The following is a 115,343-nucleotide window of genomic DNA, read 5'->3' on the forward strand; positions in this document are numbered from 1 at the left end:
GTCGTCAGCGGCTATCTTGGCGTGCGGCGCGGGTGGTCGGCAAGTGGCGTCTCGTGAACGACGGCCATTGTCCTGCAAGGGGTTGGGCACTTTCGCGCTTTGGTGCATGATGCCGGGTAGGCAACAGGACGAGAATTCCCATGCTGGACGAGCTACTTGGCCGAATAAGCAGCCACACGCCGGGCACTCTGGAAACGGACAAACGCTTTCCCGAGGCGGCGGTGTTATTGCCCATCACCCGCAGTGCTGAACCTGAACTGGTCTTGACTCTGCGTGCCAGCAGTCTGTCGACGCATGGTGGCGAAGTGGCGTTTCCGGGCGGTCGGCGTGACCCGGAAGACCCGGACCTGATCTTCACGGCGCTGCGCGAGGCCGAAGAAGAAATCGGCCTGCCGCCTGGGCTGGTCGAGATCGTTGGCCCTCTCAGTCCGCTGATCTCCAAGCATGGGATCAAAGTCACGCCGTACGTGGGCGTGATCCCCGACTTCGTCGAATACCGTCCCAACGACGGCGAAATTGCCGCCGTGTTCAGTGTTCCGCTGGAGTTCTTCCGTCAGGATGCCCGCGAGCACACCCACCGCATCGACTATCAGGGCCGCAGTTGGTACGTGCCGAGTTACCGTTTCGGTGAGTACAAGATCTGGGGGCTGACGGCCATCATGATCGTCGAGCTGATGAACGTGCTGTTCGACAGCAATATCAGCCTCAACCATCCGCCCAAGCGCTCGATCATTCACACCTTGAAGTCCTGACCGTACCTTTTCATTCAACCGTGAGCCATGCGCTCGACCCACGGCCGCAGAGCCTTGAGGAAAACGATATGAAATTCCGCCTGGGGGATTCCCGCGTTGAAGCCCACCCGCAAAGCTGGATCGCACCGACCGCCACCGTGATCGGCAAGGTCAGGCTTCAAGCCAACGCTAGCGTCTGGTTCGGCGCCGTGCTGCGCGGGGATAACGAGTTGATCGACATCGGCGAGAACAGCAACGTGCAAGATGGCACGGTCATGCACACCGACATGGGGTCGCCGCTGACCATCGGCAAGAACGTGACCATCGGCCACAACGTCATGCTGCATGGCTGCACCGTCGATGACAACACGCTCATCGGCATCAACTCGGTGATCCTCAACGGCGCGAAGATCGGCAAATACTGCATCATCGGCGCCAATTCGCTGATTGGCGAAGGCAAGGTGATTCCGGATGGCTCGCTGGTGATGGGGTCGCCGGGCAAGATCGTTCGCGAGTTGACCGACGCGCAGAAGAAAATGCTGGAGGCCAGCGCTGCGCATTACGTTCACAATGCACAGCGTTACGCACGCGATCTGGCGCCACAGGAAGACTGATGTCCATCGACACTGCACAACACGAGAAACCCGTTCGTTCGCCCTGCGTGAGCATCTGTGCACTGGACGAGGCCGATATCTGCGTCGGCTGCCAGCGTACCGTCGCCGAAATCACCGGCTGGAGTCGCATGAGCAACGACGAGCGGCGCGCGGTACTGGTGCTGTGCGACGACCGCGCCCGGGCCAGCGGGATGATGTTCTCGGTGCCCGGTTCGAGTTGATCCTCGTGACCGGCTCACTCCCACAGTGAACCGGTGTTTGCTCATGCTCCGTGGCAAGGTCCCTTGCCAAGAATAGGTGCCGGAACAGGGGCAATCATCAGATCACCCGTCCGCCGTCACACCCCAATCCCCGGCCTTCGTGGTAAATTGCGCGCCTTTCTCCCCTGCGGTTGCTCGTCCATGGCGGGCTGCCCTCGATATCTGCTCCACGAGGACCTGTGATGACTCAAATCGGAACTCCACTGTCGCCGACCGCGACCCGCGTTTTGCTCTGCGGTTGCGGTGAGCTGGGCAAGGAAGTGGTGATCGAACTGCAACGTCTGGGCGTTGAAGTGATTGCCGTCGACCGTTATGCCAATGCTCCGGCCATGCAGGTCGCGCACCGCAGTCATGTGATCAACATGCTCGACGGCGCTGCGTTGCGTGCCGTGATCGAGGCCGAGAAGCCGCATTACATCGTCCCGGAAATCGAAGCCATTGCCACTGCGACGCTGGTGGAACTGGAGTCCGAAGGCTTCACCGTGATCCCGACCGCGCGTGCCGCACAGCTGACTATGAACCGCGAAGGCATTCGCCGTCTGGCGGCTGAAGAGCTGGACCTGCCGACCTCGCCGTATCACTTTGCCGACACCTTCGAAGACTACAAGAAGGCCGTCGAAGACCTGGGCTTCCCGTGCGTGGTCAAGCCGGTCATGAGCTCGTCAGGCAAGGGCCAGAGCCTGCTGAAAACCGATGCTGACGTTCAGAAGGCGTGGGATTACGCGCAGGAAGGCGGTCGTGCCGGCAAAGGCCGCGTGATCATTGAAGGCTTCATCGACTTCGACTACGAAATCACCCTGCTGACCGTGCGTCACGTCGGCGGCACCACCTTCTGCGCGCCGGTCGGCCACCGTCAGGAGAAGGGCGACTATCAGGAATCCTGGCAGCCGCAAGCCATGAGCCCGATTGCGCTGGCAGAGTCCGAGCGCGTTGCCAAGGCCGTGACCGAAGCACTGGGCGGCCGCGGCCTGTTCGGCGTCGAGCTGTTCATCAAAGGCGATCAAGTCTGGTTCAGCGAAGTGTCCCCGCGTCCACACGACACCGGTCTGGTTACGCTGATCTCTCAAGACCTCTCGCAGTTCGCACTGCACGCTCGCGCGATTCTGGGTCTGCCGATTCCGTTGATCCGCCAGTTCGGCCCGTCGGCCTCGGCGGTGATCCTGGTGGATGGCAAGTCGACTCAGACCGCCTTCGCCAACCTGGAACAAGCCCTGAGCGAGCCAGACACCGCGCTGCGTCTGTTCGGCAAGCCGGAAGTCAACGGTCAGCGCCGCATGGGCGTTGCCCTGGCGCGTGACGAGTCGATCGAAGCGGCCCGCGCCAAAGCGACTCGCTCGTCGATAGCGGTCAAGGTTCAGCTGTAAGCCTTACCCGCAATAAGAAAACGGCGCCCTCAGTGGCGCCGTTTTTGTGTGTTGCGATCCCTGTAGGAGCGTGGCTTGTCCCGCGATCTGCCGGGCACCGGCAGTAAGATCAGGCGACTTGGCGTCTCAGGCAAACCGCAATCGCAGGTTTTGCTGCCGGTGCCCGGCAGATCGCGGGACAAGCCACGCTCCTACAGATAACGCATTACCTGATCGTGTCCAGATCCGCGTGGCGGGTTTCTTTCAGACACAGCACCGCGATGACGCTGATCAGTGCCGCTGCCGATACATAGCCGCCGACCCAGCTCAATCCACCCATTTCCACCAGTTGCTGCGCGAAGAACGGGGCGACGGAAGCGCCGACGATGCCACCGATGTTGTAGGCCGCCGACGCGCCGGTATAACGCACGCGCGTAGGAAACAGTTCCGGCAGCATCGCGCCCATCGGGGCGAAGGTCACGCCCATCAGGAACAGCTCGATCGACAGAAACAGCGTCACGGCCCAGGTCGTGCCGTGGGTCAGCAGCGGTTGCATCAGAAAACCCGACAGGATCGCCAGCACGCCACCGATGATCAGCACCGGCCTGCGCCCGAAACGGTCACTGGCCCACGCCGAAAGCGGGGTCGCCAGTGCCATGAACAGCACGGCAAAGCACAGCATGGCCAGGAACGATTCACGGCTGTAGCCCAGCGTCTTGACCCCGTAGCTCAGCGAGAACACGGTGGAGATGTAGAACAGCGCGTAACACACCACCATCGACGCCGCGCCCAACAGCATCGGCGCCCAGTATTGCGAGAACAATTCGGCAATCGGCATTTTCAGGCGTTCGTGGCGCGCGATGGCCTTGGCGAAGATCGGTGTTTCTTCCAGCTTCAGGCGCACGTACAAACCAATCACGACCAGCACCGCGCTGAGCAGGAACGGAACGCGCCAGCCCCAGGAGCGAAATTGTTCGTCAGTCAGGGTCATGGCCAGCGTCAGAAACAGGCCGTTGGCCGCGAGGAAACCGATCGAAGGGCCGAGTTGCGGGAACATGCCGAACCAGGCGCGTTTGCCTTTTGGCGCGTTCTCGGTGGCGAGCAATGCGGCACCGCCCCATTCGCCACCCAGTCCGAGCCCTTGGCCAAAACGCAGGACGCACAGCAGGATCGGCGCCCATGAGCCTATGGCCTCATAGCCCGGCAGCACGCCGATCAATGTGGTGCAGATGCCCATCAGCAGCAAAGAAGCGACCAGTGTCGATTTACGGCCGATGCGGTCGCCAAAATGGCCGAACAGCGCGGAGCCCAGCGGGCGCGCCAGAAAGGCGATACCGAAGGTCAGGAACGCCGACAGCATTTGTGCGGTGCTGGAGGTCTGCGGGAAGAACACCGGTCCGATCACCAGCGCGGCGGCGGTGGCATAGACGTAGAAGTCGTAGAATTCGATGGCGGTGCCGATGAAGCTCGCGGTGGCCACGCGGGCAGCGGAGTTGGCAGGACGTGCCTCGCGCTCTTCGCTTGGCTGATAGGTGGAAGTGCTGGTCATGCGGTTATCCCTGGCAGTCATCTTGCCTGTCAGCGAGAAACGAAAAATCGTACGCGCGCTGGGGCAATCGTTAATTATTTTTGGGTACAGCGCTGAACAGACTAGCCCGGATGCGGGCGAAGGCGACTGGCTGCGCTCGGGATAGGAGCAAGCCAGGGTGTTGCATGAAGACGTCAGGCTGAGTGACTGGCCGGATCGCGCTTTGTGCGGGTAGCACGCGGATCGGCGGGGCTGGGTAAGCGGCTCGATTATAGGAAGGGCGTCAGCGCGGAAACAAGTGTTTCAAACGCGCTTCAGATCACGTCTTTGGTGCGGGTGTTCTGCCACATGAGCACGCGAGTGACGCGGTTGTCCTCGGTTTCGAGGGTTTCCAGCCGATACGGGCCGATTTTCAGGCACACGGAACTGTCGGGAATGGTTTCCAGTGCTTCGGTGATCAGTCCGTTGAGGGTTTTCGGGCCGTCGGCCGGAAGGTGCCAGCTGAGGGTCTTGTTCAGGTCGCGAATCGAGGCCGCGCCATCCACCACCAGGCGCCCGTCGGGTTGCGGATGAATGTGCGGGTTGTCGAGGGATTGCTCGCTTTCGAATTCGCCGACGATCTCTTCGAGAATGTCTTCCAGGCTGACGATGCCCAGCACTTCTCCGTACTCGTCGACCACCACGCCCATGCGTCGCTGCTGCTTGTGGAAATTCAGCAGTTGCAGCTGCAGCGGGGTGCTTTCCGGCACGAAGTAGGGTTCATAGCAGGCGGCTTTCAGCGCCTCTTTGGTCAATTCCCCGCGCGGCAGCAGATGGCTGATCATGCGGGTGTTGATCACGCCTTCAACCTGGTTGATGTCGTTGTGGTAGACCGGCAGACGGGTGTGGCGTGAAATGATCAGCTTGTCGGCGATCTCTTCGATGGTGTCATCCAGATTGATGCCGTCCACTTCGCTGCGCGGCACGAGGATGTCGTTGACGCTCATGCTGTCCAGCGCATGGATCCCTGAAATGATATGCGCCCGGCCGAACTGGCTTTCGTTGTCCTGATAGATCGTCGCCCCCATGTCGTCGTCATCGTCCGCATCGTCCGGCCGGCGTTTTGACAGGAAAGGGCGCAGCAGCAGTTTGGCGATGTTCTTGTAGATCCAGGTCAGCGGGCGCAGCAGGCGGACGGGAATGCGCAGGACGTTGTTGCCCAGCAGCAGGATCGCCTCGGGGCGACGTGCGGCCAGTTTGCGTGGAATGAATTCGGTGACGATGACCAGCACGCTGGCCACTGCGAGCCAGGCAATCAGCGGGCCATGGAAATACCACTGACTGATGGCCAGCAGCGTTGCCAGTACGGTGATCAAGACCTTGAGCAGCGTGTTGCCCAGGATCAGGCTGTTGAGGTTGAACGCCAGCGTCGGTTTGGGCGGCTCGGACGAGCGCGGATTGACCGGGACGGCGCGCAGGTTGTGGTGAGCCGCTTCAACGGCGGTGAACAGCGCCGACCACAAGGTGAGCAGGGCGAGCAGCGCAAGCATCGTGCCCGTGGGCAGGTTATCCATGATCGGCGCCCGTCAGATGTGCAGGATGTATTCGCGGACGAGCTTGCTGCCGAAATAGGCCAGCATCAACAGCAGAAAGCCGCCCAGGGTCCAGCGAATGGCTTTGTGGCCGCGCCAGCCCAGACGAGTGCGCCCCCACAACAGGACGCTGAACACGATCCACGCAAGGATCGACAGCAAGGTCTTGTGCACCAGATGCTGGGCAAACAGATTCTCGACGAACAGCCAGCCGGAAATCAGCGACATCGAGAGCAGGGTCCAGCCCGCCCACAGGAAGCCAAACAACAGGCTTTCCATGGTTTGCAGCGGCGGGAAATTCCGGATCAGGCCGGAAGGGTGTTTGTTTTTCAGCTGATGGTTCTGCAACAGGAGCAGCAGCGCCTGGAACACGGCGATGGTGAACATGCCATACGCCAGGATCGACAGCAGGATGTGCCCGATCAGGCCTTGCTCCGCGACGATCGGCTGCAGCGTGCCCGGCGGTGCGAACTGCGCCATCAGCGTGGTCAGGATACCCAGCGGGAACAACAGGATCAGCAGGATTTCCACCGGAATGCGAATGCACGCCAGCATGGTCACGATGATCACCGCGACCGCAATCAGGCTGGCGGCGCTGAAGAAGTCCAGACCCAGGCCGATCGGGCGCACCAACTGGCCGAAAAGCGCACTGGCCTGACAGGCGACAGCCAGGGTGCCGATCAGGCACAGCAGCCATTTATCGGCCTTTTTGCCCTGACGCAGGCGAGTACCTTGATAGAGGGTCGCAGCGGCGTAGAGAACGGCGGCGGCGAGGCTGAATAGCAAACTCGGTGACAAGGGGAACATAGATCCTGATGGGCGTGCCCGAAAGCCGCTGAGTTTGGCATAGAACCGACAGTCCACGAAAGACCACAGAAGCAGACGTCGTGGTGTCCGTGCGCCAGACTCTTCGCTATAATCCGCGACCTGCTCAAGCCACAGGCTCGTCGAGCGCTGTTCCCTCTATATATGTGCACCACTTTTTGGCGCTGCACCGGGGAGCAGGGCCGCATCAACTGGGGTTCATGACGAACTCAAAGGATCACGCATGTTTGAAAATCTGACAGATCGTCTCTCGCAGACGCTGCGCCAGGTCACCGGCAAGGCCAAGCTGACCGAGGACAACATCAAGGACACTCTGCGTGAAGTGCGTATGGCGCTGCTCGAAGCCGACGTCGCCTTGCCGGTGGTCAAAGACTTCGTCAACCGCATCAAGGAACGCGCCGTCGGCACCGAGGTGTCGCGCAGCCTGACCCCGGGCCAGGCCTTCGTGAAGATCGTCCAGGCCGAACTGGAAGAGATGATGGGGGCCGCCAACGAAGAGCTGACCCTCAACGTCACGCCGCCAGCGGTCATCCTGATGGCGGGTTTGCAGGGTGCGGGTAAGACCACCACTGCGGGCAAGCTGGCGAAATTCCTCAAAGAGCGCAAAAAGAAAACCGTGATGGTGGTGTCGGCGGACGTGTATCGTCCTGCGGCCATCAAGCAGCTGGAAACCCTGGCCAACGACATCGGCGTGACATTCTTCCCGTCCGACATCAGCCAGAAGCCGGTGGCGATCGCCGAAGCCGCCATTAAAGAAGCCAAACTCAAGTTCATCGATGTCGTGATCCTCGACACCGCCGGCCGTCTGCACATCGACGCCGAGATGATGGGCGAGATCCAGGCGCTGCACGCGGCGGTCAAGCCGGCTGAAACGCTGTTCGTGGTTGACGCCATGACCGGCCAGGACGCCGCCAACACCGCCAAGGCATTCGGCGACGCGCTGCCGCTGACCGGTGTGATCCTGACCAAGGTCGATGGTGACGCACGAGGCGGTGCTGCGCTGTCGGTTCGCGCCATCACCGGCAAGCCGATCAAGTTCATCGGTATGGGCGAGAAGAGCGATGCGCTGGAGCCTTTCCACCCTGACCGTATTGCCTCGCGCATCCTTGGCATGGGTGACGTGCTCAGCCTGATCGAACAGGCCGAGCAGACCCTCGACAAGGAAAAGGCCGACAAACTGGCCAAAAAGCTGAAGAAAGGCAAAGGCTTCGATCTCGAAGACTTCCGCGATCAGCTGCAACAGATGAAAAACATGGGCGGCCTCGGTGGCCTCATGGACAAGCTGCCGACCATGGGCGGCGTCAACCTGGCGCAGATGGGCAACGCCCAGAGCGCGGCAGAGAAACAGTTCAAGCAGATGGAAGCCATCATCAACTCCATGACCCCGGCCGAGCGCCGCGACCCTGAGCTGATCAGCGGTTCGCGCAAACGCCGTATAGCCATGGGCTCCGGCACTCAGGTGCAGGACATCGGGCGTCTGATCAAGCAGCACAAGCAGATGCAGAAGATGATGAAAAAGTTTTCCACCAAAGGTGGCATGGCCAAAATGATGCGCGGCATGGGCGGAATGCTGCCCGGCGGTGGCATGCCCAAGATGTGATTTGCACCGCGCGGGAGGCTCTTCCGCGCGTCCTTCTTTGGGGCAACCGTCCCACTGGCCTGCTTGCGCAGGCGCTTAATGGCCGTTGTTGATGACGGCTCCATGGCAAATCTTGATGGCCTGACGGCGTGCGCCGGAAAAAGTCATTTGCAAAAGTCCGGATATTCCTTAGAATATGCGGCCTTTCGGGCACCTATGCCCGCTGTGCATCTTAGATTTGCAGCACCGACTACAGGAACTTTGTTCAATGCTAACAATCCGTCTTGCCCTTGGCGGCTCCAAAAAGCGCCCGTTTTACCACCTGACTGTGACCGACAGCCGTAACCCACGCGACGGTTCGCACAAGGAACAAGTAGGTTTCTTCAACCCGGTTGCCCGTGGTCAGGAAATCCGTCTGTCCGTGAACCAAGAGCGCGTTGCCTACTGGCTGAGCGTTGGTGCACAACCTTCTGAGCGCGTTGCTCAGTTGTTGAAGGAATCTGCCAAGGCTGCGGCCTGAGCAATATGAACGCGACGCCAGTTGTTGCTGATGACCTGATCGTTGTTGGCAAAATTTATTCTGTTCATGGCGTTCGCGGCGAAGTGAAGGTGTATTCCTTTACTGATCCGACTGAAAACCTGTTGCAGTACAAAACCTGGACGCTCAAGCGCGAAGGCAATGTGAAGCAGGTTGAGCTGGTCAGTGGACGCGGGAGCGATAAGTTCCTGGTCGCGAAGCTCAAAGGTCTTGATGATCGTGAAGAAGCTCGTCTTCTGGCGGGTTATGAGATCTGCGTGCCGCGCAACCTGTTCCCTGAACTGACCGACGGCGAGTACTACTGGTACCAGCTTGTAGGTTTGAAGGTCATCGACCACCTTGGGCAACTGCTCGGGAAGATCGATCATCTTCTGGAAACCGGCTCGAACGATGTAATGGTGGTCAAGCCCTGCGCAGGCAGTCTGGATGATCGCGAACGCTTGTTGCCCTACACAGAGCAATGCGTGTTGGCCGTCGATCTGGTTGCAGGCGAGATGAAGGTGGATTGGGACGCGGATTTCTAAGCAATGGCTAGCCTGCGCATAGAAGTCATCAGTTTGTTTCCCGAGATGTTTTCCGCCATCAGCGAATACGGCATTACCAGCCGTGCGGTGAAACAAGGGCTGTTGCAGCTCACTTGTTGGAATCCGCGGGACTACACCACGGATCGGCATCACACTGTGGACGATCGCCCGTTTGGCGGTGGCCCTGGCATGGTGATGAAGATCAAGCCTCTGGAAGATGCACTGGTTCAGGCCAGGCAGGCTGCCGGGGACGCGGCGAAGGTTATTTACCTGTCGCCACAAGGCCGCAAGCTGGATCAGTCTGCGGTACGCGGGTTGGCGCAGGAAGAAGCACTTATCCTGATTGCCGGTCGTTATGAAGGCATTGACGAGCGTTTTATTGATGCTCATGTCGATGAAGAGTGGTCGATTGGAGACTATGTGTTGTCTGGCGGTGAGCTGCCGGCCATGGTCCTGATAGATGCGGTTACGCGACTGCTGCCTGGAGCTTTAGGGCATGTGGATTCCGCGGAGGAAGATTCCTTCACGGATGGTCTGCTGGATTGCCCGCATTACACCCGACCGGAGGTGTATGCGGATCAGCGTGTTCCCGACGTATTGCTAAGTGGCAATCACGCACACATCCGGCGTTGGCGTTTACAGCAGTCCCTTGGGCGGACCTATGAACGACGCGCCGATCTTCTGGAAAGCCGCTCGCTTTCTGGAGAAGAGAAGAAGCTGCTGGCGGAATACCTCCGCGAGCGGGACGATAGTTAACGTATCGATGGTAAATCCGACTGATTTACCTTAGGAGCACAGCATGACTAACAAAATCATTCTTGCACTCGAAGCAGAGCAGATGACCAAAGAAATCCCTCCCTTTGCCCCGGGCGACACCATTGTCGTTCAGGTGAAAGTGAAGGAAGGCGACCGTTCGCGTCTGCAAGCGTTCGAAGGCGTTGTTATCGCCAAGCGTAACCGTGGTGTGAACAGTGCTTTCACTGTTCGTAAAATCTCCAACGGTGTTGGCGTTGAGCGTACTTTCCAGACCTACAGCCCGCAAATCGACAGCATGGCTGTGAAACGTCGCGGTGACGTTCGCAAGGCCAAACTGTACTACCTGCGTGACCTGTCCGGTAAAGCAGCTCGCATCAAGGAAAAACTGGTTTAATCCCAGTCTCCGATGCAGAAAAAAGCAGCCTACGGGCTGCTTTTTTGTTGCCTGAAAAAAAGCCAATCCGGGTTCTCCCAAAAACGGTGGGAGCGAATTTATTCGCGAGAGGCCGTTATAAACGAAGGATCTTCTTCGCAGGCACCATTGCATCGCGAATAAATCCGCTCCCACAGGTGCTGTGCATGCCGGATGATTTTGTACCGCTCTTGCTTATATGAAAGACTGCCCTTCGTTTTCCTCCGCTCAAGCCGAAACCATGCCCGCCCTAGACCATCCCATGATCGACCGCTTCCTCGACGCCCTGTGGCTGGAGAAAGGACTTTCGGACAACACCCGTGATGCATACCGCAGCGATCTGACGCTGTTCAACGGCTGGCTGGAGGAAAGGGGGATCGACCTGATGGCGGTCGGACGTGGGGCGATTTTCGATCACCTGGCGTGGCGCGTCGATAACGGCTACAAAGCGCGTTCGAGTGCGCGATTCCTGTCGGGTGTGCGAGGTTTCTATCGTTACCTGCTGCGGGAAAAACTGATTTCGGTCGACCCCACGTTGCAGGTGGACATGCCGCAACTGGGCAAGCCGTTGCCCAAATCGCTGTCTGAGGCCGACGTCGAGGCGCTGCTCGCTGCGCCGGACCTGAGCGAGGCCATTGGTCAGCGGGACCGGGCCATGCTGGAAGTGCTCTACGCCTGCGGTCTGCGGGTGACCGAGCTGGTCAGCCTCACGCTGGAACAGGTCAACCTGCGTCAAGGCGTGTTACGGGTCATGGGCAAGGGCAGCAAGGAGCGATTGGTGCCGATGGGCGAGGAAGCCATCGTCTGGGTCGAGCGTTATATGCGGGACGCTCGGCAGGAAATCCTGGGCGGGCGCCCCAGCGACGTGCTGTTTCCCAGCTTGCGTGGCGAACAGATGACCCGACAGACGTTCTGGCATCGAATCAAGCTCCAGGCGAAGGTGGCGGGCATCGGCAAATCGTTGTCGCCGCACACGTTGCGTCATGCGTTTGCTACCCATCTGCTTAACCATGGCGCCGACCTTCGCGTGGTCCAGATGCTCCTCGGGCACAGCGATCTTTCGACCACGCAGATCTACACCCATGTGGCACGCGCGAGGCTGCAGGACTTGCACGCTAAACACCACCCGAGAGGGTAAGGGCGATCGTAATTTACGACGTGTCTTACATCAGTCGGCGTCGGTGTTGCGGGCCTTATGTGATAGGCTTTGCCGGTTTCGCAGATTGGAGCTCCGAAAACTTGCCGGTGCGTCCGCGTCCGCCGTTTTCATTCCCGCCCGTCTGCCCACCGCCCGAGGAGTTTTCATGCGCGTGACTCGTATTATCGGTGCTGCCGTTGTAGCGCTGGCCAGCACTTTCAGCCTGTTTGCCCACGCCGATGAGGCGTCTGACAAGGCGATTCGCAAGACCCTGGAAACCCTGAACCTGGAGATTCCGGTCGAAAGCATTTCCAGCAGCCCGCTCAATGGTTTGTACGAAGTCAACCTCAAGGGCGGCCGCGTGCTCTACGCCAGCGCTGACGGTCAGTTCGTGATGCAGGGCAACCTGTACCTGATTCAGGGCGGCAAGCCGGTCAACCTGACCGAAAAAGTCGAACGCCAAGCGATTTCCAAGACGATCAATGGCATTCCGGCCGCAGAAATGGTCGTGTACCCGGCCGTTGGCGAGACCAAGTCGCACATCACCGTGTTCACCGACACGACCTGCCCGTACTGCCACAAACTGCATGGCGAAGTGCCGGAGCTGAACAAGCGTGGCATCGAAGTGCGTTACGTCGCGTTCCCGCGTCAGGGCCTGGGCTCGCCGGGTGACGAACAACTGCAGGCGGTGTGGTGTTCCAAGGATCGTCGCGCCGCCATGGACCGCATGGTCGATGGCAAGAACATTGAGGCGCCGAAGTGCGCGAACCCGGTGACCAAGCAATTCGAGATCGGTCAGTCGATTGGCGTGAACGGTACGCCAGCCATCGTCCTGGCTGACGGTCAGGTGATTCCGGGCTACCAGCCAGCGCCGCAAGTCGCCAAACTGGCACTCAGCGCCAAGTAATCCTGTTCGTCGCGGGCTGCCTGCGACGAACATTGAAGCAGCGGATCTGCCGGTGCTTCATCAATAGCGAGCCGCAATTCACTGCGGCTGTTTTCACGGCCGGCCTCGCGTCGGCCGTTTTATGGGGAGTTCATAGTGAAACCGGTCAAAGTAGGCATCTGTGGGCTGGGTACTGTCGGTGGCGGTACCTTCAATGTGCTAAAGCGTAACGCCGAGGAGATTGCCCGCCGTGCCGGGCGTGGAATCGAAGTGGCGCAGATCGCTGTGCGTACACCCAACCCCAATTGCCAGATTACCGGTACCCCGACCACGACCGACGTTTTCGACGTGGCCAGCAACCCAGAAATCGACATCGTCATTGAGCTGATCGGTGGCTATACCGTCGCCCGCGAACTGGTGCTCAAAGCCATCGAAAACGGCAAGCACGTGGTCACCGCCAACAAGGCGCTGATCGCCGTTCACGGTAACGAAATCTTCGCCAAGGCCCGCGAGAAGGGCGTCATCGTTGCGTTCGAAGCGGCAGTGGCTGGCGGCATCCCGGTGATCAAGGCGATTCGCGAAGGCCTGTCGGCCAACCGCATCAACTGGGTTGCGGGCATCATCAACGGCACCGGTAACTTCATCCTGACCGAGATGCGTGAGAAGGGGCGCACCTTTCCGGACGTCTTGGCCGAAGCCCAGGCGCTGGGTTACGCCGAAGCCGATCCGACGTTCGACGTCGAAGGCATCGATGCGGCGCACAAACTGACCATCCTGGCGTCGATCGCCTTCGGTATCCCGTTGCAGTTCGACAAGGCTTACACCGAAGGCATCACCAAGCTGACCACCGCTGACGTCAACTATGCCGAGGCGCTGGGCTATCGCATCAAGCACTTGGGCGTTGCCCGCAGCACCGCCGCCGGCATCGAACTGCGCGTGCACCCGACCCTGATCCCGGCTGACCGCCTGATCGCCAACGTCAATGGCGTGATGAACGCTGTGATGGTCAATGGCGACGCCGCCGGTTCGACACTGTTCTACGGCGCTGGCGCCGGCATGGAGCCGACTGCATCGTCCGTGGTCGCCGATCTGGTCGACGTCGTTCGTGCCTTGACCACTGACCCGGAAAACCGCGTTCCGCACCTGGCCTTCCAGCCAGATTCGCTCTCGGCCCATCCGATCCTGCCGATCGAGGCGTGCGAGAGTGCCTACTACCTGCGCATTCAGGCCAAGGACCACCCAGGTGTTCTGGCTCAGGTCGCAAGCATTCTGTCCGAGCGTGGCATCAACATCGAATCGATCATGCAGAAGGAAGTCGAAGAGCATGACGGCCTGGTGCCGATGATTCTGTTGACCCACCGTGTGGTCGAACAGCGCATGAACGATGCGATCCAGGCGCTGGAAGCCTTGCAGGACGTGGCTGGCCCGGTTGTGCGTATTCGCGTCGAGCATCTCAATTAAGCAGCGCTCAAGCGGCAAGCTGCAAGTAAGAGCAAAATCACATCGCAGTGAGCTTCGAGCCGCGAGCTGCAGGTCAACAGGCGAACCGCTTTGACTTGCCGCTTGGCGCTTGAAGCTTGCGGCCCAAACCGAAGGTTTGACTTATGCGCTACATCAGTACCCGTGGCCAGGCACCGGCCCTGAATTTCGAAGACGTGCTGCTCGCCGGCCTCGCCAGCGATGGCGGTCTGTATGTTCCGGAAAACCTGCCTCGTTTCACTCAGGAAGAAATCGCCTCCTGGGCGGGCCTGCCTTACCACGAGCTCGCATTCCGCGTGATGCGCCCGTTCGTCACCGGCAGCATTCCGGATGCCGACTTCAAGAAAATCCTCGAAGAGACCTATGGTGTGTTCGCGCACAGCGCCGTCGCGCCACTGCGTCAGTTGAACGGCAATGAGTGGGTGATGGAGCTGTTCCACGGCCCGACGCTGGCGTTCAAGGACTTCGCCCTGCAACTGCTGGGTCGTCTGCTGGACTATGTGCTGGAAAAACGCGGTGAGCGCGTGGTGATCATCGGCGCGACGTCTGGCGATACCGGGTCGGCCGCCATCGAAGGTTGCCGTCGCTGCGACAACGTCGACATCTTCATCCTGCACCCGAACAATCGCGTGTCGGACGTTCAGCGCCGTCAGATGACGACTATCTTCGGTGAGAACATCCACAACATCGCCATCGAAGGCAACTTCGACGACTGCCAGGAAATGGTCAAGAACAGCTTCGCTGACCAGAGCTTCCTCAAAGGCACGCGTCTGGTCGCGGTGAACTCGATCAACTGGGCGCGGATCATGGCCCAGATCGTCTACTACTTCCACGCATCCCTGCAGCTGGGCGGCCCGGCGCGTTCGGTGGCGTTCTCGGTGCCGACCGGCAACTTCGGTGACATCTTCGCGGGCTACCTGGCGCGCAACATGGGTCTGCCGATCAGCCAGTTGATCGTCGCCACCAACCGCAATGACATCCTGCACCGCTTCATGAGCGGCAATCAGTACGTCAAGGAAACCCTGCACGCCACACTGTCGCCGTCGATGGACATCATGGTGTCGTCGAACTTCGAGCGTCTGCTGTTCGACATGCACGGCCGCAACGGTTCGGCGATTGCCGCGCTGATGGACAGCTTCAAGCAAGGTGGCGGTTTCAGCGTCGAAGAAGACCGCTGGACCGAAACCCGCAAGCTGTTCGATTCGCTGGCTGTCAGCGACGAACAAACCTGCGAAACCATCGCCGAAGTGTTTGCCAGCACCGGCGAGCTGCTGGATCCGCACACGGCCATCGGTGTGAAAGCCGCGCGCGATTGCCGTCGCAGCCTGGACACGCCGATGGTCATTCTGGGGACGGCTCACCCGGTCAAATTCCCGGAAGCCGTGCAGAAAGCGGGCGTAGGAAAAGCGCTAGAGTTGCCTGCACATTTGTCTGATTTGTTCGAGCGCGATGAGCGTTGCACGGTGCTGCCGAATGACCTCAAAGCCATGCAGGCGTTCGTCAGCCAGCACGGAAACCGGGGTAAACCACTCTAACGGTTTCTCCGTGTAACAACTTCAGGCCCGCTCTCCAGCGGGCCTTCTCATTTCTGCGTGCCACACTTGCAAGGTATTTTTGAATTTCGCGGACAAATCCAGTGGCGGCAGAACCCATGAACATGAGCGCTTCAATGGTGCTCATCACGACCCGATTCCTTCGATACGCGCTGCGCATTTTGTTGTTGCTCGCGTGTGTCTGGAGCGTGAAGGGGCAGGCGGCACAGAACCTGCCGTTTGCGCTCGGCTCCCCATTTTTGAGCCAGCCGGCGCTGGCACTCGATCCTGCTGACCGGCAATGGCTGGACGAGCACAAGGTATTGAGAGTCGGCATTGCGATGGCCGATTACGAACCCATCGACATCACGAGTGATCGCAATCGTTATCAAGGGGTGAGCGCCGATTATCTGAGCCTGATCAGCGCCAAGCTCGGGATACCCGTCCGGGTGTCAGGATTCGCCAAGCGCGAACAGGCGGTGGCTGCCTTGCTGGCGGGTGACATTGATCTGCTGACCAGCGGCAACGGGTACGAGCGCGGGGTCGAGGGGCTGGCATTCACCCACGACTACCTGCCGGACCGGGCAGTGGTGGTAGGGCGCGGTAACGACGCCAGCCTGACGGGCTCGTTGAAGGGAAAACGCCTGGCCTTGCTGGATGGATACGCCGATGCGCAGGTGTTGCACCGTGTGTACCCGGACAGCGACATCGTGCTGGCCCCCACGCTGTACAGCGCGATGGAGGCGTTGTCACATGGCGACGTTGACGCGTTCATTGGCAATGAAGTGATCGTTCGCGCCTACAACGCGCAGCGACCTTACCAAGGGCTGCAGATCAAGTTCGAGAGCCTGCTGCCGCCCACCGGCTTCGCATTCGCCATGCGCCAGGACGAGTCGAGGTTGCTCGCCCTGTTCAATCGCTCCCTTGCCGAGTTGGGAGAGTCGGTCGACCGAGAGATTCAAGGTCGATGGACGACAGGGCTGGGTGCCGACGTTGCCCAGCAACGGATTCATCTCAGTACCGCCGAGCAATTGTGGGTGCGCAATCACCCGCAGGTCACCATTGCCTCCACGCAACACCCGCCCTACATCTACACCGACAGCCGCGGCAATTGGGTCGGCTTGAATATCGACGTGCTCAATCGCATCGCGCGCATGACCGGACTCAAGTTCGTCCATCAGGCCATGCCGTCGACAAAGGCCGCGCTGGAGGCCTTGAGTGCAGGCAAGGCGGACATGAACACCACGCTGGCCGAAAGCCCCAGCCGCAGGGCCTTCCTCGACTTCACTTACGCGTTCGGCGGCAACAACTGGGTCTACGTGGTCCGCTCGGATCGCTCGTCAGAGATCAACCTGTCGCAGATGGCCGGCAAGGTCCTGGCGTTGCCGGCGCGTCACGCGTTGCTGGAGTTCATTCAATCCCACTACCCCGATATTCAATTGCGCCTGGTCCCGACGTACGACGATGCCCGCAGGCTGGTGGAAAACGGTCAGGCCGATGCGACCATCCAGAATGAAGCGGGGGCCTGGCTTTACCCGCCGGGCCGTTTGAAGGTCGGGCGCAGTGTCGAGGGCAAGTGGTCCCCGGATCGCTTTTCGGTCATCAAGACCCAACCGGAGTTGCTGAGCATCCTGAACAAGGCGCTCGATGAGTTTCCGGTCGCGGAAATGCGCGCCATCCGGCTGAAATGGCTGGGCGCGGTCATCTCTCAACCCTCGCTGTGGCAACGTATTCCGGGATGGGTGTACTGGACGCTGGCCATTGCACTGTTGCTGGGGCTGGTGTCGCTGGCCTGGAGCAGTCGTCTCAAGTTTCAGATTCGCCAGCGGGTGCGCGCAGAAGAGCAGCTCAGCGACCAGTTGGCCTTCAAGCGGGCGTTGCTCGACGGCATTCCCAACCCCATTTACGTCCGGGACCTCACGGGGCGGCTGATCTCCTGCAACCGCAGCTATGAGGAAAGCTTCGGTATCAGCTACGAGCAGATGAATGGCCGTCGTTTGATTGATGTGGACCTGATCCCCCACGACAGCGCCGAGCGCATGCACGCCGACTACATGACGCTGCTGCAAACCCAGAAACCGGTGTTCGCTGATCGCAGCATGCTGCTGGCTGGCAAGCACATCGAGGCGTGGCAATGGACGGTGCCGTTTTACAGCGCCGATGGTCAGCTTCAGGGGCTGCTCGGCGGCTGGATCGACATCACCGAACGCAAGCGACTGGAGCGCGAGTTGACCCTGGCGCAGCAACAGGCCGAGCAGGCGAACCGGGCAAAGAGTGCGTTTCTGGCGACGATGAGCCATGACATTCGCACGCCGATGGGCGCCATCATCGGCCTGCTGGAGTTGGAGCGTGAGCACTGCAAGCTGCGCGGTGAAACACCCTCCGAGGGACTGGATGTCGCGCACCGTGCAGCCTGTGAGCTGGTTGAGCTGATCGGTGAAAGCCTTGATCTGGCAAAGATTGAATCAGGTCAACTGCAACTGAGGACGGTGGCGACGTTACTGAGGCCATTCATGGAGGACGTCTACCAGCTGTTCAGGGTTCGCGCGCAGGGCAATGACCTGTCGTTTACCCTCGAGATTGCGCCTGATGTCGAACACGCCTATTTCATCGACCCGCTGCGCGTGCGACAGATCCTGCACAACCTGATTGGCAATGCGCTGAAGTTCACTGCCGAAGGGTCTGTCTCGATGACGGTGACGCGGCGTTCCGAGCCTGATCAGACCGGGTTGCACATCGAAATTACCGACACCGGTTCAGGAATGAGCCCGGAGCAGCAAGGGCGGCTGTTCCAGCCGTTCAGTCAGGGCGATGAGCAGGCCGACGGCCTATTGGGCGGCAGTGGTCTGGGGCTGAGTATCTGCAAGCAACTGGTCGACTTGATGGGCGGCCGCATCACGGTCATCAGCGCGCCAGGAGAGGGGACGCGGGTCCATCTGGATCTTCCGGTAAAACCGGCGGATGTACCGGCCCTGCCTGAGAAAGAGCCCCTTCGTCCGGCAGTCTCCGAAACAAGTTTGAATATTCTGGTTGCCGATGACCTTTCCGCCAACCGCCTGGTCCTGAAAGGGCAACTTGAGCTGCTCGGGCATCGGGTGACGGCCGTCGACAGCGGTGAGGCTGCGTTTGCGGCGTGGCGCGACGGAGACTTCGATGGGCTGATTACCGATTGCAACATGCCAGGCATGGACGGCTATGAACTGACCCGGGCCATTCGAGGCATTGAACAGCGGGATCGCCGACGTGAGCGCCCGATCATCGGTTGCACTGCCAACGCCATGCATGAGGAACGCGACCGCTGTGAAGCGGCAGGCATGGATGCGCTGCTGGTCAAGCCGGTCTCTCTGGCGCAACTGGCGCAAAAACTCGAAGACGTCGTGATGCCTGCAGAGAAAGAACAGCGTGCGTTCGACATTCAGGTGTTGCATCACATGACCCAGGCCAACGAGGTGCAGATCCAGCGCATGCTGGCCGAACTCTGGAAAAACCTGCGACAGGAACACGATTTGCTCGTCCCTGCGGTGGCCACGTATGACTGGAAAGCCCTCAGCACCAGCCTGCATCGCCTCAAGGGCGTCGCCTGTCTGATCGACGCGGTGCCGCTTGCCAAGGCGTGTGCGCAGATGGACAGCGAAGTGCGTGAGCAGCGCAGCGCCAGGATCGAGGCCTCCTGGCAGGTCCTGAACGCTTGCATGGACGCACTGCTCGACGCACTTGAGGACCATCTGGTCGACGTGCCTGCACTTTAAGACCTGTCCTATGGGGTACAGATAGCGGGCTCTTTAGAGTGCAGATAACGGGGCCGAAATGGGCCTCGACTGCCAGAGGGTCCAGCGTGTGCATTCGCTCAAGGTTCTGATACTCGAAGACAATCCTTTCCAGATGATGGCGTTGCACCAGATGCTCAACGCCAATCAAGTGTTCGACGTGCTCACGGCGGACTGCGTCGAAGTCGCGCAGCGCTCGCTCGAGCTTCGTGGGCCGGTCGACATCGCCATCTGTGACCTGCAAATGGAGGGTCAGGACGGTCTGTCGCTGATCGGGCACCTGGCAGCGAGCGGAATGGCGCGCACGGTCATCATTCTGAGCAGTGCTGAAGACACGGTGCTCGACAGCGCAGCGCAGCTCGCGCGACAGCAAGGCATCAATGTGCTTGGGGTCATGCGCAAACCGGCATCGGTTGCCGCCATTGGCGGCTTGCTCAGTAAATGGCTGCTCGGTCAGTCGGGTACGGCGCAGGTTGTGACACCCTTGACTGCGGCCGCGTCGCCCGCCTTGAGCCCGCTCGATCCCACCCAGAATTACGCCCCGCAATGGATCGCCCATTTTCAGCCCAAGGTGAGTCTGGACGGGGAATTGGCAGGCGTTGAGCTGTTGGCCCGCTGGGAGCATCCAGAGCATGGATTGCTGATGCCGGGCCGATTTCTCCCGTTGATTGAGCGCGCCGGTCTGATGGGCGCATTGACGTGGCACATGCTTGAGCTGGCGCTCAGCCTGTCTCATCAGCGACTGCTTTCCCATGGCCATGCTCTGCCGGTCGCGGTGAACGTTCCGCCAGTGTTGCTGGATCAGCCAGATTTCATCCCGCGCTTGTTGGTGCTCCTAGAGCGTTTTCCCGTCAGACCCCAGATGTTGACCCTGGAAGTGGTTGAGCAATCGGCCCGGCAACTGGCGGTGGTTCAGTTCGAAAACCTGCTCAGGCTGCGCATGGCCGGGTGCCGTCTTTCCATCGACGATTTTGGAACGGGCGCGTCGAACATCCAGCGTTTGCTTGAGTTGCCGTTCAGCGAGTTGAAGATTCCGGCGGAGTTCGTGCGTGGCCTTGCCGACGACCGACGCAAATCGGCGATCGTCGGCGGGGCCTTGTTCATGGCGCAGAAGATGGCGCTGGATGTGGTGGTCGAGGGCGTTGAAACCGCCGACGACTACGACGCGCTGTTGATGCTCGGCCATCCCGTCATACAAGGCTATTTCATTGCCAGACCCATGCCGGAAGCTGACTTCCTGAACTGGCTCCAGGTGCTTGAGCGCACTCCTGAGCGGGTCCTGCCGTTCGACACGGTCAGACCAGGCCGTGCTCCTGCACGTAAATGAACAAAGCCGCATCGTTGGCGAGCCCCAACTTGCGCATGGCGCTGACTTTCTGAGCGCTGACGGTCTGTTTGCTGCGGTTGAGCTGCGCGGCGATGGCCCCGACCGATTTTCCGGCGGCGAGCAAACGGATGACTTCCAGTTCGCGAGGCGAGAGATCCGTCAGCGCCACAAGGGTGTCGGAGCCGTAATCCGCCGCTTCCAGCAGGCTGCGCTGGACCGAGTCGGCAACGAAGGATTTGCCATGGCTGACGCTGTTGATCGCCGCAGGCAGTTCGTCGGCCATGCTCGCCTTGCTGAGCAGCCCCTGGATCTTCAACGCGAGCATTGAACGAAACAGCCCTGCATTGTTGAGCATGGTCACCACGATAATCGGCAGCGCCGGGTACTCGCGTCGAATACGCTCGAGCAATCGAAGCCCGTCATTTTGATCCTGAACCGGCATCATGAAATCGGTCACCAGCAGGTCGCAGGGGTGCTCGCTGAGTTTTTCCAGGAGTTCGTCCGGCGCACTGGCTTGCGCGATCACCGTGGCGCGCTCGTTCTGCTCGATCACTACCTTCAGACCAATCAGGAATATCGGGTGATCGTCCGCCAGGATAATGCGCAACGGTCGAGTGTCGGTGGGCATCTTGGCGGCTCCTTTGAGTCCGGCCTTATTGATTTTCGGACGCGTCCTAAATGCCTGTAGACGATTGTGGTCGAGACTCAAGGTCACTCGTCTTGTTGCAGGAGTTATCGATGCGCATGTGCAAGGAACACCCGATATGTCGGGAAGAGCAAGTCTCTTCTACAGCGCTGATCACCAATTGTGTGGCGCGTATCACGCCTTCCCCGTATTCGGTTCGTCAGGCCATTGGTCGTTATCGTCATATCCAGAACGAAGAAGTCAATCAGCCGTCATCGGTCTTCGTCACGGTCCTGGGATGAGCTGAAGGCTCTGCCACGGGTGTCAGAAGCGTGAATTCTTTCTGTCACATCCGGCAGGCATGCTCCATTGACCAGGTTGCAGCAATCACCCAACTCACGGCAAAAAGAACTTTCCGGTTCGGCCGATGGTCATTGATAAGCACCTTTGCATTCAAACTGTTGAGTGGTGATCCGGATGGAAAATATCAGCTTACTGCTAAGCGAGGCACTGGCACCGTATCAGGCAAGCCTGGGCGCTGCGGGTGTGAATGGCGAGCGTCTGGTGACGCTGAGAACTGCAGCCGGTGCGATTGTGATCGAACGCATGTATTCCGCTGCCCAGTTGTGTGACAAGCGCCAACTGACGGATGTGGTCGACGGGCTTCACCGTGATCTGATGGTCGCCGAAGGGCGAATTGAACCCTGTGTGATCGCGGCCATGCGAAATGCGACACAGGTCAACAATTTCACCGCAGGTCGTGCTTTTGTCTAAGCGGCGGGGAACCTTATCGATTCAGTAGGCTCCTATCAGTTACGGCAGGCGCAGGCATTGTGCTCCGGTGTTCATGTTGCCTGCCGTACGGGTCCAAGAAGGACCACGGTTGACCCCGAGCAGTCTCCCCGCTGCTCGGGGTTTCTTTTTGCCTGAATGTCCGACGGCCACTCGGTCGCGGTCTTGCGTTTCACTTTTCCGGCTCATCGAAGAACGTCTGGGCATCGCGCAGGTACTCTTCTTTCTTGACCATCCATTGCGCATAGAAACCGATGAGTTTGGTGCTGCGCAGCACGCGCATTTCCCGGTTGATGATCTCCATGGCCGCGCGACCCTTGTCAGTCTTTGAACAGCCTATGTGCGCGAACTGGTACTTGGGCGCGCCCTTGACCGGTAAAAACTCAAGTTCTGTCAAAGGAATGCCTTGCTGCTGAGCGTGATAACGCGCCTCGGGCCAGTAACTGATGATGGCCTGAAACCTGTCCATGCGTTCCATTTGCAGCATGCTGCCCACGGCGGCATTGCCGTAGTGAAGGATCAGCGTGTCCGGCTGCGTGGTTTCACGCAGAATCTTGTCCACCACGGGCCCGTAGCTGCGCTCGGCGACGATGCCGACTTTGACCGTGTTGCTGGCCAGCAAAGCCGCCAGATCAAGATGACTGTCTTCGGTGAGAAACGGGCGGAAAAGCGCCTCTTTGCTGCGCTCGATGGTGACGCCGTTGCCGGGTGTGGCATAGGTGGGGATCGAGAACAGGATGTTTTTTTCGCGCTCCGGCGTCCACAACAGGGTCGGGTCGCAGGCGAAGACGTCGGGGTCCTGAAGCATCTGCGTCCCACGCGCCCGGTTGACGTGCATGATCTGGTGATTGTATTCGGGCATTCGCGCAATCAGTTCGGGCATCAGCTTGTCGATCGCGCCCTGACCGGTTTGCGGGCCGGTGAAAATCGTCAATGGCGGAAAATCACGTAACAGCCAGGTCAGCGTCTCCTTGGCGTGTGCGCTTCCCGGTGTCGCGCCCAGTACCGAGGTGGCAAGCAGGAGCACTAGCCCGGCTTTGTGGAAACGCGGGTAACGATTGACCATCCGTCGATGTAATTCCCGAAAAAACTGACTGAGTCCGAGGACAACACACCCTCGATCGCCTTGAGCGGATCGACAGCAGGCGTCGGTAACGGGCCGCTCTGAGTACTTCATGCTAGAGGGTCTCGCAGTAAGGTATCGGCGTTGTGGATCATTTGTTTAACACTCGTCACCTTCGGATCAGTAAAGCACCGCGCGCAGCCTCCGGCCGAGTGAATTTGCGGGTGTGGGCGACGCGACTGTCGAGTTCCTTAGTTCAACGGTCGCGCATCGGGTAGACTTGGCGCCTTTCCTGTCTTTAGAAGCCCGTTCATGGCCCAGCCGTCCACGACCTACAAATTCGAACTGAACCTGACCGACCTCGACCGTGGGGTTTACGAAAACGTCAAACAGACCATCGCCCGCCACCCTTCGGAAACCGAAGAGCGCATGACTGTGCGCCTGCTGGCTTACGCGTTCTGGTACAACGAGCAGTTGTCGTTTGGCCGGGGTCTGTCGGACGTGGACGAGCCTGCGCTGTGGGAAAAGAGCCTGGACGATCGCGTGCTGCACTGGATCGAAGTCGGCCAGCCGGACGCTGACCGCCTGACCTGGTGCTCGCGTCGCACCGAGCGCACCAGCCTGCTGGCGTACGGCAGTCTGCGCGTGTGGGAAGGCAAGGTCGTGCCGGCGATCAAAAACCTGAAAAACGTCAACATTGCCGCCGTTCCCCAGGAAGTCCTGGAAACGCTGGCCAAGGACATGCCTCGAGTCATCAAGTGGGATGTCATGATCAGCGAAGGCACGATCTTCGTGACCGACGATCGCGGTCAGCACGAAGTACAACTGCAGTGGCTGGCGGGCGAGCGCGGCTGATTGCCGACGCTGCTCGACGTAACACCTCATCAGCTCCAACAGAAGAACATCAGCGGAACCCGCATGCGCATCGAACCACGCCAGTTGCCCGACACCCTGCCTTTTTTGGGCGACCTGCCGCCCTTGTTGACCCGTCTCTACGCGGCTCGCGGCGTGCAGTCCCAGGATGAGCTGGATAAGGGCCTGGCGCGGCTGATTCCGTATCAGCAGCTCAAGGGCATCGATGCGGCCGTAGATCTGCTGGTGACGGCCTTGCAACAGCGCCAGCGCATTCTCATTGTCGGCGACTTCGATGCGGACGGCGCCACGGCCAGCACGGTCGGTGTGCTGGGTTTGCGTTTGCTGGGCGCGGCCCATGTGGACTATCTGGTGCCGAACCGCTTCGAGTACGGTTACGGCCTGACGCCGGAAATCGTTCAGGTGGCGCTGGAACGCCAGCCCGAGCTGTTGATGACCGTGGACAACGGCATCTCCAGTGTCGAAGGCGTTGCTGCTGCCAAGGCTGCGGGTTTGCAGGTGCTGGTCACCGATCACCACTTGCCGGGCAACGAGTTGCCCGCCGCTGACGCCATCGTCAATCCCAACCAACCGGGCTGTACGTTCCCGAGCAAGGCGCTGGCGGGCGTGGGCGTGATGTTCTACGTATTGATGGCCCTGCGCGCGCGTTTGCGTGACATTGGCTGGTTCGAGGCCAATGGCCGAGCCCAGCCCAACCTCGGTGAGCTGCTGGACCTGGTCGCGTTGGGCAGTGTGGCCGACGTGGTCCCGCTGGACGCCAACAACCGCATCCTCGTGCATCAGGGGCTGATGCGTATCCGTGCCGGGCGTGCGCGTCCTGGTTTGCGGGCGATCCTCGAAGTCGCTCGCCGCGAGCCGTCGCGCATCACGTCGACCGACCTGGGGTTCATCCTTGGGCCTCGGCTGAACGCCGCCGGCCGTCTGGACGACATGAGCCTGGGCATCGAATGCCTGCTCTGCGATGACGAGACCCTGGCGCGGGAAATGGCGGTGCAACTGGATGAGCTCAATCAGGACCGCAAATCCATCGAGCAGGGCATGCAGCGTGAAGCGTTGGCCCAGCTCAAGGACTTGCCGGTGGAATCGATGCCGTTTGGCCTGTGCCTGTTCGAGGCTGAATGGCACCAGGGTGTGATCGGCATCCTCGCTTCGCGGCTGAAAGAACGTTATCACCGCCCGACCATCGCGTTTGCCAGCGCGGGCGAGGGCGTATTGAAAGGCTCGGCGCGTTCGGTGCCGGGTTTTCACATTCGTGACGCACTGGACGCAGTTGCCGCCAAGCATCCCGAATTGATCAGCAAGTTCGGTGGCCACGCGATGGCGGCTGGCCTCTCATTGCCGGAAGCGAACTTTCCGGCATTTGCCGAGGCGTTCGACGCCGAGGTGCGCCGTCAGTTGAACGAAGAGGACCTGACCGGGCGCCTGCTGTCGGACGGTACGCTGGCCGTGGAAGAGTTTCACCTGGAGCTGGCACGCGCCTTGCGCAACGCCGGACCTTGGGGCCAGCACTTTCCGGAGCCGTTGTTCCACGGTGTGTTCCAGTTGGTGGAACAACGCGTGGTGGGTGAGCGGCATCTGAAGATGGTGCTCAAGACCGAATGTGGCACGGTGAAGCTCGACGGCATTGCGTTCAGCGTCGATCGTGACGTGTGGCCAAACCCGACGGTTCGCTGGGTCGAGCTGGCCTACAAGCTGGACCTGAACGAATTCCGCGGCAACGAAACCGTGCAACTGATGGTGGCGCATATTTCGCCGCGCTGACACGCCCGATGCATGGCAGCAGGAACCTGAACTTCTCTCGGGTTGTCGACTAGGCTCAAGGTTCAGAACACAGGAACCTTTACGTCGACTTGAGAGGTGCCCATGAGCCTGCTGCTTGAACCTTACACTCTTCGCCAACTGACCTTTCTGAATCGCATCGCGGTGTCACCGATGTGCCAGTACTGCTGCGTCGACGGTCTGGCCAATGACTGGCATCTGGTCCATCTCGGCAGCCGCGCCGTCGGCGGTGCCGGCCTGATTTTCACCGAGGCGGCGGCGGTGACCCGCGACGGACGCATTACCCCGGAAGACCTCGGCATCTGGAACGACGACCAGATCGAACCGCTGCAACGCATTACCCGCTTCATCACCGCGCAGGGCGCCGTCGCCGGTATTCAGCTCGCGCATGCCGGGCGCAAGGCCAGCACCTGGCGTCCGTGGCTGGGCAAGCACGGCAGCATCAAGCCGGAGGATGGCGGGTGGATTCCGTGGGGACCGTCGAAGATTGCCTTCGACCCGCAACACACGCCACCAACGCCATTGGAAGAGGACCAGATCCAGACGGTGATCCAGGCCTTCGTCGACGCCGCCAAACGCGCCCTGACGGCCGGGTTCAAGGTGGTGGAGATCCACGCCGCGCACGGCTACCTGCTGCATCAGTTCCTGTCGCCGTTGAGCAATCAGCGCCGTGATCAATACGGCGGATCGTTCGAAAATCGTATCCGGCTGACGCTGGAGGTGACCAAGGCCGTGCGCGAGGTGTGGCCGCAAGAGTTGCCGCTGTTCGTGCGCGTGTCGGCAACGGACTGGGTGGAAGACGGCTGGAATCCGGACGAGACGGTCGAGTTGGCGAAGCGCTTGAAGACGCTGGGCGTCGACCTGATCGACGTGTCGTCTGGCGGCACGGCGGCCAACGCCGAGATTCCGGTCGGGCCGGGCTATCAGACGGAATTTGCAGGCAGGGTGCGCCGTGAGTCAGGGATTGCGACCGGGACGGTGGGGATGATCACCGAACCGTATCAGGCGGACACGATTTTACGCACCGGGCAGGCGGACCTGATTCTGCTGGCGCGTGAACTGTTGCGCGATCCGTACTGGCCACTGCACGCCGATGACGATCTGGGTGGGCGCAAGGCGGTCTGGCCAGCGCAATACCAGCGTGCAACGCACCGTGACCAGCCCATTCACGAGTCCGACCTGCGCGACTGAAAGCCGTCACAACACTGACTTCTGCCTAAAACGCGGGAGTCGCTCTCGGCCTCTGGCGGAGGATCATCTGTCCCATGACCGGTGGGAGTTAGCTTGCTGACGAAGCGTTGGGTCAGATACATCAATCATGAATGACCCACCGTCTTCGTCAGCAAGCTGACTCCCACAGAAACCCATGTGCCCATGGTCTGCCTATCTGGAACGGTCTAAAAAACCTTGTTTTAGCCGCCAGAAATCTTCCACTGCCTGCGGCAACCTATTCTTCCAGCAATCCCTTCACCCGCTCGCTCAGAGCCGGAATCGAAAAGGGTTTGGTCAGCACATGCATGCCGGGCTCCAGTTGACCGTTGCCCAAGGCGGCGTTTTCCGCGTAGCCGGTGACAAACAGGACTTTCAGGCCGGGTCGCTTCAAGCGCGCGGCGTCGGCCAGTTGCCGGCCATTCATGCCACCGGGCAATCCGACGTCTGAAACCAGCAAATCAATCGTCTGCCGTGTTTGCAGGATCTCCAGCGCGGCAGCGCCATTGTCGGCCTCCAGTACGCAATAACCCTGATCGGTCAGGACTTCGGCCACGAGTGCCCGTACTGCCGGTTCGTCATCGACCACCAGCACCGTTTCGCCGCCCGCTGTGTGATCGGGCACCGCTCTGTGAGCCGGTGAATCGTTGGCGATCGCGGCCGACTCGTTATACGCCGGCACGTAAATGCACACACGAGTGCCTCGCCCTGGCGTGGAATGGATGAGCACGCCGCCACCGGACTGCCGTGCAAAACCGTAAATCATCGACAGGCCAAGACCGGTGCCCATGCCTATCGGCTTGGTGGTGAAAAAAGGGTCGAACGCACGCTTGAGGACCTCGTCGCTCATGCCGCTGCCGTTGTCGCTGACGCACAGCGCCACGTAGTGACCGGCAGGCAGTTGAAGCCCCTGTGCTTCTGTCTCATCGAGATGTGTATTGCTGGTTTCGATCAGCAATTGCCCGCCATCTGGCATCGCGTCGCGGGCGTTTAGGCACAGGTTGAGCAGCGCGTTTTCCAGTTGGTGAGGGTCCACCAGCGTCGACCACAGGTCCCGCGTCGCGATCACGTCCATGGCAATGGAAGGACCCACCGTACGGCGAATCAACTCGGCCATGCCGTTGACCAGGTGGTTGATGTCGGTGAGTTTCGGATCAAGGGTTTGCCGACGCGAAAAGGCCAGCAAACGGTGGGTCAACGCCGCCGCCCGACGCGAGCCTTCAAGTGCCGCATCGATGTACCGTTCCAGGCCCTCGGTGCGGCCTTTGGCAACTCTGTTCTTCAGCAGCTCGATGTTGCCGCTGACCCCCATCAACAGGTTGTTGAAATCGTGGGCCAGGCCGCCGGTGAGTTGCCCCACGGCTTCCATTTTGTGTGACTGGCGCAGGGCCTCTTCGGCGGTGCGCAGTGCTTCGGCCTGTTGTTTTTCGGTCGTGATGTCCCTGGCGCTGCAATACAGCTTGCCGCTCTCCGGCACCGCGACCCAGGACAGCCAGCGGTAGCTGCCCTCTTTGTGTCGGTAGCGGGTTTCCAGGTTGAGCATCGGGTGGTTACTCGACAGCGCGTTGAGTGCTGCCTGGCTTCGCGCAACGTCGTCGGGATGGAGGAGATCAGTGAACGTCAGGCCGGACAGTTCATCATCAGACCAGCCGAGGGTCAGTCGCCAGGCAGGGTTTGTAGTTTCGAAATGCCCATCCGACGTCATCACTGACAGCAGGTCCGGGCTGACTTGCCAGGTGAGGCCGCGTTCGTGAGCGAGTTCAATGACCTTGCGCTCGAGGTCGGCAATCAGGTCCAGACGCTTTTGCTCGCTGGCACGCAGCGCCCGTTGATCAAGGACACGACAAGTGGTTTCGTTGGTGACGCAGAATAGACCGACCACTTGGTTGTTTTCGTCGATCATCGGCGAGAACGTGAATGACCACCATGTGTGCTCGATCTCGCCGTAGCGGGCCATCGTCAGTGGCAGATCCTCGCACTCGTAGGGAATGCCGCGCAGGGCGTTTTCCGCAAACGGCTGAACCTGACTCCACACATCCGACCACAGCTCTTCGACGCGCGCGCCCATGGCCTGGTCGAGGCGGGGCCCGAGAATCGGTGCGTAGGCGTCATTGTGGAAGAACAGCAGATCGGCACCCCAGAGCAGGTACATCGACTCCGGTGAATTAAGGATCAGGTTCAAATGGATCTTCAACGCGGCGGGCCACTGTTCCATTGGGCCCAAGGTCGTCTTGCTCCAGTCGACTCCCGCCAGGGCACGACCTGCCTCACTGTCGCCTGCGGGGAAGCGCGGGTATCTGGTCAACGAGGCAAGCTCCAGTGAGGGGGGAATCAGTGTACGGAGCCGGGTTGGAAAAATCCTCACCTTTCAGATCCGATTGAAGGGTGAAAGGAACGATCAAGTGGTTATCTGGTACTCATTCGAATAGCAAACAACCTGATCGATCCAAAGCAGCGTCTGATGTATGGACCATTTATGGAGGTAGGGGTTGCGCAGTGATATCAAATTCTAATCATTTTCCTGCGCGGCGCGACTGAGGCTGTCACGAGCGCCGCAAAACGGCTTTCCGGCTTGCCGACGGTGGCGATTTCAAAGGCACCACCGTCGGTCTGCCGGGCTGCTATCCGGGCTTCATCAGATCAGGCGTCACGCGATTAGTGATTGCGCTTCCACGCATCACCCGCCGGTGCAGTCCCGTGGTCATACGGTTTGCCGATCCACATGTACACCAGGCCCAGGCCAATGACGATCACGGTGGTCAGAACCATGGAGTAGTTGATGTACCAGGCGGCGTCCGGTGTGCGTGGCCAGGCCATGTTGATGATGGCGAGCACGCCGTAAATCAGCGCGCCGAGGTTCACTGGCCAGCCCCATTTGCCGAGGCTGAACTGACCGCTTGGAATCCACCCGCGCATGCGGGCGAACAACGCGGCGAGCACGATCATCTGGAAGGCCAGGTAGATGCCGATGGCCGCGAAGCTGACGATGGTGGCGACGGCGTCCTGCAGCACGAAGCCCAGGCAGATAATGATGGCGGGCAGCACGCCGGACACGAACAGCGCGGCCACTGGAACCTGCGTCGTGGGCGAGATGCGTTTAAGCAGGTCGCTGCCGACGATCATTTCGTCCCGCGCGTAGGCGTAGAGCAACCGGCTGGCGGCGGCTTGCAGGCTGATAACGCAGGAGATGAACGAGACCATGACGATGCCCATCACCACTTTCGAGCCGGTGACGCCGAAGGCCATGCTCAGGATGGTGGTGACGGGGTCCTTGTCGGTGCCGTTGATGACGGCGTTCATGTCAGGCACGGCGAGGATCAGTGCCAGGCACGCGAACATGGCTGCGGCGCCGCCGATCCAGATGGTCATGCGCATGGCGCGGGGGATCTGTTTGCTGGGGTTTGGCGTCTCTTCGGCCACGTCACCGCAGGCTTCGAAACCGTAGTACAGGAACATCCCGGCCAGCGAGGCAGTGAGGAAGGCGGGCAGGTAAGAGCCGTCGATGCGGATGTCGAAGGTGTTGAAGAACACGCTGAGCGGCTGATGACGTTCGAAGATCAGCAGATAACCGCCCACCAGCACAGCGCCGATCAGTTCGCAGAGAAAGCCGAACATGGCGATGCGCGACAGCACCTTGGTGCCGCTGAGGTTGACGACGGTGGCGAACAGGGTCAGCACCAGCGCGATGACGATGTTGGTGTTGGCGCTCGGTTCAAAACCCAGCATCGCGGCCAGATAAGGACCGGCACCGACCGCTACGGCGGCGATGGTCACGCACAGCGCAATGGAGTAGATCCAGCCGACCATCCACGCCCAGCGCTTGCCGACCAGCCGGCGCGCCCAAGGATAGACACCCCCGGAAATCGGGAACTGCGAAACCACTTCACCGAACACCAGGCACACCAGCATCTGGCCGATACCCACCAGCAGATAGGCCCAGAACATCGGTGGCCCACCTGCCGCAAGACACAGGCCGAACAGCGTGTACACGCCTACCACGGGTGAGAGGTAAGTGAAGCCCAGCGCAAAGTTTTCCCACAGGCTCATGCTGCGGTTGAAGTTGGAGGTGTAGCCCAACTTTCTCAGTTGTTCGGCATCGCTGTCGGCGGCCGGTGGAACGGGGATGCTGCTCATGGTGTTTCTCCAGGAAATCGGCAGATTTCGGATGGCCGAGCCCGTGGCTGTGCCGTTCGGCACAACCCGGTCGGTGGTTATTGTTTTAAAAGCAGTTGCGGTTAAAAGCTTTATTGATCGTTCCCACGCCCTGCGTGGTCACGCCTCCCTGGACGCTCTGCGTCCCTTGTGTGACGCGGAGCGTCACCGGCTGCATGCCCACGCGGAGCGTGGGAACGATCATCAATCATGAGTCATTAAAAATGCAGCGCCTGATTTTGCGACTGCTGCGCAGCCGATCGCGGGACAAGCCACGCTCCTACAGTGGGATCGTGTCAGCTCAGTGCTTGAACATCACGTGCCGTACGGTGGTGTAATCCTCCAGCCCGTACATGGACATGTCCTTGCCATAGCCGGACAGCTTCTGCCCGCCGTGCGGCATTTCGCTGACGAGCATGAAGTGCGTGTTCACCCAGGTGCAGCCATATTGCAGGCGGGCAGACAGGCGATGGGCGCGACCGACATCCTGCGTCCAGACCGACGACGCCAGGCCGTAATCCGAATCGTTGGCCCAGCCCAGCACCTGCGCTTCATCGTCGAATTGAGTCACGGACACTACCGGGCCGAATACCTCACGGCGCACGATCTCGTCATCTTGCTGCGCGTCGGCAATGACCGTTGGCTGGAAGAAGAACCCGTTGCCTTCAATGGCCTTGCCACCGGTGATCAGGCGGATGTGCGACTGCGCGACGGCACGCTCCACAAATCCCGTCACCCGGTCGCGGTGCTGCGCGGTGATCAGCGGACCCAGTTCGGTTTCCGGGTCGTCCTGTTGACCCACTTTGATGCTGCTGACCGCGTCGCCGAGCTTCTGCACGAACTGCTCATAGATGCCTTTTTGCGCGTAGATGCGGCACGCGGCGGTGCAGTCTTGCCCTGCGTTGTAGAAGCCGAACGTGCGAATGCCTTCCACCGCCGCGTCGATGTCAGCGTCGTCAAAAATGATCACGGGCGCCTTGCCGCCTAGCTCCATGTGCATGCGTTTGACGCTGTCGGCGGTGCTGGAAATGATGTGCGACCCGGTGGCGATGGAGCCGGTCAGCGAGACCATGCGCACCTTCGGATGGGTCACCAGCGGATTGCCCACGGTCTGGCCGCGACCGAACACCAGATTCAAGACGCCTGCCGGGAAGATGTCATTGGCCAGTTCCACCAGACGCAGCGCCGTCAGGGGCGTTTGTTCCGAAGGCTTGAGCACGACGGTGTTGCCGGCCGCCAGCGCTGGCGCGATTTTCCAGGCGACCATCATCAGCGGGTAGTTCCACGGCGCGATGGACGCGATCACGCCCACCGGATCGCGACGAATCATCGAGGTGTGACCGGGCAGGTATTCGCCCGCGGCAGACCCGCTCATGCAACGGCTGGCGCCTGCAAAGAAGCGAAACACATCGGCAATCGCCGGAAGCTCGTCGTTCAGCGCGGCGTGGTAAGGCTTGCCGCAGTTGTCCGATTCCAGCTTCGCCAGTTCCTCGGCGTTTTCATCGATGGCGTCGGCCAGTTTCAACAGCAACAGCGAGCGGTCTTTCGGCGCGGTCTGCGACCAGCTTTCAAACGCCGCATCGGCGGCGCGCACGGCGGTGTCGACCTGCGCTTCGGAGGCCTCGTTGATTTCCACCAGCACCCGGCCCAACGCAGGGTTGAACACCGGTTGAGCGGGACCGTCACCGGCGACCAGATGGCCATTGATCAGCAGTTTGGTTTGCATGGGGTTGTCCTCTTCTTGTAGCTATTGAATGTTTCGTCGCGGCACATTGGCCTGCGATGCGTATTCGGTGGAACGCCACCCTGTGGGAGTGAGCTTGCTCACGTAGACTGACTTGCAGCCCCCACATCTGCTTCGGATGTACGGTCCTCTTCGTGAGCAAGCTCACTCCCACAGGGGATCAGTGGCGTGTTTCGATCCTGTATTCATTATTTCCCGCCACTCCCGGCCACGCTCTCGCCACCGCGGGTCAGGTAATACGCGCCGAGAATCGGCAGCATGGTCACGATCATCACCAGCATCGCGACCACGTTGGTCACCGGCACATCCCGGGGACGGCTGAGTTGGTTGAGCAGCCAGATCGGCAGCGTGCGTTCGTGGCCCGCGGTAAAAGTGGTGACGATGATTTCGTCGAACGACAGCGCGAACGCCAGCATGCCGCCGGCCAGCAACGCCGAGCCCAGGTTGGGCATGATGATGTAGCGAAACGTCTGCCAGCCGTCGGCACCCAGGTCCATCGACGCTTCAATGAGGCTGTGAGAAGTGCGGCGCAGACGCGCGATGACGTTGTTGTAGACGATCACCACGCAGAAGGTCGCGTGACCGACGATGATCGTGAACATCCCCGGCTCGATGCCCAGCGTCTTGAACGCCGACAGCAGCGCCAGGCCGGTGATGATGCCGGGCAGGGCGATGGGCAGGATCAGCATCAGGGAGATGCCGTCTTTGCCGAAGAAGTCGCGACGGTAAAGCGCGGCCGAGGCCAGGGTTCCGAGCACCAGCGCGATCAGCGTGGCGACGCAGGCGATCTGCAGCGACAGCTTGATCGACTCCAGCACATCTGGCCGCGAGAAGGCCACGCTGAACCACTTCAGAGTGAAGCCCTGCGGCGGAAAGCTGAACGCGGCGTCTTCGGTGTTGAACGCGTACAGGAAGATGATCAGGATCGGGAAGTGCAGAAACACCAGCCCGCCCCACGCGGCGATCTTCAGACCCCACGAGGCCTGGTCGCCCTGCTTCACCAAAGGTTTAGAGCGCATCGAATGCCCCCAGTCGTTTGACGATGGACAGGTAGATGGCGATCAGCACGATCGGCACCAGGGTGAAGGCCGCCGCCATGGGCATATTGCCGATGGCGCCTTGCTGCGCGTAGACCATGCTGCCGATGAAGTAACCGGGTGGGCCGATCAGTTGCGGCACGATGAAGTCACCCAGGGTCAGCGAGAACGTGAAGATCGAACCCGCAGCGATGCCTGGCACCGACAGCGGCAGGATCACGTGCATGAAGGTCTGCCGAGGTTTGGCGCCCAGGTCGGCCGAGGCTTGCAGCAGCGACGGTGGCAGGCGTTCCAGCGAGGCCTGGATCGGCAGGATCATGAACGGCAGCCAGATGTAGACGAACACCATGAAGCGCCCCAGGTGTGAGGTCGACAAGGTGCTCCCGCCGACACCGGGAATTCCCAGAATCACCTGCAGCACCGGTTCGAGCCCCAGGTGCTGAACGAACCACTGCGCGACGCCACCTTTGGCCAGCAGCAACGTCCAGGCATAGGCTTTGACGATGTAACTGGCCCACATCGGCATCATCACCGCGATGTAGAAAAACGCCTTGGTCTTGCCCGTGGTGTAGCGCGCCATGTAATAGGCGATGGGAAAGGCAACGATGGCGCTGGCGATGGACACGACGATCGCCATGCTCAGCGTGCGCTGAATGACGTCGAAGTTGGCCGGGTTGAACAGCGCGCCGAAATTGGTCAGGGTCAGGTCCGGCGTGACCGTCATGCTGAAGTCGTCGAAGGTGTAGAACCCTTGCCACAAAAGCGTCAGCAGCGAGCCGAGGTAGATCGCGCCGAACCACAGCAGCGGTGGGATCAGCAGCAGCGACAGGTACAGGTTCGGCCGTCGATACAGCAGGTTGGAAAAGCGCCGCAGCGGCGATTGCCCTGACATCGGCGCCGCATGGGCGAGTGTCTGGCTCATCTCAACGGGCCTCTGCAACGGTGTCGGCCAGCGGGATCATCGCCTCGCGCGCCCAGCGAGCACAGATACGCTGACCGGTCTGGTGCTGCGCGCTGGTGTCCAGCCATTGAGTATTGGCCTGGCTGACGCTGAGGGTCTGGCCGTTGTCCAGTTTCAGTTCGTAGCGAGTGGCGCTGCCCTGATATTGAATATCGTGCAGCAGGCCGCTGACCTCGATTTCATGACTCGCCACAGGGCCTTCTGCGAAGCGGATGTGTTCCGGGCGAATGGAAAACGCGTTCGGCGTGCCGCTCAGCTGTTGCGCCAGTTCGCCGCGCAATACGTTGGAGGTGCCGACGAATTCGGCGACGAAGGTGGTCGCCGGTTTCATGTACAGATTGCGCGGGGTGTCGACCTGCTCGATGCGGCCCTTGTTGAACACTGCGACACGGTCCGACATCGACAGCGCTTCGGTCTGGTCGTGGGTCACGAAGATGAAGGTAATGCCCAGCTGGCGTTGCAGCTTTTTCAGCTCGCTCTGCATTTGCTCGCGCAGCTTGAGGTCGAGGGCGCCGAGCGGCTCGTCGAGCAACAGCACGCGGGGACGATTGACCAGCGCTCGGGCCAGTGCCACGCGCTGGCGCTGACCGCCTGACAGTTGCACTGGTTTGCGATCGCCATAGCCACCCAGCGCGACCATGCTCAAGGCTTCTTCGGCACGCGCCAGTCGCTCGCTTTTGCCGACACCCTTGACCTTCAAGCCATACGCCACGTTGTCGCGCACGTTCATGTGCGGGAACAGCGCGTAGTCCTGGAACACGGTGTTGACGTCACGCTGGTAGGGCGGCAATCCGGCGGCTTCTTCGCCGTGGATGCGGATCGAACCGGCGCTGGGTTGTTCGAAGCCTGCGATCAGGCGCAGGCAGGTGGTTTTGCCCGAGCCCGACGGGCCGAGCATGGAAAAGAACTCGCCGTCCTTGATGTCGATGGAAACCCGGTCAACGGCTTTCACTTCGCCGAACTGACGGGAAACGTGGGTGAACTGGACTGCAAGGGTCATGGTGAAACCTCAAGTGAACGCGAACGCCGTCGCAGCGGGTTCGCCGGGTGCATCAACATGCAAACATCTGAAAGAACGCCGTCACTGGGATGATCGTTCCCACGCGGAGTTTTGGCACGATCAACAAAGGACGCGGTCACTGCAGGAGCGTGGCTTGTCCCGCGATCGGCTGCGCGGCAGTCGCAAAATCAGGCGCCGCGGTTGTACTGACACACCGCATTAGCAGGTTTTACGACCGGTTCCCGGCCGATCGCGGGACAAGCCACGCTCCTACAGGTTTTGCGGTGTGCCGGAGAACGGGTTCATCCGGCACACCCCTGCCTTATCGCCCGCCCATGATCGCGATGTAGTCCTGGGTCCAGCGGCTGTACGGCACGTATTTGCCGCCTTCGGCCTGCGGGGTTTTCCAGAAAGCGATCTTGTCGAACAGATCGAAGCCGTTGGTGGCGCAACCTTCGGCACCCAGCAGGTCGCTGGCTTTGCACGCCTCGGGCACCACCGGCAGTGAGCCGAACCACGCTGCGACGTCGCCCTGGACTTTCGGTTGCAGCGACCAGTTCATCCACTTGTAGGCGCAGTTCGGGTGTTTGGCGTCGGCGTGCAGCATGGTGGTGTCGGCCCAACCGGTCGCACCTTCCTGCGGAATGGTCGAGGCGACCGGCTGCTTGTCGGCGACCAGGCCGTTGACCATGTAGCCCCAGGAGCTGGAGGCCGCGACGCCTTCGTTCTTCACGTCGCTCATCTGCACGGTCGCGTCATGCCAGTAGCGGTGCACCAGCGGGTGCTGGGCACGCAGCAGGTCGAGCACGGCTTTGTACTGGGTTTCGGTCAGTTGGTAAGGGTCTTCGATTTTCAGTTCCGGCTTGGCGGTTTTCAGGTACAGCGCCGCGTCGGCGATGTAGATCGGGCCGTCATAGGCCTGCACGCGGCCTTTGTTCGGTTTGCCGTCCGGCAGGTCCTGTGCCTCGAACACCACGCTCCAGCTCACGGGCGGGGTCTTGAACACGTTGGTGTTGTACATCAGCACGTTCGGGCCCCACTGATAGGGCGTGCCGTAGGTCTGCTTGTTGACGGTGTACCACGGGCCGTCTTTCAGGCGCGGGTCGAGGGTTTTCCAGTTGGGAATCAGGTCGGTGTTGATCGGCTGCACACGCTTGCCGGCCACCAGACGCAGCGACGCATCCCCCGATGCCGTCACCAGGTCATAACCGCCCTTGGTCATCAGGCTGACCATCTCGTCGGAGGTCGCCGCCGTCTTGACGTTGACCTTGCACCCGGTCTCCTGTTCGAAGCCTGTGACCCAGTCATAGGCCTTGTCGCTTTCGCCCCGTTCGATGTAACCCGGCCACGCCACGATATCCAGCTGGCCTTCGCCGTTGCCGACAGCCTTGAGTGTTTCAGCGGCCTGCAAGGTGCCGCTGGCGAACAACGCGGTGATTACAGCGCTGAGGAGCGCGGTCTTTTGCACTGACATGGGGGTTCCCTCTTTTTCAAATTATGGTCGGGGCAGTTTCGAACGGTGACTCGGTGCAGCGTGCTTGTTTCAAGCTCTTATTAGCGTAGCGGTGTTAGTTGAAGCCGATGTTGCATCTCCTGTTCACGCCAGATCGCTGCCGTGGCGGGCCATGATGTGTCTGACAACGCTGTAGTCCTGAAGCGAATCGCTCGACAGGTCTTTCCCGTAGCCCGAACGTTTCAGGCCGCCATGGGGCATTTCGCTGACCAGCATGAAATGGCTGTTGATCCAGGTGCAGCCGTACTGCAAACGCCCGGCGACTTGCATGGCCTTGTCGAGGTTTTGCGTCCAGATCGACGAGGCCAGTCCGTATTCGGAATCGTTTGCCCAGTCCACGGCCTGAGACAATTCGTCGAAGCGGGTGACCGTCACCACCGGGCCGAACACTTCACGCTGGACGATTTCGTCGCCTTGCTTGCAGCCTGCAAGCAAGGTCGGCTGGTAGAAAAATCCGGGACCGGAATGCACAGCCGCCCCGGTGATGCGCTCGATATGAGGCTGACTCAGCGCACGCTCGACGAAGCTGGCGACCCGGTCACGCTGACGCACACTGATCAGCGGCCCGATCTCGTTGTCGGCATCGCGCTTGCCGGCGAATCGCAGGCTGCTGACCGCAGCGCCGAGCTCGGCGACCAACCTGTCGTGAATGCCGGCCTGAGCGTAGATGCGGCACGCGGCCGTGCAGTCCTGGCCCGCGTTGTAATAGCCGTAGGTGCGCACGCCTTCGACGACCGCAGCAATGTCGGCGTCGTTGCAGACGATCACTGGCGCCTTGCCGCCCAGTTCGAGGTGGGTTCGTTTAAGGGTTTTTGCCGCGGCCTGAAGGATTTTCTGGCCGGTGACGATATCGCCGGTCAGCGAGACCATGCGCACTTTCGGGTGGCTGACCAGGTGACTGCCGACGCCTTCACCGCCGCCGCAGACGATATTGATCACACCGTTTGGCAGCAAACGGGAGAAGACCGGCGCCAACGCCAACACCGACAGTGGCGTGTGCTCCGAGGGTTTGAACACCAGCGTGTTGCCCGCCGCCAGCGCCGGCGCAATCTTCCAGGCGGCCATCATGATCGGGTAGTTCCACGGTGCAATCGATGCAACGACGCCAATCGGGTCACGGCGAACCATGCTGGTGTAGCCCGGCACGTATTCGCCGGACAGCTGGCCTGTCTGGCAACGGACGGCGCCGGCAAAGAAGCGGAACACATCGACGGTGGCGGTCAGGTCATCCTGACGCGCGAGGTGCAGGGGTTTGCCGCAGTTCAGCGCTTCCAGTTGCGCCAGATGGTCAGCGTTTTTTTCAATGGCGTCGGCGATGCTCAGCAGAATGTTGGAGCGTTGTTGCGGGGTGGTGCGCGACCAGCCGGTAAAGGCACGGTTGGCCGCCAGAATGGCGGTCTCGACCTGCTCGGTGCTGGCTTCGGCAATGTGGGTCAATACCTCGCCGGTGGCGGGGTTCAGAATCGGTTCGACAACCCCCTGACCCGCGACCAGTTCACCGTCGATCAGCAATGAGGTGAACAGTTGAGGGGGTGCTGTGTGCGGGGTTGCTGCGCCAGCCATTGTTCGAGCTTCCTTGTGTCGATGCTTTGTTATTCGTGGCTTGTGTCCAACCTGCCGCCGTTGTCGGGCAGCAACGATGGATCACTGTGGGAGCGAATTCATTCGCGAAAGATGTTTCGATCGACCTGTTTCTATTGGCTGTACTGACGTCTCGCGAATGAATTCGCTCCTACAGATCCAGACCGCAGTGATCCGTAAAACCCTGAAACAACTCCGTTCCCAAGCCTCAGAGCCTAGTGCGGCTTCCAGGGCTCGACAAATTCTAAATACTGAACGCAGCGTTCGATTAAATAGATGGCCTGCGTCCCGGGTGCGGTTGTTCTCGGGCCACGCTGAGAAACGGATCGACTAAAGAGGGACGCGCGGTGCCTCGCCGCCATGCAAGACCTACATCCAAGGTCTGAGTCAGGTCTGCTATCGGGCGTGCTTCGATGATGTCGCCTTCCAGCGACCACGGTCGATACGTCATGTCTGGCTGGATCGACACGCCCAGGCCGGCGGCCACCAGGCTGCGGACGGCTTCGGTCGAAGCTGTGCGCAACGTGACCTTGGGTTGCAGCCCGGCGCGGGACCAGACCCGCTGGGCATTGGTGCCCATTTCATCGACGTTGAGTTGAATCAGCGGCTCACGTGCGACGTCGGCCAGGTTGATGCTGTCGTGCTCCAGCAATGGATGTTGCGCCGGCAGCCACAGGCGGTGGGGCGAGTGAGTCAGGACCTCGGTTTGCAGCGCATGTCGATCTTCCAGGTTCGACAGGATCAAGACACCGACGTCGATCTCGCCGCTGACCAGCAGGTGTTCGATGTACGGCCGCTCGTCCTCCATCACCCGGATGTCGACATTGGGATAAGCACGCTGGAAACGGGTCAGCAGGTCGGCGAGGTAGTAACCGGCGACCAGGCTCGTCACGCCGATGATCAACTGCCCGGCCACCTGGTCGGCGCCTTGTTGCAGGCTGCGCTTGGCATTTTCGACAGTGGCGAGGATCAGGTGGGCCTGACGCAGGAACTGATGGCCTTGGTGGGTCAGGGTCATGCCCTTGGCGTGGCGGCTAAACAGGCTGACCCCGATCTCTTCTTCCAACTGCTGAATGGCCAGCGTCAGCGTCGATTGCGAGATGAATACCGCTTGGGCGGCCGCCGAGATCGATCCGGTTTCCGCGACTGCAATGAAGTGACGGATCTGGCGCAGCGTCATCATGAGAACACCCGTCCGCTTGGCTTTTTAGAATTGAACGACTGTATATCGTTTTTCCTGAAGGGCCGCCAGCGACCTGTATTTGCGCAGCAACATTCAGAAGCACACCTGAAAGTCCGAATTGCCGACTTCGTCTTACCCTGCGGGTCGAATCGTTTCTTCCGTTTTCAGGAGCTTTTTTATGAACACCCGTGGCTTGCTCGATCAACTGTTGAAATCCGGTCAGGACCTGCTGAAGAACGCGTCAGGCGGGTCGGCGCAATCCGGCTCGCACGGTAACGGCGTGCAGGGGAAGGGCGCTCAAGGCGGGCTCAACGATCTGCTGGGCAAAGTGGGCGGCGGCAACCTCGGCGGGTTTTTGTCGGGCGCGGGGGGCGGCGCACTGGCAGCCGGGGCGATGGGGTTGCTGTTGGGCAACAAAAGCGCGCGCAAGATCGGCGGCAAGGCGCTGACCTACGGCGGTCTGGCCGCAATAGGTGTCCTGGCTTACAAGGCCTATGGGAACTGGCAGGCTAATCAGGGCACCGCGGAACAGGCCGAGCCGCAGACGGTTGACCGGGTGCCTCCGGCTCAGGTCGAGCAACACAGCGAGGCCATCTTGCGAGCGCTGGTGGCGGCGGCCAAGGCCGATGGTCACGTTGACGCAAACGAACGGCAGTTGATCGAAGGTGAATTCACTCGCCTGACCGGCGACAGGGACTTGCAGCAGTGGCTGCACGTCGAGCTGAACAAGCCGCTGGACCCGACCGACGTCGCCCGGTCCGCGCGCACCCCGGAAATCGCAGCCGAGATGTACCTGGCCAGCGTGATGATGGTCGATGAAGAGCACTTCATGGAGCGCGCGTATCTGGATGAGCTCGCCAAACAGTTGAAGATTGAGCCGGGGCTCAAGCAGGAGCTGGAAAACCAGGTGCGCCAATCCCAGCAGTGACAGGGATTGGATTCCTGTAGGAGACGTCGGAGGTTACGACGGCAGCGAAAGCGTAGTGTCAGGCAACCCATCTACAACTGAACCAACGCGTTCGCTGCCGTCGTAACCTCCGACGTCTCCCACAGGTTCGCGGGTGATCCGGTCATCCCGGCCATCCCACAGGTTCGCGGTTGGTCCGGTCATCCCGGCTATCCCACAGGTTTGCGGGTGGTCCAGTCATCCGCCAGTCCGCCACGTTCCTGCCATCAAGCAATCCCTCCACATGCCGATAACGTGTCAGATATTTCTTCTATATCTGTGCGTTATCGCGTTATCTATGTCGGAAACAGCCCGGTTAATTGGTAGGTCACTAGGCTATACTCCGCTCGCTTCGGGCCGTCTGCGGTCCGCTTCTTGAACCCGGTTTTTGCCGGTGTTGAACTCTTGAGGGCTGACTGTGAAGAACTGGACGTTGCGTCAACGTATTTTGGCGAGCTTCGCTGTAATCATCGCCATCATGCTGCTGATGGTTGTCGTGTCTTACACCCGACTCTTGTCGATCCAGAGCAGTGAAGAAGCGGTGAGCGACGATGCGTTGCCGGGCGTTTACTTCAGCACGCTGGTGCGCAGTGCCTGGGGTGAAAGCTATATCCGTACCCTGGAATTGATTGGCGAAGGCAAGGCGCGCGAGCTGACCCGTGCCGAGCAGGACCAATACGCCGACTTCGAAACCCGGCTTCAAACCCAGATCGACGGCTACAAGAAGACCATCTTCGACGATACCGATCGTAATAATTTCAACGTCTTCGAGAAACAGCGCGAAACCTATTCCCGCCTGTTGAACGACGTCATCAAGGCTTATCAGAACGGCGATTACGCCTCGGCCCGTACCGAGTTCTACGGGCAGGTCAATCCGGTCTGGTTGCAAGGCCGCAAACAACTCAATGACCTGATCGTTGCCAACAAGGCGGTCGCCGATCAGGCCACAAGCAACATTGAATCGGCTGTTCTCACGGCGAAAGTGACGCTGGGTATTTCGCTGATCGTGGCGATTCTGGCGGCAGGTACCTGCGGTCTGCTGCTGATGCGCACGATCCTGGCGCCGATGAACCGCATCGTGCGTATTCTCGACACCATGCGCACCGGCGACCTGAGCAGCCGTCTGAAGCTGGACCGCAACGACGAATTCGGTTCCGTGCAGACCGGCTTCAACGACATGGTTACCGAACTGGCCGCACTGGTGTCCCAGGCGCAGCGCTCGTCCGTGCAGGTCACCACATCGGTCACCGAGATCGCCGCCACATCGAAACAGCAGCAGGCGACCGCTACGGAAACCGCCGCGACCACCACCGAGATCGGCGCGACCTCCCGTGAAATCGCCGCCACGTCTCGCGACCTGGTCCGGACCATGACAGAGGTCACCTCCGCAGCGGACCAGGCCTCGATCCTTGCAGGTTCCGGGCAGCAAGGGCTGGCGCGCATGGAAGACACCATGCATTCGGTGATGGGCGCGGCCGATCTGGTCAACTCCAAGCTGGCGATCCTCAACGAGAAAGCCGGCAACATCAATCAGGTGGTGGTGACCATCGTCAAGGTGGCCGACCAGACCAACCTGCTGTCCCTCAACGCCGCCATCGAGGCTGAGAAAGCCGGCGAGTACGGCCGTGGTTTCGCCGTGGTTGCGACCGAAGTGCGTCGTCTTGCCGACCAGACGGCCGTGGCGACCTACGACATCGAACAGATGGTGCGCGAGATCCAGTCGGCGGTGTCGGCGGGCGTCATGGGCATGGACAAGTTCTCCGAAGAAGTGCGCCGGGGCATGTTTGAAGTGACCCAGGTCGGCGAGCAGCTTTCGCAGATCATCCACCAGGTGCAGGCGCTGGCGCCTCGGGTGTTGATGGTCAACGAAGGCATGCAGGCGCAAGCGACCGGTGCCGAGCAGATCAATCAGGCGCTGGTGCAGTTGGGTGATGCCAGCAGCCAGACCGTGGAGTCCCTGCGCCAGGCCAGTTTCGCCATCGACGAACTGAGCCAGGTAGCGGTGGGACTGCGCAGCGGCGTTTCGCGCTTCAAGGTCTGAGTCGGGACCATGATCGAGCACTCAGCCAAACGCAGCACGGTGGTGTTGCCGAAGAACAAGCTGTTCCTGCTGTTTCGCATCGGGCAGGAACGGTATGCGCTGGAAGCGACGGAAGTCGCCGAGGTGCTGCCTCGGCTGGTGCTCAAACCCATCGCTCAGGCGCCGCACTGGGTTGCCGGTGTGTTCGCTCACCGTGGCGTGGTGGTGCCGGTCATCGACCTGAGTGCCTTGACCTTCGGTGAGCCCGCCCAGCCACGCACCAGCACCCGTCTGGTGCTGGTGAACTACCGCGTCAGCGCCGAACGCGCGCCGCAGTGGCTGGGGCTTATTCTGGAACAGGCGACCGACACCCTGCGCTGCGCGCCAGACGAGTTCAAGGAATACGGCCTGGACAACCGGCAGGCGCCGTACCTTGGCCCGGTGCGCGAAGATGCGCTGGGTCTGTTGCAATGGATTCGCGTGCAGGATTTGCTGAACGATTCCGTGCGTGAACTGCTGTTTCCGGCGCAGCCTTTAAGTCTTGAAGCGTTCGAGGCGACGCCATGAGCGAAGACGCGCGTTTCTTTGCCTTCCTCAAGACCCGCATCGGGCTGGACGTGGCGTCCGTTGGCGAGGCCATCATCGAGCGAGCGGTGCGCCAGCGCTGCATGAGTGCCAAGGCCGTGGACCACGACGCCTATTGGCAACTGCTTCAGAGCTCGGCAGACGAGCAGCAAGCGCTGATCGAAGCGGTGATCGTGCCCGAAACCTGGTTTTTTCGTTACCCCGAGTCTTTCGGCACGCTGGGCAAACTGGCCGCTGCGCGTCTGGCGCAGCTGGGCGGTGTGCGTCCGCTGCGTATCCTCAGCCTGCCATGCTCGACGGGTGAAGAACCTTATTCGATTGCCATGGCGTTGTTCGATGCCGGTCTGCAACCGCAGCAGTTCAAGGTCGAAGCGGTCGATATCAGTCCGTTGTCGCTGCAACGCGCGCGCCAAGGCGTGTATGGCAAAAATTCCTTTCGCGGCAGTGACCTCGGTTTTCGCGAGCGTTATTTCAGTCAGGTCGATGAGGGGTATCGCGTCGAGGATCGGGTTCGCGAGCGCGTCAGTTTTCAAGCCGGGAACCTGCTCGATCCGACCTTGCTCGTCGCGCAGTCGGCCTACGATTTCGTGTTCTGTCGCAACCTGCTGATCTATTTCGACGTCGACACCCAGAAGCGCGGTTTCGAAGCGCTCAAGCGCATGACGCGCGATGACGGCGTGCTGTTCATCGGCCCTGCGGAAGGCAGCCTGCTCGGCCGCATGGGCATGGCGTCGATCGGCATCGCCCAGTCCTTCGCCTTTCGACACCGCGCTGACCCGTTGCCCGATCAGCTCGCCGTCGTGACCGCGCCGTCGGTTTCGACGCCGCTGCCCGTCGAGCCGTCTCGCCTCGCAACGTCGATACCGCCGATCTCGGCACGTGCCAGAAATAGCGTACGCCCGTTTGCACCGGTTCCGCCGGTATCCCGCGCGACGATCCCGCCGTCGGCCATCGTGGGCGAAGCCGCGACGTTGCTGGACGACATCAGGCGTCTTGCCAACGAAGGCAAGAGTGCCGAGGCCAAAGCGGCGTGCGAGCAATACCTCAAGCGCTATGAGCCGGTGGCGCGAGTGTTCTACTGGCTCGGGCTGCTCAGCGAAGTGGGAGGCGACGTGGCGGGCGCTCAGGGGTTTTACCGCAAGGCGTTGTACCTCGAGCCTCAGCACCCTGAAACATTGGCGCAGTTGGCGGCGTTGCTGGCGGCCCAGGGCGACCTGGCGGGCGCTCGCCGCTTGCAGGAGCGCGCAGCGCGTGGCGTGAACAAAGAAGGACGTAATCGATGACCGGCGTACACAGTGAACTGGTGAGCCACGACGCTCAGGCCATCGACGATTGCTGGAACCGGATCGGCATTCATGGCGACCGCTCCTGCCCGTTACTGGTGGAGCACATTCATTGCCGCAACTGTTCGGTGTATTCGGCAGCGGCGACCCGATTGCTCGACCGCTATGCGTTAGCTCAGGAGCACCGCGTGTCGATGCATGGCGAGGACCTGGCCAGCGACGTCAAGACCCGCTCCCTGGTGGTGTTTCGTCTGGGAGAAGAGTGGCTGGGCCTGCCGACACGCTGCCTGGTCGAGGTCTCCCCGGTGCAGACCATTCACTCGCTCCCGCATCAACGCTCGCGCGCGCTGCTGGGCGTTGCCAACGTGCGAGGCGCGCTGGTGGCGTGTCTGTCGTTCGTCGAGCTGCTCGGGCTGGACACCTCCCTGGCGCCCTCGACGTCGGCGCGCATCATGCCGCGCATGTTGATCGTCTCGGCCGAGGGCGGACCGGTGGTGGTGCCGGTCGATGAAGTGGACGGGATTCACGCCATCGAGGTGCGGCTTCTGGATTCGGCGTCGGCGCCCGCGCAGAACAGCAATGCCCGATTCACCCGAGGCGTGGTGCAGTGGAAAAATCGCAGCCTGCGGTTGCTGGATGAAGAACACCTGTTGTCGGCAGTGAACCGGAGCCTGACATGACGCCCGATCAGATGCGCGACGCTTCGTTGTTCGAACTGTTTACCCTGGAAGCCGAAGCCCAGACCCAAGTCCTGAGCGCAGGCTTACTGGCGCTTGAGCGCAACCCCACACAGGCGGATCAGCTGGAAGCCTGCATGCGCGCCGCGCATTCGCTCAAGGGCGCGGCACGGATCGTCGGGGTCAATGCAGGCGTCAGCGTCTCCCACGTCATGGAAGATTGTCTGGTCGAGGCGCAGGAAGGCCGTCTGCATCTCAAGCCCGAGCACATTGACGCGCTGCTGATGGGCACCGACATGCTCATGCGCATTGCCACGCCAGGCGCAAGCAGCGTTGGACAAAGCGATGTCGACGGTTATGTCGCGCTGATGACTGACCTGATCAAACCCGGTGCGCGACACGCGATCCTAGCGCCGAGCGCGACGCCGTCAATGGACGACCTGCTGCTGGCCAACGCTCAGTCGCTGGTGGAATCCGTCCAGTCTGCGCTGGGTCCTGTGGCGTTGAGCGCGCCGCTGTCGGCGCAACCGCTGCCCGCCGATCTGTTACTGCCCGTGCCTTCAACGTCCTCCACCGCTGCTGAAAGCGAAGACGATCCCGCGCCGTCGAAGCCCGGGCGCCGTAAAGAGCGCCGGGTTGCCGAGGGCGGCGAGCGTGTGCTGCGCGTGACGGCCGAGCGCTTGAATAACCTACTCGACCTGTCGAGCAAGTCGCTGGTTGAAACGCAACGGCTGAAGCCATACCTGACCGCCATGCAGCGGGTCAAACGGTCGCAAAGCGGTGCCAGTCGGGCGCTCGACAACCTGGAAGCCCTGCTCGATGCCAACGTCGATCCGGACGCGCAAAAGATGCTGGAAGAAGCCCGGCGCCTGTTGAGCGAAGCGCAGCACTTGTTGATTCAGCAGACGTCCGATCTGGACGAGTTCGGCTGGCAGGCGACCCAGCGTGCCCAGTTGCTGTACGACACCGCGTTGGCCTGTCGCATGCGTCCGTTTGCCGACGTTCTGGTCGGGCAGGCGCGGATGGTTCGCGACCTCGGACGCTCTCTGGGCAAGCAGGTGCGCCTGGAAATTGAGGGCGAGAAGACCCAGGTCGATCGCGATGTGCTGGAAAAACTCGAGGCCCCGTTGACGCATCTGCTGCGCAACGCGGTCGATCACGGCATCGAATCACCCGAGCAACGGCTCGCCAGCGGCAAGCCGGCGGAGGGGCTGATAAAACTCAAGGCGTCGCATCAGGCGGGTCTGCTGGTGGTCGAACTGATCGATGACGGCGCCGGGGTCGACCTTGAACGCCTGCGTCGCAGCATCATCGACCGCAAGTTGTCGCCCGAGGAAACGGCGGCGCAGTTGAGCGAGGAAGAGTTGTTGAGCTTTCTGTTCCTGCCCGGTTTCAGCATGCGCGACAAGGTCACCGAAGTGTCGGGCCGCGGTGTCGGGCTGGATGCCGTGCAGCACATGGTCCGGCAGCTGCGTGGGGGTGTCGAGCTGGTCCAGACGGCAGGGCAGGGCAGTTGCTTCCATCTCGAAGTGCCGCTCACGCTGTCGGTGGTGCGCAGTCTGGTGGTGGAGGTCGGTGGCGAGGCCTATGCCTTCCCGCTGGCGCACATCGAACGCATGCGTGACGTGCAGGCCGATGACATCGTGCAGCTCGAAGGGCGTCAGCATTTCTGGCACGAGGAGCGTCATGTCGGACTGGTCGCGGCCAGTCAGTTGCTCAATCGCCCGGCGAGTCTGCACAACGAAGACGTACTCAAAGTGGTGGTCATTCGCGAGCGCGACGCAGTGTATGGCGTAGCGGTAGAGCGTTTTATCGGTGAGCGCACGCTGGTGGTGCTGCCACTGGATCCCCGCCTGGGCAAGGTTCAGGACATCTCGGCGGGCGCGTTGCTCGACGATGGTTCTGCGGTGCTGATCATCGATGTCGAGGACATGCTGCGTTCGGTTGAAAAATTGCTGAATACCGGGCGGCTGGAACGTATCGACCGGCGCAATCGCCAGGCTGATAATCAAGCGCGTAAACGCGTGCTGGTGGTCGACGACTCGCTGACCGTGCGCGAGCTCGAGCGCAAGTTGTTGCTCGGGCGCGGCTACGAGGTGGCGGTGGCGGTGGACGGTATGGACGGATGGAACGCGTTGCGTGCCGAGGACTTCGACCTGCTGATCACCGACATCGACATGCCGCGCATGGACGGCATCGAACTGGTGACGTTGCTGCGTCGCGACAGTCGCTTGCAGTCATTGCCGGTGATGGTGGTGTCATACAAGGACCGTGAAGAGGACCGCCGTCGAGGGCTGGACGCCGGTGCCGACTATTATCTGGCCAAGGCCAGTTTCCATGACGACGCATTGCTCGACGCGGTCGTTGAGTTGATAGGAGATGCGCAAGGATGAAGATCGCCATCGTCAATGACATGCCCATGGCGGTCGAGGCGCTGCGCCGTGCGCTGGCGTTCGAGCCCGCGCATCAGGTGGTGTGGGTCGCCGGCAATGGGGCCGAGGCAGTGCAGCGGTGCGCGGAACTGACACCGGACCTGATCCTCATGGACTTGATCATGCCGGTGATGGATGGCGTGGAAGCCACCCGCCGCATCATGGCCGCCACACCGTGCGCCATCGTGATTGTGACGGTGGACCGTGAACAGAATGTCCACCGGGTATTCGAGGCCATGGGCCACGGTGCGCTGGACGTCGTGGACACCCCGGCGATCGGCGCGGGCAATCCCAAGGATGCTGCCGCACCTTTGTTACGCAAGATTCTTAATATAGGCTGGCTCATTGGCCAGCGTGACAGCCGCGTGCGTCCGGCACCGGCACCGTTGCGCGAGGCCTCGCAGCGTCAGGGACTGGTCGCGATCGGTTCGTCCGCTGGTGGTCCGGCGGCGCTGGAAGTGCTGCTGAAGGCGCTGCCTAAGGACTTTCCGGCCGCCATCGTGCTGGTTCAGCATGTGGATCAAGTGTTTGCCGCCGGGATGGCGCAGTGGTTGAGCAGCTCTTCGGGGCTGGAGGTCCGGCTGGCCCGTGACGGCGAGCCGCCGCAAAGGGGCGCCGTGCTGCTGGCAGGCACCAACCACCATATTCGTCTGTTGAAGAACGGCACGCTGGCCTATACCGCCGAGCCGGTGAACGAGATTTACAGGCCTTCGATCGATGTGTTTTTCGAAAGCGTGGCCAGTTATTGGAACGGTGATGCAGTCGGTGTTCTGTTGACGGGGATGGGGCGCGATGGCGCCCAGGGGCTCAAGCTGATGCGTCAGCGGGGATTCCTCACCATCGCCCAGGACCAGCGAAGCTGTGCGGTGTATGGCATGCCCAAAGCGGCAGCCGCGATTGACGCCGCCAAGGAGATTCGCCCGCTGGACACGATAGCGCCTCGCTTGACCGAGGTATTCACCCAATGAATTTCCAGGTGATTTCACAGCGCGCCTGTGACCAGGAGACCCTGAATGCATGATTTGCAGCTGGACGATGTAAACGCCACGGATGAAAACGCTGCCATGGTGTTGCTGGTCGACGATCAGGCAATGATCGGCGAGGCAGTCCGGCGCGGGCTGGCGAACGAAGAGAACATCGACTTCCATTTTTGCGCCGACCCGCATCAGGCCATCGCTCAGGCGATCCAGATCAAGCCGACGGTGATCCTGCAGGACCTGGTCATGCCCGGTCTGGACGGTCTTACGCTGGTGCGCGAATACCGCAACAACCCGGCTACCCGGGATATTCCGATCATCGTGCTCTCCACCAAGGAAGATCCGCTGATCAAGAGCGCGGCGTTCGCCGCCGGCGCCAACGATTATCTGGTCAAGTTGCCGGACACCATCGAACTGGTCGCGCGTATCCGCTATCACTCGCGCTCCTACATGACCCTGCTCCAGCGTGACGAAGCCTACCGCGCGTTGCGGGTCAGTCAGCAGCAGTTGCTGGACACCAACCTGGTGCTGCAACGCCTGATGAACTCCGACGGGCTGACCGGGCTGTCCAATCGTCGCCACTTCGATGAGTACCTGGAGCTGGAGTGGCGCCGGGCGATTCGTGAGCAGACGCAGCTATCGTTGATGATGATCGATGTCGACTACTTCAAAGCGTACAACGACAATTTCGGTCACCTGGAGGGGGACGAAGCGTTGCGTCAGGTCGCCAAGGCGATCCGTGCCAGTTGCAGTCGTCCCTCCGATTTGCCGGCCCGTTACGGCGGTGAAGAGTTCGCGCTGGTGCTGCCAAACACCTCGCCCGGTGGCGCGCGCCTGCTGGCCGAGAAACTGCGCCAGACCGTGGCCGGCATGAACATCCCGCACATCGCACCCAGCGAAGGCGCGAGCCTGACCGTCAGCATTGGCCTGTCGACCGTGGTGCCGCAGGTCGGCAGTCACAGCCGTCAAGTGATCCAGAGCGCTGATCAGGGGCTGTATGCGGCCAAGCACAACGGGCGCAATCAGGTGGTGGTGGGCTGATCCGATACCGATCAATGGACATGCGCAGCATGGTGGGAGCTGCTGGAGGTTACGACCGTGGCGAATGCGTTCTTAAGCCGACTCGATGGAGACCGCGCCGCCGCCTTCGCTGCCGTCGTAACCTCCGACGTCTCCTACAGAATGGACTGCACCTGGAAGCTGGGCACCCACCCATTTTTTGAGCTGTCCAGAGAATGCATGGATCCTCTCTCACCCTGCCCAACGGGCTGCCATCAGGGCGGGAGCTGGGGTATACTCGCCGGCTTTGAAAATTTCGCCTGCGAGTGCTGCCCACCATGGAAATCAACCCGATCCTAAACAGCATCAAGGACCTGTCCGAGCGCTCCGAAGCCATTCGGGGGTATCTTTGACTACGATCACAAACATGATCGTCTGACCGAAGTAAACCGCGAGCTCGAAGATCCGGCTGTCTGGAACAACCCGTCGTATGCCCAGGAACTGGGCCGTGAGCGTTCCTTGCTCGCGCAGATCGTCGAAACCCTCGATGAAATGAGTTCCGGCCTGGCTGACGCCCAGGACTTGCTGGACATGGCCGTCGAAGAAGATGACGAAGGCGCTGTCGCCGACGTCGTGGCTGAAATCGATCGCCTGCGCGAGTCACTCGAGAAGCTCGAATTCCGTCGCATGTTCAGCGGCGAAATGGACCCGAACAACGCCTACCTCGACATCCAGGCCGGCTCTGGCGGTACCGAGGCTCAGGACTGGGCCAACATCCTGCTGCGCATGTACCTGCGCTGGGCCGACAAGCGTGGCTTCGACGCGACCATCATGGAACTGTCCGAAGGCGAAGTCGCCGGCATCAAGGGCGCCACGGTTCACATCAAGGGCGAGTACGCCTTTGGCTGGCTGCGTACCGAGATCGGCGTGCACCGCCTGGTCCGCAAGAGCCCGTTCGACTCCGGCGCCCGTCGCCACACTTCGTTCTCGGCGGTGTTCGTGTCCCCTGAGATCGACGACCGGATCGAGATCGACATCAACCCGTCTGACCTGCGTATCGATACCTATCGCTCGTCCGGTGCCGGTGGTCAGCACGTCAACACCACCGACTCGGCGGTGCGTATCACCCACGTACCGACCAACACCGTGGTCAGCTGCCAGAACGAGCGCTCTCAGCACGCGAACAAGGACACCGCCATGAAAATGCTGCGGGCCAAGTTGTACGAGCTGGAAATGCAGAAGCGCAATGCGGCGTCCCAGGCGCTGGAGGACACCAAGTCGGACATCGGCTGGGGCCACCAGATCCGTTCGTATGTCCTCGATGACTCGCGTATCAAGGACTTGCGTACCGGCGTTGAGCGCAGCGATTGCAACAAGGTGCTGGACGGCGACCTCGACGGTTACCTTGAAGCAAGCCTCAAACAGGGGCTGTAAACGCGACACCACTGTTACGGGTACGGCGCACCCTTCTACCGCGACCGGCCCGTGATCCCTTGCCTGTGGCAAGAAGCAACGAACCTGTGATGGAAAATCTAAAGACATGAGCGACCAACAACTCGACCCGCAAGCCCTGCAACAGGAAGAAAACACCCTGATCGCCCTGCGCAAGGAAAAGCTTGCTGCCGAGCGCGCCAAGGGCAATGCCTTCCCGAATGACTTCCGCCGCGAAAACTACTGCAACGACCTGCAGAAACAGTACGCGGACAAGACCAAGGAAGAGCTGGCCGAGGCGGCGATTCCGGTCAAGGTTGCCGGTCGCATCATGCTCAACCGTGGCTCGTTCATGGTGATCCAGGACATGACCGGTCGCATTCAGGTCTACGTCAACCGCAAGACGCTGTCCGAAGAAACCCTGGCTGCGGTCAAGACCTGGGACATGGGCGACATCATTGCCGCCGAAGGCACCCTGGCCCGTTCCGGCAAAGGCGACCTGTACGTCGAAATGACCAGCGTCCGCCTGCTGACCAAGTCGCTGCGTCCGCTGCCGGACAAGCACCACGGCCTGACTGACACCGAGCAACGCTACCGTCAGCGCTACGTCGACCTGATCGTCAACGAAGACGTGCGTCAGACCTTCCGCGTGCGCTCGCAGGTCATCGCGCACATTCGCAGCTTCCTGATGAAGCGTGACTTCCTGGAAGTCGAAACGCCGATGCTGCAGACCATTCCTGGCGGCGCGGCAGCCAAGCCGTTTGAAACCCACCATAATGCGCTGGACATGGAAATGTTCCTGCGTATCGCGCCTGAGCTGTACCTCAAGCGGCTGGTAGTGGGCGGTTTCGAAAAAGTGTTCGAGATCAACCGCAACTTCCGTAACGAAGGCGTTTCGACCCGTCACAACCCTGAATTCACCATGTTGGAGTTCTATCAGGCCTACGCCGACTACGAAGACAACATGGACCTGACCGAAGAGCTGTTCCGTGAACTGGCTCAGCTGGTATTGGGCAGCACCGACGTGCCGTACGGCGACAAGGTGTTCCACTTCGGCGAGCCGTTCGCGCGTCTGTCGGTGTTTGACTCGATCCTCAAGTACAACCCTGAGTTGACCGCCGATGACCTGAACGACATCGACAAGGCTCGCGCCATCGCCAAGAAGGCCGGCGCCAAGGTGCTGGGCTTCGAAGGTCTGGGCAAGCTGCAGGTGATGATTTTCGAAGAGCTGGTCGAGCACAAGCTGGAGCAGCCGCACTTCATCACCCAGTACCCGTTCGAAGTGTCGCCGCTGGCCCGTCGTAACGACGACAACCCGAACGTCACTGACCGTTTCGAGCTGTTCATCGGTGGCCGTGAAATCGCCAACGCCTACTCCGAGTTGAACGACGCGGAAGACCAGGCTGAGCGTTTCATGGCGCAGGTGGCCGACAAGGATGCAGGTGACGACGAAGCCATGCATTACGACGCCGACTTTGTTCGCGCGCTGGAATACGGCATGCCGCCGACAGCGGGTGAGGGCATCGGTATCGACCGTCTGGTGATGCTGCTGACCAACTCGCCGTCGATCCGCGACGTCATCCTGTTCCCGCACATGCGGCCGCAAGCATAAGCGCTGTAAAACAAGCCGCCTGAGCAGGGCGGCTTTTTTTTGTCTGTAAAGACGAGCGCGACAACCCTGTGGGAGCGAATTCATTCGCGAAAATATTTCAGTCGATGAATTTCTGTCGGCTGTACCTTTGCATCGCGAATGAATTCGCTCCCACAGGGATAATAGGTTGCAATCGAATACACCCGACCTACGCACTGACCGAAAGAGGAAAACCTGTCGTGAATCGTACGATCGCTCAAAAGGGAGCCGCTGGCCTTGCCACGGCAGTCGCACAGAGTGTTCAGTATCAAGGCCGCAAGGCGAGCCGACAGGGAAGCGAACAGCGCCGACAGCAGATTCTCGATGCCGCCATGCGCATTCTCATTCGTGACGGCGTCCGTGCCGTGCGTCACCGTGCCGTGGCCGCCGAAGCGCAAGTGCCGCTGTCGGCCACCACGTATTACTTCAAGGACATCGACGACCTGCTCACCGATGCCTTTGCCCAATACGTCGAGCGCAGCGCGGCCTACATGGCCAAGCTGTGGACCAACACCGAAACCCTGCTGCGCGAAATGGTCGCGCGCAACGACGGCAGTGCCGATGCCCGCGCGCGGCTGGCGGACGAGATCGCGCGCATGACCCTGGACTACGTGCGCCATCAGTTGCTGACGCGTCGCGATCAGTTGATCGCCGAGCACGCGTTCCGCCTGGAAGCGCTGATCAACCCGCGGCTGGCGCCTCTGGTCAGCGCCCACCAGCAGATTCTGTTGCAGGGAAGCGCCCAGTTTCTCGAGGTTATGGGCTCGGCCCAACCGCAAGTGGATGCGCAAGTGTTGACGGGGATTATCGGGCGGATGGAATATCAGGGCTTGCTCGAGGGGCCGCGTCCCGACGCAGACGATGAAATGCTCGCTATTCTTACCCGCCAGATGCATCTGGTGCTGGGCACCGCCAAGCCAATGGTGGGCTGCAACGCTTAATTTCAGAGCTCGGTGTCGAGGGCTCACCTTCAGGAGAAGCGATGAAAGTCTGGAGCGTCTTGCTCGCCTTGTCGTTCGCGCTGTTGAGCGGATGTCTGGTGACTTTCAAGGACCCTATTCCCACGAGCGACACCGCGCCCCCCAAACTGCTCGGCACCTGGACCAGCAAGAACGCCTGGGGCGAGCCGCTGGAGCTGGAAATAAGCCGCGCTGGGGCCAATCTGTACAAGGCCGTCAGCTACCGCAAGGGGGATCGCAAGAACCGCGACGAGTACACCTTCACGGTGTCGCGCCATGGCAGCCGCTGGTACGTGTCGGCGGCGTTGCCCGAGAAGTACGGCGCTAATTACGTCATCGCCGGCTTCGACCTGGTCGACAACGATAACGCGGCCGACGAACTGGTGGTCTATGACCTGGACCTGGAACGGATGCAGCAGTTGATCGAGCAGAAAACGTTCGAAGGCCAGCCGATTGAAACCGAGAAGGGTGACGGCGTACTGATCACCACCTCCATGGACAAGGTGTTCGCCTATCTGGACGACACCGCCAATTCCGATGTCTTTCTCAAGGCAGCTCAATATCAGCGCATGACCAAATAGCGCTAAAGGTCAATCAAAGGGGTACTGGGTGGACGATTACCAGCAGACCATTCGCACGCTGTCCGATCGTATCGTGTTCGCGCAAACGCCGATCCGTGTACTCGATGCGGTGAAGTGGGACGACAGCATCCGCAAGAATTTTCTTTCCGCCAAGGGCAAGCAACTGCCCGAAATCGATCGGGCCTACTACGAGAATCGCCCGTTGGGTTTTGATTCCGGCGCGTTGAAGCTGGAATTCCAGAACATCGAACGCGACATCACCCGGCAACTGGGGCAGTTCAACCCGGTCGGGCAGATCATGCGCCGCATGTGCAAGGAGTACCGGATGGTCATCCGGATGCTCGAAGCCCGCGGCACACCGGATTTCGGCCTGATCTCCCAAGAGTTGTACGGCGCGGCGTCCGATGCGTTTCATGCCGGAGATCCGACGCTGGCCGACCTTGGCCTGATGCTGTCCGATTACCTGAACAACATCGCCGGGCGCGGTGACCTTAAGGACGAACCGAAGATTCTGACGGCGAAAGACGCCGTTGCCATGCTGCAAAGCCGGTTGAATCGCACCTTCGGCGAGGCGGAAGAAACCATCCGCGTGTTCGAGTCCGACGGTATCGTCGCGGACGCGGCGGCGGGCGCCGATTACATCAAGATCCGCAGCGACGCGATGTTCAACGAGCGCGACGTGCGGGCGCTGGAGGTCCATGAAGGCCTTGTGCACGTGGGCACGACCCTGAACGGTCAGAACCAGCCGATCTGCACCTTCCTCGCGAAAGGGCCGCCCTCGTCGACCGTAACCCAGGAAGGCCTGGCGATTCTGATGGAAGTCATCGGCTTCGCTTCCTACCCAAGCCGCCTGCGCAAGCTGACCAACCGCACCCGTGCGATTCATATGGCCGAGGAAGGCGCTGATTTCCTTCAGGTGTTCGAGTTCTACCGTGAGCAGGGCTTCGGCATGCCGGAAAGCTACGGCAACGCCAGCCGCGTTTTCCGGGGTTCTGTGCCTAACGGTCTGCCGTTCACCAAGGACCTGTCCTACCTCAAGGGCTTCATCATGGTTTACAACTACATCCAGTTGGCCGTGAGGAAGGGCAAGCTTGAACAAGTGCCGTTGCTGTTCTGCGGCAAGACCACGCTCGAAGACATGCGCACGTTGCGCCAGTTGGTGGACGAAGGGCTGGTGGTGCCGCCCAAATACCTCCCGGAACAGTTCCGCGACATGAACGCATTGTCGGCCTGGATGTGCTTCTCCAACTTCCTCAACCACCTGAGCCTGGACCGGATCGAGGCGGATTACTCGAATATTCTCTGATTGCTATCCCATAAGAGGGGGCAATCGAAGGTATTCCCTGTAGGCGTGAGCGTCTCACGCCTGCCGTTGTCCATATCGGTCTGGATAATTCGAATAAAAGGACATCGCTTGAAGCCTCTGCTCACGCTGCTGCTGTTCTTGTCCCTCACCGGTTGCAGCGAACTGCTGTTCTACCCGGAGCGAGACGTCCCCCTGACCCCGGAAAAGGCTCACCTGCCGTACCGTGATCTGACCCTGACGACCGCCGACGGCAAAAAGCTCAATGCCTGGTTTCTCCCGGCGAAAGAGGGCGTCGCTATCAAGGGCACGGTGCTGCACCTGCACGGCAACGGCGGCAACATGGCCTGGCACCTGAGCGGCAGCTATTGGCTTCCCGAGCAGGGGTATCAGGTGCTGTTGCTGGACTATCGCGGCTATGGCCATTCCGAAGGCGACCCCAGCCTGCCTGCGGTCTATAAGGACATCGACGCGGCGTTCGACTGGCTGAACAAAGCGCCCGAGGTGCAGGGTAAACCGCTGGTGGTGTTGGGGCAGAGCATCGGTGGTGCACTGGGGGTTCACTACCTTTCCGAGCATCCGCAACAGCGCTCCCGGGTGAAAGCCTTGGTGCTGGACGGTGTGCCAGCCAGCTATCGCGAAGTGGCGCGCTACACGCTAAGCACGTCGTGGCTCACGTGGGCATTCAAGCGGCCATTGTCGTGGGTGATCCCCGACGGCGACAGCGCAATCAATGGCATTACGCAGCTCAAAGGAACGCCGATGCTGCTGTTCCAGAGCCTCGACGACACGCAAGTGCCCTTATACAACGGCATCAGCCTGTACCAGTCCGCCCCGTTGCCACGAGTCTTGCAATTGACGCGAGGGCCGCACGTGCAGACCTTCGAGGACCCGACCTGGCGTGAAGTCATGGTTCGGTATCTGGACGACCCGCAACATTTCAATGGCCTGCGGCGTCTGGCCGAGATTCCCAATTACCCTGATCCTGATGCGAGCAAGAACACCTCCTCTGCGCCATCGGAAACGCAACCGGCAGAGAGTTCGAAATGAGTGACGAGCGTAACGTGATCCCGCAGATTCTGACCGGGATCGGCTGTATTTTCTTGACCGTCGGGACGTTGTGGTACTACGGGTATCTGCACTTTGCGAAGCCTGAGGATGCGTTGCAGTTGAGCGAGTTCACGATGCTCAAGACGGTGCCGGGGGAGGACTATAAAGTCTCGCTGGAGCCGGCGCCGCAGGTGGCTCAGTGTATCGACGGGGTGATGGTGTTGTTCGATACCGAGCAGAAAGGGCTGACCGGGGTGTTGGTGAATGATCGCAAGCAGGCGGTGAGGTGCATGGGGCAGGAGACACCGCAGAAGGTGCAGTGATTTATGTGCTGCGTTTTTTGGGGCGTTTAGGTTATTGATCGTTCCCACGCTCCGCTTGGTAACGCATCGACTGACGCTCCGCGTCGACTCGGGCGCAGAGCGTCTTGCCCTGCATTCCACGCGGAGCGTGGGAACGATCAAGCTGTCGCGTTAGCTGTAGGAGCGTGGCTTGTCCCGCGATCTACCGCGCAGCGGTAGCAAAACCAGGCGACTCAATTCTGACTGACACCCCGCATGCACAGGTCTCTCTGGTCGTTTGATCGTACCCACTCTCCGCGTGGTAACGCATCGATTGACGCTCCGCGTCGACTGGGACGCAGAGCGTCTTGCCATGCATTCCCACGCGGAGCGTGGGAACGATCAAGCTGTCGCGTTAGCTGTAGGAGCGTGGCTTGTCCCGCGATCTACCGCGCAGCGGTAGCAAAACCGGACAACTCGGATTTATCTGACACGCCGTATGCGCCAGTTTTGCTGCCGGTTCCCGGCAGATCGCGGGACAAGCCGCACTCCTACGCCTTCGGCAGAATCAAAAGCGGAGCAGTGAACTGCTCCTGCCCTTGCTTTTGATCTTCATACCGAGAAAGTCCAGACGACACAAAACGAGATGACACAACTTCAACCCCACCAAAAAAACGCCCCCACAAACACCCATAAAAAAGCCCCATCTGCATCCACAGACGGGGCTCTCTGACTTACAGCGGCAATCACATCACCGCATCATCCCGATCACTGCATCGAAGAACGCGGCGCAACCGGCTGGTTGTCGTTGGAAATGGTCACTTCCACACGACGGTTCATCGCACGGCCCGACGCGCTGGCGTTATCCGCCACCGGGTACTCCTTGCCATAACCCTGTGCGACCACACGGTCCATGGCCACGCCCATCTTCACCAGTGCCATACGCACCGAGTTCGCGCGGCGCTCGGACAGCGACTGGTTGTAGGTCGCCGAACCGGTGCTGTCGGTGTAGCCCTCGACGATCACCTTGCGATCAGGGTTTTCCGACAGGAACTGCGCCAGCTTGTTCACGTTCACCAGGCCCGCCGACTTCAGCTCAGCCTTGTTCAGGTCAAACAGCACGTCGCCGAAGGTCACCAGCGTACCGCGCTCGGTCTGCTTGGCGTTCAAGCTGTTCTGCAGTTGCTTGATCTGAGCATCGCGAGCATCCAGACGCGCTTGAGCACGTTGGGCCGATGCGTTTTTCAGATCGTTCTCAGCTGTCTTCAGATTGATTGTTTGCTTCGCCAGCTCGACGCGCTGGTTGGTCAGGTAAGCCAGCTGGTCGACTTTCTTTTCGTCGTCATGATTGCGATACGCGGCGTCTGCCTTGTCCAGCCATTCGCTGGCGTCTTTGGTTTCCAATGCCGCCAGTTCAGTGGCTTTTGGATTGCTTTGCAGCGCCGAGTAGTTGGTCCGGGCTTGTTCCAGGTTCACGTTAGGTTGCGAGGAGCAGGCAGCCAGACCAACGCTCAGGGCCAGCAGGGCAGGGATCAGTACTTGTTTACGCATGATGGTTTCTTCCTTTAAATCAATGGCCAATGCATGAAAGGCGAAGGGTTACTGGCTGACCGGCTGAGCCTGGCGCATGCCTTCTTCACGCAGTTCATTGACGCCCTGACGAGCATCCTGCACCGCTTTCTGTGCCTTGGCGGCCTGAGCCTTACGCTCGGCTACACGAGCGTCCCATTCGGCTTGCTCGGCATATTTGCGGGCTTCGTCGTATTTCTTTTCCTGCATGGCCAGTTCGGCCTGCTTGAACTTGTCCTGGGCGGATTTCATTTCCACCGCTGCGTACTCGGTACCGCCTGCAGTAACGGCTGCGTTCACTGCGGATTGGGTGACGGCATATTGCTCGCTGGGCGGGTTGCCTGCGCAACCGGCGAGCAGGAAGCTGGTGCCCAGAGCCAGCGCGGCCAGTTTCAGCCCGCGCAGGCCAGTGAACGTGGTTTTGGCAGTGCTGATATTCATGGTGGTCAACTCCATTTTGAAACTCCTGAAAAACACGTTGTTTTCCATTTCAGTCAAGGGCCTGGCGGCTGGATGACGGGGTCATGTATCCGCTGCCATCTGTCGGCTTTTTCTGTAATGGCTAAAGGCTCGGACCTGAGCAGTTTTTGAATAGTTCAGCGTTTTTTAGCCATCTGACTGGATGGATTTTTACAAAGTGAGAAATTGGCGCTGCAAAATTGGCACAAAAAAAGACGCGCCAGGCCCGTGGTAACGGGGTGGCGCGACCTTTTTAAACGCGCTGAAAACGACGTCGTAATCAGTGCTGCTGGCTGTCCTGCTGATCGGACAAATCCTGCAGAAAACGACGAGACAGAGCGAGGAAACGCGGTGTTGGACCGACATCTTCGTAGAGCGGATCGCCTTCTTCATCGGTGGCGACCACGTGCGAACCCTTGATATACGGAAAGCTGGCTTCCAGCTCTTCCAGGGCGGCGCCGATCAGCTCGCCCATTAATTCTTCCGGGGTGCGCTTGGGGTACATTTCAGCCAGCGCGGCCAGCCGTGCAGCGGCTTCGACATCCAGATGAACCGCATAGCCGGTCTTGGTCAGGCGACCCTTGGCGGTCTGTTCCCACTGTTTTGCGAGCTCACGAATTTTCATAAAGACCTCTTCGTACACCCGCGTGGTGGCGGGTTCAGGCGGATGTTCGAACCCTCGTGGGGTTCGCTGATGAGACTAGCTTGCTCCCGGCAGATGTGCGGCAAAGGGTTGCGCGCATGTATGAATTTGTCGCTCTATACACAGAGATAGAGGCAAAACTTACGAGGGCGTTCAGTTTCGAGTGATCGAACTGACTCAAGGCAGAACAAAAAAACGCTGAAGGAGAAGGCTGGATGGCTGATATCGATGCACGTTTGCGGGAGGACGTTCACCTGTTGGGCGAGCTGTTGGGCAACACCATCCGTGATCAGCACGGGGCTGATTTTCTCGAGAAGATTGAGCGTATCCGCAAAAGCGCCAAGGCCGGTCGACACGGCTCGACGCAAAGCACCGGGCAACTGAGCTCCAACCTTGAAAGCCTCGGTGAAGACGAGCTGCTGCCGGTGGCGCGGGCGTTCAACCAGTTCTTGAACCTGGCCAACATCGCTGAGCAATACCAGCTCATCCATCGCCGCGATGACAGCAAGCCGCAACCCTTCGAGTCTCGCGTGCTGCCGGAATTGCTGGAGCGTCTCAAGCAATCCGGGCAATCCTCCGAAGCGCTGGCGCGCCAGCTCGGCAAGCTGGAAATCGAGCTGGTGCTCACCGCGCACCCCACCGAAGTCGCGCGCCGGACCTTGATCCAGAAATACGACGCCATCGCCGCGCAGCTCGCCGCCCTCGACCATCGTGACCTGAACCGCCTTGAGCGCGAGCAGATCACCGAGCGGCTGCAACGCCTGATCGCCGAAGCCTGGCACACCGAAGAGATCCGCCGCATTCGACCCACGCCCGTGGACGAAGCGAAGTGGGGATTTGCGGTGATCGAAAACTCGCTGTGGCAAGCCATTCCCAATTACCTGCGCAAAGCCGATCAGGCGCTGCACGCCGCGACGGGCCTGCATTTGCCACTCGAAGCCGCACCGATTCGCTTTGCCTCGTGGATGGGCGGTGACCGGGATGGCAACCCGAATGTCACCGCAGCTGTCACCCGTGAAGTGCTCTTGCTGGCGCGCTGGATGGCTGCCGATCTCTACCTGCGAGATGTAGATCAACTGGCGGCTGAGTTGTCGATGCAGCAGGCCAGCCCGGCGCTGATGGCGGCGGCGGGAGACAGTGCCGAGCCTTACCGCAGCGTGCTGAAAAAACTCCGCGAACGGCTGCGGGCCACCCGTAACTGGGCGCATGCCTCGTTGAGTGTCACGCAGCCTGCGCCTGAAGGTGTGCTGCACAACAATCGCGATCTACTGGACCCGTTGCAGCTGTGTTTTCAGTCGCTGCATGAGTGCGGCATGGGCGTGATCGCCGACGGTCCGTTGCTGGATTGCCTGCGTCGCGCTGTGACGTTCGGACTGTTTCTGGTCAAGCTCGACGTGCGTCAGGACTCCACGCGGCACAGCTCGGCGATGACCGAAATCACCGATTATCTGGGGCTTGGGCGCTACAACGAGTGGGATGAAGACGCGCGTATCGAGTTTCTGTTGCGTGAGTTGAGCAATAAGCGTCCGCTGCTGCCCGCGCACTTCAAGCCCGCCGCCGATACGGCCGAAGTGCTGGCGACCTGTCGGGAAGTGGCCGCTGCGCCTGCCGCATCGCTGGGATCGTACGTGATCTCCATGGCCGGGGCGGCGTCCGATGTGCTGGCCGTACAACTGCTGTTGAAGGAAGCCGGATTGCAGCGCCCGATGCGCGTGGTGCCGTTGTTCGAGACCCTGGCCGACCTGGACAACGCCGGGCCGGTGATCGAGCACTTGCTGAGCCTGCCGGGCTATCGCCTGCGTTTGCACGGCCCGCAGGAAGTCATGATCGGTTACTCCGACTCGGCCAAGGATGCGGGCACGACAGCCGCCGCCTGGGCACAGTACCGGGCGCAGGAAAAACTGGTGGAGATCTGCCGCGCGCAACAGGTTGAACTGCTGCTGTTCCATGGTCGCGGTGGCACGGTCGGCCGGGGCGGTGGTCCGGCTCACGCGGCGATTCTCTCGCAGCCGCCGGGCTCGGTCGCCGGGCGTTTCCGCACCACCGAACAGGGCGAGATGATTCGCTTCAAGTTCGGCCTGCCGGACATCGCCGAACAAAACCTCAATCTGTATCTGGCGGCCGTGCTTGAAGCGACGCTGCAGCCGCCGCCAATGCCCGAGCCCGCCTGGCGTACGATGATGGATGAGCTGGCGGCGGATGGCGTCAGCGCGTATCGCGCCGTGGTGCGAGAAAACCCTGAATTCGTCGAGTATTTCCGCCAGGCGACGCCTGAGCAGGAGCTTGGTCGCCTGCCGCTGGGCAGTCGACCGGCCAAGCGTCGAGAGGGTGGCGTCGAGAGCTTGCGGGCGATTCCGTGGATCTTCGCCTGGACCCAGACACGCTTGATGCTCCCTGCCTGGTTGGGTTGGGAAGACGCCCTGAGCAAAGCCCTCAAGCGAGGCGAAGGCGAGCTTCTGGCGCAGATGCGTGAGCAGTGGCCGTTTTTCCGGACGCGGATCGACATGCTGGAGATGGTGCTCGCCAAGGCCGACAGCGACATCGCGCAACTCTACGACGAGCGTCTGGTGGAGCCGGGACTGCAGCATTTAGGTGCGCATTTGCGCGACCTATTGTCGCAGGCCTGCAGCGTGGTGCTGGGGTTGACCGGCCAGTCGCAGTTGCTGGCGCACAGTCCTGAAACCCTGGAATTCATCAGCCTGCGCAACACCTACCTCGATCCGCTTCATCTATTGCAAGCCGAGTTGCTGGCGCGATCCCGTGCTCAGGACGCGAGTCTGGACAGTCCTTTGGTGCAGGCCCTGTTGGTGTCTGTCGCAGGCATTGCCGCCGGTTTGCGCAACACGGGCTAAGGTGAGGGTGTCCACGCGGATGAGGGCGAAAGCCTTCATCTCGCGGCGCGTGGGTGATCGGCGAAGGCGCATCGCTTTAAAGTTGCGCCAGGTCATACCCGTCTGTTGATCGTTGCCAAGCTACTGGTTTATCGCGGGTTACTGCGACTTTTGGCGTCTTGTGCGGCATGAATCGGCTGTGTATCTTGATCAGCCTTTGGCCGTTGGGTCAGTTAATTTTTTTTGTGATTGGCCCCATTTAGGCGAATCCGACGAAATCTCTATAAAAATTGAGGAGCACAACAATGCGCGTGATTCTGCTGGGAGCTCCCGGGGCCGGTAAAGGTACTCAGGCAACGTTCATCACCAAGCAATTCGACATTCCGCAAATCTCCACCGGTGACATGCTGCGCGCAGCGGTCAAGGCGGGGACTGAACTGGGTCTGAAGGCCAAGAGCGTGATGGACAGCGGCGGTCTGGTCTCCGACGACCTGATCATCGGTCTGATCAAGGATCGCCTGTCGCAACCTGACTGCGCCAACGGCTGCCTGTTCGACGGTTTTCCGCGCACCATTCCTCAGGCTGAAGCCCTGAAGAATGCGGGCCTGGCGATCGATCACGTGGTAGAGATCAAGGTCGACGACGAAGAAATCGTCCAGCGCATTTCCGGCCGTCGTGTGCACGAAGGTTCGGGCCGCGTTTACCACACCATCCACAACCCGCCGAAAGTCGAAGGCATGGATGATGTGACGGGCGAGCCGCTGGTCCAGCGTAAAGACGACGTCGAAGAAACCGTACGTCATCGCCTGTCGGTGTATCACGCGCAGACCGAGCCTCTGGTCGAGTTCTACAAAAAGCTCGAAGAGAAGGACGGCACGCCGAAGTTCAGCAGCATTCCGGGTGTCGGCTCGGTCGAGCAGATCACCTCGAAAGTGAAGGAAGCACTGGCCTGATCGTTTGATCGGTGCAGTGAACAACGGCCCGCTTGCGGGCCGTTGTTGTTTATAATGCGGCACGTTTTTGTCTAACCCTCTTTTGCACAACCGTGGAAAACCCGATGACGACCCTGCTGGCCCTGGACACCGCCACTGAAGCCTGCTCAGTTGCTTTGCTGCACGACGGCAAAGTACTGACTCACTACGAGGTGATCCCGCGCCTGCACGCGCAGAAACTGTTGCCGATGATCAAGGATCTGCTGGCCGAAGCGGGTATCGGCCTGTCAGCGCTGGACGCCATTGCATTCGGTCGCGGCCCGGGTGCCTTCACTGGTGTGCGCATCGCTATTGGCGTGGTTCAGGGGCTTGCGTTTGGGCTTGATCGTCCGGTGCTGCCCGTTTCCAACCTGGCCGTGCTGGCGCAGCGAGCGTTGCGCGAGCACGGCGTCAGCCAGGTCGCGGCGGCCATCGATGCGCGGATGGACGAAGTGTATTGGGGTTGCTACCGCGACATCGCGGGTGAAATGAAGCTGGTCGGCGAGGAAGCCGTGATGCCGCCGGAGCAGGCCGCGTTGCCCGCCGATGCTTCGGGAGAATGGTTCGGTGCTGGCACCGGTTGGGGCTACGCCGAGCGCATCCCGGTGACAGTGTCCGCTCAGGCCCCCGGCATGTTGCCCCACGCTCAGGACCTGCTGACGCTGGCGACCTTCGCCTGGCAGCGTGGCGAGGCCATCGTCGCTGACGATGCACAGCCTGTTTATCTGCGTGACAAGGTCGCGACGCCGAAAGCGCGTTGAACGGGTCTGCCAAGCTCGGACGCCTGTTGGAGTGAGGCCGAACCGAGTACGCGCATCAACCCGGACTCTGTAGGAGACGTCCGAGGTTACGAGGGCAGCGAATCCGAACCGCAAACACGCTCGATCTGCGACCCAAGTCACAGGATTTGCTACCGTTCGGCGACAAATGTTCATTTTCTGCTCGGTGGATTTAAACGTTTTGTAATAACTGTGGTCTAGTTATCGTTCGCGAGTTTGCTTAAGTGCGTTCCGTGAGATTAAATTGCCACTACAAGACGCCGAGTAAGCATCGATGCGGATTAATGGTCCTTCACAACGTTCGTACCCGATAAAGCGCAAGCCGCGCAAAGGCTCTGCGACGATCGACAACGCCTCTGAAGAAGTGATCGACGACGTTGAAGTCATTCCTCAGTCGTCCCGTCGTCAGACCGGCAGCACCGCCAACGTGCCGGCTCGCCAGCAAGACATCATTTTCCCCCGTGCCATGAGCACCCGTGTTGCCCACGCGTTGAGCAGCTACCTGACGACGTCCACCTTTGTCGACTGGGATCTTGAGGTCTCGGGGCTCGACCTTCACGTTTGAACGTCGCCAACCCGCCTTACTACATCGGTTGCCCGTCCTGGAGCGAAAACGCCTGGCGTCAGTCGTTGTACCCGGAAGACGCGCGCAGCACGGATTTTCTCGAGCTCTACGCTCAAGTCTTCAACGCCGTTGAAGGCAACACCACGTTCTATGCCCGCCCGGCTGCCACCACTGTGCAGCGCTGGGCGCAGGTCCTGCCTGAGCATTTTCGTTTCACCGCCAAGTTCCCCGGCGACATCAGCCATGCGGGCGACCTGCGCGAGCACCTGACTTCGGCCGAGGATTTCCTGACGTTGCTGGCGCCCCTCGGCGAGCGCGTTCAACCGTTGTGGTTGCAACTGCCCGCGAGCTTCACCCCGAACCGGCTCGGTGAACTGGCGGCCTTTATCGAGGCGCTGGAGGGTCGGTCGCTGGCGGTGGAAGTGCGAAACATGGCGTTCTTCAACAAAGGCGAAGAAGAGCGGATGCTCAACCGCCTGCTGCTCGACCGTGGCGTCGAGCGTATCTGCCTGGATTCGCGGCCGCTCTTTAGCTGTGTTTCCAGCGATCCGGCCGTCCTGCACGCGCAATCGAAAAAGCCGAAAGTCCCGCCACGTCCTGCTGCGTTGACGGCATTTCCACAGGTGCGGTTCATCGGGCGCCCGGAGCTGGAGGCTAACGACAGTTTTGTCCACCAGTGGGCGCAGAAAGTCGCCGGATGGATCGAGGAAGGGCGCACGCCGTATGTCTTTTTGCACACCCCGGACAACATTCAGGCGCCGGACCTTGCACGACGTTTCCATCGGCAATTGATGACGTTGCTGCCGGGCTTGCCTGAACTGCCTGAGCTGGATCGTGGGCCGCAGGTGGAGCAACTCGGCCTGCTGTGAGGTCGATAGGGTGGACGCTCTCACTCTCCGGACACTTTGCCCATGCGCGGCTCGACTGTTTTCCTCGCCTTATTGTTGATCAGCGCCGGGATGGTTTTTTCCGTCTGGCGAGGTTGGCTTGACGTGCCCGAGCGGTGGAACCCTTGGGCGCCGCTCGATGTACGGGAGCCGCCAAACCTGCTGACACGCTTCAAGCTTTGGCGCCTGGAGGATGACCCCTTGCTCTGTGATCAGGCGTTGCAGACCTCGACACTGCGTTACGCCCATCAGGCCGACAGCGGCCCGGATGCCAAATGCCCGTTGAACGATACGCTGCGTATTCAAGGCGGCGAAGTAACGTTAAGCAGCAGTTTTCTCTCCAGTTGTCGGCTCGCGGTGGCCTACGCGCTGTTCGATGTTCACGCACTGCAACCGGCGGCGCAGGCGGTGTTCGGGGAGAAGGTCGTACAGATCGATCATCTGGGCAGCTTCGCCTGTCGCAACGTTTATAACCGCAGCGAGGGAAGGCTCAGCCAGCATGCGTCAGCCAATGCGCTGGATATCGCAGGGTTTCGTCTGGCAGACGGCAGGCGGATTTCAGTACTCAAGGACTGGAAAGACGACGGGGACAACGGACGTTTTCTGAGGCTGGTCAGGGATGGCGCCTGCAAGCAGTTCAACACCGTCCTCGGCCCGGACTACAACGCCGCGCATCGGAATCACTTTCATGTGGACATGGGACGTTGGCAGGTTTGTCGATAGATGACATAGGACCCTGTAGGCGCGCGCTTGCCCGCGATTGGATAGCTCATCTAACAAAGATGCAGCGCTGGAAATGCCCAATCGCGGACCAGCGCGCTCCTGGGTTTGAAGAGCGATTATTCGTCAGGCGGCGATACGCAGGTTCTGCAACACGATTGGACGTGCCCAGCCATTGTCGAACTCCAGATTGCGCTGTTGTTCGGTTATCTCTTCGGGGCTGTACGGCGTGGCGGGTTTGTCGGCCAGGTCCCATTCGAACTCGGCGATGGGCAGGAACAGAGGGCGTGGTTGAGGGCCAGGGCCGGGTTCGACGCTGTCGTCGTAAGGGTTGACTACGGTTGGACGCACCCAGCTGCTGTCGAACTCCAGATTGCGTTGTTGCTCAATCAGTTCGCTGGCGCTGAACGGCACAGCGGGTTTGTCGGCCAGGTCCCATTCGAATTCGGCGATGGGCAGAAACAAGGGCTCCGGCGGAGCGATCTCCTTGTCTTCGACGGGGCAGGCGCGCTGCTCGACGATTTTGCTCAGGGTCCTGGCGCCGGCAATCGGCTCGCCGGTCATGCTGTCCGTTGCCGCGACGACGCTGTAGGCCGGGGCCGTGCCCGCGTTATCGTCGACCTGTTGAGCCATTGCACGGGCAAACGCATCCTGCCAGAGCTGCGTGACGCCGCTCAGGGTTTCGGTATTGCGTACGCTGTAGTCGCCTGCGTACGTCAAATAACCTATCGATGATGTTTGCTGAATGTCTGACATAAGCGCTCAGTACATGCCGTGGCTCTGGCAAAATGCCGGATACTTTCGTTATCGGCAGATGTTGCCAATCATTAAGAAAATTTGAGCGTGTGGAAACGATGAACGAGCAACAGGCGGGCAGCCGCATCCGGGTTGAAGCCCTGACCCCTGACTCTCAGGAAAAGGCGGCGCAGTGGGCCAGACGTCTTGGTCTGCCGCACGAGGATGCCGACGCCGACTTCGCCTTGCAGGTCAGCGATGACGGTTTGCAATTGCAGCAATTGGGTGACGATGCACCAGGACCGGTCCGTGTGGATTTCGTGGAAGGCAAGGCGGCTCATCGGCGTCTGTTCGGCGGCGGCAGTGGGCAGATGATCGCCAAGGCCGTTGGCATCCAGCCAGGCGTCCGCCCCCGTGTGCTGGATGCAACGGCGGGGATGGGCAAGGATGCGTTCGTGCTCGCGAGCCTGGGGTGTGAAATGAGCCTGATCGAGCGCCAGCCGATCATCGCGGCGTTACTCGAAGACGGCCTGGCGCGGGGATCTCAGGACCTGGAAGTGGGCGGCATTATTGGTCAGATGCGCTTGTTGACGGGCAATTCCATCGAGCTGATGCGCAACTGGCAGGGTGAGCCACCGCAGGTGATCTATGTCGACCCGATGTTTCCACACCGTGAGAAAACGGCGCTGGTGAAGAAGGAAATGCGCCTGTTCCGGCCGTTGGTGGGCGATGACATGGACGCGCCGGCCTTGCTGGAAGCCGCTTTGGCCTTGGCCACTCACCGCGTGGTGGTCAAACGCCCACGCAAGGCGCCGTGCATCGAAGGCGTAAAGCCCAGCTATGCGCTGGACGGGAAATCCAGCCGCTATGACATCTATCCGAAGAAGGCGTTGAAGCCGTAATTCGCACCTCCAGCACCTGTAGGAGCGAATTCATTCGCGAAAGATTTGTCAGTCGCCGCACCTATGTTGACTGTACCGGCTCTTCGCGAATGAATTCGCTCCCACAGGATTTCGTACTTGATTCAAGTCGTAGAGCGGATCAGGTCTCGCCAGATAGCTTCAGGCCCGATACGCCCTCAAAAACAACGCCACCACTTCCCGCACATGCTGTTCACCGGTCTGTTCATCCGGCACGCCGCCGTTGCCGATCAGCAGTCGGAAATTGCACACGCCTTTGATCAAACTCAGGAAATGTCCGGCCGCGCTGACCGGTGAATCGAAGTGCAATCCCTCCGTGTCGTTCACCCGCGTCAGAAACCGCTCCATTTCATGCAGGATGCGTTGCGGCCCTGCCTCGAAGAAGACCTGTGAAAGCGCGGTGTCCTGAGTGCCCAAGGCGATCATAAGCCGGTGCAATTCAATCGATTCCGGGCTGTTGATCAGGGTCTGAAATCCCCTCGCAATACCCAGCAATACTTTTTCAACCGGTTCCGCCAGGCCGACGTCGACGAACAATTCAGGCAGCTGCTCCTCACAGCGCGCCACCACGGCGGCGGAAAAGAGCGTTTCCTTGTCGTTGAAATGGCTGTAGACGGTGAGCTTGGAAACCCCGGCCTCAGCGGCCACTGCATCCATGCTGGTGCTCGCATAACCGTTGCGCACGAACAGGTCTTTCGCGGCGTTGAGGATCGCCTGGCGCTTGGCCAGATCCTTTGGGCGACCGGGGCCGGTGGTGGATGTCGCGTCGGTCATTCGTTCTTCAGGCATAGGTGTTTTATTAGTGGACTGTTCAGTTCGGTAATTTTTAATATACTCGCCAGTACAATTATTCCAAGCCCTCACTCGCCAAGGTGCCACACCATGTTTCGCGATGCTTTGCTCCTCGTCGTGCCAATCAGCCTGGTGTCATTGCTGGCAGGTTGCGGCCAGGAAGTATCCGTCCCCGCCACAGTACGTCCGGCCATGGTAGTGCAACCGGTGCCGTCGTCCCAATCCATGGACAGCTATCCCGGTGAAGTTCGCGCCCGCTTCGAGCCGGAACTCGCGTTTCGTATTCCCGGCAAAGTCAGCAAGCGGTGGGTCGAAGAGGGCGAGCGGGTCAAAGCCAACCAACCGCTGGCAGAGCTGGACGCCCAGGACGTACGTCTCCAGCTGGACGCCACGCGCGCGCAAGTCGCCGCCGCCGAGGCCAATCTGCAGATGGTCCGCTCCGAGCGTGACCGTTACAAGACGCTGATGGAACGGCAGATGGTCAGCAAATCTCAGTACGACAACGCCGAAAACCTGTATCGCGCCGGCGATGCTCGCCTGCGGCAGCTCAAGGCCGAGTTGACGGTCGCCGACAATCAGACCGGTTATGCCGTGCTGCGTGCGTCGCAGGACGGAGTCATTGCCAAGCGTCTGGTGGAAGTCGGCCAAGTCGTGGCGGCCGGGCAAACGGTGTTCACCCTGGCCGCCGATGGCGAGCGCGAAGTGTCGATCAGCTTGCCCGAACAGAACTACGGACGTTTCAAGATTGGCGACCCGGTTTCGGTGGAGCTGTGGACGCAGCGTGAGCAACGTTTTCCGGGCCGTATTCGTGAACTGTCCCCGGCGGCCGATCCCCGCTCGCGGACCTTCGCCGCGCGCATCGCCTTCGCCGCAGGTAAGGTGACCGCCGAGCTCGGCCAGAGCGCACGGGTGTTCATTGCGTCCGAGCACAACGTGCCATTGTCGGTGCCGCTGTCCGCGCTGACCGCCGAGAATGGCGTGACCTACGTCTGGCGGCTGCAAGGTGACAACACCCTCAAGCGCACACCGGTGCAGGTGGGCGCGTACGGACAGGAGTCGGTGCCGGTATTGAGTGGCCTGCAAGCCAGTGACTGGGTGGTGGCCGCCGGGGTTCATGTGCTGCACGAAGGCGAGCAGGTTCGTCCGGTTGATCGCAGCAACCGCGCGGTGAAACTGGCGGCGAAGGAGTAAGCACGGATGCGTTTCAATCTCTCCGAATGGGCCCTGCGCAACCGGCAGATGGTCTTGTACCTGATGATTCTTCTGGCTGTAGTTGGCGCGTTGTCTTACACCAAGTTGGGACAAAGCGAAGATCCGCCGTTCACCTTCAAAGCCATGGTCATTCGTACGCTCTGGCCCGGCGCCAGTGCCGAGGAAGTGGCGCGCCAGGTCACGGATCGCATTGAAAAGAAGCTGATGGAAACGGGCGATTACGAGCGCATCGTCTCGTTCTCGCGGCCCGGCGAGTCTCAGGTCACGTTCATGGCCCGCGACTCACTGGTGTCGGCCAAATTGCCGGAACTCTGGTATCAGATCCGCAAGAAGATCGGCGACATACGCCAGACCCTGCCCGCAGGCATCCAGGGGCCTTTTTTCAACGATGAGTTCGGCACCACTTTCGGCAATATCTATGCGCTGACAGGCGAAGGGTTCGATTACGCGGTGCTCAAGGATTACGCCGACCGCATCCAGATCCAGCTGCAGCGGGTCAAAGACGTCGGTAAGGTCGAGCTGGTTGGCCTGCAGGACGAGAAGATCTGGATCGAGCTGTCCAACGTCAAGCTCGCGACCCTCGGCTTGCCGTTGCAAGCCGTGCAGCAAGCCTTGGAAGCGCAGAACGCCGTGGTGGCCGCGAGCTTTTTCGAGACGCCGAGCGAACGCGTTCAGTTGCGCGTGACCGGGCGTTTCCAGACCGTCGACGAGATTCGTGATTTCCCGATCCGCGTCGGTGATCGCACATTCCGCATCAGCGATCTGGCCGATGTGCGCCGAGGCTTCAACGATCCGCCCGCGCCGCGCATGCGCTTCATGGGCCAAGACGCCATTGGCCTCGCGGTCGCCATGAAAGACGGCGGCGACATCCTCGTTCTGGGCAAGGCCCTGGAAGGTGAGTTCGCCCGCTTGCAACGCAACCTGCCGGCCGGCATGGAGCTGCGTAAGGTGTCTGATCAGCCCGCCGCGGTGAAGACCGGTGTCGGTGAGTTCGTTCAAGTGCTCGCCGAAGCGTTGGGCATCGTGCTGCTGGTGAGCTTCTTTTCCCTCGGCGTGCGCACCGGCATGGTCGTGGCGTTGGCGATTCCGGTGGTGCTGGCGATCACGTTCGCCTGCATGTATTACCTGGGAATCGGCCTGCACAAGATTTCCCTCGGCGCATTGGTCCTCGCGTTGGGGTTGCTGGTGGACGACGCGATCATTGCCGTGGAAATGATGGCGATCAAGATGGAGCAGGGCTACGACCGGCTCAAGGCCGCGAGCTTTGCCTGGACCAGCACGGCGTTCCCGATGCTCACCGGCACGTTGATCACGGCGGCAGGTTTTCTGCCGATCGCCACGGCGCAGTCGAGCACGGGCGAGTACACCCGCTCGATCTTTCAGGTGGTGACCATCGCCTTGCTTGCGTCCTGGGTCGCGGCCGTGGTGTTCGTGCCTTATCTGGGTGACCGGTTGTTGCCGGACCTGGCCAAGCTTCATGCGGTGAGACATGGCGCCGGTTCTGCAGCGCCGGACCCTTACGGCACGCCGTTCTATAAGCGCGTCCGCGCCTTGGTGGGCTGGTGCGTACGCCGTCGCAAGACCGTGATCGTGTTGACCATCAGCCTGTTCGTGCTGTCGATTGTCATGTTCCGTTTCGTGCCTCAGCAGTTCTTCCCGGCTTCGGGTCGGCTGGAGTTGATGGTCGACCTCAAACTTGCCGAAGGGGCATCGCTCAGCAACACCACTGAGCAGGTGAAGCGCCTCGAAGCCATGATTAAGGGTCATGCGGGCATCGAGAATTATGTGGCGTATGTGGGCACCGGTTCGCCGCGCTTTTACCTGCCGCTGGATCAGCAACTGCCGGCGGCCAGCTTTGCGCAGTTCGTGGTGTTGGCCAAAACCATCGAAGACCGCGAGGCCCTGCGCACGTGGCTGATCCAGACGATGAACGAGCAGTTCCCGATGCTGCGACCCCGTGTGACGCGACTGGAGAACGGCCCACCCGTTGGGTATCCGGTGCAGTTCCGGATCACCGGCGAACACATCGATGAAGTCCGCGCACTCGCGCGCAAGGTGGCGGCCAAGGTTCGGGAAAACCCGCACGTGGTCAACGTCCACCTGGATTGGGAAGAGCCGAGCAAGGTCGTCTATCTCAATGTCGATCAGGACCGGGCCCGGGCGCTCGGCGTGACCACGGCCGACCTGTCGCGATTCCTGCAAAGCCAGCTGACCGGCTCCAGCGTCAGCCAGTACCGCGAGGACGACGAACTCATCGAGATTCTGCTGCGTGGCACCGAGCAGGAACGCCATGAGCTTGGCGGGCTGGCCAGCCTGGCAATCCCGACTGAAAACGGCAGCAGTGTCGCGTTGTCCCAGGTGGCGACGCTGGAGTACGGCTTCGAGGAAGGCATCATCTGGCACCGCAACCGCCTGCCGAACGTGAACATCCGCGCCGACATCTACGGCAAGGAACAGCCGGCCACACTGGTCAAGCAGATCCTGCCGACACTCGACGAAGTCCGCGCGCAACTTCCGGACGGCTACCTGCTCGAGGTCGGCGGAACCGTGGAGGATTCGACCCGTGGCCAGAACTCGGTGAACGCCGGTGTGCCGCTGTTCATTGTGGTCGTGTTGACGTTGCTGATGATTCAGCTGCGCAGTTTCTCCCGCACCTTCATGGTGTTCCTCACGGCGCCGTTGGGCCTGATCGGTGTGACCTTGTTCCTGCTGATCTTCCGTCAGCCGTTCGGCTTCGTGGCCATGCTCGGCACCATCGCGCTGTCGGGCATGATCATGCGCAACTCGGTGATTCTGGTCGACCAGATCGAACAGGACATCGCCGCAGGGCTCGATCGCTGGCAAGCGATCATCGAAGCGACTGTAAGACGCTTCCGCCCGATCGTACTCACGGCGTTGGCCGCCGTGCTGGCGATGATCCCTTTGTCCCGCAGCGTGTTCTTCGGCCCGATGGCGGTCGCTATCATGGGCGGCCTGATCGTCGCGACCGCGCTGACGCTGCTGTTTTTGCCGGCCTTGTATGCGGCGTGGTTCAAGGTGAAGAAGGGCGAGGGCGATTCCACAGGCGGATAACTTTCTAATTGCTGAACAGAATCACTGCGCGGCTTCTCTGGCCTGGGGATATCCCCTATATTCGCCCCGGCCAGCTCCGGCTGCTCAAGCACTGTCTGTTTCAACGTCTTCTCAGGCGCAAGAAAGTCCATGTCCGAATCTTTCGAAGTCCCTAGCCCTCACGAACATCATGTCGAACACGCACACCGTTCTGGCGATCGTTTTGCCGGGAAGATTGCCGTGATGACGGCGATCATGGCCACGGTCGGCGCAATGCTCAGCTATCAGGCCGGCTCGACCGAGAGCGAGGCGGCGATGGACAAGAATAACGCGGCGATCAAGAAGACCGAGGCGTCTAACCAGTGGAACTACTACCAGGCCAAGTCGAGCCGGGAAAACCTTGCGGACCTGGCCAGTCACATTCCGGGTCTGGACGCGGCGCACTACACGGCAGAAGTGCAGCGTTACAAAGCCGATAAGGAGGCCGCGCGCGCCAAGGCCGAGGCACTTGAGGCTCAGGCGCAAGAATGGGATGAGAAGTCCGAGCGTGTGCTGCATTCTCACCATCGCTGGGCGCAGGCAATGATGGCGATCCAGATGGCCATTTCGCTGGCGGCGATCACATTGCTCACTCGCAAAGAGTGGTTGCAGAAGGTGTCGTACGGCGCGGGTGGGGTGAGCGTGGTGCTGGGGATGATGGCCTGGCTGCACCTTTGATCGTGATGGTTCCCACGCTCCGCGTGGGAATGCCTGCCATGACGCTCTGCGTCAAGTTGGACGCAGAGCGTCAATCGATGCGTTACCACGCGGAGCGTGGGAACGATCAAACAAAAGCACATCAACGGCAGAAGCAGAGCTATCAGGCTTACTCAATCCCTGTAGGAGCGTGGCTTGTCCCGCGACCTGCCGGGAACCGGCAGTAAATCTTGGGAATGCGGATTGCCTGACACTGCCGAGGTGTTTGGTTTTACTACTGCTTCGCAGCAGATCGTCGGACAAGCCGGACTCCTACGCCTTTGGCAGAATCAAAAGCTCTTACTCTTGCTCTTCATGCGCGACAGTCCAGACACCACAAAACGCGACTTTGGTGCAGGCTGAACGCAGGTGGCGCGGAGTGGGCCGAGCGGCATGGATGCCGCGACAGCCGCCTACGGCCATGGATGTCCGTTCAGCCTAAATCCGACGCGAAAAAAAGCCCCATCTGATTCAACACCAGACAGGGCGTTTCCTGACGCGCAAAGCGCTTACAGCGCCCCAAACACCTTCTTCGCCAGACTCGTCGCCGCAGCCGCCGGGTTCGCGCGGATGCTTTCTTCCTGCTTGGCGATCATCTCGAACAACCCGTCCAGCGCCTTCTCGGTCACATAACCTTCGACGTTCGAGTCCTTCGCATCGACCACCCCCAGGCTTGCCGCCTGACCGGCAAAGGCGTTGTACTTCTGTGCCAGGCCCACTTTGTCGGTGGCCTGCTTCACGATCGGCAGGAACTTGGCGCGGATCTGCTCGCGGCTGGATTTGTTCAGGTACTGAGTGGCCGAATCCTTGCCGCCGCTCAGAATCCCTTTGGCATCCGACACGCTCATTTTCTTCACGGCATCGACCAACAGCGCCTGAGCCTGTGGCACGGCTGCTTCGGCCGCCTGGTTCATGCTGGTTTCCAGTTGTTCCACCTGAGTGCCCATGCCTAGCAGCTTCATCTTGCTTGCGACCTTGCCCAGCTTGCCCGGCAGTTCAATGCGCACGTCCTTGTTGTTGCTGAAACCGCCCGGCACGCCCAGCTGTTTGACGGCGATCTGTGCGCCCTGGGTCAGCGCATCCTTCAGGCCGCCGGTCGCGTCCGATTGCGACAGGTCACCGAGCGAGAGCGCAAAGGCACTGGCTGACAGCATCAGGCCGGCACACAGGCCAGTGAACGAAAGCGTGCGAAGCAGCATGGGGAACGTCCTTTTCAAAAAAAAGAGAAAGCAATGTGCGACCCGCTTATCGGGCCGGATTCAGGCGGATCTTCACTGGCGGTTTTTCTTCCAGTGTCAGGTCCACGGTGTAGCGCTCGGTGCTGATCATCAGCAGCTTGCCGTCAACTTCGATGCGCGCGCTGACGGCGTAAGTATGACCCTGTTGGATCTGCTTCTGATCGTAGGTCAGGTGGAAGGGCAGCGGCACCTGATTTTTGATCGGCCCTTTCTGGCTGGCCAGTGTCTGGGCCGGCGCATCGGCGAGCGACACGTCCTGAAGGGTGACCTCCAGGGTGGCGGTCGGTGGCAATGCCATCCGCTGCACGTAGAACACTTCGCCGTCGACCGTGCCGGGCAGGTTGTCCGGCGCATGGGCGCACGCGGCGAGAACGGTGGTCATCAAGGTCAGCAGAATATGTTTCATCGGGTGAATCTCCTTGTCGTGCGGCGGCGTGCTTTTACGCTGCGAGAACTGTTCCGAGCGGACGGACTGCTTCGTGAGCAAGCTCACTCCCACAGGGAACTGCGTCAGACGCTCGGGTCTGTCTCTACGACCTCTTCATTGCGATGCAGTGCCACCTGGCGAATCGATAAGCGAATTTCGGCGGGCAGTACGCGCTTGGCCGCGCCTTCGGCCAGTTCGCCCAACAGCTCGTGATAACCCAGTTTGCCGCCCTCGTCCTTGCGCAGCACGTCCTGGTCGAGCAGCGTCTGGATGAAGTGGCGGAACAGGCTTTTGTCGAAGAATTCCGGCGCGTTCAGGCCGTGCAGGATCGACAGGCGCTGGGCCATGATCGTGCACAGGTCTTCCAGTTCTTCAGCCGTCAGCGTGTGCTGGCCGCTGTTGAGCAGCAGCGAAATCGACATGTAGAAGCGTTGCAGGGTCTGAGCGATGGCGCGCGACAGCACGGTCAGCAACACAAAATGGCGCGAACTCGGCGCAGGGCGCAGGTAGACATCGTTCTCGAAACGAAGCAGGCCTTGTTCGACGAACGCCGCCAGCCATTGATCGATCACGGCATCCAGTTCGTCCAGCGACCAGCGAATGAACAGCTCGGCTTGCAGGTACGGGTAAAGCGCGCGCGCGTAGCGCAGGACCTGTTCCCGGCTCATGCGCGACGAGCTCTGGAAGAAACTCGCGAGCAAGGAGGGCAGCGCGAAGATGTGCAGCACGTTGTTGCGGTAGTACGTCATCAGGACGGCGTTCTGCTCGTCCAGGTACAGAATCTTGCCCAGCGCGTCTTTCTGCTCGGACAGCAAGTCCATGCCTTTCACGTGCTCGATCAACGCACGGCCATCCCCTTCGGGCAGCGTGGTGTGCGGGGAGTAGGGCACTGCGCGCAGCAGCGTCAGGTACAGGTCGAGCACGCGCGCCAGGGCTTGATCGTCCAGGGCATGTTTGGGCGTCGACAGCAGGGCCAGCGCCACCAGGTTGACCGGATTGATCGCCGCCGCTTCGTTCAGGTGCCGGGCGACGCGTTCGCCCAAACGGTGAGTGGTCTCGTTCAGCCATGCGGGTTTGAAGACCGGGCCCAGTTCCTGAGCACGCCAGTCCGGTTGTTCGTGGTCGAGGAAGTCGGCCAGTTTGATCGGCTCGCCGAAGTTGACCGACACCTGCCCGAAACGCTGCTTGAGCGCGCCGATGACTTTGAAAATGTCGAAGATCGATTCTTTCTTCTTCGCCGCGCCGCGCAACTCGCCAAGGTACGTACGACCCTCGAGCACGCGCTCGTACCCGATGTACACGGGGACGAACACGATCGGCGTGCGTGAGTTGCGCAGAAAGCTGCGCATCGTGATCGCGAGCATGCCGGTCTTGGGTTGCAGCATGCGCCCGGTGCGCGAACGTCCGCCTTCCACGAAGTACTCCACCGGGAAGCCCTTGGTGAACAACGTGTGCAGGTATTCGTTGAAGACGGCGGTGTACAGCGGGTTGCCTTTGAACGTACGGCGCATGAAGAACGCACCGCCACGCCGCAGCAGGCCGCCGATGACCGGCATGTTCAGGTTGATGCCGGCCGCAATGTGCGGCGGCGTCAGCCCGTTGCGGAACAGCAGGTAGGAAAGCAGCAGGTAGTCGATGTGGCTGCGGTGGCAGGGCACATAGATGATCTCGTTGCCTTGGGCGACGTTCTGCACGCCTTCCAGATGGCTGACCTTGATGCCGTCGTAGATCTTGTTCCAGAACCAGCTCAGCACCACTTCCAGAAAGCGGATCGCGGTGTAGGTGTAATCCGAGGCGATTTCGTTGCCGTAGTGCAGGGCTTTCTCGCGGGCCTTGGCTTCAGGAATTTTCTCCCGTGCGGCTTCGTCGAGGATGGCCTGTTTGACCAAAGGGTCGGCAACCAGGCCTTTCACCAGATTGCGGCGGTGCGAAAGATCGGGGCCGATGGTGGCGGTCTTGAGGTTGCGGAAATGCACGCGCAGCAGACGCTGGGCCATGCGCACCGTGCGCTCGTAGCCTTTGTTCTCGTCGACCAGTTCGCGCAGGTGGACGGGGGCGGAAAACTGCACGCGGGTCTTGCGACCCAGAATTAGGATCGTGACGAAACGGCGCAGGCGCCCGGTGACGGCCCAACTGTCGGCGAACAGCAGCTTCCAGGGGCTGTCTTCCTTGTCCGGCGATTGGCCCCAGAACACGCTGACGGGAATGATCTGCGCGTCTTCGGCAGCGTTCTGCGAGACCGCACCGACCAGACGTTCAAGAACAGGCGGCGCGCCGCGTTTGTCCTGACGGCCCAGCCAGTCAGGCTCGGGCGTCAGGTAGAAGAATGCGGCAGGCTCGGTCAGGTTGCCCACCACGACTGGCAGGACAGGGCGCGGCAGACCGGCCTTTCGGCACTCGGTGTCGAGTACGGCAAGGTCGCTCAGCGATGGATTCTGCAGGGCATAAAACACCGGACGGCTGCGGTCCAGATTGAGGGTGAACGACGACTGATTGATGGTCTCCGAACGCACCCACAGGTACAGCAAGCGACGCAGGGTGCCAAACACAAGACGACGGAACGGGGAACGGGTCATACGAATTCTGCGCTAAGGGGTCAATGCCCACGAAGCGGCCAGTTTGCCGCATATGGCGGGGATGGGCAAAGTTGCGCGCCAAAGCGGGCGCACACGCACTGTGGGAGCGAGCTTGCTCGCGAATGCCGGGTATCAGCCACTGAAGATGCAGGGACTAGACGCCCTCTTCGTGAGCAAGCTGACTCCCACAGGGATCGAGGTGTGTCACCGATCCACGGCGTGACAGCAACCCGTGGGAGACGTCGGAGGTTACGACGGCAGCGAATACGATCGGTCAGTCAATCGCTGTGGGAGCTGCAGCGTGCAGCCTTACGACGTACGCCAGGTAATCTCTTCTTCGCCGTCGACGCTGATGCGAATCCAGCGGTCGGCGTCTTCGTCGTTCTCTTCCTCCACCCACGTGCCCGGCGCGCAGCGGACTTCGACGTTCAGAGCCGCGAACGCGGCGCGGGCGCAGGCGATGTCGTCTTCCCACGGCGTCTGGTCGCTGTCCAGGCACAGGCTGTTCCATTTGCCCACGGCCTTGGGAATCCAGGTCACCGGAATGTTCCCCGCGGTGCACTTCCAGGTCTGGCCTTTCTGGACCCATTCGCTGCACGGGCCGATGTCTGCCGTCAGCCAGTGGGTAATGGCCTTGTGATCGACGTCAGCGTCTTTCAGGTAAATCTCGATATCGGGTTGGCGCATGGAGGCCTCGTGAGTGTTCTGGAAAATCCATTCGCGGATTCATTCGGTGTAGGTGTTCGATGCCGGTCGCCGGGTGCTCATTGCAGAACGAAATAATCGTAACGCATCGACACCGTGGTCTCGAACGGCTCGGCCTGTTCGATCACGCTTGCCCGGCGCTCGGCACTGGCGCGCCAACCGTGGGGCGTCATCGCCAGCAGATTCGCACGGGCCGGACCATCGACCAGCGTCAGCTTGAACGTCAGGGTTTCGCTGTGCTGCAAGGTCATGCCCTCAGGGACCAACGCCAGGTGCTTGTCGTCCGCGTAGTCACGGACTTCGTCGTACAGGCGTTGACGCAATTCCATCAGGTGTTCTTTGGTCGGCCCTACACGCATCAAGCCACCGCCAGGCGACAGCAGGCGCTTGGCTTCTGACCAGTCCAGCGGGCTGAACACGCTGGCGATGAACTGGACGCTGGCGTCGGGCAGCGGCACGCGGGCCATGCTGGCAATCAACCACGTCAAATCAGGATTACGCTTGCAGGCGCGCTTGACCGCTTCCCGCGAGATATCCAGCGCATAGCCGTCGGCATCGGGCAGGGCAGTCGCGATCTGCGCGGTGTAGTAACCCTCACCGCAGCCGATGTCGAGCCAATGCGCAGGGTGACGCTCGGCGGCCAGCTCGGCCAGACGTTTAGCCACCGGGGCGTAGTGCCCGGCGTTGAGAAAGTCGCGGCGTGCCTCGACCATCGCCTGATTGTCGCCGGGGTCGCGGCTGTTTTTGTGCTGGACCGGCAGCAGGTTCAGGTAACCCTGGCGGGCGCGGTCGAAGCGGTGGCCCACCGGGCACACCACGCCGTTGTCCGCTGCGTCGAGCGGCGCTGAACAGATCGGGCAGGTCAGCATCAGACGAGCAACTTGACCAGGGTCTGGTAGTAGATCTCGGTGAGCACGTCGAGATCGCTGGCCAGAATGCGTTCGTTGACCTGGTGAATGGTCGCGTTGACCGGGCCCAGCTCAACCACCTGCGTGCCCAGGGTTGCGATAAAGCGCCCGTCCGACGTACCGCCGCTGGTGGACGGTTTTGTGTCGCGACCGGTGACGGTCTTGATGCTGGCCGACACCGCGTCGAGCAATGCGCCAGGCTCGGTCAGAAACGGCAGACCTGACAACGCCCACTCCACGTGCCAGTCCAGGCCATGTTTGTCGAGGATGTCGGCGACGCGCTTTTGCAGGCCTTCGACCGTCGATTCGGTGGAAAAGCGGAAGTTGAACACCGCCGTCAGGTCACCTGGAATCACGTTGGTCGCGCCAGTCCCCGAGTTCAGGTTGGAGATCTGGAAACTGGTTGGCGGGAAGAATGCATTGCCTTCGTCCCAGTGTTCCGCCGCCAGTTCGGCCAGGGCCGGGGACGCCAGATGAATAGGGTTCTTGGCCAGGTGCGGATAGGCCACATGACCCTGGATGCCTTTGACGGTCAACGTGGCGCCGAGCGAGCCACGACGGCCGTTCTTGACCACGTCGCCGACGAGCGTGGTGCTCGACGGTTCGCCGACGATGCACCAGTCCAGACGCTCTTTGCGGGCGGCCAGGCGTTCGATCACGGCTTTGGTGCCGTGGTGCGCCGGGCCTTCTTCGTCGCTGGTGATCAGGTACGCGACTTTGCCTTTGTGATTCGGGTAATCGGCGACGAAGCGCTCGGTGGCGATGATCATCGACGCCAGGCTGCCCTTCATGTCCGCCGCGCCACGGCCGCACAGCATGCCGTTTTCATCGATCAGAGCGTCGAACGGGTCGTTCTGCCAAGCCTTGACCGGGCCGGTCGGCACCACGTCGGTGTGGCCGGCGAAGCACAGCACCGGACCGTCCTGCGTGCCGTGAGTGGCCCAGAAGTTATCCACGTCCTCGATGCGCATGGGTTCCAGCATGAAACCCGCATCGCCCAGACGTTTCATCATCACGGCCTGACAGTCGGCGTCGAGCGGCGTGACCGATGGGCGACGGATCAGGTCGCAGGCGAGTTGCAGAGTGGGCGAGAGGTCGGCTGGGGCTGTCATGAAAGGTCCGCAGAAGTAAGAGTGTTAACCCTGTAGGAGCGCGCTTGCCCGCGAATGCGTTCTGTCTGGCACATCATAGGTATCTGACACAAAGCATTCGCGGGCAAGCGCGCTCCTACAAAACGGCGGTTATCTTAAATCAAAACGGCGACCCGAAGGCCGCCGTTTAGTACAGCGCACAATTGTTTCAGGCCGTCGCGGGCTCGGTCGCCGTCTTCGGTTTCGGCAGCGAGGACAGGAAAGCCATGATCAGCGCGGCCAGATACGGCAGCGATTGCACCAGCAGCATGGTCACCCAGAAACGCATGTCATTGCTCGGCAGACCCTGCACCAGGCAGATGCCCAGCGCCGCGCCCCACAACAGCAACATGATGAACAGCTCTTCCCGCGCCTCGGAAATCGCGACCAGCAGACCGTGGCTGTCCGCATTTTTAGGCGTGCGGAAGAACGGGATGCTGGTGGTGAAGAAGCCATACAACACGGCCTTGGCGATGGTGTGCGACAACGCCAGCCCGGCCAGCGCGGCGTAGAGCGCATCCTTGAGGTTCACGCCGACGGCGCGACGGTACAGGAAGATGATCTTGCCGACCTTGAAGAAGAACAGCGCCAGCGGCGGAATCGCGAAAATCAGCAAGGGCGGATCGACCCGGTTGGGCACGATGATCATCGCCGACGACCACAACAGCGCGCCGACCGTGAAGAAGATGTTCATGCCGTCGGCGACCCACGGCAGCCAGCCCGCGAGGAAGTGATAGCGCTGACCACGGGTCAATTCGGTGCCCTTGCCGCGCAGCAGGCTGGCGGCATGACGCTTGATGATCTGAATCGCGCCATAGGCCCAGCGGAAACGCTGTTTCTTGAAGTCGATGAAGGTGTCCGGCATCAGGCCCTTGCCGTAGCTGTTGTGGGCGTAGGCGGCTGAATAGCCTTTTTCGAAGACGCGCAGGCCCAGCTCGGCGTCTTCACAGATGCACCAGTCGGCCCAGCCCAGTTCTTCCAGCACCGAACGACGGGTCATGGTCATCGTGCCGTGCTGAATGATCGCGTCACGATCGTTGCGGGTGACCATGCCGATGTGGAAGAAACCTTTGTATTCCGAATAGCACAGCTTCTTGAACGCGCTTTCATGCTGATCGCGGTAGTCCTGCGGCGACTGCACGACGGCAATTTTCGGGTCGGCGAAGTGCGGGACCATGTGCTTGAGCCAGTTGCGGTCGACGCAGTAGTCCGAGTCGATCACCGCGATCACTTCGGCGTCCGGCGCGGTGTGCGGAATCAGGTAGTTCAGCGCACCGCCCTTGAAACCGGCCAGTGGCGCGACGTGAAAGAACTTGAAGCGCTCGCCGAGCATCTCGCAATGGGCCTTCACGGGTTCCCAGACGGCCGGGTCCTTGGTGTTGTTGTCGATCAGCAACACTTCGAAATCCGGATAATCCAGTGCGGCCAGGGCGTTGAGGGTCTGTTTGACCATCTCCGGCGGCTCGTTGTAGCAGGGCACATGCACCGAGACTTTCGGCCTGTAGGCGGTATCCGTCTCAACCGGCAGGAATTCACGCCGCCGCTTGTGGGTCCAGACCGCTTCGGCCAGCTCGTGCGCCTCGGTCAGCAACACGATGAAGACCCCGAATGCACCGAGCGCCAGAAGGAACCCGACCAGCAGGCTGAACCAGGTGCTGTACTGCTGGCTGTAGTCGTAGCCGATCCACACCAGCACCGAACCGCAAAGGAACGCGATAAACGTCAGAAAGGTCCGACCGCGCTGGCGCAGGGCCGAGCCATCGATCAGCATCAAGGCCAGTGCCAGCATCGCCAACACCGCGGAGCCGATGGCCAATACTCGCCATTGCGGGATCGCGACCACCGGACCTTCGAAGTTGAATTTCTGCTGGCGCGCTGCGTTGAACACGCCCCAGTACGCGCCGACCGACCCTTCGTCGCTGGCCTTCCACGGCTGGTCGAAGGCCTCGATCACGAAGTAGTTGAAGCCCTGACGGTTGAGTTTGTTGACCAGTGTGCGCAGGTAAATCGCCTGATCGGCCTGCGTCGCATCGGCTCCACCGCGCATGTGGCCATTACTCGGCCAGCCGACTTCCGACAGCAGCAAAGGCTTTTTCGGGAACATGTGCTTCAGCTCCCGCGCCCGGTCGAAGACGAACTGCCCGGCTTTCTCCATCGGGATGTGTTCCCAATAGGGCAGGATGTGCGCGGCGATCAGATCGACGTGCTTGCCGAGCTCCGGGTATTTCTCCCAGATGTGCCATTGCTCGGACGTGGTGACCGGCACTTTTACCGCTGCGCGGACGCGGTCGAGGATCGCGATCAGGTCCTTGGGGGTGATCTCCTCGCGAAACAGCGCCTCGTTGCCCACCACGACGCGAACGACGCTGCGAGTGGTGTTGGCCAGCTCGATGGCGGTGTTGATTTCCCGTTCGTTGCGCTCCAGATCCGGGCTGATCCAGATGCCCAGCGTGACACGCAGGCCAAATTCTTCGGCCAGTTTGGGGATGTCCTTGAGGCTGCCATCCACCGAATAAATGCGGATGTTGTCAGTCTCTTTACTCATGAGCTCCAGATCCTGACGCATTTCGTCGTCGGACGGGTACACGCCTTTTTGTGGGCTTTGCCCCAGTCGGAAGGGTGAGTAGGAGAATCCGGAGATCTGTTCAGGCCAGTTGGGGGCGGTGACGGGGCGGTTGATCAACGCCCAGAAACCGGTAAACATCGCGGCGATCGCCACGACGACTACCAGGTTGAGTCCAAATTTACGCGATGGCATAGGTACTTCAGGTTCCAAAAGGGGAACGGGGAAAAGCTGACAGACGTCAGCCGGCAAGAGCTTTGGCAGCCGACAAAGGTTGAAGTTCTATTCCGAAAAAAATGTAGTCCGTTTCTCTCTGATACCTTGGCGCTTGCCGATTTGTAGGCGCGGAAAACACTGCCTGTGGGAGCGAATTCATTCGCGAAAAATTTTCCAGTCGATGCATGGATGTCGGTTGTGCGGTCCTCTCGCGAATGAATTCGCTCCCACAGGGAAACAGCTTCAAAGAGAAGATCCTGTTTTTCAGACCAAACACCTGTAACAGACAGCTGTTCCAAATTCAGGCACGGCCTATAATGCGCGCCGGTTTTTTGGGGTATTGGTCATGAGCACAGAAGATCCGCGGTTTGCTGGCGTCGCCCGTTTGTACGGCATCGAAGGCCTGGAGCGCTTGCGCGCCGCCCATGTCGCGGTGGTCGGCATTGGCGGCGTCGGTTCGTGGGCTGCGGAAGCCATGGCCCGCTGCGGCGTGGGCGAGATATCGCTGTTCGACATGGACGACGTCTGCGTCAGCAACAGCAATCGCCAGCTGCATGCCCTGACCAGCACCGTCGGTCGGCCCAAGGTTGAGGTCATGGCCGACCGTCTGCGTGAAATCAACCCGGATTGCACCGTGCACGCCGTGGCCGATTTCGTCACCCGCGAGACCATGGCCGAGTACATCACGCCGAACATCGACTGCGTGCTTGATTGCATCGACAGCGTCAACGCCAAGGCGGCGCTGATCGCCTGGTGCAAGCGGCGCAAGATCCAGATCATCACCACAGGCGGTGCGGGCGGGCAGATCGACCCGACGCTGATCCAAGTGTGTGACCTCAACCGCACCTACAACGACCCGCTGGCCTCAAAAGTGCGTTCAACCCTGCGCCGCGATTACGGGTTTTCGCGCACGGTCACTCGTCATTACAGCGTGCCGTGCGTGTTTTCGACCGAACAACTGCGCTACCCGAAGCCGGACGGCAGCATCTGTCTTCAGAAAAGCTTTGTGGGCGACGGCGTGAAGCTGGATTGCGCCGGTGGATTTGGCGCGGTGATGATGGTGACTGCCACCTTCGGAATGGTGGCGGCGACCAAAGCGGTGGACAAGATCGTCGCGGGCGTGAGGCGCCCGGCTGATCGGGCCAAGGCGAAGGAAGAAGCTCAGCCCTGAATGGCCGGCGGTCTTGACCCTTGAGGGAGCAAGCTCGCTTGTATGGTGTGCATTTCCACTATTTGGGGTGACGCTGATGGTTTGGTTTGTCCTAACGTCCAAACTGTTCCGCCTTCGGCGGGTTACTTGAAAAGACCCCAAGTAACCAAGGGTCTTATGCTCCTGGTTGGGCTCCTCCTTCGTCGGAGTTCCTTCACTCCGGCGACGCTCCGTGGGCCCGCGCTGAACGGACATCCATGTCCTAGCAGCGCTCTCGCGGCATCCATGCCGCTCGTCCCACTCCACGCCGCCTGCGTTCAGCCTGCACCCAAGTCGCGTTTTGTGGTGTCTGGCCTGCTGCGGCATGAAGATCAAAAGCCACAGCGCGCTGCGCTTTTTAGATTCATCACCTCAATCGTTGAATGAACATAAAACCTGTGGGAGTTAGCTTGCTGACGAATGCGGTGTCTCACTCACCTTTGATGAGACTGAATGAATCCCATCGTGAGCAAGCTGATTGTTCCCGCGCTCCGCGTGGTAACACATTCAATGACGCTCTGCGTCATCCAGCAGGTGGCGCATGCTTTCAGGCTTTGCGACCCTCAAGGAACGGACTGACACCACTGGTTTGAGAACCATGGATTTCCTACAGGCTGAAACCGGCGTCTGCGTCCGTGGCTCAACCCGCCAATTCCCGCATCTTCTGCAGCACCGCATTGAGGCCGTTGCTGCGTGACGGTGACAGCTGGCGGCTCAAGCCCAATTGATTGAACCAGATCGGCAGGTCGACCTGGTGCAGATCCTGCGCCGTCAGACCGTTGACCCGTGCCAGCAACAGCGCCACCAGCCCGCGAATCAACCGCGCATCGCTCGCAGCACGAAACTGCCAGTGACCGTCGACGACATCGCCGAGTAGCCAGACCTTGCTCTCGCAACCGTCCACGAGATGCTCGTCGCTCTTTTCGTCATCCGCCATGGCCGGCAACCGGTCGCCCCACTGCATGAGCAGGCGCGCACGCTGCTCCCAGCTCAGCGAGGAGCCGAACGTTTCAAGCGCGGTCCGGGCCTCATCGGGCAAAGTCATCGCAGCAACTCCAGTGCTTGATCCAGTGCGTTGAAAAAACGCTCCAGGTCGTCGGAATCGTTATACAGCCCCAGCGATACACGAATGGCGCCGGACAGGCCCAGGCTCTTGATCAACGGAATCGCACAATGATGGCCTGCACGCACGGCGATGCCCTGCTCGGTCAGTAGATGCGCCAGATCGGCATTGTGCACGCCGTCGATCACGAAGCTCACCAGCGCCACTTCCGGCTCGCCCACAAGCTGCACGCCCTCGCGCAGCATCAGCCCGGCACGCAGCAGCGCGTGCAGACGCGTCTCATGCTCGGCGGCTGCGACGTGGTTGACGTCGTTCAGGTAGTCCAGCGTCGCGCCCAGCCCGATCACGCCGGAAACAGGCGGCGTGCCGGCCTCGAAACCCAGCGGGGCCGGGCGAAAGGTGGCGTGGTGGTAATCGGCCTGCAACACCATCTCACCCCCGAACTGCCAGGGCCGCAATTGCGCCAGGGCCTGATGCCGACCGAACAACACACCGACGCCGTCAGGGCCGTACAGCTTGTGGCTGGAAAACACGTAAAAGTCGCAGTCCAGCGCCTGCACGTCGTGGCGACCGTGGACCACACCTTGAGCCCCGTCGATCACGGCGAATGCCCCATGAGCCTTCGCCAGCGCAATCAACGCGGTGACTGGCTGCCAAGTGCCCAGCACGTTGGACAGCTGGCTGACAGCGAGCAGGCGTGTCCGCGAAGTGATGAGACTGCGCGCGGCATCGAGATCGATCACGCCCTGTGCGGTCAGCGGCAGCACCACCAGCTTCAGGTCGCGGCGTTTAGCCAGTTGCTGCCAGGGCAGCAGGTTGGCGTGGTGTTCCAGTGCGCTGATGACGATCTCGTCGCCGGCCTGAAACAGGTGTTCCAGCCCGTAGGCCAGCAGGTTGAACGCCGAGGTCGCGCCGTGGGTGAAGACGACTTGTCCGCAAGCACCGGCATGCAGCCATTCGGCGACTTTGTGGCGAGTGTCCTCGAACGCCTGAGTCGCCATGGCACCCGGCAGATGCTGCGCACGGTGCACATTGGCGGCGCCATTGCCGTAGTAATGCGCCAGTGCGTCGATCAGGGCTTGAGGCTTTTGTGCGGTGGCGGCGCTGTCCAGGTAGGTCTGGCCTTGCCGTTCAAGGGCGTCGAGGGCAGGGAAGTCAGCGCGCCAGGGAGAAATGAGGGACATAAAAATCGTGCTCTCTGCACTGCAGGCACGAATTCAAACTGAATTCGTGCCTGCACGTCGATCAGTTGTGAGCGTGCAGCGCTTCGTTCAGCTCGATGGCCGACTTGTGGGATTTGCATTCCACGGCGCCGGTTTGCGAGTTGCGACGGAACAGCAGGTCAGGTTGGCCGGCCAGATCACGGGCTTTGAGCACCTTGACCAGTTCGTTCTTCTCATCCAGCAGGGCGACCTTGGTGCCTGCGGTGATGTACAAACCGGCTTCCACGGTGTTGCGGTCGCCCAACGGAATGCCGATACCGGCGTTCGCACCGATCAGGCAGCCTTCGCCGACCTTGATCACGATGTTGCCGCCGCCTGACAGGGTGCCCATGGTCGAGCAGCCGCCGCCCAGGTCCGAACCCTTGCCGACGAATACGCCAGCCGACACGCGGCCTTCGATCATGCCCGGGCCTTCGGTGCCGCCGTTGAAGTTGACGAAACCTTCGTGCATCACGGTGGTGCCTTCACCGATGTAGGCGCCCAGACGGACGCGCGCCGTATCAGCGATGCGCACGCCGGCTGGCACGACGTAGTCGGTCATTTTCGGGAATTTGTCCACGGAAAACACTTCCAGCAGCTCGCCTTTCAGACGGGCTTCCAGTTGACGTTCAGCCAGCTCGCCCAGGTCGATGGCGCCTTGGCTGGTCCATGCCACGTTCGGCAGCAACGGGAATACGCCCGCCAGGCTCAGGCCGTGAGGTTTGACCAGACGGTGAGACAGCAGATGCAGCTTGAGGTAAGCCTCAGGCGTGGACGTCAGTGCGGCATCTTCGGCCAGCAATGTGGCGACCAGCGGCTTGTGGCTTTCAGCCAGGCGGGTCAGCAGCGCAGCCTGTACGGAGTCCACCGATTTCAACGCGTCAGCCAGCTTCGAGGCGAGGTCAGTGTTGAAGGTGATGGCCTGGTTGCCACCGGTGTAACCGAGGATCGGCGCAACGGCGGCGACGATTTCAGCCGACGGGTTGAGCAGCGGCAGGGCGTAGAAAACTTCCAGCCAGGTGCCTTGACGGTTTTGAGTGCCAACGCCGAAGGCCAGGCTGAACAGGGAAGTGGACATGGAAATACCTCGTTATTTAGGGCTATCTCAATCAGGCGATAGCCGCTGCGTACAGTTCGGGTTTGAAGCCAATCAGGGTTTTGCCGCCAAGATCCAAGACTGGGCGCTTGATCATCGACGGCTGGGCGAGCATCAGTTCGATCGCCTTGTCCTGGTCGAGATCGGCTTTCTGCGCCTCGTCCAGTTTGCGAAAGGTCGTACCGGCGCGATTCAGCACCGTCTGCCAGCCGTGCTCATTGCACCACTGGGTCAGGTGTTCGCGGTCGATGCCCTGGGTTTTGTAGTCGTGGAAATCGTAGCTCACCGGTTTTTCATCGAGCCAGGTGCGAGCCTTCTTCATCGTGTCGCACGCCTTGATCCCGTAAAGGTGCAACTTTTTATCGGCCATGAGCTTGCCCCCTTTGGGATATTGAAAAAAACGGTGACGGATTATGCCACGTACGAACCGCTTGGGCGCGGACTGCCGATGCGTTGAGCAGGTTTACAGACGATACCGGTGCGCGGTCATACCTATGTATCAAGACGTGGCAGGAGCTTAAACGGCTAATATGGCACTTCGACGCTGCGCACGGGTCTGCTCCGGGTGTCAGTCAAAAAGTCGCTCGTTCGGGGAAACACGCAATGCAGACAGCCTATACCGTCCTTATCTTGTTGACGCTGGTAGGTGTCTCGCGATTGCTGGCCCGGGTCATCCCGCTGCCGTTACCGCTGGTCCAGATCGCAGCGGGCGCGTTGCTGGCGTGGCCCACCCTCGGGCTGCACGTTGCACTGGACCCCGAGCTGTTTCTTTTCCTGTTTCTGCCGCCGTTGTTGTTCTCCGATGGCTGGCGCATGCCGAAGCGCGATTTCTGGCGCTATCGCGGCCCGATCCTGACCATGGCGGTAGGGCTGGTGATCTTCACGGTCATTGGCGCGGGGTATTTCATCCACTGGCTGTTGCCGACCATTCCGCTGCCGGTGGCCTTCGCGCTGGCCGCTGTCCTGTCGCCGACGGATGCTGTGGCGGTGTCGGCGATCGCTCAGGACCGTTTGCCCGCGCCGATCATGCGGCTGTTGCAAGGTGAGGCGTTGATGAACGACGCAACCGGTCTGGTGACCTTTAAATTTGCCCTGGCGGCGGCCATCACCGGGATCTTTTCACTCACGGATGCGAGCCTCACGTTCTTGCTGGTTGCCTGCGGCGGTTTGGCGGTCGGTGTCGTCCTGAGCTGGCTGGTGGGGCGCTTTCGTAGCTGGATGATCACGCGGGGCTGGGACGATCCGGCGACCCATGTGGTGTTCATGTTGCTGCTGCCGTTTGCCGCGTATGTACTGGCGGAGCGTCTGGAACTGTCGGGCATCCTCTCGGCGGTGGCGGCGGGCATGATGCAAAGCTGGGTCGACCTGCTGCCGCGTCAGACCAGCACCCGGTTACTCAATCGCAGTGTCTGGACCTTGCTGGAGTTTGCGTTCAATGGCCTGATTTTCCTGCTGCTGGGTTTGCAACTGCCGGACATCGTCAGCGCGGTCACCCACGATGAGCCCACGCTCTGGCCGACCTTGCTCTGGCGCTGCCTTGATGTCTTGGCAATTTTTGTAGTGCTGGCGGTGCTGCGCTATGTCTGGGTGCGCAGTGTCTGGCGGCTGATGGTGCTGGTCGGGCGTTGGCGCGGGCATAACGAAGGCATGGTCGAATTGTCGACGCGTTCCTCGTTGCTGCTGACAGTGGGTGGTGTGCGGGGAGCGGTGACACTGGCCGGTACGCTGTCGGTGCCGATGCTGATTGCCGCAGGGATCGCGTTTCCCGAGCGAGATCTCCTGATTTTCATTGCGGCGGGTGTGATCTTGCTGTCACTGGTGGTGGCGAGTATCTGTTTGCCACTGCTGTTGCGCGGGCTGGTTTCCGAGCCGGACCTGCGCCTCAAGCGAGAAGTGCGCGACGCCTGGAAGCGCACCGCCGAGGCGGCCATCCAGACGCTGGAAAACCAGGAGATTCCCGGCGCGACCAGCACCTCGCCCGATGCCGCCCAGGCCGTGCTAGCCACCGAAGTGAAGTCGCGGATCATGTCCGAATACCGGCATCGTCTGGAGATTTTCAACGACACCGCCGAGGCCCAGGCCCTGGCGTTCCAGATGGATCAGCTGGAAAAACGGATGCGCGTCAATGCGTTGCGGGCCCAGCGACTGGAGCTGTACAGCCTGCACCGTCATCACCAGATCGGTGATGACGTGCTGCGGATCGTACTGGCCGAGCTGGACCTGAACGAGGCCAACCTTGGCGTGGTGAAATAGCTCCGCCGGAACGCGATCACCGGTTCCTGATGAACTCGCGAATCCGCTCTGCCGCCTCGACGCACTCGGCCAGCGGCGCAACAAGCGCCATGCGCACACGGCCGGCACCCGGGTTGAAACCGTCGACATCACGGGACAGGTAGGAGCCTGGCACCACGGTCACGTGTTCGTTGACGAACAGATCGCGGCAGAATTGTGCGTCGTCGCCTCCGACGCTCGGCCACAAGTAAAAGCCGCCATCGGGGCGCTGTACGTCCATGACCGGCGAAAGGATGTCCAGGACGGCGTCAAACTTCTCGCGATACAGCGTGCGGTTGGCGCGCACATGTTCTTCGTCGTTCCAGGCCGCAATGCTCGCAAGCTGGGTTTGAACCGGCATCGCGCAGCCGTGGTACGTGCGGTACAGCAGAAAGGCTTTGAGGATATCGGCATCGCCAGCCACGAAGCCCGAACGCAGGCCCGGCAGGTTCGAGCGTTTGGACAGGCTGTGGAACACCACGCAACGCTTGAAGTCTTTGCGGCCCAGTTCGGCGCAAGCACTGAGCAGGCCCGGCGGCGGGGTGCCTTCATCGAAGTACAGCTCGCTGTAGCATTCGTCCGCGGCGATCACGAAGTCATGTTCGTCGGCCAGCGCGATGAGTTTTTTCAGCGTTTCGACGGGGATCAACGCGCCCGTCGGGTTGCCGGGGGAGCACAGGAACAGAATCTGGCAGCGCTTCCAGATATCGGCAGGGACTGCATCGAAATCCGGATTGAAGCCGTGTTCGGCCAGGCAGGGCAGGTAATGCGGCTTGGCGCCGGCCAGGAACGCCGCGCCTTCATAGATCTGGTAGAAGGGGTTCGGGCTTACCACCAGTCCGTCATCACTGCGGTTGACCACCGTCTGGGTAAAGGCAAACAGCGCTTCACGGGTGCCGTTGACCGGCAACACGTGCTTGCCTGCGTCCAGCCAGCCTTCAGGCACGCTGAAACGACGTTCGCACCATTTGGCGATGGCTTCACGCAACGCAGGAATGCCTGCGGTGGTGGGATAGACCGCCATCTGGTCGAGGTTGTCGGCCAACGCTTTGGCGACGAACGCCGGTGACGTGTGCTTGGGTTCGCCAATAGAGAGCGCAATCGCGTTCTTGTCCGGGTTCGGCGTGACACTGCCGAGCAGGGCTCGAAGCTTTTCGAACGGGTAAGGCTGAAGCTGTTGCAGGGCGTTATTCATGGGCGATCGGTCTCAAGAAGCGGGGCGCCTTCCCTCGGGGAGGGCGCCTTGAATCGAATGTTCAGGTCGTTGAATCGGGTATCAGATGCTGATCCGCAGTTCGCTGCTCGGCTCCGGGTTGACGCTCAGTTGCTCGACGATCGCGTCCCGCAGGCGACTGCACAGTTGCGGATCGGACAGCGGCTGGTGGTTTTCGTCGGTCAGGAAGAACACGTCTTCCACGCGTTCGCCGAGCGTTGCGATCTTGGCGTTCTGCAACGACAGATCGAACTCCAGGAAAATCTTGCCGACGCGGGCCAGCAGCCCTGGGCGATCGGGCGCGCTCAGCTCGAGCACGGTAACCGGACGCTGCGCATCGTTGGAAATGGTCACCACCGGCGCGAAGGCGAAATGCTTGAGCTGACGCGGCACGCGACGTTTGATGATGGTCGGGTAATCGTCAGGGTTGCGCAGCGCCTCGGTCAGGCCGTCGCGGATGGCCTTGATCCGCTCAGGGTTGTCGCCGATCGAACCGCCCTCGCTGTCGAGCACGATGTAGGTGTCGAGGGTGAACTGGCTGGTCGAGGTGATGACCCGTGCGTCGTGAATGTTCAGGTTCAGCTGATCCATCGCAGCCACGGTTACCGCGAAGAAATCGTGCTGGTCGGGCGCATAGATGAAGATCTGCGTGCCGCCTTCGAATTCGCGCTGCGTGGTTTCTTTGATCAACACCAGCGGTCCGCCGTCAGCGGGTTGCTGCAAGATGGCGTCGCTGTGCCAGGCCACGTCGCCCGCGGTATGACGCAGGAAGTAGTCGTCGCCCAGTTGCGACCACAGTTGCTCGACGTCGTCTGGGTCGGTGCCGTTGCGCACCAGGATGTCCAGCGCCGCGCTTTGGGTGCGACGGATCTGTTCCTCGCGGTCCACCGGGTTTTCCAGGCCGCGTTTGAGCGCGCGCTTGGTTTCGGTGTACAGCTGGCGCAACAGGCTGGCACGCCACGAGTTCCACAGCGTCGGGTTGGTCGCGTTGATGTCGGCGACGGTCAGCACATAGAGGTAATCAAGGTGCACTTCGTCACCCACGAACTGGGCAAAATCGTGGATCACTTGAGGATCGGACAGGTCTTTGCGCTGGGCGGTGGTCGACATCACCAGGTGGTTTTGCACCAGCCAGACAATCAGCTGGGTGTCCCAGTGGGGCAAATGATGACGAATGGCAAAGGCTTCGGCATCCACCGCGCCCAACTCCGAGTGATCGCCACCACGGCCTTTGCCGATGTCGTGGTAAAGGCCTGCCAGGTAGATCAGCTCCGGTTTGGGCAATTTGCCCATGAGCTTGCTGGCCAGCGGGAATTTCTCTGACACCTGCGTGTACTGAAGCTTACGCAGGTGTTTGATCAAGTTCAGGGTGTGAGCGTCGACCGTATAGATATGGAACAGGTCATGCTGCATCTGCCCGACGATGTGTCCGAATTCCGGCAGATACAAACCCAGAATGCCGTAGCGGTTCATGCGGCGCAGGTTGCGATGAATGCCGATCTCGCACTTGAACAGCTCGATGAACAGACTGGTATTGCGGATATCGTTGCGGAAATCGTCATTGATCAAGTGCCGATGTTCGCGCAGCAAGCGAATGGTGTCGGCGCGTACGCCCTTGATTTCCGGGCGTTGTGCCATCAGCACGAAAATTTCCAGCATGGCGAACGGCGTACGCTTGAAGACGTTCGGGTTGGTCGCTTCGATGTAACCGTCGTGCAGCTGGAAGCGTGAATTGATCGATTCGGTGACGGTGTTTTCGTCGTCCGACAGGATCACTTCCTCGAAGTGCTGAATGATCAGGTCGCTCAGTTGGGCGATGCTCATGACCACGCGATAGTACTTCTGCATGAAGCGCTCGATGGCCAGCTTCGCGTCGCTGTCCTGATAACCCAGCAGACGCGCGATGTTGGTCTGGTAATCGAACAGCAGCCGGTCTTCGGAACGGCCGGCCAGCATGTGCAGGGCGTAGCGGACTTTCCAGAGAAACTCCTGGGAAGACGCCAGCAGTGCATTCTCGCTCTCAAGCAGGAAGCCCTGGTCGGCGAGTGCATGCAGGTTCAGCGTCCCGTACTGGCGCCGCGCAACCCAGAGAATGGTCTGGATATCACGCAGACCACCCGGCGAGCCTTTGACGTTGGGCTCCAGGTTGTACTCAGTGTCGAAATACTTGTGGTGGCGCGTCTTCTGCTCAGCGCGTTTGGCGAGGAAAAACTCCTTGCTTGGCCACATTTCACCCGTGCTGGTGACTTCCAGCATGCGCTGGCGCAGATGCTCGGGGCCGGCAATGGTGCGGCTTTCCATCAGGTTGGTGATCACCGTCAGGTCGGCGCGGGCTTCAGTGGCGCACTCGTCGACAGAGCGCACGCTCTGACCGACTTCCAGGCCGATGTCCCACAGCAGGGTCAGAAAGCGCTCGATGGAGTCGCGGAAGATCTCGTGATCAGCGCTGTCGAGCAGGATCAGCAGGTCGATATCGGAATAGGGGTGCAGCTCGCCACGGCCGTAACCGCCAACCGCCAGTAGGGCGATGTCGGCGTCTTCGCTCCAGTCGAACTGTTCCCAGGCCTGTTGCAGGATGTTGTCGACGAACCAGGCGCGATCCTCGATCAGTCGACGAATCTCCCGGCCAGACTTGAAACGTTCGTCCAGCACCTCGCGGGCCTGACGGATGGCTTTTTTGAAGGCCGCGATCGGGCTCGCCTTCAACGCCAGTTCGGCCTGGAACTGGCCGCGATCGAACAAATCTGGGTCCACCTGCGGCATCGAACTGCTTTCCTTCTATCTATACCGGCTGTGTAAGTAGCACGTGGTGATCACGCCGAAGTGCGTGGAATGGTGTCGTCGCTGCGCAGGGTGAAGATTTCATAGCCGGTGGCGGTGACCAGAATGGTGTGTTCCCACTGCGCCGACAGCTTGCGATCCTTGGTGATGGCTGTCCAGCCATCGCCGAGCAGGCGCGTGTCGGCCTTGCCCTGGTTGATCATCGGCTCGATGGTGAACGTCATGCCTTCCTTGAGCTCCATGCCAGTGCCCGCCTTGCCGTAATGCAGGACCTGCGGCTCCTCGTGGAACACCTTGCCGATGCCATGGCCGCAGTACTCGCGCACCACGGAGAAGCCGTTTTTCTCGGCGTGCTTCTGGATGACTTCACCAATATCGCCCAGGTGCGCACCCGGCTTGACGATTTCAATGCCTTTATACAGGCACTCCTGGGTGATCTTCGACAGGCGTTCTGCCCACTCGGGCACTTTGCCGACATGGAACATCTTGCTGGTGTCGCCGTGGTAGCCGTCCTTGATGACGGTCACGTCGATGTTCAGCACGTCGCCTTCCTTCAGCGGCTTCTCGTTAGGGATACCGTGGCAGACCACATGGTTGATCGAGGTGCAGATGGATTTCGGGAAACCCTTGTAGTTCAGCGGAGCCGGAATGGCCTTCTGCTCGTTGACGATATAGTCATGGCAGATGCGGTCCAGTTCGTCGGTGGTAACGCCAGGCTTGACGTACGCCCCGATCATTTCCAGGACGTCTGCGGCCAGACGACCGGCGATTCGCATCTTTTCGATGTCTTCAGGGGTTTTGAGGGTAACGGACATACAAGGCTCTCTCGGCGCGGCAGGGCCGCAGCTAAACACGGAAAAACGGGATTCTACCAGACCGCCGCCGGGCGGGTTATCATCGCTTCCTCATATAGCGGCTGGCGGACTCATCGCCAGTTGGCGCGGTGCAGATAAAAAGCCCCGGAAAACAGGATCTTAATTCGGGTTCCGTTATCAGAGCTTTTGTGATATAAAATGCGCCGCTTTACGGGGTAAGCCCGAAAGCCCAAACCCACACACGTGTCGACACGATGACCTGGGTGCCCTCGGCTCAAGCCGTTGGTTGGTCATTGGGATACGTGGAGGCCTAACCCGACTTATCAAGGAACTATCATGTCCCAAGTCAACATGCGCGATATGCTGAAGGCCGGTGTGCACTTCGGTCACCAAACCCGTTACTGGAATCCGAAAATGGGTAAGTACATTTTCGGCGCGCGTAACAAGATTCACATCATCAACCTTGAAAAAACCCTGCCTATGTTCAACGAAGCACTGACTTTCGTTGAGCGCCTGGCTCAGGGCAAAAACAAGATTCTGTTCGTCGGCACCAAGCGTTCCGCTGGCAAGATCGTTGCTGAAGAAGCAGCACGTTGCGGTTCGCCGTACGTCGATCACCGCTGGTTGGGCGGCATGCTGACCAACTTCAAAACCATCCGTGCTTCCATCAAGCGTCTGCGTGAGCTTGAAGTTCAGGCCGAAGACGGTACGTTCGCCAAGCTGACCAAGAAAGAGGCGCTGATGCGCACTCGCGATCTGGAAAAGCTGGATCGTAGCCTGGGTGGTATCAAGGACATGGGCGGTCTGCCAGACGCACTGTTCGTCATCGACGTTGATCACGAGCGCATCGCGATCACCGAAGCCAACAAACTGGGTATCCCGGTTATCGGCGTAGTCGATACCAACAGCAGCCCGGAAGGCGTTGACTACATCATCCCAGGTAACGATGACGCCATTCGCGCCATCCAGCTGTACATGGGTTCGATGGCTGACGCTGTTATCCGTGGTCGCAACAACGTTGCTGGCGGCACCGACGTTTACGTTGAAGAAGCTCCAGCGGCAACTGTTGAAGGCTGAGTAGCAAACGCCTAGCGTTTACTCAGTACGCGAAAAGGGGGCTCTGCCCCCTTTTTGCCACCTCGAAAACCATCTGGCGTTGCCATCGATCTTATTGTCATGCGCAGCTGTCACCATGGATTTTCAAGAATTTGAACGCCCGCCCGGCGGGTGGAATGGTTGAAGACCTATCCAAGAGGATTTTGAAATGGCAGAGATTACTGCAGCGTTGGTTAAAGAACTGCGCGAGCGTACTGGCGAAGGCATGATGGACTGCAAAAAGGCCTTGACCAAGGCCGGCGGCGACATCGAAAAAGCCATCGACGATATGCGTGCTTCCGGCGCAATCAAGGCCGCTAAAAAGGCAGGCAACATCGCTGCTGAAGGCGCCATCGCAATCAAGGACAACGGCAAGCGTGCTGTCCTGATCGAAGTCAACTCGCAGACCGACTTCCTGGCTCTGCAGGACGACTTCAAGAACTTCGTGGCTTCGAGCGTCGAAAAAGCGTTCGACCAGCAGGACGTCACCGTTGAGCAACTGATCGAAGCTCAGGAAACCGAGCGTACCGCTCTGGTTGCCAAAGTCGGCGAAAACGTCAACATCCGTCGTCTGGCGCGTGTTGAAGGCGACGTACTGGGTTCGTACCTGCACGGCAACAAGATTGGTGTGGTTGTGGCCCTGAAAGGCGGTGACGCTGAACTGGCCAAAGACATCGCCATGCACGTGGCTGCCAGCAACCCTGAGTTCCTGCTGCCGACCGACGTTTCGGCTGAAGCGATCGAGCGCGAGAAGAATGTCTTCCTGCAGCTGAACGAAGACAAGCTGAAAGGCAAGCCTGCCGATATCGCCGAGAAGATGGTTGCCGGCCGTATCTCCAAGTTCCTGGCTGAAGCCAGCCTGGTCGAGCAAGCGTTCGTCAAGAACCCGGAAATCAAGGTCGGTGAGCTGGCCAAGAAAGCCGGTGCTGAAATCGTTTCGTTCACCTACTTCAAAGTGGGCGAAGGCATCGAGAAGCCAGTCGACAACTTCGCTGAAGAAGTCGCTGCTCAAGTAGCCGCCAGCAAGCAATAAGACGGTTTTACCACTGTCGCCCCAAAGAGGCTGCCCGCTCACGCGCGCAGCCTCTTTGTCAAAGCGGCGGGGGAATTTGTTTTTTCGGGGAGAGTGGCTTACGAGGCTGCACATCCCTGACGCAGTAGCCTAGAGTTAGCAGGCTCGCAAGCCGCAGGCTGAAACAGCCCGCAGCTCTGAAGATTTTTTTTAAACGCCGCAGGAGAGATTCGCAATGGCTCAGCAGGGCAGTGGTTATCAAGCTCGCTATAAACGCATTCTACTCAAGCTTAGCGGCGAGGCCCTGATGGGGTCCGAAGAGTTCGGTATCGACCCTAAAGTGCTGGATCGCATGGCGCTTGAAGTGGGTCAACTGGTTGGGATCGGTGTCCAGGTCGGTCTGGTCATCGGCGGTGGCAACCTCTTCCGCGGTGCAGCCTTGAGTGCGGCCGGCATGGATCGGGTGACAGGCGACCACATGGGTATGCTGGCCACTGTGATGAACGCGTTGGCCATGCGTGACGCCCTTGAGCGTGCCAATATCTCCGCCATTGTGATGTCGGCCATTTCCATGGTGGGCGTGACCGATCACTACGATCGCCGCAAAGCCATGCGTCACCTGAACGCAAAAGAAGTCGTGATTTTCGCGGCGGGGACCGGCAATCCGTTCTTCACCACGGATTCGGCCGCCTGTTTGCGTGCCATCGAAATCGACGCCGACGTCGTGTTGAAGGCAACCAAGGTCGATGGTGTGTACACTGCCGATCCATTCAAAGACCCGCATGCCGAGAAGTTCGATCATCTGACTTACGATGAAGTGCTGGATCGCAAGCTGGGCGTTATGGATCTGACGGCCATCTGCCTGTGCCGTGACCACAAGATGCCGCTGCGTGTCTTTAATATGAACAAGCCCGGCGCACTGCTGAATATCGTGCATGGCGGGGCGGAAGGAACCTTGATCGAGGAAGGCGAACAATGATCAACGACATCAAAAAAGACGCTCAAGAGCGCATGCAGAAATCCATCGAATCCCTGCACCATGCATTTGGTCAGATTCGTACCGGCAAGGCACACCCCAGCATCCTGGGCAGCGTCATGGTGCCTTACTACGGCGCCGATACTCCGTTGAGCGGTGTTGCCAACGTAACGGTAAAAGACTCCCGGACCCTTCAGGTTGTCGCGTTTGAGCGCAATATGCTGTCGGCGGTGGACAAGGCGATTCAGAGCGCCGGTTTGAACCTCAACCCCACCAACCTTGGCGAGATGCTGTTGATCTCGATGCCGGCCCTGACGGAAGAAACCCGCAAGGGGTTCACCAAGCAGGCGCGCAGTGCGGCTGAAGATGCGCGTGTTGCGGTGCGAAATATTCGTCGCGATGCGTTGGGCGATCTGAAAAAGCTGGTCAAGGACAAAGAAATCAGCGAAGACGAAGAACGTCGTGGTACTGCTGAAATCGACAAGCTGATCAAAGATTTCGAGGCCCAGATCACCAAGGCCACGGAAGAAAAAGAAAAGGACCTGATGGCCGTATAAGGGGTCAGGAAGCTTTCATGGAAAAGACGAAGCTGGCTGTGCCGTCATCGGTACCGCGTCATGTCGCGATCATCATGGATGGGAACAACCGCTGGGCTAAAAAGCGTCTGTTGCCAGGTGTGGCGGGTCACAAGGCTGGTGTGGATGCTGTCCGGGCGGTGATCGAGGTGTGTGCCGAGGCGAAAGTCGAGGTGCTGACGTTGTTCGCGTTCTCCAGCGAAAACTGGCAGCGCCCGGCCGAAGAGGTTGGGGCATTGATGGAGCTGTTCTTTACAGCCTTGCGTCGCGAGACCAAGCGGCTGAACGAGAACGGCATCAGCCTGCGCATCATCGGAGACCGTTCGCGGTTCCATCCCGAGCTGCAGGCGGCCATCCGCGAGGCCGAGGCCAGTACCGCGGGCAACAGCCGCTTTGTCCTGCAGATCGCCGCCAATTACGGCGGTCAGTGGGATATCGCTCAGGCAGCGCAGCGTCTTGCGCGTGAGGTTCAGGCCGGACACCTGCGTCCGGAAGACATCACGCCGGAACTGCTGCAGACCTGCCTTGCGACGGGTGATCTGCCTTTGCCCGACCTGTGCATCCGCACGGGTGGCGAGCACCGCATCAGCAATTTCCTGCTGTGGCAGCTGGCGTATGCCGAGCTGTATTTCTCCGACCTGTTCTGGCCGGACTTCAAACACGATGCCATGCGCCATGCGCTGGCCGATTTCGCTTCGCGCCAACGCCGCTTCGGGAAAACCAGCGAGCAGGTAGAAGCTGGAGCCCGTGCTTAATGCTCAAACAACGAATCATTACAGCGCTGATCCTTGCGCCACTCGCCCTGTGCGGCTTCTTTCTGCTCGAGGGCGGCAGCTTTGCGCTGTTCATCGGTGCAGTGGTTGCGCTCGGTGCCTGGGAATGGGCGCGACTGGCGGGGTTCGAAACCCAGTCGATTCGTGTGCTTTACGCGACCGTCGTGGCGGTCCTGCTGTTTCTGCTTTACCTGCTCCCGGGTCTGGCGCCCTGGATTCTGGTGGCTGCGCTGATCTGGTGGCTGGCGGCGACCTGGTTGGTGCTCACGTATCCTGAATCCAGTGACCACTGGTCCAGCGTGATCTGCAAGCTGGTCATCGGGCTACTGATTCTGCTGCCGGCGTGGCAAGGGCTGATGCTGATCAAGCAGGAACCCATGGGCAACTGGTTGATCCTGGCGGTCATGGTGCTGGTATGGGGAGCCGACATCGGTGCCTATTTCTCCGGCAAGGCATTCGGCAAACGCAAGCTGGCGCCGAAGGTGAGTCCTGGAAAAAGCTGGGAAGGGCTGTATGGCGGTCTTGCGGCCTGCCTGGTCATCACCGCTGTCGTGGGCGTCTCCCGCGGCTGGTCGCTTTCCGGCATTCTGTTTGCGCTGGTCTGCGCGGCGATCGTGGTGCTCATTTCCGTGGTCGGCGACCTGACCGAGAGCATGTTCAAGCGTAAATCCGGGGTCAAGGACAGCAGCAACCTGTTGCCGGGCCATGGCGGTGTGCTCGATCGCATTGACAGCCTGACGGCTGCCATTCCGGTGTTCGCGCTGCTGCTGTGGGCAGCCAAAGATTGGGGCGTGATGTGAGCGGCCCTCAACAGATTACCGTGCTGGGCGCTACCGGTTCGGTAGGCCTCAGCACGCTGGACGTCATTGCTCGTCATCCGTCGCGCTATCAGGTCTTTGCTCTGACCGGTTTCACGCGTCTGGCCGAGCTGCTGGCGTTGTGTGTTCGCCACACGCCTCAATTCGCCGTGGTTCCGACTGCATTGGCGGCGCGTCAGTTGCAGGACGACTTGCGCGCTGCCGGCCTCGATACCCGTGTGTTGGTGGGGGAGGGCGGTCTGTGCGAAGTCTCGGCCCATCCACAGGTCGATTCCGTGCTGGCGGCGATTGTCGGTGCCGCGGGCCTGCGCCCGACGCTGGCCGCCGTCGAAGCGGGCAAGAAAGTGCTGCTGGCCAACAAGGAAGCGCTGGTCATGTCCGGCGCGCTCTTCATGCAGGCCGTGCGCCGCAGCGGCACGGTTTTGTTGCCGCTGGACAGCGAACACAACGCCATCTTTCAGTGCTTGCCGGGCAACTACGCCAGTGGCCTTGGTGCAGTCGGGGTGCGGCGAATCCTGCTCACGGCGTCAGGCGGCCCGTTCCGTGAGACTCCGCTGGCGGATCTCGAGCACGTCTCTCCCGAGCAGGCGTGTGCTCACCCGAACTGGTCCATGGGGCGCAAAATCTCCGTGGACTCGGCGAGCATGATGAATAAAGGCCTCGAGTTGATCGAAGCCTGCTGGCTGTTCGATACCGCTCCGGCGCGCATCGAGGTGGTCATCCATCCGCAGAGTGTCATCCATTCGATGGTGGACTACGTCGACGGTTCGGTGTTGGCCCAGTTGGGTAATCCGGATATGCGCACCCCGATCGCCCATGCGCTGGCCTGGCCCGAGCGGATTGATTCAGGCGTTGCGCCGCTGGACCTGTTCAGTATTGCGCGCCTGGATTTTCAGGCGCCGGACGAATTGCGCTTCCCTTGCTTGCGTCTGGCACGGCAAGCTGCGGAAACCGGCAACAGCGCCCCGGCGGTCCTGAATGCCGCCAACGAAGTGGCTGTTGCAGCGTTTCTGGATCGGCGGATTCGTTATCCGGAAATCGCGAGTATGATCGACGAGGTCTTGAATCTTGAACCTGTCGTTGCGGTGAACGAGCTTGAGACGGTTTTCGAAGTCGACGCCAAGGCTCGTGTGCTGGCTGAGCAATGGCTCAGCCGCCATGGGCGGTAAACGACAAATGCCAGAAGGCACAGGTCCAGCGCTGTGGGCAACGATGCATTTCAGATGCGTCCGCAGTGCTGAGCCGGTACCCGGAGAACAGCGATGAGCGCGCTATACATGATTGTCGGTACCCTGGTCGCCTTGGGTGTGCTGGTAACCTTTCACGAGTTTGGTCACTTTTGGGTGGCCCGGCGTTGTGGCGTCAAGGTTTTGCGTTTCTCTGTCGGGTTTGGCATGCCGCTGTTGCGCTGGCATGACCGCAAGGGCACCGAATATGTCGTAGCGGCCATACCACTGGGCGGTTACGTGAAGATGCTCGATGAGCGCGAAGGTGATGTGCCACCCGAGCTCGTCGATCAATCCTTCAATCGCAAGTCGGTTTATCAGCGAATCGCCATTGTCATCGCGGGGCCGGTCGCAAACTTTCTGCTGGCGATTGTATTTTTCTGGGTACTCGCCATGTTGGGTAGCCAGCAGGTGCGCCCGGTCATCGGCGGTGTCGAAGCCGGCAGTATCGCCGAGAAAGCGGGTCTGGCCTCGGGTCAGGAAATCGTTTCCGTAGATGGCGAACCCACCACCGGGTGGTCCTCCGTCAACCTGCAGTTGGTACGCCGTCTGGGTGAGACCGGCAGCATTGCGCTGAAGGTGCGTGAGCAAGGCTCCGACGTCGACACGCCGCGCGCGCTGGTCCTGGACAACTGGCTTAAAGGTGCGGATGAGCCGGATCCGATTCGCTCGTTGGGCATTCGCCCCTGGCGCCCGGCGCTGGCGCCAGTGCTGGCTGAGCTCGACCCCAAAGGGCCCGCTCAAGCCGCTGGCCTGAAAACAGGTGATCGCCTGTTGGCTCTGGATGGGCAGCCGCTCAATGAATGGCAACAGGTTGTGGACTGGGTTCGTGTCCGTCCTGATACCCGAATTTCTCTGACCGTCGAGCGCGACGGTGCAAAAATCGACGTGCCGGTCACCCTGGTCACTCATGGCGAAGGCAAGGCCGCGACGGGTTACCTCGGCGCCGGTGTGAAAGCTGTCGACTGGCCACCGGAAATGCTGCGCGAAGTCAGTTACGGCCCGCTCGCCGCCGTTGCAGAGGGCGCGAGACGCACCTGGACCATGAGCGTACTGACCCTCGATTCGCTGAAGAAAATGTTGTTCGGCGAGCTGTCGGTAAAAAACTTGAGCGGACCGATAACCATTGCTAAAGTGGCGGGCGCTTCGGCCCAGTCAGGTGTAGGTGACTTCTTGAATTTCCTTGCTTATCTGAGCATAAGCCTGGGGGTTCTCAATTTGCTGCCCATTCCAGTGTTGGACGGGGGGCACTTGCTGTTTTATCTGATCGAGTGGGCGCGTGGTCGTCCACTGTCGGAAAAGGTACAGGGCTGGGGGGTTCAGATCGGGATAAGTCTGGTGGTTGGAGTCATGTTGCTCGCACTGGTCAACGATCTGGGACGACTGTAAAAGCTACGCCGAATTGTGAATCTGCCGCATTTTGCGGCAGTTTGTTTATTGCCAGTTGGAATAAGAAAGGACTTCATGAAACGTCTGCTGCTAACTGCGGTTCTTGCCGTACTGATGATCGCCGAAGTTCACGCCGAGTCCTTCACTATCTCCGATATCCGTGTCAACGGCCTGCAGCGGGTTTCCGCCGGCAGCGTCTTTGGTGCGTTGCCGTTGAATGTGGGTGAACAGGCCGATGACGCGCGTCTTGTCGACGCAACGCGTGCGCTGTTCAAAACCGGATTCTTCCAGGACATACAGTTGGGCCGTGAGGGCAACGTTCTGGTTATCACGGTGGTCGAGCGCCCGTCGGTGGCGAGCATCGAGATCGAAGGCAACAAGGCGATCACGACCGAAGACCTCATGAAGGGCCTGAAACAATCCGGTCTGGCTGAAGGCGAGATCTTTCAGCGTGCGACGCTGGAAGGCGTTCGTAACGAGCTGCAGCGTCAGTACGTGGCCCAAGGCCGCTACTCAGCAGAAGTTGCCACCGAAGTCGTGCCTCAGCCGCGCAACCGCGTTGGCCTGAAAATCAACATCAACGAAGGTGCGGTCGCTGCGATCCAGCACATCAACGTCGTGGGCAACTCGGTCTTCAAAGAAGAAGACCTGACCGACCTGTTCGAGTTGAAAACCACTAACTGGCTTTCCTTCTTCAAGAACGACGACAAGTACGCCCGGGAAAAACTGTCCGGCGACCTGGAACGTCTGCGTTCGTACTACCTCGACCGCGGCTATATCAACATGGATATCGCCTCGACTCAGGTGTCCATCACGCCCGACAAGAAGAGCGTGTACATCACCGTCAACATCCATGAAGGCGAAAAGTACAGCGTCAAGTCGGTCAAGCTGAGCGGCGACCTCAAGGTGCCTGAAGATCAGGTCAAGTCGTTGCTGCTGGTCAAGCCTGGGCAGGTCTTCTCGCGCAAGGTCATGACCACCACGTCCGAACTGATCACCCGTCGTCTGGGTAACGAGGGTTACACCTTCGCCAACGTCAACGGCGTACCGACCCCGAACGACGCAGACCACACCGTTGACATCCTGTTTGCCGTCGATCCGGGTAAACGCGCTTACGTCAACCGCATCAACTTCCGTGGCAACACCAAGACGGCGGACGAAGTGCTGCGTCGTGAAATGCGTCAGATGGAAGGCGGTTGGGCGTCGACTTACCTGATCGACCAGTCCAAGACCCGTCTTGACCGTCTGGGCTTCTTCAAGGAAGTGAACGTTGAAACCCCTGCGGTGCCGGGCACCGATGACCAGGTTGACGTGAACTACGCCGTGGAAGAGCAGGCGTCCGGTTCGATCACCGCCAGCGTCGGTTTTGCGCAGAGCGCCGGTCTGATCCTGGGTGGTTCCATCAGCCAGAACAACTTCCTGGGTACGGGTAACAAGGTCAGCATCGGCCTGACCAAAAGTGAATACCAGACCCGCTACAACTTCAGCTACGTCGATCCATACTTCACGCCGGACGGTGTGAGCCTGGGTTACAGCGCCTTCTACCGCAAGACCAACTACGACGACCTCGACGTTGACGTGGCAAGCTACTCGGTGGACAGCCTGGGTGCCGGTATCAACATGGGTTACCCGATCAGTGAGACGTCGCGTCTGAACTTCGGTTTATCCGTTCAGCGGGACTCGTTGAGCACCGGTACTTACACCGTTGACGAAATCTTCGACTTCATCGACAAGGAAGGCGACAGCTTCACCAACTTCAAGGCGTCTGTAGGTTGGTCTGAATCGACCCTGAACAAAGGTACCTTGCCAACCCGCGGTTCTTCGCAGAGCCTGACACTGGAAACCACGATTCCGGGCAGTGACCTGTCGTTCTACAAACTTGACTACCGTGGTCAGCTGTTCCACCCGATCACCACCAATACCACGCTGCGTCTGCACTCCGAGCTGGGTTACGGCGACGGTTACGGCTCGACCTCCGGTCTGCCATTCTATGAAAACTACTACGCCGGTGGCTTCAACTCGGTGCGTGGTTTCAAGGACAGCACCTTGGGCCCCCGCAGTACGCCTAGCCGTGGTGAAGGCAATCCAGGTGGCCGCCCGGGAACCTTGGCCGACCCGGATCAAGATCCGCTGCCGTTCGGTGGTAACGTGTTGATCACCGGTGGTGCCGAGATTCTGTTCCCGTTGCCGTTCATCAAGGATCAGCGTTCGTTGCGGACGTCGCTGTTCTGGGACGTGGGTAACGTGTTCAACACCAATTGCGACAACGCGAAGACCACCCTTAGCGGTGAGAAGATTCAGTGCAATGGCCCAGAATTGTCGGGTCTTGCGAGTTCGGTCGGTGTAGGCGTGACATGGGTTACAGCGTTGGGGCCGTTGAGCTTCGCGTTGGCGATGCCGGTCAAGAAACCGGACAACGATACCGAAACCCAGGTGTTCCAATTCTCTCTCGGTCAGACCTTCTAAGGGTTTGATCACTGATAACGACAACGGATTTGCAGGAGTTACATTGTGCGTAAGTTGACCCAATTGGCATTGCTGGCAACGGTTCTGATCGCAGGCCCGGCATTTGCTGACATGAAAATCGCTGTCCTGAATTATCAGATGGCACTGCTGGAATCGGACGCGGCCAAGAAGTACGCCGTCGACGCCGAGAAGAAATTCGGTCCTCAGCTGACCAAGCTGAAGGCTCTGGAAAGCAGCGCCAAGGGTATCCAGGATCGTCTGGTCGCCGGTGGCGACAAGATGGCTCAGCCCGAGCGCGAGAAGCTGGAACTGGACTTCAAACAGAAAGCCCGTGACTTCCAGTTCCAGTCTAAAGAGCTGAACGAAGCCAAAGCCGTCGCCGACCGTGAAATGCTCAAGCAACTGAAGCCAAAGCTGGATTCGGCGGTGGAGGAAGTGATCAAGAAAGGCGGTTACGACCTGGTGTTCGAGCGCGGTGCCGTGATTGACGTCAAGCCACAGTATGACGTCACTCGCCAGGTCATCGAGCGCATGAACCAGCTGAAGTAACTTCATGACCGCGACTATCCAGCTCGGCCAGTTGGCCGAGTTCCTCGGTGCCACGCTTCGTGGCCCGGCGGAAAAAGAAATCACCGGGCTTGCCACCTTGCAGGAGGCAGGGCCCGGTCAGGTCAGTTTTCTGGCCAACCCGCAGTACCGCAAATTCCTCGCGACCACTCATGCTGCTGCCGTGCTGCTCAAGCCGGCGGATGCCGAAGGTTACGCCGGCGACGCGCTGTTGATTGCCGATCCGTACCTGGCGTATGCACGCATTTCCCACCTGTTCGATCCCAAGCCGAAAGCGGCAGCCGGTATTCACCCGACTGCAGTGGTGGCTGAAGACGCATTCGTCGATGCGGCCGCCAGCGTGGGTCCCTACGCGGTGATCGAAAGCGGTGCGCGCATCGCTGCCGGTGTCACCATCGGCGCTCATTGCTTCATTGGCGCGCGCAGCACGATCGGTGAGGGCGGCTGGCTGGCGCCCCGCGTGACGCTTTATCACGATGTACGCATCGGTCAGCGGGTGGTGATCCAGTCCGGCGCCGTGCTCGGTGGCGAGGGCTTCGGCTTCGCCAACGAGAAAGGCGTGTGGCAGAAAATCGCGCAGATCGGTGGCGTCACCATCGGCGACGACGTGGAGATCGGCGTGAACACCGCCATTGATCGCGGCGCCATGGACGATACCCGTATCGGGAACGGCGTGAAGCTGGATAACCAGATTCAGATCGCACACAACGTACAAGTGGGTGATCACACGGCGATGGCCGCCTGTGTCGGCATCTCGGGCAGCGCCAGGATTGGCAAGCATTGCATGCTGGCCGGTGGCGTGGGGCTGGTGGGGCACATTGAAATTTGCGACGGTGTTTTCATTACCGGGATGACCATGGTGACCCGGTCGATTACCGAGCCTGGCTCTTATTCTTCGGGGACGGCGATGCAGCCGGCCGCGGAATGGCGCAAGAGTGCAGCACGTATTCGCCAGCTCGACGACATGGCGCGACGGCTGCAACAGCTGGAAAAGATTGTCGAGGCAGTGACCTCAGGCGGTAAAGCGTCATCTGATGGCTGATACCTTTTTCTTATCAAGTGTGCAAAGCCGATAAACTGCCTCCTTGATTTGCTAGAGGAGTGCTGCGCATTCGTCGCGCACTCCCAATCTTTACTACAGGCTTCCTCTCGAAATGATGGACATCAACGAAATTCGCGAATATCTGCCCCACCGCTACCCGTTCCTGCTCGTGGACCGTGTCGTGGAGCTGGATGTTGAGAATAAGAGCATTCGTGCCTACAAGAATGTCAGCATCAATGAGCCCTTTTTCAACGGGCACTTTCCCCAGCATCCAATCATGCCGGGTGTGCTGATCATTGAAGCCATGGCGCAAGCCGCTGGCATCCTGGGCTTCAAGATGCTTGACGTGAAGCCTGCCGACGGCACCCTGTATTACTTCGTGGGCTCTGACAAGCTGCGTTTCCGCCAGCCGGTGTTACCGGGCGACCAACTGATCCTTGAAGCGAAGTTCCTCAGCTGCAAGCGTCAGATCTGGAAGTTCGAGTGCCAGGCGTCGGTGGACGGCAAGCCTGTCTGCTCCGCAGAAATCATCTGTGCGGAACGTAAACTATGAGTTTGATTGACTCTCGCGCAATCATCGATCCGACAGCCATTCTGGCTGACAATGTGGAGGTCGGCCCTTGGTCGATCGTCGGGCCCGGTGTGGAAATCGGCGAGGGTACGGTCATTGGTCCGCACGTGATCCTGCGCGGCCCGACCAAAATCGGCAAACATAACCACATCTACCAGTTTTCATCGGTGGGTGAGGACACGCCGGACCTCAAGTACAAAGGTGAAGCGACGCGTCTGGTCATTGGTGACCACAACGTGATTCGTGAAGGCGTCACGATCCATCGCGGCACCATTCAGGACCGTGCGGAAACCACGATCGGTGATCACAACCTGATCATGGCCTATGCCCACATCGGTCACGACAGCGTCATTGGCAATCACTGCATCCTCGTCAACAACACTGCGTTGGCCGGTCACGTGCATGTGGATGACTGGGCGATCCTGTCCGGTTTTACCCTGGTGCATCAGTATTGCCACATCGGTGCCCACAGCTTTTCCGGGATGGGAACGGCCATCGGCAAGGACGTCCCGGCATTCGTCACGGTATTCGGTAACCCGGCCGAGGCGCGCAGCATGAACTTCGAGGGCATGCGCCGTCGGGGCTTCTCGGACGATGCGATCCACGCGCTGCGTCGCGCCTACAAGACGGTCTACCGTCAGGGGCTGACCGTGGAGCAGGCGATCATCGAACTGGCCGAGCCCGCTGCACAGTTCCCTGAAGTCGCGCTGTTTCTTGATTCGATCCAGAAATCGACCCGCGGCATCACCCGTTAATCATGAGTGCCCTGCGTATAGCGCTGGTCGCCGGAGAAGCCTCCGGCGACATCCTGGGCTCCGGTTTGATGCGTGCCATCAAAGCCCGTCATCCTGACGTTCAGTTCATCGGCGTGGGTGGTCCGCTCATGGAGGCGGAGGGCATGAGCTCTTACTTCCCGATGGAACGGCTCTCGGTCATGGGGCTGGTGGAAGTGCTCGGTCGGCTGAAAGAGTTGCTGGCCCGTCGCAAGCTGTTGATCCAGACCCTCATCGACGAGAAACCCGATGTGTTCATCGGCATCGACGCGCCGGATTTCACTCTCAATATCGAACTTAAACTGCGCCAGGCCGGGATCAAGACCGTTCACTACGTGAGCCCGTCCGTCTGGGCGTGGCGTCAGAAGCGGGTGCTGAAGATTCGCGAAGGTTGCGATCTGATGCTGACCCTTCTGCCGTTCGAGGCGCGCTTTTACGAAGAGAAAGGCGTGCCCGTGCGGTTTGTCGGTCATCCGTTGGCCGACACCATCCCCCTTGAGGCCGATCGCGCTGCGGCGCGCGCCGAGTTGGGCCTGGGTGATGGCCCTGTCGTTGCGTTGATGCCCGGCAGCCGTGGCGGAGAAGTGGGCCGTCTGGGCGCGCTGTTCTTCGATACGGCGGAGCGTCTGCTGGCTCAGCGTCCCGGCATCCGTTTCGTGTTGCCCTGTGCCAGCCCGCAACGTCGTGCGCAGATCGAAGTGCTGCTGCAAGGTCGTGATCTCCCGCTCACCCTGCTGGACGGTCGCTCCCACGTCGCCCTGGCCGCGTGTGATGCGGTCCTGATCGCGTCGGGTACCGCCACTCTGGAAGCGCTGCTGTACAAACGACCGATGGTGGTTGCCTATCGTCTGGCGCCGCTGACCTACTGGATACTCAAGCGGATGGTGAAGAGTCCATACGTGTCGCTGCCGAACCTGTTGGCCCAGCGCTTGCTGGTCCCTGAGCTTCTGCAGGACGCGGCGACCGCCGATGCCCTGGCGCACACCCTGCTGCCGTTGCTCGACAACGGCGCGGAGCAGACGGCTGGCTTCGATGCGCTTCACCGAACCTTGCGTCGCGATGCGTCCAATCAGGCTGCCGATGCGGTGTTGAGCCTGATTGGCGCTTCGCCTTCACGATGAGTGTGCAATCAATGCAAATGGGTCTGGACTTCAATCTGGTCGAGGATCTGGTCGCCGGTGTCGACGAAGTGGGCCGTGGCCCGCTGTGCGGCGCCGTCGTGACGGCCGCCGTGATCCTGGACCCCAATCGCCCCATTCTGGGGCTGAACGATTCGAAAAAGCTCACCGAAGCCAAGCGCGAAAAGCTGTTCGATGAGATTTGCGAGAAAGCGCTGTGCTGGCACATTGCGCGGGCTGAAGTCGAAGAAATCGACGAGCTGAACATCTTGCACGCCACCATGCTGGCCATGAAACGTGCCGTTGAAGGGCTGCTCATCACGCCGAAGCTGGCACTGATCGACGGTAATCGTTGCCCTCAGTTGTCGGTGCCGTCTGCGCCTGTGATTCAGGGCGACGCTCAGGTGCCCGCCATCGCTGCCGCGTCGATTCTGGCGAAAGTCAGCCGTGATCGGGAAATGGCGGCCATGGAGCTTGTTTATCCGGGCTACGGCATTGGGGGTCACAAGGGTTATCCGACGCCGGTTCACCTGGAAGCGCTGGCCAGACTGGGCCCGACGCCCATCCATCGGCGTTCTTTCGCCCCGGTGCGCGCGGCCTACGAAGCGCGCGAAATGATGATTTCCACCGGTTTTACCTCGTTGCCACTCAGTTGATCGCGGGCTGATGTTTTCATGAGAGGCCGGTACAATCCGGCCTTCGTTTTCTGTGCGCTATAGGATCACCCATGCCGGCTTCTTTCGTTCATCTACGCCTGCACACCGAATACTCTCTGGTTGATGGTCTGGTCCGGGTCAAGCCGTTGGTTAAAGCCCTCACCGCCATGAACATGCCGGCGGTGGCGGTGACCGACCAGAACAACCTGTGTTCGCTGGTCAAGTTCTATAAAGCCGCCATGGGTGCCGGGATCAAGCCGATTTGCGGCGCCGACATCTGGCTGGCGGGGCGCGACCGCGATGCACCGCTCAGTCGAATGAGCCTTTTGGTGATGAACCCGAAAGGCTATCTGAACCTCACCGAATTGATTTCCCGCGGCTTCATGCACGGGCAGCGTAACGGCCTGGTAGTTATCGAGCGCGAATGGGTCGCCGAGGCCAGCGAGGGCCTGATTGCCCTGTCCGCCGCCAAAGAAGGCGAGATCGGCATGGCGCTGCTCGGCGGTAACCCGTCTGAAGCCGACGCGTTGCTCAAAGAGTGGATGTCGGTGTTTCCGGACCGCTTTTACGTCGAAGTCCAGCGCACCCATCGCATCAATGACGAAGAACACCTGCACGCTGCCGTCGCCCTGGCCGAGCGCCATGGCGCGCCGCTGGTAGCGACCAACGATGTGCGCTTCATCAAGCAGGAAGACTTCGAGGCCCATGAAACGCGCGTCTGCATCGGTGAAGGCCGCGCACTGGACGATCCCCGCCGTTCGCACAACTACAGCGATCAGCAGTACCTGAAAAGCGCCGAGGAGATGGCCGAGCTGTTCAGTGACCTGCCGGATGCGCTGGCGAACACGGTCGAAATCGCCAAACGCTGCAACATCGAAGTCAAGCTGGGTACGCACTTTCTGCCCAACTTCCCGATTCCCGATGGGCTTACCATCGACGAATATTTCCGCAAGGTCTCCTTCGAGGGCCTGGAAGAGCGCCTGGCGGTGCTGTGGCCGAAAGAGACCACGCCCAATTACGAGGAGAAGCGTCAGGTCTATGTCGATCGGCTGAATTTCGAGCTGGATATCATCATCCAGATGGGCTTCCCCGGTTACTTCCTGATCGTCATGGACTTCATCCAGTGGGCCAAGAACAACGGCGTACCGGTGGGGCCGGGACGTGGATCGGGTGCCGGTTCCCTCGTGGCTTACGTGCAGAAGATCACCGACCTCGATCCGCTGCAATATGACCTGCTCTTCGAACGTTTCCTGAACCCGGAGCGGGTGTCGATGCCCGACTTCGACGTCGACTTTTGCATGGACGGTCGCGACCGCGTGATCGACTATGTGGCCGAGAAGTACGGCCGCAACGCGGTCAGCCAGATCATCACCTTCGGTTCCATGGCGGCAAAGGCCGTGGTGCGCGACGTGGCGCGGGTGCAGGGCAAGTCGTACGGCCTGGCGGATCGTCTGTCGAAGATGATTCCCTTCGAAGTCGGCATGACCCTGGAAAAAGCCTACGAGCAGGAAGAGATCCTGCGTGACTTCCTCAAGACCGATGAGGAAGGGGCGGAAATCTGGGAGATGGCCCGCAAGCTCGAAGGTGTTGTGCGTAACGTCGGCAAGCACGCCGGTGGTGTGGTCATCGCGCCGACCAAGCTGACCGACTTCGCCGCGATCTACTGCGACGAGGAAGGCGGCGGTCTGGTGACGCAGTTCGACAAGGACGACGTTGAGGCCGCCGGTCTGGTGAAGTTCGACTTCCTCGGTCTGCGTACGCTGACGATCATCGATTGGGCGATGAAGACGATCAACCGCGACCGCGCCAAGGTCGGCGAAGAGCCACTGGACATCGCGTTCATTCCGCTGGATGACGCCCCGACTTACGACTTGCTGCAGAAAGCTGAAACCACAGCGGTGTTCCAGCTTGAATCGCGCGGTATGAAAGAGCTGATCAAGAAGCTCAAGCCCGACTGCCTGGAAGACTTGATCGCACTCGTGGCGCTGTTCCGTCCGGGCCCGCTGCAATCGGGCATGGTGGACGACTTCATCAACCGTAAACACGGTCGCGCCGAGCTGTCGTACCCGCACGTCGACTATCAGTACGAAGGCCTCAAACCTGTACTGGCGCCCACCTACGGCATCATCCTGTATCAGGAACAGGTGATGCAGATTGCCCAGGTGATGGCGGGTTATACCCTCGGCGGCGCTGACATGCTGCGTCGTGCGATGGGTAAAAAGAAGCCCGAGGAGATGGCCAAGCAGCGCGGCGGTTTCATTGAAGGTTGCAAGACCAACAATATCGACCCTGACCTGGCCGGTAACATCTTCGACCTGGTGGAAAAGTTCGCTGGTTACGGTTTCAACAAATCCCACTCCGCCGCCTACGGACTCGTCTCGTACCAGACGGCCTGGCTCAAGAAACACTACCCGGCGCCGTTCATGGCGGCGGTGCTCTCGGCGGACATGCACAACACCGACAAGGTCGTGACCTTGATCGAAGAAGTGCGGACCATGAAGCTGCGCCTCGATGCGCCGGACGTGAACAACTCCGAGTTCAAGTTCACGGTGAACGATGAAGGTCGGATCGTGTACGGATTGGGCGCGATCAAGGGCGTCGGCGAAGGCCCGGTGGAAGCAATCACCGAGGCGCGCCAGGCCGGCCCGTTCAAGGACCTGTTCGACTTCTGCGCACGCATCGACCTCAAACGGGTCAACAAGCGCACCCTCGACGGTTTGATTCGCAGTGGCGCGCTGGACCGTCTCGGTCCGTTTTTCTTCGACGAGCCAAAACAGTATCAGGCCAACATCGACCGTAACCGTGGCGTGTTGCTGGCCTCTCTGGAGGGCGCAATTCAGGCCGCCGAGCAGACCGCGCGCAGCCATGACAGTGGTCATGCCGACTTGTTTGGCGGGCTGTTCGTGGAAGCGGACGCCGATGTTTATGCGAACCATCGCAACGCCAAAGAGGTCACTCTCAAAGAGCGGCTTCGTGGCGAGAAGGAAACGCTGGGGCTGTATCTGACCGGCCACCCGATTGATGAATACGAAGGCGAGATCCGCCGGTTCGCGCGTCAGCGAATCGTGGACCTGAAGCCGGCCCGCGACACTCAGACCGTTGCCGGGCTGATCATCGCGCTGCGCGTGATGAAGAACAAAAAGGGCGACAAGATGGGTTTCATCACCCTCGACGACCGTTCCGGCCGTATCGAGGCTTCTTTGTTTGCCGATTCGTTCCAGGCGGCTCAATCGCTGCTGCAGACAGACGCGATGGTCGTGGTGGAAGGCGAGGTCAGTTCGGACGACTTCTCCGGTGGCCTGCGTTTGCGCGCCAAACGGGTCATGAGTCTGGAAGAGGCGCGCACGGGCCTTGCCGAAAGTTTGCGCCTGACCGTGCATAGCGAGGCCCTCAAGGGCGATCGTCTACGCTGGCTGGGTGACCTGTGCAGGAAGCACCGGGGAGCGTGCCCGATCACGCTCGATTACACCGGGCAGGAAGCCAAAGCGTTGCTGCAGTTTGGCGAGGCGTGGCGAATCGATCCCGCAGACAGCCTGATTCAGGCGTTGCGTGACCAGTTCGGACGAGAGAACGTCTTCCTGCAGTATCGCTAAAAGCTGATCTCGAATTTTAAACTCGACACTTTTAAGCTCGACCTTTTTAATCTCGACCGCAAGACGCCAGATCCTTTATGGTATGGCGCTTACGGATCAACCGGCCGGCCTCTTGGCCGTCGACCCAAGACGGATGCCTATGAACCCGAATTTTCTGGATTTCGAACAGCCGATTGCTGACCTGCAAGCCAAAATTGAAGAGCTGCGTCTGGTAGGCAATGACAACTCGCTGAACATCGGCGACGAGATCTCTCGACTGCAAGAGAAGAGCAATACGCTCACCGAAAGCATTTTCGGCAACCTGACCAGTTGGCAGATCGCGCGCATGGCGCGTCATCCGCGTCGTCCGTACACTCTGGACTACATCGAACACATCTTCACCGAATTCGACGAGCTACATGGTGATCGTCACTTCTCCGACGACGCGGCCATCGTGGGCGGTATCGCCCGCCTGGAAGATCAGCCGGTCATGGTGATTGGTCATCAGAAAGGCCGTGAAGTGCGCGAAAAAGTGCGTCGCAACTTCGGCATGCCGCGCCCTGAGGGCTACCGCAAGGCGTGCCGTCTGATGGAAATGGCAGAGCGCTTCAAGATGCCGATCCTGACGTTCATCGACACGCCGGGCGCCTATCCGGGCATCGACGCTGAAGAGCGTAACCAGAGCGAGGCGATCGCCTGGAACCTGCGCGTCATGGCACGTCTGAAGACTCCAATCATTGCCACCGTGATTGGTGAAGGCGGTTCGGGCGGTGCGTTGGCCATCGGCGTCTGCGACCAGCTCAACATGCTGCAATACTCCACCTACGCGGTGATCTCGCCGGAAGGCTGCGCATCGATTCTGTGGAAGACCGCCGAGAAGGCGCCGGACGCTGCTGACGCGATGGGCATCACTGCCGATCGTCTGAAGGGTCTGGGCATTGTCGACAAAGTGATAAGCGAGCCACTGGGCGGTGCA

At 60.4% G+C, this 115,343-nt stretch carries 98 protein-coding genes (1 of these 98 only partly in view); 65 read left to right on the forward strand and 33 right to left on the reverse strand.

The window, feature by feature from the left end; translation table 11 throughout:
• Window positions 1–140 precede the first annotated feature (140 nt).
• The 4 genes from ABDX87_RS19255 (at window position 141) to purT (ending at window position 2,969) form a co-directional block, all read left to right on the forward strand.
• Window positions 141–752, forward strand: a complete 612-nt coding sequence (locus tag ABDX87_RS19255; protein WP_346829307.1) for a CoA pyrophosphatase — start codon at window positions 141–143, stop codon at window positions 750–752.
• Window positions 753–820: 68 nt separating this feature from the next.
• Entirely contained in the window at window positions 821–1,345 is a 525-nt protein-coding gene (locus ABDX87_RS19260; RefSeq protein ID WP_346829308.1) for a gamma carbonic anhydrase family protein, read from the forward strand.
• Window positions 1,345–1,566, forward strand: a complete 222-nt coding sequence (locus ABDX87_RS19265) for a DUF1289 domain-containing protein (RefSeq protein ID WP_346829309.1) — start codon at window positions 1,345–1,347, stop codon at window positions 1,564–1,566. The genes ABDX87_RS19260 and ABDX87_RS19265 overlap by 1 nt, the downstream gene beginning before the upstream one ends.
• Window positions 1,567–1,787: 221 nt before the next feature.
• On the forward strand, window positions 1,788–2,969 hold the full coding sequence (gene purT, locus ABDX87_RS19270; RefSeq protein WP_346829310.1) for a formate-dependent phosphoribosylglycinamide formyltransferase: 1,182 nt from the start codon (window positions 1,788–1,790) through the stop codon (window positions 2,967–2,969).
• A gap of 205 nt (window positions 2,970–3,174) precedes the next feature.
• Here purT and ABDX87_RS19275 read toward each other — a convergent pair whose 3' ends face one another.
• The 3 genes from ABDX87_RS19275 to ABDX87_RS19285 all read right to left on the reverse strand — a co-directional run bounded on the left by ABDX87_RS19275 (window position 3,175) and on the right by ABDX87_RS19285 (window position 6,854).
• Complete coding sequence (locus ABDX87_RS19275; RefSeq protein ID WP_346829311.1) at window positions 3,175–4,497, reverse strand: MFS transporter; 1,323 nt, start codon at window positions 4,495–4,497, stop codon at window positions 3,175–3,177.
• A 293-nt stretch (window positions 4,498–4,790) separates the two neighbouring features.
• Window positions 4,791–6,029, reverse strand: a complete 1,239-nt coding sequence (locus ABDX87_RS19280) for a CNNM domain-containing protein (RefSeq protein ID WP_346829312.1) — start codon at window positions 6,027–6,029, stop codon at window positions 4,791–4,793.
• A gap of 12 nt (window positions 6,030–6,041) precedes the next feature.
• A complete protein-coding gene (locus ABDX87_RS19285) occupies window positions 6,042–6,854 on the reverse strand; it encodes a cytochrome C assembly family protein (protein WP_346829313.1) in 813 nt (270 codons plus the stop codon).
• A gap of 241 nt (window positions 6,855–7,095) precedes the next feature.
• Here ABDX87_RS19285 and ffh point away from each other — a divergent pair, with 241 nt between their 5' ends.
• The 11 genes from ffh (at window position 7,096) to ABDX87_RS19340 (ending at window position 20,810) form a co-directional block, all read left to right on the forward strand.
• Window positions 7,096–8,472, forward strand: coding sequence for a signal recognition particle protein (gene ffh, locus ABDX87_RS19290; RefSeq protein WP_346829314.1), 1,377 nt, complete (start codon window positions 7,096–7,098; stop codon window positions 8,470–8,472).
• 247 nt (window positions 8,473–8,719) lie between these two features.
• Window positions 8,720–8,971 carry a 30S ribosomal protein S16 gene (rpsP, locus tag ABDX87_RS19295; RefSeq protein ID WP_003185073.1) on the forward strand — a complete coding sequence of 84 codons (252 nt, stop codon included), beginning with the start codon at window positions 8,720–8,722 and terminating at the stop codon, window positions 8,969–8,971.
• A gap of 5 nt (window positions 8,972–8,976) precedes the next feature.
• Complete coding sequence (rimM, locus tag ABDX87_RS19300) at window positions 8,977–9,513, forward strand: ribosome maturation factor RimM (RefSeq protein WP_062383376.1); 537 nt, start codon at window positions 8,977–8,979, stop codon at window positions 9,511–9,513.
• A 3-nt stretch (window positions 9,514–9,516) separates the two neighbouring features.
• Window positions 9,517–10,269 (forward strand): tRNA (guanosine(37)-N1)-methyltransferase TrmD, encoded by a 753-nt coding sequence (gene trmD / locus ABDX87_RS19305; protein ID WP_346829315.1) that lies wholly within the window; start codon window positions 9,517–9,519, stop codon window positions 10,267–10,269.
• 43 nt (window positions 10,270–10,312) lie between these two features.
• The gene (rplS, locus tag ABDX87_RS19310; RefSeq protein ID WP_008018567.1) at window positions 10,313–10,663 is read left to right on the forward strand and encodes a 50S ribosomal protein L19; all 351 of its coding nucleotides are present in this window, start codon (window positions 10,313–10,315) and stop codon (window positions 10,661–10,663) included.
• Window positions 10,664–10,922: 259 nt separating this feature from the next.
• A complete protein-coding gene (xerD, locus tag ABDX87_RS19315; RefSeq protein ID WP_346829316.1) occupies window positions 10,923–11,819 on the forward strand; it encodes a site-specific tyrosine recombinase XerD in 897 nt (298 codons plus the stop codon).
• 166 nt (window positions 11,820–11,985) lie between these two features.
• Window positions 11,986–12,726 (forward strand): bifunctional protein-disulfide isomerase/oxidoreductase DsbC, encoded by a 741-nt coding sequence (gene dsbC / locus ABDX87_RS19320; protein ID WP_346829317.1) that lies wholly within the window; start codon window positions 11,986–11,988, stop codon window positions 12,724–12,726.
• Window positions 12,727–12,861: 135 nt separating this feature from the next.
• Entirely contained in the window at window positions 12,862–14,166 is a 1,305-nt protein-coding gene (locus ABDX87_RS19325) for a homoserine dehydrogenase (RefSeq protein WP_074752798.1), read from the forward strand.
• 143 nt (window positions 14,167–14,309) lie between these two features.
• Window positions 14,310–15,719 (forward strand): threonine synthase, encoded by a 1,410-nt coding sequence (gene thrC / locus ABDX87_RS19330; protein ID WP_346829318.1) that lies wholly within the window; start codon window positions 14,310–14,312, stop codon window positions 15,717–15,719.
• A gap of 122 nt (window positions 15,720–15,841) precedes the next feature.
• Entirely contained in the window at window positions 15,842–19,465 is a 3,624-nt protein-coding gene (locus tag ABDX87_RS19335; protein ID WP_346829319.1) for an ATP-binding protein, read from the forward strand.
• A 58-nt stretch (window positions 19,466–19,523) separates the two neighbouring features.
• Complete coding sequence (locus ABDX87_RS19340) at window positions 19,524–20,810, forward strand: EAL domain-containing response regulator (RefSeq protein ID WP_346829320.1); 1,287 nt, start codon at window positions 19,524–19,526, stop codon at window positions 20,808–20,810.
• Here the strand turns inward: ABDX87_RS19340 and ABDX87_RS19345 are convergent.
• On the reverse strand, window positions 20,779–21,438 hold the full coding sequence (locus tag ABDX87_RS19345) for a response regulator transcription factor (RefSeq protein ID WP_346829321.1): 660 nt from the start codon (window positions 21,436–21,438) through the stop codon (window positions 20,779–20,781). The two genes, ABDX87_RS19340 and ABDX87_RS19345, sit on opposite strands and share 32 nt — an antisense overlap.
• Window positions 21,439–21,548: 110 nt before the next feature.
• Here ABDX87_RS19345 and ABDX87_RS19350 point away from each other — a divergent pair, with 110 nt between their 5' ends.
• Window positions 21,549–21,737 carry a hypothetical protein gene (locus ABDX87_RS19350; protein ID WP_346829322.1) on the forward strand — a complete coding sequence of 63 codons (189 nt, stop codon included), beginning with the start codon at window positions 21,549–21,551 and terminating at the stop codon, window positions 21,735–21,737.
• 175 nt (window positions 21,738–21,912) lie between these two features.
• Window positions 21,913–22,209 (forward strand): DUF3509 domain-containing protein, encoded by a 297-nt coding sequence (locus ABDX87_RS19355; RefSeq protein WP_346829323.1) that lies wholly within the window; start codon window positions 21,913–21,915, stop codon window positions 22,207–22,209.
• A 190-nt stretch (window positions 22,210–22,399) separates the two neighbouring features.
• Here the strand turns inward: ABDX87_RS19355 and ABDX87_RS19360 are convergent, their stop codons facing one another.
• Window positions 22,400–23,293 (reverse strand): TIGR02285 family protein, encoded by an 894-nt coding sequence (locus ABDX87_RS19360; protein ID WP_346829324.1) that lies wholly within the window; start codon window positions 23,291–23,293, stop codon window positions 22,400–22,402.
• Between the two features lie 309 nt (window positions 23,294–23,602).
• Here ABDX87_RS19360 and ABDX87_RS19365 point away from each other — a divergent pair, with 309 nt between their 5' ends.
• From ABDX87_RS19365 to ABDX87_RS19375, 3 genes are all read left to right on the forward strand, one after another.
• Window positions 23,603–24,145: a YaeQ family protein gene (locus tag ABDX87_RS19365; protein ID WP_346829325.1), complete on the forward strand. Its 543-nt coding sequence runs from the start codon at window positions 23,603–23,605 to the stop codon at window positions 24,143–24,145.
• A 63-nt stretch (window positions 24,146–24,208) separates the two neighbouring features.
• Complete coding sequence (gene recJ, locus ABDX87_RS19370) at window positions 24,209–25,924, forward strand: single-stranded-DNA-specific exonuclease RecJ (RefSeq protein ID WP_346829326.1); 1,716 nt, start codon at window positions 24,209–24,211, stop codon at window positions 25,922–25,924.
• A gap of 102 nt (window positions 25,925–26,026) precedes the next feature.
• A complete protein-coding gene (locus tag ABDX87_RS19375) occupies window positions 26,027–27,133 on the forward strand; it encodes an NADH:flavin oxidoreductase/NADH oxidase (protein WP_346829327.1) in 1,107 nt (368 codons plus the stop codon).
• A gap of 256 nt (window positions 27,134–27,389) precedes the next feature.
• Here the strand turns inward: ABDX87_RS19375 and ABDX87_RS19380 are convergent, their stop codons facing one another.
• The 9 genes from ABDX87_RS19380 to ABDX87_RS19420 form a co-directional block, all read right to left on the reverse strand.
• Window positions 27,390–29,456: a hybrid sensor histidine kinase/response regulator gene (locus tag ABDX87_RS19380; RefSeq protein WP_346829328.1), complete on the reverse strand. Its 2,067-nt coding sequence runs from the start codon at window positions 29,454–29,456 to the stop codon at window positions 27,390–27,392.
• A 350-nt stretch (window positions 29,457–29,806) separates the two neighbouring features.
• Window positions 29,807–31,285, reverse strand: a complete 1,479-nt coding sequence (locus tag ABDX87_RS19385) for an APC family permease (protein ID WP_346829329.1) — start codon at window positions 31,283–31,285, stop codon at window positions 29,807–29,809.
• A 319-nt stretch (window positions 31,286–31,604) separates the two neighbouring features.
• Window positions 31,605–33,029: a gamma-aminobutyraldehyde dehydrogenase gene (locus ABDX87_RS19390; protein ID WP_346829330.1), complete on the reverse strand. Its 1,425-nt coding sequence runs from the start codon at window positions 33,027–33,029 to the stop codon at window positions 31,605–31,607.
• Between the two features lie 206 nt (window positions 33,030–33,235).
• Window positions 33,236–34,066, reverse strand: a complete 831-nt coding sequence (locus tag ABDX87_RS19395; protein ID WP_346829331.1) for an ABC transporter permease — start codon at window positions 34,064–34,066, stop codon at window positions 33,236–33,238.
• Window positions 34,056–34,976 (reverse strand): ABC transporter permease, encoded by a 921-nt coding sequence (locus tag ABDX87_RS19400; RefSeq protein WP_346833569.1) that lies wholly within the window; start codon window positions 34,974–34,976, stop codon window positions 34,056–34,058. The genes ABDX87_RS19395 and ABDX87_RS19400 overlap by 11 nt, the downstream gene beginning before the upstream one ends.
• 31 nt (window positions 34,977–35,007) lie before the next feature.
• Window positions 35,008–36,045, reverse strand: coding sequence for an ABC transporter ATP-binding protein (locus tag ABDX87_RS19405; RefSeq protein WP_346829332.1), 1,038 nt, complete (start codon window positions 36,043–36,045; stop codon window positions 35,008–35,010).
• A 322-nt stretch (window positions 36,046–36,367) separates the two neighbouring features.
• A complete protein-coding gene (gene ydcS / locus ABDX87_RS19410) occupies window positions 36,368–37,519 on the reverse strand; it encodes a putative ABC transporter substrate-binding protein YdcS (RefSeq protein ID WP_346829333.1) in 1,152 nt (383 codons plus the stop codon).
• A gap of 123 nt (window positions 37,520–37,642) precedes the next feature.
• Window positions 37,643–39,121: a gamma-aminobutyraldehyde dehydrogenase gene (locus tag ABDX87_RS19415; protein ID WP_346829334.1), complete on the reverse strand. Its 1,479-nt coding sequence runs from the start codon at window positions 39,119–39,121 to the stop codon at window positions 37,643–37,645.
• Window positions 39,122–39,407: 286 nt separating this feature from the next.
• Window positions 39,408–40,322, reverse strand: a complete 915-nt coding sequence (locus tag ABDX87_RS19420) for a LysR family transcriptional regulator (RefSeq protein ID WP_346829335.1) — start codon at window positions 40,320–40,322, stop codon at window positions 39,408–39,410.
• A 178-nt stretch (window positions 40,323–40,500) separates the two neighbouring features.
• Here ABDX87_RS19420 and ABDX87_RS19425 point away from each other — a divergent pair, with 178 nt between their 5' ends.
• The 15 genes from ABDX87_RS19425 (at window position 40,501) to ABDX87_RS19495 (ending at window position 57,518) form a co-directional block, all read left to right on the forward strand.
• Window positions 40,501–41,250 (forward strand): tellurite resistance TerB family protein, encoded by a 750-nt coding sequence (locus ABDX87_RS19425; RefSeq protein ID WP_346829336.1) that lies wholly within the window; start codon window positions 40,501–40,503, stop codon window positions 41,248–41,250.
• Window positions 41,251–41,686: 436 nt separating this feature from the next.
• Window positions 41,687–43,309, forward strand: coding sequence for a methyl-accepting chemotaxis protein (locus ABDX87_RS19430; protein WP_346829337.1), 1,623 nt, complete (start codon window positions 41,687–41,689; stop codon window positions 43,307–43,309).
• A gap of 9 nt (window positions 43,310–43,318) precedes the next feature.
• Entirely contained in the window at window positions 43,319–43,855 is a 537-nt protein-coding gene (locus tag ABDX87_RS19435; protein WP_346829338.1) for a chemotaxis protein CheW, read from the forward strand.
• Window positions 43,852–45,156 carry a CheR family methyltransferase gene (locus ABDX87_RS19440; protein ID WP_346829339.1) on the forward strand — a complete coding sequence of 435 codons (1,305 nt, stop codon included), beginning with the start codon at window positions 43,852–43,854 and terminating at the stop codon, window positions 45,154–45,156. Before ABDX87_RS19435 ends, ABDX87_RS19440 begins: the two co-directional genes overlap by 4 nt.
• Window positions 45,153–45,836 (forward strand): chemotaxis protein CheW, encoded by a 684-nt coding sequence (locus ABDX87_RS19445; RefSeq protein ID WP_346829340.1) that lies wholly within the window; start codon window positions 45,153–45,155, stop codon window positions 45,834–45,836. Before ABDX87_RS19440 ends, ABDX87_RS19445 begins: the two co-directional genes overlap by 4 nt.
• Window positions 45,833–48,226 carry a hybrid sensor histidine kinase/response regulator gene (locus tag ABDX87_RS19450; RefSeq protein WP_346829341.1) on the forward strand — a complete coding sequence of 798 codons (2,394 nt, stop codon included), beginning with the start codon at window positions 45,833–45,835 and terminating at the stop codon, window positions 48,224–48,226. The genes ABDX87_RS19445 and ABDX87_RS19450 overlap by 4 nt, the downstream gene beginning before the upstream one ends.
• A complete protein-coding gene (locus ABDX87_RS19455; RefSeq protein WP_346829342.1) occupies window positions 48,223–49,233 on the forward strand; it encodes a chemotaxis response regulator protein-glutamate methylesterase in 1,011 nt (336 codons plus the stop codon). The genes ABDX87_RS19450 and ABDX87_RS19455 overlap by 4 nt, the downstream gene beginning before the upstream one ends.
• A 45-nt stretch (window positions 49,234–49,278) precedes the next feature.
• Window positions 49,279–50,283 carry a PleD family two-component system response regulator gene (locus ABDX87_RS19460; RefSeq protein WP_346829343.1) on the forward strand — a complete coding sequence of 335 codons (1,005 nt, stop codon included), beginning with the start codon at window positions 49,279–49,281 and terminating at the stop codon, window positions 50,281–50,283.
• A 296-nt stretch (window positions 50,284–50,579) separates the two neighbouring features.
• Window positions 50,580–51,675 (forward strand): peptide chain release factor 2 gene (gene prfB / locus ABDX87_RS19465; protein WP_346829344.1). Its coding sequence is split into 2 segments (ribosomal slippage): window positions 50,580–50,651 and window positions 50,653–51,675, totalling 1,095 coding nucleotides; the frame shifts between segments, so codons are not numbered across the junction.
• A 106-nt stretch (window positions 51,676–51,781) separates the two neighbouring features.
• Entirely contained in the window at window positions 51,782–53,284 is a 1,503-nt protein-coding gene (gene lysS / locus ABDX87_RS19470; RefSeq protein WP_346829345.1) for a lysine--tRNA ligase, read from the forward strand.
• A gap of 218 nt (window positions 53,285–53,502) precedes the next feature.
• Window positions 53,503–54,243, forward strand: coding sequence for a TetR/AcrR family transcriptional regulator (locus ABDX87_RS19475; protein WP_346829346.1), 741 nt, complete (start codon window positions 53,503–53,505; stop codon window positions 54,241–54,243).
• Window positions 54,244–54,284: 41 nt separating this feature from the next.
• The gene (locus ABDX87_RS19480; protein ID WP_346829347.1) at window positions 54,285–54,842 is read left to right on the forward strand and encodes a hypothetical protein; all 558 of its coding nucleotides are present in this window, start codon (window positions 54,285–54,287) and stop codon (window positions 54,840–54,842) included.
• Window positions 54,843–54,870: 28 nt separating this feature from the next.
• Entirely contained in the window at window positions 54,871–56,148 is a 1,278-nt protein-coding gene (locus tag ABDX87_RS19485; protein WP_346829348.1) for a flavohemoglobin expression-modulating QEGLA motif protein, read from the forward strand.
• 108 nt (window positions 56,149–56,256) lie between these two features.
• Window positions 56,257–57,195 (forward strand): alpha/beta hydrolase, encoded by a 939-nt coding sequence (locus tag ABDX87_RS19490; protein ID WP_346829349.1) that lies wholly within the window; start codon window positions 56,257–56,259, stop codon window positions 57,193–57,195.
• Window positions 57,192–57,518: a hypothetical protein gene (locus ABDX87_RS19495; RefSeq protein ID WP_346829350.1), complete on the forward strand. Its 327-nt coding sequence runs from the start codon at window positions 57,192–57,194 to the stop codon at window positions 57,516–57,518. Before ABDX87_RS19490 ends, ABDX87_RS19495 begins: the two co-directional genes overlap by 4 nt.
• Before the next feature lie 726 nt (window positions 57,519–58,244).
• On the opposite strand, the gene ABDX87_RS19500 is transcribed toward ABDX87_RS19495, so the two are convergent.
• From ABDX87_RS19500 to ABDX87_RS19510, 3 genes are all read right to left on the reverse strand, one after another.
• Window positions 58,245–59,027: an OmpA family protein gene (locus ABDX87_RS19500; RefSeq protein WP_346829351.1), complete on the reverse strand. Its 783-nt coding sequence runs from the start codon at window positions 59,025–59,027 to the stop codon at window positions 58,245–58,247.
• Between the two features lie 48 nt (window positions 59,028–59,075).
• The gene (locus ABDX87_RS19505) at window positions 59,076–59,501 is read right to left on the reverse strand and encodes a DUF4398 domain-containing protein (protein ID WP_346829352.1); all 426 of its coding nucleotides are present in this window, start codon (window positions 59,499–59,501) and stop codon (window positions 59,076–59,078) included.
• Window positions 59,502–59,784: 283 nt separating this feature from the next.
• The gene (locus ABDX87_RS19510; RefSeq protein WP_346829353.1) at window positions 59,785–60,129 is read right to left on the reverse strand and encodes a pilin assembly protein; all 345 of its coding nucleotides are present in this window, start codon (window positions 60,127–60,129) and stop codon (window positions 59,785–59,787) included.
• Window positions 60,130–60,362: 233 nt separating this feature from the next.
• Between ABDX87_RS19510 and ppc the strand changes: the two genes are divergently transcribed.
• From ppc to ABDX87_RS19540, 6 genes are all read left to right on the forward strand, one after another.
• Window positions 60,363–62,999 (forward strand): phosphoenolpyruvate carboxylase, encoded by a 2,637-nt coding sequence (ppc, locus tag ABDX87_RS19515; RefSeq protein ID WP_346829354.1) that lies wholly within the window; start codon window positions 60,363–60,365, stop codon window positions 62,997–62,999.
• A 284-nt stretch (window positions 63,000–63,283) separates the two neighbouring features.
• A complete protein-coding gene (gene adk, locus ABDX87_RS19520) occupies window positions 63,284–63,931 on the forward strand; it encodes an adenylate kinase (RefSeq protein WP_346829355.1) in 648 nt (215 codons plus the stop codon).
• Window positions 63,932–64,035: 104 nt separating this feature from the next.
• Window positions 64,036–64,710: a tRNA (adenosine(37)-N6)-threonylcarbamoyltransferase complex dimerization subunit type 1 TsaB gene (tsaB, locus tag ABDX87_RS19525; RefSeq protein ID WP_346829356.1), complete on the forward strand. Its 675-nt coding sequence runs from the start codon at window positions 64,036–64,038 to the stop codon at window positions 64,708–64,710.
• A 292-nt stretch (window positions 64,711–65,002) separates the two neighbouring features.
• Window positions 65,003–65,293 carry a hypothetical protein gene (locus ABDX87_RS19530; protein ID WP_346829357.1) on the forward strand — a complete coding sequence of 97 codons (291 nt, stop codon included), beginning with the start codon at window positions 65,003–65,005 and terminating at the stop codon, window positions 65,291–65,293.
• A complete protein-coding gene (locus ABDX87_RS19535) occupies window positions 65,290–66,162 on the forward strand; it encodes a DUF72 domain-containing protein (RefSeq protein ID WP_346829358.1) in 873 nt (290 codons plus the stop codon). Before ABDX87_RS19530 ends, ABDX87_RS19535 begins: the two co-directional genes overlap by 4 nt.
• 42 nt (window positions 66,163–66,204) lie before the next feature.
• Window positions 66,205–66,903 (forward strand): extensin family protein, encoded by a 699-nt coding sequence (locus ABDX87_RS19540; RefSeq protein ID WP_346829359.1) that lies wholly within the window; start codon window positions 66,205–66,207, stop codon window positions 66,901–66,903.
• A gap of 123 nt (window positions 66,904–67,026) precedes the next feature.
• Here ABDX87_RS19540 and ABDX87_RS19545 read toward each other — a convergent pair whose 3' ends face one another.
• Window positions 67,027–67,656: an energy transducer TonB gene (locus tag ABDX87_RS19545; RefSeq protein ID WP_346829360.1), complete on the reverse strand. Its 630-nt coding sequence runs from the start codon at window positions 67,654–67,656 to the stop codon at window positions 67,027–67,029.
• A 98-nt stretch (window positions 67,657–67,754) separates the two neighbouring features.
• Here ABDX87_RS19545 and ABDX87_RS19550 point away from each other — a divergent pair, with 98 nt between their 5' ends.
• Window positions 67,755–68,537 (forward strand): class I SAM-dependent methyltransferase, encoded by a 783-nt coding sequence (locus ABDX87_RS19550; RefSeq protein ID WP_346829361.1) that lies wholly within the window; start codon window positions 67,755–67,757, stop codon window positions 68,535–68,537.
• Window positions 68,538–68,696: 159 nt separating this feature from the next.
• Here ABDX87_RS19550 and ABDX87_RS19555 read toward each other — a convergent pair whose 3' ends face one another.
• Entirely contained in the window at window positions 68,697–69,329 is a 633-nt protein-coding gene (locus ABDX87_RS19555; RefSeq protein WP_346833570.1) for a TetR/AcrR family transcriptional regulator, read from the reverse strand.
• A 108-nt stretch (window positions 69,330–69,437) separates the two neighbouring features.
• Between ABDX87_RS19555 and ABDX87_RS19560 the strand changes: the two genes are divergently transcribed.
• The 4 genes from ABDX87_RS19560 to ABDX87_RS19575 all read left to right on the forward strand — a co-directional run bounded on the left by ABDX87_RS19560 (window position 69,438) and on the right by ABDX87_RS19575 (window position 74,708).
• Window positions 69,438–70,538, forward strand: a complete 1,101-nt coding sequence (locus ABDX87_RS19560) for an efflux RND transporter periplasmic adaptor subunit (protein WP_346829362.1) — start codon at window positions 69,438–69,440, stop codon at window positions 70,536–70,538.
• A 6-nt stretch (window positions 70,539–70,544) separates the two neighbouring features.
• Complete coding sequence (locus ABDX87_RS19565) at window positions 70,545–73,631, forward strand: efflux RND transporter permease subunit (protein ID WP_346829363.1); 3,087 nt, start codon at window positions 70,545–70,547, stop codon at window positions 73,629–73,631.
• A gap of 129 nt (window positions 73,632–73,760) precedes the next feature.
• Window positions 73,761–74,327: a DUF4337 domain-containing protein gene (locus ABDX87_RS19570; protein WP_346829364.1), complete on the forward strand. Its 567-nt coding sequence runs from the start codon at window positions 73,761–73,763 to the stop codon at window positions 74,325–74,327.
• A 174-nt stretch (window positions 74,328–74,501) separates the two neighbouring features.
• Complete coding sequence (locus ABDX87_RS19575) at window positions 74,502–74,708, forward strand: hypothetical protein (protein WP_346829365.1); 207 nt, start codon at window positions 74,502–74,504, stop codon at window positions 74,706–74,708.
• Between the two features lie 146 nt (window positions 74,709–74,854).
• Here the strand turns inward: ABDX87_RS19575 and ABDX87_RS19580 are convergent, their stop codons facing one another.
• From ABDX87_RS19580 to ABDX87_RS19610, 7 genes are all read right to left on the reverse strand, one after another.
• A complete protein-coding gene (locus ABDX87_RS19580) occupies window positions 74,855–75,544 on the reverse strand; it encodes a DUF4197 domain-containing protein (protein WP_346829366.1) in 690 nt (229 codons plus the stop codon).
• 46 nt (window positions 75,545–75,590) lie between these two features.
• On the reverse strand, window positions 75,591–75,989 hold the full coding sequence (locus ABDX87_RS19585; protein ID WP_346829367.1) for a YbaY family lipoprotein: 399 nt from the start codon (window positions 75,987–75,989) through the stop codon (window positions 75,591–75,593).
• Between the two features lie 104 nt (window positions 75,990–76,093).
• Window positions 76,094–78,586, reverse strand: a complete 2,493-nt coding sequence (gene plsB, locus ABDX87_RS19590) for a glycerol-3-phosphate 1-O-acyltransferase PlsB (protein WP_346829368.1) — start codon at window positions 78,584–78,586, stop codon at window positions 76,094–76,096.
• 309 nt (window positions 78,587–78,895) lie between these two features.
• Window positions 78,896–79,273, reverse strand: a complete 378-nt coding sequence (locus tag ABDX87_RS19595; protein WP_346829369.1) for a hypothetical protein — start codon at window positions 79,271–79,273, stop codon at window positions 78,896–78,898.
• Between the two features lie 77 nt (window positions 79,274–79,350).
• Entirely contained in the window at window positions 79,351–80,160 is an 810-nt protein-coding gene (locus ABDX87_RS19600; protein WP_346829370.1) for a putative RNA methyltransferase, read from the reverse strand.
• Complete coding sequence (gene dapE, locus ABDX87_RS19605; RefSeq protein WP_346829371.1) at window positions 80,160–81,311, reverse strand: succinyl-diaminopimelate desuccinylase; 1,152 nt, start codon at window positions 81,309–81,311, stop codon at window positions 80,160–80,162. Before dapE ends, ABDX87_RS19600 begins: the two co-directional genes overlap by 1 nt.
• A 187-nt stretch (window positions 81,312–81,498) precedes the next feature.
• Window positions 81,499–84,087 carry a glycosyltransferase family 2 protein gene (locus tag ABDX87_RS19610; RefSeq protein WP_346829372.1) on the reverse strand — a complete coding sequence of 863 codons (2,589 nt, stop codon included), beginning with the start codon at window positions 84,085–84,087 and terminating at the stop codon, window positions 81,499–81,501.
• A 361-nt stretch (window positions 84,088–84,448) separates the two neighbouring features.
• Here ABDX87_RS19610 and tcdA point away from each other — a divergent pair, with 361 nt between their 5' ends.
• Window positions 84,449–85,279, forward strand: coding sequence for a tRNA cyclic N6-threonylcarbamoyladenosine(37) synthase TcdA (gene tcdA / locus ABDX87_RS19615; RefSeq protein WP_346829373.1), 831 nt, complete (start codon window positions 84,449–84,451; stop codon window positions 85,277–85,279).
• A gap of 658 nt (window positions 85,280–85,937) precedes the next feature.
• Here tcdA and ABDX87_RS19620 read toward each other — a convergent pair.
• The 4 genes from ABDX87_RS19620 to ABDX87_RS19635 all read right to left on the reverse strand — a co-directional run bounded on the left by ABDX87_RS19620 (window position 85,938) and on the right by ABDX87_RS19635 (window position 89,028).
• Entirely contained in the window at window positions 85,938–86,342 is a 405-nt protein-coding gene (locus ABDX87_RS19620) for a SufE family protein (RefSeq protein ID WP_346829374.1), read from the reverse strand.
• A complete protein-coding gene (locus ABDX87_RS19625) occupies window positions 86,339–87,544 on the reverse strand; it encodes an aminotransferase class V-fold PLP-dependent enzyme (protein ID WP_346829375.1) in 1,206 nt (401 codons plus the stop codon). Before ABDX87_RS19625 ends, ABDX87_RS19620 begins: the two co-directional genes overlap by 4 nt.
• Window positions 87,545–87,605: 61 nt before the next feature.
• Window positions 87,606–88,640, reverse strand: a complete 1,035-nt coding sequence (gene dapD / locus ABDX87_RS19630) for a 2,3,4,5-tetrahydropyridine-2,6-dicarboxylate N-succinyltransferase (protein ID WP_346829376.1) — start codon at window positions 88,638–88,640, stop codon at window positions 87,606–87,608.
• A 31-nt stretch (window positions 88,641–88,671) separates the two neighbouring features.
• Window positions 88,672–89,028: an ArsC family reductase gene (locus tag ABDX87_RS19635; protein WP_062383165.1), complete on the reverse strand. Its 357-nt coding sequence runs from the start codon at window positions 89,026–89,028 to the stop codon at window positions 88,672–88,674.
• Window positions 89,029–89,261: 233 nt separating this feature from the next.
• Between ABDX87_RS19635 and ABDX87_RS19640 the strand changes: the two genes are divergently transcribed.
• A complete protein-coding gene (locus tag ABDX87_RS19640; RefSeq protein ID WP_346829377.1) occupies window positions 89,262–90,911 on the forward strand; it encodes a Na+/H+ antiporter in 1,650 nt (549 codons plus the stop codon).
• Between the two features lie 16 nt (window positions 90,912–90,927).
• Here ABDX87_RS19640 and dapC read toward each other — a convergent pair whose 3' ends face one another.
• The 3 genes from dapC to map form a co-directional block, all read right to left on the reverse strand.
• Entirely contained in the window at window positions 90,928–92,124 is a 1,197-nt protein-coding gene (gene dapC, locus ABDX87_RS19645; protein WP_346829378.1) for a succinyldiaminopimelate transaminase, read from the reverse strand.
• Window positions 92,125–92,205: 81 nt separating this feature from the next.
• On the reverse strand, window positions 92,206–94,905 hold the full coding sequence (locus tag ABDX87_RS19650) for a [protein-PII] uridylyltransferase (protein WP_346829379.1): 2,700 nt from the start codon (window positions 94,903–94,905) through the stop codon (window positions 92,206–92,208).
• Window positions 94,906–94,955: 50 nt separating this feature from the next.
• Window positions 94,956–95,738, reverse strand: a complete 783-nt coding sequence (gene map / locus ABDX87_RS19655) for a type I methionyl aminopeptidase (protein WP_346829380.1) — start codon at window positions 95,736–95,738, stop codon at window positions 94,956–94,958.
• 336 nt (window positions 95,739–96,074) lie between these two features.
• Between map and rpsB the strand changes: the two genes are divergently transcribed.
• From rpsB to ABDX87_RS19740, 17 genes are all read left to right on the forward strand, one after another.
• Window positions 96,075–96,815 (forward strand): 30S ribosomal protein S2, encoded by a 741-nt coding sequence (gene rpsB, locus ABDX87_RS19660; protein WP_074752735.1) that lies wholly within the window; start codon window positions 96,075–96,077, stop codon window positions 96,813–96,815.
• Window positions 96,816–97,002: 187 nt separating this feature from the next.
• On the forward strand, window positions 97,003–97,866 hold the full coding sequence (gene tsf, locus ABDX87_RS19665) for a translation elongation factor Ts (protein WP_074752734.1): 864 nt from the start codon (window positions 97,003–97,005) through the stop codon (window positions 97,864–97,866).
• A gap of 214 nt (window positions 97,867–98,080) precedes the next feature.
• Window positions 98,081–98,824: a UMP kinase gene (gene pyrH, locus ABDX87_RS19670; RefSeq protein ID WP_019692086.1), complete on the forward strand. Its 744-nt coding sequence runs from the start codon at window positions 98,081–98,083 to the stop codon at window positions 98,822–98,824.
• Window positions 98,821–99,378, forward strand: a complete 558-nt coding sequence (gene frr, locus ABDX87_RS19675; protein WP_074752733.1) for a ribosome recycling factor — start codon at window positions 98,821–98,823, stop codon at window positions 99,376–99,378. Before pyrH ends, frr begins: the two co-directional genes overlap by 4 nt.
• Before the next feature lie 17 nt (window positions 99,379–99,395).
• Window positions 99,396–100,151: a polyprenyl diphosphate synthase gene (gene uppS, locus ABDX87_RS19680; protein WP_074752732.1), complete on the forward strand. Its 756-nt coding sequence runs from the start codon at window positions 99,396–99,398 to the stop codon at window positions 100,149–100,151.
• On the forward strand, window positions 100,151–100,969 hold the full coding sequence (locus tag ABDX87_RS19685; RefSeq protein WP_346829381.1) for a phosphatidate cytidylyltransferase: 819 nt from the start codon (window positions 100,151–100,153) through the stop codon (window positions 100,967–100,969). Before uppS ends, ABDX87_RS19685 begins: the two co-directional genes overlap by 1 nt.
• On the forward strand, window positions 100,966–102,156 hold the full coding sequence (gene ispC / locus ABDX87_RS19690; RefSeq protein ID WP_346829382.1) for a 1-deoxy-D-xylulose-5-phosphate reductoisomerase: 1,191 nt from the start codon (window positions 100,966–100,968) through the stop codon (window positions 102,154–102,156). Before ABDX87_RS19685 ends, ispC begins: the two co-directional genes overlap by 4 nt.
• Window positions 102,157–102,249: 93 nt before the next feature.
• Window positions 102,250–103,602, forward strand: a complete 1,353-nt coding sequence (rseP, locus tag ABDX87_RS19695; RefSeq protein ID WP_346829383.1) for a sigma E protease regulator RseP — start codon at window positions 102,250–102,252, stop codon at window positions 103,600–103,602.
• A 75-nt stretch (window positions 103,603–103,677) separates the two neighbouring features.
• On the forward strand, window positions 103,678–106,068 hold the full coding sequence (gene bamA / locus ABDX87_RS19700; RefSeq protein WP_346829384.1) for an outer membrane protein assembly factor BamA: 2,391 nt from the start codon (window positions 103,678–103,680) through the stop codon (window positions 106,066–106,068).
• A gap of 45 nt (window positions 106,069–106,113) precedes the next feature.
• Entirely contained in the window at window positions 106,114–106,617 is a 504-nt protein-coding gene (locus tag ABDX87_RS19705) for an OmpH family outer membrane protein (RefSeq protein ID WP_062383122.1), read from the forward strand.
• A 4-nt stretch (window positions 106,618–106,621) separates the two neighbouring features.
• Window positions 106,622–107,677, forward strand: a complete 1,056-nt coding sequence (gene lpxD, locus ABDX87_RS19710) for a UDP-3-O-(3-hydroxymyristoyl)glucosamine N-acyltransferase (RefSeq protein WP_346829385.1) — start codon at window positions 106,622–106,624, stop codon at window positions 107,675–107,677.
• 112 nt (window positions 107,678–107,789) lie between these two features.
• On the forward strand, window positions 107,790–108,230 hold the full coding sequence (gene fabZ, locus ABDX87_RS19715) for a 3-hydroxyacyl-ACP dehydratase FabZ (protein ID WP_074752726.1): 441 nt from the start codon (window positions 107,790–107,792) through the stop codon (window positions 108,228–108,230).
• Window positions 108,227–109,003: an acyl-ACP--UDP-N-acetylglucosamine O-acyltransferase gene (gene lpxA, locus ABDX87_RS19720; RefSeq protein WP_346829386.1), complete on the forward strand. Its 777-nt coding sequence runs from the start codon at window positions 108,227–108,229 to the stop codon at window positions 109,001–109,003. The genes fabZ and lpxA overlap by 4 nt, the downstream gene beginning before the upstream one ends.
• Window positions 109,004–109,005: 2 nt before the next feature.
• Entirely contained in the window at window positions 109,006–110,142 is a 1,137-nt protein-coding gene (gene lpxB / locus ABDX87_RS19725) for a lipid-A-disaccharide synthase (RefSeq protein ID WP_431061165.1), read from the forward strand.
• Window positions 110,143–110,153: 11 nt separating this feature from the next.
• Window positions 110,154–110,795 carry a ribonuclease HII gene (rnhB, locus tag ABDX87_RS19730; RefSeq protein WP_346829387.1) on the forward strand — a complete coding sequence of 214 codons (642 nt, stop codon included), beginning with the start codon at window positions 110,154–110,156 and terminating at the stop codon, window positions 110,793–110,795.
• A gap of 71 nt (window positions 110,796–110,866) precedes the next feature.
• Entirely contained in the window at window positions 110,867–114,388 is a 3,522-nt protein-coding gene (gene dnaE / locus ABDX87_RS19735) for a DNA polymerase III subunit alpha (protein ID WP_346829388.1), read from the forward strand.
• A gap of 139 nt (window positions 114,389–114,527) precedes the next feature.
• Window positions 114,528–115,343 carry the 5' portion of an acetyl-CoA carboxylase carboxyltransferase subunit alpha gene (locus tag ABDX87_RS19740; RefSeq protein ID WP_346829389.1) on the forward strand. Its footprint extends 132 nt past the window's final position, so only the first 816 of its 948 coding nucleotides appear in the window; the start codon lies at window positions 114,528–114,530; its stop codon lies beyond the right edge, outside the window.

Source organism: Pseudomonas abietaniphila (genome assembly GCF_039697315.1).
Lineage (GTDB): Bacteria > Pseudomonadota > Gammaproteobacteria > Pseudomonadales > Pseudomonadaceae > Aquipseudomonas > Aquipseudomonas abietaniphila_B.

Excerpts from the sequence above, each read along its gene's own strand:
- ABDX87_RS19255 (WP_346829307.1), top strand. The coding sequence starts at position 141 with ATGCTGGACGAGCTACTTGGCCGAATAAGCAGCCACACGCCGGGCACT.
- ABDX87_RS19260 (WP_346829308.1), top strand. The coding sequence starts at position 821 with ATGAAATTCCGCCTGGGGGATTCCCGCGTTGAAGCCCACCCGCAAAGC.
- ABDX87_RS19265 (WP_346829309.1), top strand. The coding sequence starts at position 1,345 with ATGTCCATCGACACTGCACAACACGAGAAACCCGTTCGTTCGCCCTGC.
- purT (WP_346829310.1), top strand. The coding sequence starts at position 1,788 with ATGACTCAAATCGGAACTCCACTGTCGCCGACCGCGACCCGCGTTTTG.
- ABDX87_RS19275 (WP_346829311.1), bottom strand. The coding sequence starts at position 4,497 with ATGACCAGCACTTCCACCTATCAGCCAAGCGAAGAGCGCGAGGCACGT.
- ABDX87_RS19280 (WP_346829312.1), bottom strand. The coding sequence starts at position 6,029 with ATGGATAACCTGCCCACGGGCACGATGCTTGCGCTGCTCGCCCTGCTC.
- ABDX87_RS19285 (WP_346829313.1), bottom strand. The coding sequence starts at position 6,854 with ATGTTCCCCTTGTCACCGAGTTTGCTATTCAGCCTCGCCGCCGCCGTT.
- ffh (WP_346829314.1), top strand. The coding sequence starts at position 7,096 with ATGTTTGAAAATCTGACAGATCGTCTCTCGCAGACGCTGCGCCAGGTC.
- rpsP (WP_003185073.1), top strand. The coding sequence starts at position 8,720 with ATGCTAACAATCCGTCTTGCCCTTGGCGGCTCCAAAAAGCGCCCGTTT.
- rimM (WP_062383376.1), top strand. The coding sequence starts at position 8,977 with ATGAACGCGACGCCAGTTGTTGCTGATGACCTGATCGTTGTTGGCAAA.
- trmD (WP_346829315.1), top strand. The coding sequence starts at position 9,517 with ATGGCTAGCCTGCGCATAGAAGTCATCAGTTTGTTTCCCGAGATGTTT.
- rplS (WP_008018567.1), top strand. The coding sequence starts at position 10,313 with ATGACTAACAAAATCATTCTTGCACTCGAAGCAGAGCAGATGACCAAA.
- xerD (WP_346829316.1), top strand. The coding sequence starts at position 10,923 with ATGCCCGCCCTAGACCATCCCATGATCGACCGCTTCCTCGACGCCCTG.
- dsbC (WP_346829317.1), top strand. The coding sequence starts at position 11,986 with ATGCGCGTGACTCGTATTATCGGTGCTGCCGTTGTAGCGCTGGCCAGC.
- thrC (WP_346829318.1), top strand. The coding sequence starts at position 14,310 with ATGCGCTACATCAGTACCCGTGGCCAGGCACCGGCCCTGAATTTCGAA.
- ABDX87_RS19335 (WP_346829319.1), top strand. The coding sequence starts at position 15,842 with ATGAGCGCTTCAATGGTGCTCATCACGACCCGATTCCTTCGATACGCG.
- ABDX87_RS19340 (WP_346829320.1), top strand. The coding sequence starts at position 19,524 with ATGGGCCTCGACTGCCAGAGGGTCCAGCGTGTGCATTCGCTCAAGGTT.
- ABDX87_RS19345 (WP_346829321.1), bottom strand. The coding sequence starts at position 21,438 with ATGCCCACCGACACTCGACCGTTGCGCATTATCCTGGCGGACGATCAC.
- ABDX87_RS19350 (WP_346829322.1), top strand. The coding sequence starts at position 21,549 with ATGCGCATGTGCAAGGAACACCCGATATGTCGGGAAGAGCAAGTCTCT.
- ABDX87_RS19355 (WP_346829323.1), top strand. The coding sequence starts at position 21,913 with ATGGAAAATATCAGCTTACTGCTAAGCGAGGCACTGGCACCGTATCAG.
- ABDX87_RS19360 (WP_346829324.1), bottom strand. The coding sequence starts at position 23,293 with ATGGTCAATCGTTACCCGCGTTTCCACAAAGCCGGGCTAGTGCTCCTG.
- ABDX87_RS19365 (WP_346829325.1), top strand. The coding sequence starts at position 23,603 with ATGGCCCAGCCGTCCACGACCTACAAATTCGAACTGAACCTGACCGAC.
- recJ (WP_346829326.1), top strand. The coding sequence starts at position 24,209 with ATGCGCATCGAACCACGCCAGTTGCCCGACACCCTGCCTTTTTTGGGC.
- ABDX87_RS19375 (WP_346829327.1), top strand. The coding sequence starts at position 26,027 with ATGAGCCTGCTGCTTGAACCTTACACTCTTCGCCAACTGACCTTTCTG.
- ABDX87_RS19385 (WP_346829329.1), bottom strand. The coding sequence starts at position 31,285 with ATGAGCAGCATCCCCGTTCCACCGGCCGCCGACAGCGATGCCGAACAA.
- ABDX87_RS19390 (WP_346829330.1), bottom strand. The coding sequence starts at position 33,029 with ATGCAAACCAAACTGCTGATCAATGGCCATCTGGTCGCCGGTGACGGT.
- ABDX87_RS19395 (WP_346829331.1), bottom strand. The coding sequence starts at position 34,066 with ATGCGCTCTAAACCTTTGGTGAAGCAGGGCGACCAGGCCTCGTGGGGT.
- ABDX87_RS19400 (WP_346833569.1), bottom strand. The coding sequence starts at position 34,976 with ATGTCAGGGCAATCGCCGCTGCGGCGCTTTTCCAACCTGCTGTATCGA.
- ABDX87_RS19405 (WP_346829332.1), bottom strand. The coding sequence starts at position 36,045 with ATGACCCTTGCAGTCCAGTTCACCCACGTTTCCCGTCAGTTCGGCGAA.
- ydcS (WP_346829333.1), bottom strand. The coding sequence starts at position 37,519 with ATGTCAGTGCAAAAGACCGCGCTCCTCAGCGCTGTAATCACCGCGTTG.
- ABDX87_RS19415 (WP_346829334.1), bottom strand. The coding sequence starts at position 39,121 with ATGGCTGGCGCAGCAACCCCGCACACAGCACCCCCTCAACTGTTCACC.
- ABDX87_RS19420 (WP_346829335.1), bottom strand. The coding sequence starts at position 40,322 with ATGATGACGCTGCGCCAGATCCGTCACTTCATTGCAGTCGCGGAAACC.
- ABDX87_RS19425 (WP_346829336.1), top strand. The coding sequence starts at position 40,501 with ATGAACACCCGTGGCTTGCTCGATCAACTGTTGAAATCCGGTCAGGAC.
- ABDX87_RS19435 (WP_346829338.1), top strand. The coding sequence starts at position 43,319 with ATGATCGAGCACTCAGCCAAACGCAGCACGGTGGTGTTGCCGAAGAAC.
- ABDX87_RS19440 (WP_346829339.1), top strand. The coding sequence starts at position 43,852 with ATGAGCGAAGACGCGCGTTTCTTTGCCTTCCTCAAGACCCGCATCGGG.
- ABDX87_RS19445 (WP_346829340.1), top strand. The coding sequence starts at position 45,153 with ATGACCGGCGTACACAGTGAACTGGTGAGCCACGACGCTCAGGCCATC.
- ABDX87_RS19450 (WP_346829341.1), top strand. The coding sequence starts at position 45,833 with ATGACGCCCGATCAGATGCGCGACGCTTCGTTGTTCGAACTGTTTACC.
- ABDX87_RS19455 (WP_346829342.1), top strand. The coding sequence starts at position 48,223 with ATGAAGATCGCCATCGTCAATGACATGCCCATGGCGGTCGAGGCGCTG.
- ABDX87_RS19460 (WP_346829343.1), top strand. The coding sequence starts at position 49,279 with ATGCATGATTTGCAGCTGGACGATGTAAACGCCACGGATGAAAACGCT.
- lysS (WP_346829345.1), top strand. The coding sequence starts at position 51,782 with ATGAGCGACCAACAACTCGACCCGCAAGCCCTGCAACAGGAAGAAAAC.
- ABDX87_RS19480 (WP_346829347.1), top strand. The coding sequence starts at position 54,285 with ATGAAAGTCTGGAGCGTCTTGCTCGCCTTGTCGTTCGCGCTGTTGAGC.
- ABDX87_RS19495 (WP_346829350.1), top strand. The coding sequence starts at position 57,192 with ATGAGTGACGAGCGTAACGTGATCCCGCAGATTCTGACCGGGATCGGC.
- ABDX87_RS19500 (WP_346829351.1), bottom strand. The coding sequence starts at position 59,027 with ATGCGTAAACAAGTACTGATCCCTGCCCTGCTGGCCCTGAGCGTTGGT.
- ABDX87_RS19505 (WP_346829352.1), bottom strand. The coding sequence starts at position 59,501 with ATGGAGTTGACCACCATGAATATCAGCACTGCCAAAACCACGTTCACT.
- ABDX87_RS19510 (WP_346829353.1), bottom strand. The coding sequence starts at position 60,129 with ATGAAAATTCGTGAGCTCGCAAAACAGTGGGAACAGACCGCCAAGGGT.
- ppc (WP_346829354.1), top strand. The coding sequence starts at position 60,363 with ATGGCTGATATCGATGCACGTTTGCGGGAGGACGTTCACCTGTTGGGC.
- adk (WP_346829355.1), top strand. The coding sequence starts at position 63,284 with ATGCGCGTGATTCTGCTGGGAGCTCCCGGGGCCGGTAAAGGTACTCAG.
- tsaB (WP_346829356.1), top strand. The coding sequence starts at position 64,036 with ATGACGACCCTGCTGGCCCTGGACACCGCCACTGAAGCCTGCTCAGTT.
- ABDX87_RS19530 (WP_346829357.1), top strand. The coding sequence starts at position 65,003 with ATGCGGATTAATGGTCCTTCACAACGTTCGTACCCGATAAAGCGCAAG.
- ABDX87_RS19540 (WP_346829359.1), top strand. The coding sequence starts at position 66,205 with ATGCGCGGCTCGACTGTTTTCCTCGCCTTATTGTTGATCAGCGCCGGG.
- ABDX87_RS19545 (WP_346829360.1), bottom strand. The coding sequence starts at position 67,656 with ATGTCAGACATTCAGCAAACATCATCGATAGGTTATTTGACGTACGCA.
- ABDX87_RS19550 (WP_346829361.1), top strand. The coding sequence starts at position 67,755 with ATGAACGAGCAACAGGCGGGCAGCCGCATCCGGGTTGAAGCCCTGACC.
- ABDX87_RS19555 (WP_346833570.1), bottom strand. The coding sequence starts at position 69,329 with ATGACCGACGCGACATCCACCACCGGCCCCGGTCGCCCAAAGGATCTG.
- ABDX87_RS19560 (WP_346829362.1), top strand. The coding sequence starts at position 69,438 with ATGTTTCGCGATGCTTTGCTCCTCGTCGTGCCAATCAGCCTGGTGTCA.
- ABDX87_RS19565 (WP_346829363.1), top strand. The coding sequence starts at position 70,545 with ATGCGTTTCAATCTCTCCGAATGGGCCCTGCGCAACCGGCAGATGGTC.
- ABDX87_RS19570 (WP_346829364.1), top strand. The coding sequence starts at position 73,761 with ATGTCCGAATCTTTCGAAGTCCCTAGCCCTCACGAACATCATGTCGAA.
- ABDX87_RS19580 (WP_346829366.1), bottom strand. The coding sequence starts at position 75,544 with ATGCTGCTTCGCACGCTTTCGTTCACTGGCCTGTGTGCCGGCCTGATG.
- ABDX87_RS19585 (WP_346829367.1), bottom strand. The coding sequence starts at position 75,989 with ATGAAACATATTCTGCTGACCTTGATGACCACCGTTCTCGCCGCGTGC.
- plsB (WP_346829368.1), bottom strand. The coding sequence starts at position 78,586 with ATGACCCGTTCCCCGTTCCGTCGTCTTGTGTTTGGCACCCTGCGTCGC.
- ABDX87_RS19595 (WP_346829369.1), bottom strand. The coding sequence starts at position 79,273 with ATGCGCCAACCCGATATCGAGATTTACCTGAAAGACGCTGACGTCGAT.
- ABDX87_RS19600 (WP_346829370.1), bottom strand. The coding sequence starts at position 80,160 with ATGCTGACCTGCCCGATCTGTTCAGCGCCGCTCGACGCAGCGGACAAC.
- dapE (WP_346829371.1), bottom strand. The coding sequence starts at position 81,311 with ATGACAGCCCCAGCCGACCTCTCGCCCACTCTGCAACTCGCCTGCGAC.
- ABDX87_RS19610 (WP_346829372.1), bottom strand. The coding sequence starts at position 84,087 with ATGCCATCGCGTAAATTTGGACTCAACCTGGTAGTCGTCGTGGCGATC.
- ABDX87_RS19620 (WP_346829374.1), bottom strand. The coding sequence starts at position 86,342 with ATGACTTTGCCCGATGAGGCCCGGACCGCGCTTGAAACGTTCGGCTCC.
- ABDX87_RS19625 (WP_346829375.1), bottom strand. The coding sequence starts at position 87,544 with ATGTCCCTCATTTCTCCCTGGCGCGCTGACTTCCCTGCCCTCGACGCC.
- dapD (WP_346829376.1), bottom strand. The coding sequence starts at position 88,640 with ATGTCCACTTCCCTGTTCAGCCTGGCCTTCGGCGTTGGCACTCAAAAC.
- ABDX87_RS19635 (WP_062383165.1), bottom strand. The coding sequence starts at position 89,028 with ATGGCCGATAAAAAGTTGCACCTTTACGGGATCAAGGCGTGCGACACG.
- ABDX87_RS19640 (WP_346829377.1), top strand. The coding sequence starts at position 89,262 with ATGCAGACAGCCTATACCGTCCTTATCTTGTTGACGCTGGTAGGTGTC.
- dapC (WP_346829378.1), bottom strand. The coding sequence starts at position 92,124 with ATGAATAACGCCCTGCAACAGCTTCAGCCTTACCCGTTCGAAAAGCTT.
- ABDX87_RS19650 (WP_346829379.1), bottom strand. The coding sequence starts at position 94,905 with ATGCCGCAGGTGGACCCAGATTTGTTCGATCGCGGCCAGTTCCAGGCC.
- map (WP_346829380.1), bottom strand. The coding sequence starts at position 95,738 with ATGTCCGTTACCCTCAAAACCCCTGAAGACATCGAAAAGATGCGAATC.
- rpsB (WP_074752735.1), top strand. The coding sequence starts at position 96,075 with ATGTCCCAAGTCAACATGCGCGATATGCTGAAGGCCGGTGTGCACTTC.
- tsf (WP_074752734.1), top strand. The coding sequence starts at position 97,003 with ATGGCAGAGATTACTGCAGCGTTGGTTAAAGAACTGCGCGAGCGTACT.
- pyrH (WP_019692086.1), top strand. The coding sequence starts at position 98,081 with ATGGCTCAGCAGGGCAGTGGTTATCAAGCTCGCTATAAACGCATTCTA.
- frr (WP_074752733.1), top strand. The coding sequence starts at position 98,821 with ATGATCAACGACATCAAAAAAGACGCTCAAGAGCGCATGCAGAAATCC.
- uppS (WP_074752732.1), top strand. The coding sequence starts at position 99,396 with ATGGAAAAGACGAAGCTGGCTGTGCCGTCATCGGTACCGCGTCATGTC.
- ABDX87_RS19685 (WP_346829381.1), top strand. The coding sequence starts at position 100,151 with ATGCTCAAACAACGAATCATTACAGCGCTGATCCTTGCGCCACTCGCC.
- rseP (WP_346829383.1), top strand. The coding sequence starts at position 102,250 with ATGAGCGCGCTATACATGATTGTCGGTACCCTGGTCGCCTTGGGTGTG.
- bamA (WP_346829384.1), top strand. The coding sequence starts at position 103,678 with ATGAAACGTCTGCTGCTAACTGCGGTTCTTGCCGTACTGATGATCGCC.
- lpxD (WP_346829385.1), top strand. The coding sequence starts at position 106,622 with ATGACCGCGACTATCCAGCTCGGCCAGTTGGCCGAGTTCCTCGGTGCC.
- fabZ (WP_074752726.1), top strand. The coding sequence starts at position 107,790 with ATGATGGACATCAACGAAATTCGCGAATATCTGCCCCACCGCTACCCG.
- lpxA (WP_346829386.1), top strand. The coding sequence starts at position 108,227 with ATGAGTTTGATTGACTCTCGCGCAATCATCGATCCGACAGCCATTCTG.
- lpxB (WP_431061165.1), top strand. The coding sequence starts at position 109,006 with ATGAGTGCCCTGCGTATAGCGCTGGTCGCCGGAGAAGCCTCCGGCGAC.
- rnhB (WP_346829387.1), top strand. The coding sequence starts at position 110,154 with ATGCAAATGGGTCTGGACTTCAATCTGGTCGAGGATCTGGTCGCCGGT.
- dnaE (WP_346829388.1), top strand. The coding sequence starts at position 110,867 with ATGCCGGCTTCTTTCGTTCATCTACGCCTGCACACCGAATACTCTCTG.